The organism is Leclercia sp., assembly GCF_036780805.1.
Classification (GTDB): domain Bacteria; phylum Pseudomonadota; class Gammaproteobacteria; order Enterobacterales; family Enterobacteriaceae; genus Enterobacter.
Genome location: NZ_DAIQCE010000001.1, coordinates 1 through 115,343 on the forward strand (window position 1 = coordinate 1; position 115,343 = coordinate 115,343).

The 115,343-nt window shown below is 57.1% G+C and carries 96 protein-coding genes and 3 tRNA genes (1 of these 99 running past the window's edge); 67 read left to right on the forward strand and 32 right to left on the reverse strand.

The window, feature by feature from the left end; genetic code table 11:
* Positions 1-312 precede the first annotated feature (312 nt).
* Positions 313-1,728, forward strand: a complete 1,416-nt coding sequence (gene gltX / locus V7Q49_RS00005) for a glutamate--tRNA ligase (protein WP_106994676.1) — start codon at positions 313-315, stop codon at positions 1,726-1,728.
* Positions 1,729-1,769: 41 nt separating this feature from the next.
* Here the strand turns inward: gltX and V7Q49_RS00010 are convergent, their stop codons facing one another.
* Positions 1,770-2,165 (reverse strand): YfeC-like transcriptional regulator, encoded by a 396-nt coding sequence (locus V7Q49_RS00010; protein WP_333848703.1) that lies wholly within the window; start codon positions 2,163-2,165, stop codon positions 1,770-1,772.
* Position 2,166: 1 nt separating this feature from the next.
* Entirely contained in the window at positions 2,167-2,526 is a 360-nt protein-coding gene (locus V7Q49_RS00015) for a YfeC-like transcriptional regulator (RefSeq protein ID WP_333848704.1), read from the reverse strand.
* Positions 2,527-2,746: 220 nt separating this feature from the next.
* Between V7Q49_RS00015 and V7Q49_RS00020 the strand changes: the two genes are divergently transcribed.
* The 3 genes from V7Q49_RS00020 to V7Q49_RS00030 all read left to right on the forward strand — a co-directional run bounded on the left by V7Q49_RS00020 (position 2,747) and on the right by V7Q49_RS00030 (position 5,344).
* Positions 2,747-2,822 (forward strand) — tRNA-Ala (locus V7Q49_RS00020).
* A gap of 41 nt (positions 2,823-2,863) precedes the next feature.
* Positions 2,864-2,939: transfer RNA gene (locus V7Q49_RS00025), tRNA-Ala, on the forward strand.
* Between the two features lie 209 nt (positions 2,940-3,148).
* Complete coding sequence (locus tag V7Q49_RS00030; protein WP_333848705.1) at positions 3,149-5,344, forward strand: EAL domain-containing protein; 2,196 nt, start codon at positions 3,149-3,151, stop codon at positions 5,342-5,344.
* Between the two features lie 41 nt (positions 5,345-5,385).
* Here V7Q49_RS00030 and V7Q49_RS00035 read toward each other — a convergent pair whose 3' ends face one another.
* Positions 5,386-6,573 (reverse strand): NupC/NupG family nucleoside CNT transporter, encoded by a 1,188-nt coding sequence (locus tag V7Q49_RS00035; RefSeq protein WP_333848706.1) that lies wholly within the window; start codon positions 6,571-6,573, stop codon positions 5,386-5,388.
* Positions 6,574-6,917: 344 nt separating this feature from the next.
* On the opposite strand from V7Q49_RS00035, the gene V7Q49_RS00040 reads away from it, so the two are divergent.
* Entirely contained in the window at positions 6,918-8,159 is a 1,242-nt protein-coding gene (locus V7Q49_RS00040) for an Nramp family divalent metal transporter (RefSeq protein ID WP_333848707.1), read from the forward strand.
* 29 nt (positions 8,160-8,188) lie between these two features.
* Here V7Q49_RS00040 and ypeC read toward each other — a convergent pair whose 3' ends face one another.
* Both ypeC and mgrA read right to left on the reverse strand, forming a co-directional pair.
* On the reverse strand, positions 8,189-8,527 hold the full coding sequence (gene ypeC / locus V7Q49_RS00045; RefSeq protein WP_333848708.1) for a DUF2502 domain-containing protein YpeC: 339 nt from the start codon (positions 8,525-8,527) through the stop codon (positions 8,189-8,191).
* Between the two features lie 126 nt (positions 8,528-8,653).
* Complete coding sequence (gene mgrA / locus V7Q49_RS00050; RefSeq protein ID WP_333848709.1) at positions 8,654-9,652, reverse strand: L-glyceraldehyde 3-phosphate reductase; 999 nt, start codon at positions 9,650-9,652, stop codon at positions 8,654-8,656.
* Positions 9,653-9,835: 183 nt separating this feature from the next.
* Between mgrA and ipdC the strand changes: the two genes are divergently transcribed.
* The gene (gene ipdC / locus V7Q49_RS00055) at positions 9,836-11,491 is read left to right on the forward strand and encodes an indolepyruvate decarboxylase (protein ID WP_333848710.1); all 1,656 of its coding nucleotides are present in this window, start codon (positions 9,836-9,838) and stop codon (positions 11,489-11,491) included.
* Here ipdC and V7Q49_RS00060 read toward each other — a convergent pair whose 3' ends face one another.
* Positions 11,492-12,727, reverse strand: coding sequence for an ion channel protein (locus V7Q49_RS00060; protein WP_333848711.1), 1,236 nt, complete (start codon positions 12,725-12,727; stop codon positions 11,492-11,494).
* A gap of 204 nt (positions 12,728-12,931) precedes the next feature.
* Here V7Q49_RS00060 and glk point away from each other — a divergent pair, with 204 nt between their 5' ends.
* Entirely contained in the window at positions 12,932-13,897 is a 966-nt protein-coding gene (gene glk, locus V7Q49_RS00065; RefSeq protein ID WP_333848712.1) for a glucokinase, read from the forward strand.
* Between the two features lie 41 nt (positions 13,898-13,938).
* Here the strand turns inward: glk and V7Q49_RS00070 are convergent, their stop codons facing one another.
* On the reverse strand, positions 13,939-14,676 hold the full coding sequence (locus V7Q49_RS00070; RefSeq protein WP_333848713.1) for a LytR/AlgR family response regulator transcription factor: 738 nt from the start codon (positions 14,674-14,676) through the stop codon (positions 13,939-13,941).
* A 3-nt stretch (positions 14,677-14,679) separates the two neighbouring features.
* Positions 14,680-16,386, reverse strand: coding sequence for a sensor histidine kinase (locus V7Q49_RS00075; RefSeq protein ID WP_333848714.1), 1,707 nt, complete (start codon positions 16,384-16,386; stop codon positions 14,680-14,682).
* Positions 16,387-16,773: 387 nt separating this feature from the next.
* On the opposite strand from V7Q49_RS00075, the gene alaC reads away from it, so the two are divergent.
* Positions 16,774-18,015 (forward strand): alanine transaminase, encoded by a 1,242-nt coding sequence (alaC, locus tag V7Q49_RS00080; protein WP_333848715.1) that lies wholly within the window; start codon positions 16,774-16,776, stop codon positions 18,013-18,015.
* Positions 18,016-18,071: 56 nt separating this feature from the next.
* On the opposite strand, the gene ypdK is transcribed toward alaC, so the two are convergent.
* A complete protein-coding gene (ypdK, locus tag V7Q49_RS23480; protein ID WP_098946261.1) occupies positions 18,072-18,152 on the reverse strand; it encodes a membrane protein YpdK in 81 nt (26 codons plus the stop codon).
* Positions 18,153-18,877: 725 nt separating this feature from the next.
* Between ypdK and V7Q49_RS00085 the strand changes: the two genes are divergently transcribed.
* Positions 18,878-21,169: an FdhF/YdeP family oxidoreductase gene (locus V7Q49_RS00085; RefSeq protein WP_333848716.1), complete on the forward strand. Its 2,292-nt coding sequence runs from the start codon at positions 18,878-18,880 to the stop codon at positions 21,167-21,169.
* 43 nt (positions 21,170-21,212) lie between these two features.
* On the opposite strand, the gene lpxP is transcribed toward V7Q49_RS00085, so the two are convergent.
* The 5 genes from lpxP to V7Q49_RS00110 form a co-directional block, all read right to left on the reverse strand.
* A complete protein-coding gene (lpxP, locus tag V7Q49_RS00090) occupies positions 21,213-22,133 on the reverse strand; it encodes a kdo(2)-lipid IV(A) palmitoleoyltransferase (protein WP_333850457.1) in 921 nt (306 codons plus the stop codon).
* Positions 22,134-22,370: 237 nt separating this feature from the next.
* On the reverse strand, positions 22,371-23,816 hold the full coding sequence (locus V7Q49_RS00095; RefSeq protein ID WP_333848717.1) for a hypothetical protein: 1,446 nt from the start codon (positions 23,814-23,816) through the stop codon (positions 22,371-22,373).
* Positions 23,813-24,166: a hypothetical protein gene (locus V7Q49_RS00100; protein WP_333848718.1), complete on the reverse strand. Its 354-nt coding sequence runs from the start codon at positions 24,164-24,166 to the stop codon at positions 23,813-23,815. Before V7Q49_RS00100 ends, V7Q49_RS00095 begins: the two co-directional genes overlap by 4 nt.
* A 158-nt stretch (positions 24,167-24,324) precedes the next feature.
* A complete protein-coding gene (locus tag V7Q49_RS00105; protein WP_333848719.1) occupies positions 24,325-27,684 on the reverse strand; it encodes a CapA family protein in 3,360 nt (1,119 codons plus the stop codon).
* Between the two features lie 10 nt (positions 27,685-27,694).
* A complete protein-coding gene (locus V7Q49_RS00110) occupies positions 27,695-28,585 on the reverse strand; it encodes an alpha/beta hydrolase family protein (protein WP_333848720.1) in 891 nt (296 codons plus the stop codon).
* Positions 28,586-28,699: 114 nt separating this feature from the next.
* Here V7Q49_RS00110 and V7Q49_RS00115 point away from each other — a divergent pair, with 114 nt between their 5' ends.
* From V7Q49_RS00115 to V7Q49_RS00150, 8 genes are all read left to right on the forward strand, one after another.
* Positions 28,700-30,361 carry a Mur ligase gene (locus V7Q49_RS00115; RefSeq protein WP_442913050.1) on the forward strand — a complete coding sequence of 554 codons (1,662 nt, stop codon included), beginning with the start codon at positions 28,700-28,702 and terminating at the stop codon, positions 30,359-30,361.
* 9 nt (positions 30,362-30,370) lie between these two features.
* Positions 30,371-31,066: a cysteine protease LapG gene (gene lapG, locus V7Q49_RS00120; protein WP_333848721.1), complete on the forward strand. Its 696-nt coding sequence runs from the start codon at positions 30,371-30,373 to the stop codon at positions 31,064-31,066.
* Between the two features lie 9 nt (positions 31,067-31,075).
* Positions 31,076-33,022 (forward strand): cyclic di-GMP receptor LapD, encoded by a 1,947-nt coding sequence (gene lapD / locus V7Q49_RS00125; protein WP_333848722.1) that lies wholly within the window; start codon positions 31,076-31,078, stop codon positions 33,020-33,022.
* Between the two features lie 26 nt (positions 33,023-33,048).
* Positions 33,049-33,390: a tryptophan synthase subunit beta gene (locus V7Q49_RS00130; RefSeq protein WP_333848723.1), complete on the forward strand. Its 342-nt coding sequence runs from the start codon at positions 33,049-33,051 to the stop codon at positions 33,388-33,390.
* Between the two features lie 276 nt (positions 33,391-33,666).
* Complete coding sequence (locus V7Q49_RS00135; protein WP_333848724.1) at positions 33,667-40,158, forward strand: hypothetical protein; 6,492 nt, start codon at positions 33,667-33,669, stop codon at positions 40,156-40,158.
* 181 nt (positions 40,159-40,339) lie between these two features.
* Positions 40,340-41,689 carry a TolC family outer membrane protein gene (locus V7Q49_RS00140; RefSeq protein ID WP_333848725.1) on the forward strand — a complete coding sequence of 450 codons (1,350 nt, stop codon included), beginning with the start codon at positions 40,340-40,342 and terminating at the stop codon, positions 41,687-41,689.
* 102 nt (positions 41,690-41,791) lie between these two features.
* Positions 41,792-43,978, forward strand: coding sequence for a type I secretion system permease/ATPase (locus tag V7Q49_RS00145; RefSeq protein ID WP_333848726.1), 2,187 nt, complete (start codon positions 41,792-41,794; stop codon positions 43,976-43,978).
* Complete coding sequence (locus V7Q49_RS00150) at positions 43,965-45,329, forward strand: HlyD family type I secretion periplasmic adaptor subunit (protein WP_333848727.1); 1,365 nt, start codon at positions 43,965-43,967, stop codon at positions 45,327-45,329. The genes V7Q49_RS00145 and V7Q49_RS00150 overlap by 14 nt, the downstream gene beginning before the upstream one ends.
* Before the next feature lie 42 nt (positions 45,330-45,371).
* Here V7Q49_RS00150 and V7Q49_RS00155 read toward each other — a convergent pair whose 3' ends face one another.
* Positions 45,372-45,911, reverse strand: coding sequence for a DUF2058 domain-containing protein (locus tag V7Q49_RS00155; RefSeq protein WP_333848728.1), 540 nt, complete (start codon positions 45,909-45,911; stop codon positions 45,372-45,374).
* Positions 45,912-46,000: 89 nt separating this feature from the next.
* On the reverse strand, positions 46,001-46,540 hold the full coding sequence (locus V7Q49_RS00160; RefSeq protein WP_333848729.1) for an isochorismatase family protein: 540 nt from the start codon (positions 46,538-46,540) through the stop codon (positions 46,001-46,003).
* Positions 46,541-46,737: 197 nt separating this feature from the next.
* Between V7Q49_RS00160 and V7Q49_RS00165 the strand changes: the two genes are divergently transcribed.
* Positions 46,738-48,645, forward strand: coding sequence for a flagellin N-terminal helical domain-containing protein (locus V7Q49_RS00165; protein WP_333848730.1), 1,908 nt, complete (start codon positions 46,738-46,740; stop codon positions 48,643-48,645).
* A gap of 48 nt (positions 48,646-48,693) precedes the next feature.
* Here V7Q49_RS00165 and V7Q49_RS00170 read toward each other — a convergent pair whose 3' ends face one another.
* The 3 genes from V7Q49_RS00170 to V7Q49_RS00180 form a co-directional block, all read right to left on the reverse strand.
* Positions 48,694-48,915 carry a hypothetical protein gene (locus tag V7Q49_RS00170; protein ID WP_333848731.1) on the reverse strand — a complete coding sequence of 74 codons (222 nt, stop codon included), beginning with the start codon at positions 48,913-48,915 and terminating at the stop codon, positions 48,694-48,696.
* A gap of 130 nt (positions 48,916-49,045) precedes the next feature.
* Positions 49,046-49,117: transfer RNA gene (locus V7Q49_RS00175), tRNA-Arg, on the reverse strand.
* 81 nt (positions 49,118-49,198) lie between these two features.
* Complete coding sequence (locus V7Q49_RS00180; protein WP_333848732.1) at positions 49,199-50,134, reverse strand: formate/nitrite transporter family protein; 936 nt, start codon at positions 50,132-50,134, stop codon at positions 49,199-49,201.
* A gap of 315 nt (positions 50,135-50,449) precedes the next feature.
* Between V7Q49_RS00180 and mlaA the strand changes: the two genes are divergently transcribed.
* The gene (gene mlaA, locus V7Q49_RS00185) at positions 50,450-51,202 is read left to right on the forward strand and encodes a phospholipid-binding lipoprotein MlaA (RefSeq protein WP_333848733.1); all 753 of its coding nucleotides are present in this window, start codon (positions 50,450-50,452) and stop codon (positions 51,200-51,202) included.
* Between the two features lie 47 nt (positions 51,203-51,249).
* Here mlaA and fadL read toward each other — a convergent pair whose 3' ends face one another.
* Positions 51,250-52,596: a long-chain fatty acid transporter FadL gene (gene fadL / locus V7Q49_RS00190; RefSeq protein WP_333848734.1), complete on the reverse strand. Its 1,347-nt coding sequence runs from the start codon at positions 52,594-52,596 to the stop codon at positions 51,250-51,252.
* A gap of 371 nt (positions 52,597-52,967) precedes the next feature.
* Here fadL and V7Q49_RS00195 point away from each other — a divergent pair, with 371 nt between their 5' ends.
* The 4 genes from V7Q49_RS00195 to sixA all read left to right on the forward strand — a co-directional run bounded on the left by V7Q49_RS00195 (position 52,968) and on the right by sixA (position 57,562).
* A complete protein-coding gene (locus V7Q49_RS00195) occupies positions 52,968-53,252 on the forward strand; it encodes a YfcZ/YiiS family protein (RefSeq protein ID WP_333848735.1) in 285 nt (94 codons plus the stop codon).
* 156 nt (positions 53,253-53,408) lie between these two features.
* Positions 53,409-54,719 (forward strand): acetyl-CoA C-acyltransferase FadI, encoded by a 1,311-nt coding sequence (gene fadI, locus V7Q49_RS00200; RefSeq protein WP_333848736.1) that lies wholly within the window; start codon positions 53,409-53,411, stop codon positions 54,717-54,719.
* Entirely contained in the window at positions 54,719-56,866 is a 2,148-nt protein-coding gene (fadJ, locus tag V7Q49_RS00205) for a fatty acid oxidation complex subunit alpha FadJ (protein ID WP_333848737.1), read from the forward strand. The genes fadI and fadJ overlap by 1 nt, the downstream gene beginning before the upstream one ends.
* A 210-nt stretch (positions 56,867-57,076) precedes the next feature.
* The gene (gene sixA / locus V7Q49_RS00210; RefSeq protein ID WP_142486586.1) at positions 57,077-57,562 is read left to right on the forward strand and encodes a phosphohistidine phosphatase SixA; all 486 of its coding nucleotides are present in this window, start codon (positions 57,077-57,079) and stop codon (positions 57,560-57,562) included.
* Between the two features lie 45 nt (positions 57,563-57,607).
* On the opposite strand, the gene smrB is transcribed toward sixA, so the two are convergent.
* Positions 57,608-58,159: an endonuclease SmrB gene (gene smrB, locus V7Q49_RS00215; protein ID WP_333848738.1), complete on the reverse strand. Its 552-nt coding sequence runs from the start codon at positions 58,157-58,159 to the stop codon at positions 57,608-57,610.
* A gap of 157 nt (positions 58,160-58,316) precedes the next feature.
* Here smrB and prmB point away from each other — a divergent pair, with 157 nt between their 5' ends.
* From prmB to V7Q49_RS00245, 6 genes are all read left to right on the forward strand, one after another.
* Entirely contained in the window at positions 58,317-59,249 is a 933-nt protein-coding gene (gene prmB / locus V7Q49_RS00220) for a 50S ribosomal protein L3 N(5)-glutamine methyltransferase (RefSeq protein WP_333848739.1), read from the forward strand.
* Between the two features lie 76 nt (positions 59,250-59,325).
* Positions 59,326-60,411: a chorismate synthase gene (gene aroC / locus V7Q49_RS00225; RefSeq protein ID WP_261644453.1), complete on the forward strand. Its 1,086-nt coding sequence runs from the start codon at positions 59,326-59,328 to the stop codon at positions 60,409-60,411.
* Between the two features lie 2 nt (positions 60,412-60,413).
* The gene (gene mepA / locus V7Q49_RS00230) at positions 60,414-61,235 is read left to right on the forward strand and encodes a penicillin-insensitive murein endopeptidase (RefSeq protein ID WP_333848740.1); all 822 of its coding nucleotides are present in this window, start codon (positions 60,414-60,416) and stop codon (positions 61,233-61,235) included.
* Complete coding sequence (locus tag V7Q49_RS00235; RefSeq protein WP_333848741.1) at positions 61,235-62,044, forward strand: sulfite exporter TauE/SafE family protein; 810 nt, start codon at positions 61,235-61,237, stop codon at positions 62,042-62,044. The genes mepA and V7Q49_RS00235 overlap by 1 nt, the downstream gene beginning before the upstream one ends.
* Positions 62,044-62,589 carry an elongation factor P hydroxylase gene (locus tag V7Q49_RS00240; RefSeq protein ID WP_333848742.1) on the forward strand — a complete coding sequence of 182 codons (546 nt, stop codon included), beginning with the start codon at positions 62,044-62,046 and terminating at the stop codon, positions 62,587-62,589. Before V7Q49_RS00235 ends, V7Q49_RS00240 begins: the two co-directional genes overlap by 1 nt.
* 13 nt (positions 62,590-62,602) lie before the next feature.
* Positions 62,603-62,884, forward strand: coding sequence for a YfcL family protein (locus tag V7Q49_RS00245; protein WP_333848743.1), 282 nt, complete (start codon positions 62,603-62,605; stop codon positions 62,882-62,884).
* Between the two features lie 97 nt (positions 62,885-62,981).
* Here V7Q49_RS00245 and mnmC read toward each other — a convergent pair whose 3' ends face one another.
* A complete protein-coding gene (gene mnmC, locus V7Q49_RS00250; RefSeq protein WP_333848744.1) occupies positions 62,982-64,985 on the reverse strand; it encodes a bifunctional tRNA (5-methylaminomethyl-2-thiouridine)(34)-methyltransferase MnmD/FAD-dependent 5-carboxymethylaminomethyl-2-thiouridine(34) oxidoreductase MnmC in 2,004 nt (667 codons plus the stop codon).
* Positions 64,986-65,143: 158 nt separating this feature from the next.
* Between mnmC and fabB the strand changes: the two genes are divergently transcribed.
* Positions 65,144-66,361, forward strand: a complete 1,218-nt coding sequence (gene fabB, locus V7Q49_RS00255) for a beta-ketoacyl-ACP synthase I (protein WP_333848745.1) — start codon at positions 65,144-65,146, stop codon at positions 66,359-66,361.
* Between the two features lie 67 nt (positions 66,362-66,428).
* A complete protein-coding gene (locus V7Q49_RS00260; protein ID WP_333848746.1) occupies positions 66,429-67,607 on the forward strand; it encodes an MFS transporter in 1,179 nt (392 codons plus the stop codon).
* A gap of 57 nt (positions 67,608-67,664) precedes the next feature.
* Here V7Q49_RS00260 and flk read toward each other — a convergent pair whose 3' ends face one another.
* Positions 67,665-68,669 (reverse strand): flagella biosynthesis regulator Flk, encoded by a 1,005-nt coding sequence (flk, locus tag V7Q49_RS00265; protein ID WP_333848747.1) that lies wholly within the window; start codon positions 68,667-68,669, stop codon positions 67,665-67,667.
* 113 nt (positions 68,670-68,782) lie between these two features.
* Here flk and pdxB point away from each other — a divergent pair, with 113 nt between their 5' ends.
* The 15 genes from pdxB to hisP all read left to right on the forward strand — a co-directional run bounded on the left by pdxB (position 68,783) and on the right by hisP (position 82,827).
* A complete protein-coding gene (gene pdxB / locus V7Q49_RS00270) occupies positions 68,783-69,919 on the forward strand; it encodes a 4-phosphoerythronate dehydrogenase PdxB (RefSeq protein ID WP_333848748.1) in 1,137 nt (378 codons plus the stop codon).
* 67 nt (positions 69,920-69,986) lie between these two features.
* On the forward strand, positions 69,987-71,000 hold the full coding sequence (locus V7Q49_RS00275) for an aspartate-semialdehyde dehydrogenase (RefSeq protein WP_333848749.1): 1,014 nt from the start codon (positions 69,987-69,989) through the stop codon (positions 70,998-71,000).
* Positions 71,000-71,812: a tRNA pseudouridine(38-40) synthase TruA gene (gene truA / locus V7Q49_RS00280; RefSeq protein WP_333848750.1), complete on the forward strand. Its 813-nt coding sequence runs from the start codon at positions 71,000-71,002 to the stop codon at positions 71,810-71,812. Before V7Q49_RS00275 ends, truA begins: the two co-directional genes overlap by 1 nt.
* A gap of 27 nt (positions 71,813-71,839) precedes the next feature.
* Positions 71,840-72,499 (forward strand): DedA family protein, encoded by a 660-nt coding sequence (locus V7Q49_RS00285; RefSeq protein WP_333848751.1) that lies wholly within the window; start codon positions 71,840-71,842, stop codon positions 72,497-72,499.
* 142 nt (positions 72,500-72,641) lie between these two features.
* Complete coding sequence (gene accD / locus V7Q49_RS00290) at positions 72,642-73,547, forward strand: acetyl-CoA carboxylase, carboxyltransferase subunit beta (protein ID WP_039030948.1); 906 nt, start codon at positions 72,642-72,644, stop codon at positions 73,545-73,547.
* Positions 73,548-73,615: 68 nt separating this feature from the next.
* Entirely contained in the window at positions 73,616-74,884 is a 1,269-nt protein-coding gene (gene folC / locus V7Q49_RS00295; RefSeq protein WP_333848752.1) for a bifunctional tetrahydrofolate synthase/dihydrofolate synthase, read from the forward strand.
* Complete coding sequence (dedD, locus tag V7Q49_RS00300; protein ID WP_333848753.1) at positions 74,874-75,569, forward strand: cell division protein DedD; 696 nt, start codon at positions 74,874-74,876, stop codon at positions 75,567-75,569. The genes folC and dedD overlap by 11 nt, the downstream gene beginning before the upstream one ends.
* A gap of 185 nt (positions 75,570-75,754) precedes the next feature.
* Positions 75,755-76,243 carry a colicin V production protein gene (gene cvpA, locus V7Q49_RS00305; RefSeq protein WP_333848754.1) on the forward strand — a complete coding sequence of 163 codons (489 nt, stop codon included), beginning with the start codon at positions 75,755-75,757 and terminating at the stop codon, positions 76,241-76,243.
* A 33-nt stretch (positions 76,244-76,276) separates the two neighbouring features.
* The gene (purF, locus tag V7Q49_RS00310) at positions 76,277-77,794 is read left to right on the forward strand and encodes an amidophosphoribosyltransferase (RefSeq protein ID WP_333848755.1); all 1,518 of its coding nucleotides are present in this window, start codon (positions 76,277-76,279) and stop codon (positions 77,792-77,794) included.
* Between the two features lie 89 nt (positions 77,795-77,883).
* Positions 77,884-78,453: a UbiX family flavin prenyltransferase gene (locus tag V7Q49_RS00315; protein ID WP_333848756.1), complete on the forward strand. Its 570-nt coding sequence runs from the start codon at positions 77,884-77,886 to the stop codon at positions 78,451-78,453.
* A 297-nt stretch (positions 78,454-78,750) separates the two neighbouring features.
* Positions 78,751-79,533, forward strand: a complete 783-nt coding sequence (gene argT, locus V7Q49_RS00320) for a lysine/arginine/ornithine ABC transporter substrate-binding protein ArgT (protein WP_333848757.1) — start codon at positions 78,751-78,753, stop codon at positions 79,531-79,533.
* Positions 79,534-79,774: 241 nt separating this feature from the next.
* Positions 79,775-80,557 carry a histidine ABC transporter substrate-binding protein HisJ gene (hisJ, locus tag V7Q49_RS00325; RefSeq protein WP_333848758.1) on the forward strand — a complete coding sequence of 261 codons (783 nt, stop codon included), beginning with the start codon at positions 79,775-79,777 and terminating at the stop codon, positions 80,555-80,557.
* Positions 80,558-80,645: 88 nt separating this feature from the next.
* On the forward strand, positions 80,646-81,332 hold the full coding sequence (locus V7Q49_RS00330; RefSeq protein WP_333848759.1) for a histidine ABC transporter permease HisQ: 687 nt from the start codon (positions 80,646-80,648) through the stop codon (positions 81,330-81,332).
* Entirely contained in the window at positions 81,329-82,045 is a 717-nt protein-coding gene (locus tag V7Q49_RS00335; protein ID WP_333848760.1) for an ABC transporter permease, read from the forward strand. Before V7Q49_RS00330 ends, V7Q49_RS00335 begins: the two co-directional genes overlap by 4 nt.
* Positions 82,046-82,053: 8 nt before the next feature.
* On the forward strand, positions 82,054-82,827 hold the full coding sequence (hisP, locus tag V7Q49_RS00340; RefSeq protein ID WP_333848761.1) for a histidine ABC transporter ATP-binding protein HisP: 774 nt from the start codon (positions 82,054-82,056) through the stop codon (positions 82,825-82,827).
* Between the two features lie 142 nt (positions 82,828-82,969).
* Here hisP and V7Q49_RS00345 read toward each other — a convergent pair whose 3' ends face one another.
* The 4 genes from V7Q49_RS00345 to yfcG are packed head-to-tail and all read right to left on the reverse strand — an operon-like array spanning position 82,970 to position 85,494.
* On the reverse strand, positions 82,970-83,479 hold the full coding sequence (locus tag V7Q49_RS00345) for a GNAT family N-acetyltransferase (protein ID WP_333850459.1): 510 nt from the start codon (positions 83,477-83,479) through the stop codon (positions 82,970-82,972).
* Positions 83,480-83,536: 57 nt separating this feature from the next.
* Positions 83,537-84,430 (reverse strand): TIGR01777 family oxidoreductase, encoded by an 894-nt coding sequence (locus tag V7Q49_RS00350; protein WP_333848762.1) that lies wholly within the window; start codon positions 84,428-84,430, stop codon positions 83,537-83,539.
* Between the two features lie 20 nt (positions 84,431-84,450).
* Positions 84,451-84,813 (reverse strand): dihydroneopterin triphosphate 2'-epimerase, encoded by a 363-nt coding sequence (gene folX, locus V7Q49_RS00355; RefSeq protein WP_142486563.1) that lies wholly within the window; start codon positions 84,811-84,813, stop codon positions 84,451-84,453.
* A gap of 51 nt (positions 84,814-84,864) precedes the next feature.
* On the reverse strand, positions 84,865-85,494 hold the full coding sequence (gene yfcG, locus V7Q49_RS00360) for a GSH-dependent disulfide bond oxidoreductase (RefSeq protein WP_333848763.1): 630 nt from the start codon (positions 85,492-85,494) through the stop codon (positions 84,865-84,867).
* 144 nt (positions 85,495-85,638) lie between these two features.
* On the opposite strand from yfcG, the gene yfcF reads away from it, so the two are divergent.
* Genes yfcF through yfcD form a run of 3 tightly spaced genes read left to right on the forward strand, consistent with a single transcriptional unit; the run spans position 85,639 to position 87,477 of the window.
* Positions 85,639-86,283, forward strand: coding sequence for a glutathione transferase (gene yfcF, locus V7Q49_RS00365; protein ID WP_333848764.1), 645 nt, complete (start codon positions 85,639-85,641; stop codon positions 86,281-86,283).
* A gap of 44 nt (positions 86,284-86,327) precedes the next feature.
* The gene (yfcE, locus tag V7Q49_RS00370) at positions 86,328-86,879 is read left to right on the forward strand and encodes a phosphodiesterase (RefSeq protein WP_333848765.1); all 552 of its coding nucleotides are present in this window, start codon (positions 86,328-86,330) and stop codon (positions 86,877-86,879) included.
* A gap of 55 nt (positions 86,880-86,934) precedes the next feature.
* Entirely contained in the window at positions 86,935-87,477 is a 543-nt protein-coding gene (gene yfcD, locus V7Q49_RS00375) for an NUDIX hydrolase YfcD (RefSeq protein ID WP_333848766.1), read from the forward strand.
* Between the two features lie 55 nt (positions 87,478-87,532).
* Here the strand turns inward: yfcD and pta are convergent, their stop codons facing one another.
* Positions 87,533-89,671, reverse strand: a complete 2,139-nt coding sequence (pta, locus tag V7Q49_RS00380) for a phosphate acetyltransferase (RefSeq protein WP_333848767.1) — start codon at positions 89,669-89,671, stop codon at positions 87,533-87,535.
* Positions 89,672-89,747: 76 nt separating this feature from the next.
* Positions 89,748-90,950: an acetate kinase gene (gene ackA / locus V7Q49_RS00385; RefSeq protein ID WP_333848768.1), complete on the reverse strand. Its 1,203-nt coding sequence runs from the start codon at positions 90,948-90,950 to the stop codon at positions 89,748-89,750.
* Positions 90,951-91,286: 336 nt separating this feature from the next.
* Here ackA and yfbV point away from each other — a divergent pair, with 336 nt between their 5' ends.
* The 4 genes from yfbV (at position 91,287) to V7Q49_RS00405 (ending at position 94,911) form a co-directional block, all read left to right on the forward strand.
* Entirely contained in the window at positions 91,287-91,742 is a 456-nt protein-coding gene (yfbV, locus tag V7Q49_RS00390; protein ID WP_333848769.1) for a terminus macrodomain insulation protein YfbV, read from the forward strand.
* 93 nt (positions 91,743-91,835) lie between these two features.
* On the forward strand, positions 91,836-92,330 hold the full coding sequence (locus V7Q49_RS00395; protein ID WP_250584958.1) for a YfbU family protein: 495 nt from the start codon (positions 91,836-91,838) through the stop codon (positions 92,328-92,330).
* Positions 92,331-92,341: 11 nt separating this feature from the next.
* Positions 92,342-93,001 carry a sugar phosphatase gene (locus V7Q49_RS00400; RefSeq protein WP_333848770.1) on the forward strand — a complete coding sequence of 220 codons (660 nt, stop codon included), beginning with the start codon at positions 92,342-92,344 and terminating at the stop codon, positions 92,999-93,001.
* A 77-nt stretch (positions 93,002-93,078) separates the two neighbouring features.
* Entirely contained in the window at positions 93,079-94,911 is a 1,833-nt protein-coding gene (locus tag V7Q49_RS00405; RefSeq protein ID WP_333848771.1) for an SLC13 family permease, read from the forward strand.
* 81 nt (positions 94,912-94,992) lie between these two features.
* Here the strand turns inward: V7Q49_RS00405 and yfbR are convergent, their stop codons facing one another.
* Positions 94,993-95,592, reverse strand: coding sequence for a 5'-deoxynucleotidase (yfbR, locus tag V7Q49_RS00410; protein ID WP_333848772.1), 600 nt, complete (start codon positions 95,590-95,592; stop codon positions 94,993-94,995).
* Positions 95,593-95,706: 114 nt separating this feature from the next.
* Positions 95,707-96,921, reverse strand: a complete 1,215-nt coding sequence (locus tag V7Q49_RS00415; protein ID WP_032612793.1) for a pyridoxal phosphate-dependent aminotransferase — start codon at positions 96,919-96,921, stop codon at positions 95,707-95,709.
* A 944-nt stretch (positions 96,922-97,865) separates the two neighbouring features.
* On the opposite strand from V7Q49_RS00415, the gene lrhA reads away from it, so the two are divergent.
* The 14 genes from lrhA (at position 97,866) to nuoN (ending at position 114,506) form a co-directional block, all read left to right on the forward strand.
* Positions 97,866-98,804, forward strand: a complete 939-nt coding sequence (lrhA, locus tag V7Q49_RS00420) for a transcriptional regulator LrhA (RefSeq protein WP_333848773.1) — start codon at positions 97,866-97,868, stop codon at positions 98,802-98,804.
* Between the two features lie 632 nt (positions 98,805-99,436).
* Complete coding sequence (nuoA, locus tag V7Q49_RS00425) at positions 99,437-99,877, forward strand: NADH-quinone oxidoreductase subunit NuoA (protein WP_032612789.1); 441 nt, start codon at positions 99,437-99,439, stop codon at positions 99,875-99,877.
* Between the two features lie 15 nt (positions 99,878-99,892).
* On the forward strand, positions 99,893-100,567 hold the full coding sequence (gene nuoB / locus V7Q49_RS00430; RefSeq protein ID WP_032612787.1) for an NADH-quinone oxidoreductase subunit NuoB: 675 nt from the start codon (positions 99,893-99,895) through the stop codon (positions 100,565-100,567).
* Between the two features lie 89 nt (positions 100,568-100,656).
* The gene (nuoC, locus tag V7Q49_RS00435) at positions 100,657-102,459 is read left to right on the forward strand and encodes an NADH-quinone oxidoreductase subunit C/D (RefSeq protein ID WP_333848774.1); all 1,803 of its coding nucleotides are present in this window, start codon (positions 100,657-100,659) and stop codon (positions 102,457-102,459) included.
* Positions 102,460-102,461: 2 nt separating this feature from the next.
* On the forward strand, positions 102,462-102,962 hold the full coding sequence (gene nuoE / locus V7Q49_RS00440; protein WP_014071107.1) for an NADH-quinone oxidoreductase subunit NuoE: 501 nt from the start codon (positions 102,462-102,464) through the stop codon (positions 102,960-102,962).
* Positions 102,959-104,296 carry an NADH-quinone oxidoreductase subunit NuoF gene (gene nuoF / locus V7Q49_RS00445; protein WP_333848775.1) on the forward strand — a complete coding sequence of 446 codons (1,338 nt, stop codon included), beginning with the start codon at positions 102,959-102,961 and terminating at the stop codon, positions 104,294-104,296. The genes nuoE and nuoF overlap by 4 nt, the downstream gene beginning before the upstream one ends.
* 180 nt (positions 104,297-104,476) lie before the next feature.
* On the forward strand, positions 104,477-107,203 hold the full coding sequence (gene nuoG / locus V7Q49_RS00450; protein WP_333848776.1) for an NADH-quinone oxidoreductase subunit NuoG: 2,727 nt from the start codon (positions 104,477-104,479) through the stop codon (positions 107,201-107,203).
* A complete protein-coding gene (nuoH, locus tag V7Q49_RS00455) occupies positions 107,200-108,177 on the forward strand; it encodes an NADH-quinone oxidoreductase subunit NuoH (RefSeq protein ID WP_039030977.1) in 978 nt (325 codons plus the stop codon). The genes nuoG and nuoH overlap by 4 nt, the downstream gene beginning before the upstream one ends.
* 13 nt (positions 108,178-108,190) lie before the next feature.
* The gene (gene nuoI / locus V7Q49_RS00460; RefSeq protein WP_003861491.1) at positions 108,191-108,733 is read left to right on the forward strand and encodes an NADH-quinone oxidoreductase subunit NuoI; all 543 of its coding nucleotides are present in this window, start codon (positions 108,191-108,193) and stop codon (positions 108,731-108,733) included.
* 11 nt (positions 108,734-108,744) lie between these two features.
* Positions 108,745-109,299 (forward strand): NADH-quinone oxidoreductase subunit J, encoded by a 555-nt coding sequence (gene nuoJ, locus V7Q49_RS00465; RefSeq protein WP_106996022.1) that lies wholly within the window; start codon positions 108,745-108,747, stop codon positions 109,297-109,299.
* The gene (gene nuoK / locus V7Q49_RS00470) at positions 109,296-109,598 is read left to right on the forward strand and encodes an NADH-quinone oxidoreductase subunit NuoK (RefSeq protein WP_032612773.1); all 303 of its coding nucleotides are present in this window, start codon (positions 109,296-109,298) and stop codon (positions 109,596-109,598) included. The genes nuoJ and nuoK overlap by 4 nt, the downstream gene beginning before the upstream one ends.
* Positions 109,595-111,436, forward strand: coding sequence for an NADH-quinone oxidoreductase subunit L (gene nuoL, locus V7Q49_RS00475; protein WP_333848777.1), 1,842 nt, complete (start codon positions 109,595-109,597; stop codon positions 111,434-111,436). The genes nuoK and nuoL overlap by 4 nt, the downstream gene beginning before the upstream one ends.
* 76 nt (positions 111,437-111,512) lie before the next feature.
* On the forward strand, positions 111,513-113,042 hold the full coding sequence (gene nuoM / locus V7Q49_RS00480) for an NADH-quinone oxidoreductase subunit M (RefSeq protein WP_333848778.1): 1,530 nt from the start codon (positions 111,513-111,515) through the stop codon (positions 113,040-113,042).
* A gap of 6 nt (positions 113,043-113,048) precedes the next feature.
* Complete coding sequence (nuoN, locus tag V7Q49_RS00485) at positions 113,049-114,506, forward strand: NADH-quinone oxidoreductase subunit NuoN (protein WP_333848779.1); 1,458 nt, start codon at positions 113,049-113,051, stop codon at positions 114,504-114,506.
* Between the two features lie 139 nt (positions 114,507-114,645).
* Here the strand turns inward: nuoN and V7Q49_RS00490 are convergent, their stop codons facing one another.
* A protein-coding gene (locus V7Q49_RS00490) for a chemotaxis protein (protein ID WP_333848780.1) crosses the window boundary here: on the reverse strand, positions 114,646-115,343 show its 3' portion. Its footprint extends 307 nt past the window's final position; only the last 698 of its 1,005 coding nucleotides appear in the window; its start codon lies off the right edge, out of view; it ends in the stop codon at positions 114,646-114,648.

Here is a 115,343-nt window from a genome sequence, read left to right on the forward strand (position 1 = left end):
AACCGCCGACCCCCTCCGTGTAAAGGAGATGCTCTACCAACTGAGCTAATCACCCCCGCTGTGTGGAGTCGCATTATAGGGAGAGTTGAAAATGAGTCAACGGCTTTTCTAAAGATTTTGTTCGTTCGTCGTAAAATTAAACAAAACGATCGTGAAACCGCCAGTGATGCATGATTTCTAAACAAAAACGGCTATCAACAAGGATCTGGCAGCAACAAGATTGAGGAATCAGGCGGGAGTGATAGAATATTGCCCACTTTCGTTTCCAGGATATGCCGGTTGTCGGCATCTTTATCACTGTAAGGCCACTTCATGAAAATCAAAACTCGCTTCGCGCCAAGCCCGACCGGCTATCTGCACGTCGGCGGCGCGCGTACTGCTCTCTATTCCTGGCTGTTTGCTCGCAACCAGGGCGGTGAGTTTGTGCTGCGTATCGAAGACACCGATCTCGAACGCTCCACGCCGGAAGCAATCGAAGCCATTATGGATGGTATGAACTGGCTTAATCTGGAGTGGGATGAAGGCCCGTATTTCCAGACCAAACGTTTTGACCGCTACAACGCGGTAATTGATGAGATGCTTGAAGCGGGCACGGCGTATAAATGCTACTGCTCGAAAGAGCGTCTGGAAGCCCTGCGCGAAGAGCAGATGGCGAATAATGAAAAGCCACGTTATGACGGCCGCTGCCGCCACGATCATCAGCATCATGCCGCGGACGAGCCGTGCGTGGTGCGTTTTGCGAACCCGCAGGAAGGATCGGTCATCTTTGACGATCAGATCCGCGGCCCGATCGAATTCAGTAACCAGGAGCTGGACGATCTGATCATCCGCCGTACCGACGGTTCTCCAACCTACAACTTCTGCGTGGTGGTTGATGACTGGGATATGGCGATCACCCACGTGGTGCGTGGTGAAGACCATATCAACAACACCCCACGTCAGATCAACATCCTGAAAGCGCTGAATGCGCCGGTCCCGGTTTACGCGCACGTGTCGATGATCAACGGCGATGACGGTAAAAAGCTCTCCAAACGCCATGGCGCAGTCAGCGTAATGCAGTACCGTGACGACGGCTATCTGCCGGAAGCTCTGCTTAACTATCTGGTGCGTCTGGGCTGGTCCCACGGCGATCAGGAGATCTTCAGCCGTGAAGAGATGATCCAGCTCTTCACTCTGAGCGCGGTAGGGAAGTCCGCCAGTGCCTTCAATACCGATAAACTGCTGTGGCTGAACCATCACTACATCAATACCCTGCCGCCGGAGTACGTTGCGACCCAGCTGCAGTGGCACATTGAGCAGGCCAATATCGACACCCGCAACGGCCCACAGCTGGCCGACCTGATTAAACTGCTGGGCGAGCGCTGCAAAACCCTGAAAGAGATCGCGGAAAACTGCCGCTACTTCTATGAAGAGTATGACGAGTTTGATGCCGACGCAGCGAAGAAACACCTGCGCCCGGTTGCGCGTCAGCCGCTGGAAGTGGTTCGTGACAAGCTGGCCGCCATTACCGACTGGAGCGCTGAGAATGTGCACCATGCCATTCAGGCGACAGCGGATGAGCTGGAAGTCGGGATGGGTAAAGTGGGTATGCCGTTGCGCGTAGCCGTAACCGGTGCCGGCCAGTCTCCTGCTCTGGACGTTACGGTCCACGCGATTGGTAAAACCCGCAGCGTGGCGCGTATCAACAGAGCGCTGGACTTTATTGCTGAGCGCGAAAGCCAGCAGTAATCAGTAAGCAATAAAAAAACGGCAGGTTTCCCTGCCGTTTTTTATTCCGCTGGCTGATGAATATTCAGCCGCACCAGAAAACCCTGAATGCCTTCCCGCGTAAGCAGCATTTCAAGTCGCTCTTGTTCCGCTAAGGTCATATTCTCCAGCGCATTGACGATCCCAGGCAGCACGGCAACGGGTTTCGCGTCACCGTAACTGGCCGCGGTCTCTGCCAGCTGGTAGAGGGCCTGCCGTTTACGAATGGCCGGAATATTCATGATGTGACCACGCACCTGCGCATCAATATGAATGAGGCGCGCCCGTCCACCTTTTACGCCATTAATGCCTTCCGTTTTCCAGCCATTCTTGCGCACCCAGCGGTTAACGGTCTGCCTGGCGACACCCAGCGTCTCTGCCAACTCTTCGGTGGTCATTTTGCTACGTAATTTTTTCATATCAGTTCTGATCGCGAATCCCTAAGCGTTGTAACAATCCGGAGATCCCTTCCCGGAGTAATAAAGAGGTCAGCTGTTTCTGTTCTGTCGGCGTCATTTCATTGGCCAGCGTTATCAGCAAGGCCTGCAGGGAATTATCGGCAGAGGCTTCCGCTAAAATTGCTGCCTCCGGGGCTCGACGCGCATTGCGTATAAATTCCCGTACTTTCTCATTAACATGGACCAGACGCGCCTTACCGCCCTGAACGCCAGGTTTTGGCGACGTGGACCAGCCCTCTTTACGCACCCATTTATTGATGGTCTGACGGCTATAACCAGTGAGACGGGCCAACTCTTCTGGCGTCATTCGTTCCTTGATCATGCAATTTCCTGAGTAAGAGTGTGGGTAATTAATGGTTCATTTTATAACACCGTTTTACTGGAAAACGTGACCAGATTAACTCATGGCTGCGAGCGTCCTCGCAATGTGATTCATTTGCATGAATTTTCAGCGGTTGAACGCCAGAGTGAGAATTTGCCGTTGACACTCAGCAAGGGAATTCATATTATGCCGCCCGTCAACACGACACGCTTTACGCGATGGGGCTATAGCTCAGCTGGGAGAGCGCTTGCATGGCATGCAAGAGGTCAGCGGTTCGATCCCGCTTAGCTCCACCAAACTCTGAACCCAACAGAGTCTGGTGCGTAAACAAAACTGTGGGGCTATAGCTCAGCTGGGAGAGCGCTTGCATGGCATGCAAGAGGTCAGCGGTTCGATCCCGCTTAGCTCCACCAAAATTTAAACCCTCGCCGAATGGCGGGGGTTTTTTTATGCCTGCAATAAACCCTTTACTATCACCGCGTTGACAAATAATTATCTTTTTTAGGTAAAAACTTTACTTTATGTAATGACTTTTCCTGGCCTGGAATGTTGTGTCATGGTTTTAAAGAATCTATCATTAAAATGAATTTAATATCGCCAGGTAAATAGTTAAATAAATTTAATGAAAAGCATAGTTAATATTAACGGCAAAAGCTTCCTGCTTGCTCTGGCGTTATGCATGATTGTCGTGCCTTTTTCCCGCCTTATTTCACCGAAAGCTATTGTCGATGGTTTTGAGGTTTATCTTGCATGGATGCCGCTGAGCGTCATGCTGGCGATGATATTATTATTTGGCCGTCAGGCCATCCTGCCGATTATTATCAGTTTTGCCATACTTAACGAATGGAATTTACAACTGTCGGCAAAGCAGGATGTTATCCTCCTTTTTTGCCAGGTCTTTAGTACCTTCGCGGTATGCGGCATACTCCGCTGGCAGGTAGGACCGCGCTGGCGCTACCATGTCCCCAGTCGCTTTATGGCCGCGCGCATTTCGTGGCTGGGCTTTGCCCTTCCGCTGGCAATAAAATTATCGATGTACCTCGCAGGCTATTTTTGTGATTTTCCCGTTACCCTCGCCAATTTCACCGACCGAGGCTCGGAGATTTATCATGTCGTCGATATTCAGAGCCTGGTGTGCGCCGTTATCATCTTTACGATGCTTTTCTATTATCCGTTAAGAATGATTATTAATCCGAATTATGCGCGTGCCTTCTGGCGAAGAAATATGCGTAATTCATTCTCATCCCGAAACCTGTTATTTACATCTGTATTACTTCTTTGCCTTATTTCTGTGCTTTTTCTGCTCTGTATACCCTTTACGTCCGATATTATTGCCGGCTATCTGGTACCTGTTATTTTCATTTTATTCACAATTGGCATCAGTCGCTTTCGCTATCCCCTGATTATTCTGGGCTGGGCGATAAGCGCGTTGCTGCTGCTGACCTATAACAGCAACTTTTTGCAGGGGGTACAGAACGGTTACTCGCTGGCGTTCGTGCTGTCGGTACTTATCTCCTTCGCCATCTGTCTGGCTTACATGTCGCGCATTTATCAGCGCAGCGAATGGCTTAAGCGCGACTGGCACGAGAGGGCGCTGGTCGATCCGCTGACCGGCTTGCGAAACCTGCGCGCCCTGGAATCCTTTCTGACGGACAACAAGGGCACCACCCTGTGCTGTTTGCGAATGGATAATCTGGAATTCCTGAGCCGTCATTATGGCCTGATGATGCGCGTGCAGTGTAAACGCGCCATTATTCGCCAGCTGCAGCCGCTGCTGATGCGTAATGAACAAGTTTTCCAAATCCCCGGAAACGAACTGGTGATAGTGCTTAGCGGCCCGGAAACGGGAGCACGGTTACAGCACATCGTGGATCATCTGAACAGCCGCAAAATCTACTGGAACAACACCGGTCTGGATATTGAGTTTGGCGCCGCCTGGGGAGGCGTGGAGTACAGATGCGGCGAAAGTCTCTACCACACGCTCGGTCAGCTCAGCTGGCTGTCGGAAAAGTCCTGTTCGGCGCATCAGGTCCTGTCCCTGAATAACAGTCTTGAAACGGTATCGGGGCAGACGACGGAGCGCGTCCTGATGCTGAGCAGGGTGAAACGGGCCCTGGACGAGGGCGGTTTACGCCTGTATGCCCAGCCCATCCAGAGTAGCGAAGGCATGGGCTACCACGAAATCCTTTCGCGTCTGGAGAGCGAGGGCGAGCTCCTGACGCCGGATAAGTTTCTGCCGCTGGTGGCGCAATTTAACCTCAGCCGGCGCTTCGATATCAGCGTGGTGGAGGCGCTGCTGACATGGTTGCGGGACCACCCCACAGACGCGCTCTGCCCGCGTTTCTCGGTGAACCTGATGCCCTTAACGCTGATGCAAAAAGAGGTCGCGGCGGAGATCATTGCCCTTTTTGAACGCTACGGGGTAAAACCGCAGACGGTGATCATCGAAGTGACCGAAGAGCAGGCGTTCTCCAATTCGGAAGTCAGCATTGCCAACATTCATCAGCTGCGTCACTACGGCTTCAAACTGGCTATCGACGACTTCGGTACCGGCTACGCCAATTACGAACGTCTCAAGCGCCTGCAGGCGGATGTCATCAAAATTGATGGCTGCTTCGTGAAGGATATTTGCAGCGACACGATGGATGCGATGATTGTGAAGTCGATCTGCAATCTGGCGAAGACACGGTCGCTGTGCGTGGTGGCGGAGTATGTCGAAACAGAGGAGCAGCGCGAGATGTTGCTCGCTTCTGGGGTGGACTATCTGCAGGGGTATTTAATCGGCAAACCGCGCCCGCTCAGTGAATTACAGGCATAAAAAAACCGGGGAGGATAAATCCCCGGTTTTTTTTAAGCTGATTACAGAACCAGTGCAGCGATAGACGCAGACAGCACGCTGACCAGCGTAGAACCGTAAACCAGCTTCAGACCGAAGCGGGAAACCACGTTACCCTGCTCTTCGTTCAGGCCTTTAATCGCACCCGCGATGATACCGATAGAAGAGAAGTTAGCGAAGGAGACCAGGAAGACGGAGAGAATGCCTTCGGCGCGCGGGGAGAGGGAACCGGCGACTTTCTGCAGATCCATCATGGCGACGAATTCATTAGAAACCAGTTTGGTTGCCATAATACTGCCCACCTGCAGCGCTTCGCTTGCCGGCACACCCATTACCCAGGCAATCGGGTAGAAGATGTAACCCAGGATACCCTGGAAGGAGATACCCAGAACGGCAGCAAACAGGGCGTTCAACGCGGAGATCAGGGCGATAAAGCCGATCAGCATCGCCGCAACGATAACCGCCACTTTGAAACCTGCCAGAATGTACTCGCCCAGCATTTCGAAGAAGCTCTGGCCTTCGTGCAGATTAGCCATCTGCAGGTTCTCTTCACTCTCATCCACGCGGTACGGGTTGATCAGCGACAGAACGATAAAGGTGCTGAACATGTTCAGAACCAGCGCAGCAACCACGAATTTTGGCTCCAGCATAGTCATATACGCGCCCACGATAGACATGGAAACGGTAGACATTGCGGTGGCCGCCATGGTGTACATACGGTTGCGGGACATTTTGCCGAGGATATCTTTATAAGCGATAAAGTTCTCAGACTGACCCAGGATCAGGGAGCTTACGGCGTTGAAAGATTCCAGTTTGCCCATGCCGTTCACTTTAGACAGCACGGTACCGATAGCGCGGATCACAATCGGCAGAATGCGAATGTGCTGCAGAATACCGATCAGGGCAGAGATGAAGACGATAGGGCAGAGAACTTTCAGGAAGAAGAATGCCAGACCTTCATCGTTCATTTTACCGAATACGAAGTTGGTCCCTTCATTAGCAAATCCGAGCAGTTTTTCGAACATCTCAGAGAAGCCCTTCACAAAGCCCAGACCCACGTCTGAGTTCAGGAAGAACCAGGCAAGCAGCACTTCAATGACGAGTAACTGAATAACATAACGAATACGGATTTTTTTGCGATCGCTGCTGACCAGCAACGCAAGCACGGCAACGACAACAAGTGCCAGGACAAAATGTAGGACGCGGTCCATATTTGCTCCAAATATGAGGCAGGTTTAATTTCGCTGCACATTCTATGAAACAAGCGTAAAGAAAACGAGATCAAAGCCACACTATAGTCACGTCCTGTGACGAGACTCAAAAATAGTGACATGAGATACATTTTTGTTATGTTGTGTAAATGAATTAAAAGTTAAGTTTGTGTGCTACGCTTCACAAAGGTGCGCGCTTTTTGCCCGCTTGCTTATCCACTATTCCAGCCTGCTTATTGTTCTTCGCTATCACTGCAATCACAATAACCTTTTTAAATGAACTTGATAATCATTCGCATTTTGGTAGCATTAAACATAGCAAAGGCTATATTCCTGAGGCAAAAATGAGCAACAGTCGCGTTGATGAGAGTAGCAGTGGCAGAGCAGCACGCAAAATGCGGTTTGCATTAATGGGACCTGCGTTTATTGCCGCCATTGGCTATATCGATCCCGGTAATTTTGCGACCAACATCCAGGCCGGGGCCAGCTTCGGCTATAAACTGCTGTGGGTGGTGGTGTGGGCCAACCTGATGGCGATGATGATCCAGGTGCTGTCGGCAAAACTGGGCATCGCCACCGGTAAAAACCTCGCCGAGCAGATCCGCGACCACTATCCGCGTCCGCTGGTCTGGTTTTACTGGGTGCAGGCCGAGATTATCGCCATGGCGACCGACCTTGCGGAATTTATCGGTGCCGCGATCGGCTTTAAGTTGATCCTTGGGGTATCACTGCTGCAGGGCGCGGTATTAACCGGTATTGCCACCTTCCTGATCCTGATGCTGCAACGGCGCGGGCAGAAGCCGCTCGAAAAGGTGATTGGCGGCCTGCTGCTGTTCGTCGCGGCGGCCTATATTGTTGAGCTGATCTTCTCCCGGCCTGACTTCGTTCAGTTAGGTAAAGGAATGGCGATCCCGAGCCTGCCCACCACCGAAGCGGTCTTCCTGGCGGCCGGGGTGCTGGGTGCGACGATTATGCCGCACGTGATCTATCTGCACTCCTCGCTGACCCAGAATCTGCACGAGGGGTCGCGGCATGAGCGCTACTCCGCGACCAAATGGGACGTGGCGATCGCCATGACCATTGCCGGGTTTGTGAATCTGGCAATGATGGCGACCGCCGCGGCGGCCTTCCACTTCAACGGCCATACCGGTATTGCCGATCTCGATCAGGCCTATCTGACCCTGGAACCTCTACTCAGCCACGCGGCGGCGACCATTTTTGGCCTGAGCCTGGTGGCGGCGGGTCTCTCGTCGACGGTGGTGGGTACCCTGGCGGGGCAGGTGGTGATGCAGGGCTTTGTGCGCTTCCATATTCCGTTGTGGGTGCGTCGCGCCGTCACCATGCTGCCGTCCTTTATTGTGATCCTGATGGGGCTGGATCCGACCCGCATTCTGGTGATGAGCCAGGTGCTGCTGAGTTTTGGTATTGCACTGGCGCTGGTGCCCCTGCTGGTGTTTACCAGCGACAAAAAGCTCATGGGCGATCTGGTGAACAGCGTAATGGTCAAACGGGCAGGGTGGGCGATAGTGGTGCTGGTGGTGGCGCTGAACCTGTGGCTGCTAATCGGTACGGCATTGGGGTTATAAAAAAGGCGCCGCGAGGCGCCTTTTCTCTGTTAGTGACGATGACCGTGTCCGCCATGACCGTGGCCGCGGCCACCGCGGTGGTCATCACGATCGTTCCAGCCTTCGCGATAGCCACGCTCATAGGCGTTACGTTTATCCCAGCCACGATGGTAGCCGTTGTCATGTTTGTGCCAGCGTTTGTCACGCCATTCATAATTACGATGCCAGTAGCCGCGGTCACGCCAGCCGCCACCGTCCCAGTAGTTACCGTAATTATCGCGATCGCCAATTTGTAATTTTACGGATGGCAACAGGGTGATTTCGCCAGCATTAGCGACCAGCGGGGCTGAAGCCATTAATACTGCTGCCAGAATCAGGGACCTGAACATTATTATTCTCCTTCACGATCGGAGCCGTAACCGGCTTGTTAATGCAATTTTAAGGGGCGGTAAAGCCCCGGATAATCGCTTTAACTCCTAATTCAGAAGGCGTAGCACTTTTTGCTAAAAGTGCTTTTATTCTGCGCTGTTCAGGATCGATTCGATTTCGCTAAGTTCCTCAGGCGTGAAATGACGATTTGCCAGCATGCCCACGGCATCGTCGATTTGCGCTGTTTTGCTGGCGCCAATCAGCACCGAGGTGATGGCCTCGTGATGTAATACCCAGGCCAGCGCCATCTGCGATAATTTCTGGTTCCGGCGTTCGGCCAGCGCATTGAGTTTGCGCACCTTCGCCAGCTTCTCTTCCGTGATCTGATCCGGGTTGAGGAAGCGGCTGCCGCTGGCGGCGCGGGAATCTGCCGGAATGCCGTTCAGATAACGGTCGGTCAACTGGCCGCCTGCAAGTGGCGAAAACGCAATACATCCCACCCCTTTCTGCTTCAGCACGTCCAGTAATCCCTCTTCAGGCGAACGTTCCAGCATCGAGAATTTAGGCTGGTGGATCAGGCAGGGAGTGCCCAAATCATTGAGGATCTCGATGGCCTGTCTGGCCAGCTCTGCCGGATAGTTGGACAGCCCGACGTACAGCGCCTTGCCCTGACGCACGACGTGGTCGAGCGCTTTCATGGTCTCCTGCAACGGCGTTTCCGGATCCGGGCGGTGGTGATAGAAGATATCAACATACTCCAGCCCCATACGTTTCAGGCTTTGATCGAGGCTGGCGATCAGATATTTACGCGAGCCCCAGTCGCCGTACGGTCCGTCCCACATGGTATAGCCCGCTTTGCTTGAGATGATCAGCTCATCACGCAGGGCGCTGAAATCTTCCTGCAGGATGCGCCCGAAGTTACGCTCTGCCGAGCCCGGTGGCGGACCGTAGTTATTGGCAAGGTCAAAATGCGTAATGCCCAGATCGAAGGCACGATGTAAAAGTTGACGGCTGTTTTCAATCAAGGTGGCATCGCCAAAGTTGTGCCACAGCCCGAGGGAGATGGCGGGCAGCTTAAGGCCGCTTTGCCCGCATCGTTGATACTCCATTGATTGATAACGATTTTGATTCGCCTGGTAAACCATGAGTTTGTCCCTCTGCGTCAGAAAGTCATTCAGTGTATACGTTTACACCATGACCGAGGCACACAGATTACCGCGCAAAAATACGTAAAGCATGGTTTCCATGATCTGATTATCGCCATTCCTGGACAGCTATCACGCTTCTTCAATACTCAAAGTGAAGTCAACATTATAAGGATAATAGTCATGCTTACCCCCTACACCGTCGCCGATTACCTGCTGGACCGCCTTACAGATTGTGGTGCCGATCATCTGTTTGGTGTGCCAGGCGACTACAACTTGCAGTTCCTCGATAACGTTATCGCCAGCCCGGATATTGGCTGGGTGGGTTGTGCCAACGAATTGAACGCGGCCTACGCCGCCGATGGCTACGCGCGCTGCAAAGGGTTTGCCGCGCTGTTGACCACCTTTGGGGTGGGCGAGCTCAGCGCCATGAACGGTATCGCGGGCAGTTTCGCCGAGCACGTACCGGTTCTGCATATTGTGGGCGCGCCGGGAAGCGCTTCGCAAAAAAGAGGGGAGTTGCTGCACCATACCCTCGGTGACGGCGAGTTCCGTCACTTCTATAAAATGAGTGAACCCGTCACCGTTGCGCAGGCGCACCTCACCGAACAAAATGCCTGCTATGAAATCGACCGGGTATTGACCGAAATGCTCCGGGAGCGCCGTCCCGGCTACATTATGCTGCCAGCCGATGTGGCAAAAAAACCTGCCAGTCCGCCTGTAAGCGCTCTCATTGACCGTCTTTATGAAAGCGATAGTTTCCGCCTTGACGCCTTCCGCCAGGCGGCGGAGAAAAGACTGGCAGCGAGCGAGCGCACCGCGCTGCTGGCCGATTTCCTGGTCCTCCGTTACGGCCTGAAAAACCAGCTTCAGCGCTGGGTGGAGCAGACGCCACTGGCGCACGCCACCCTGCTGATGGGGAAAGGGATTTTTGACGAGCGTAAACCGGGCTTCGCAGGCACCTACAGCGGCTCCGCCAGCGCCGGTGACGTCAACGAGGCCATCGAAGGTGCCGATACGGTGATCTGCGTGGGAACCCGCTTTACCGATACGCTTACCGCCGGATTCACCCACAAGCTTACGCATCAGCAGACCATTGACGTTCAGCCCCACGCCTCGCGGATCGGGGACGTCTGGTACACCGGGATCCCGATGACCCAGGCCATTGAGGTACTCGCCAGCCTGTGCCATCAGTACGCCAACACCACCACGGCGGCCCGTCCGGCCCGGCAGCTGCATGCGGTTCATCCCGGCTCGCTGACGCAGGATAGCTTCTGGAAAACGCTGCAAACCTACATTCGCCCGGGGGATATTATTCTGGCCGATCAGGGAACGTCGGCCTTCGGCGCTGGCGCCCTGCGTTTACCGGAAGACGTGAATTTTATCGTTCAGCCGATTTGGGGCTCGATTGGCTATACCCTTGCCGCCGCCTATGGCGCGCAGACGGCCTGCCCGGACCGCCGCGTAATAGCGATCACCGGCGACGGCGCAGCACAGCTCACCATCCAGGAGCTGGGCTCGATGCTGCGGGACAAACAGTGCCCGGTGATCATGGTGCTGAACAACGAAGGCTACACGGTCGAGCGTGCCATTCATGGTCCGAATCAGCGCTATAACGACATTGCGCTGTGGAACTGGACGCAGATCCCGCAGGCTCTCAGCCTGGATTGTCAGGCCGAGTGCTGGCGGGTGAGTGAGGCGGTGCAGCTGGAAGAGGTGCTGGAGAGAGTGGCGCACCCGGAACGGCTTTCGCTGATTGAGGTCATGCTGCCGAAAGCCGATGTTCCGCCGCTCCTGAGCGGCATTATTCAGGCGCTGGAAGCGCGCAAAAGCGCCTGATTATTTCTCATCGTGCCAGGCAGCCATCATGGGTCTGCCCGCCAGCAACAGCCAGGCGGGCAGCATCACGATACAGAGCAACGGCAGCAGGGTGGTGTCTGGCACCACCACTGCCGCCATAAACAGGCTCAGCCACGCGTCCCGGGTGACAACCAGCACCAGTCCCAGAATCGAACAGGAGATGGTGATCGCCGCCGGAACCGCCTCGACGTGCTCGTGCAGCATTAACCCCAGCGCGACGCCGATAAACACCGCCGGGAAGATCCGCCCACCGCGAAAACCGCAGGCCGCTGCCACCACCAGCGCCGCCAGTTTAATCAGCGCAAAGAGCAGATAATCTGAGACGCTGAACAGCTGGCCGAACGCCATCTGCTGCATCTCATCCAGCCCTTTAAACAGCGTAATATTGCCCCCGATAGCCCCGAGGATCCCCAGAATCAGCCCGCCCACACCGAGAATAAGCACCGGGTGTTTCAGACGATGCATCAGGCGGTGCAGACGCGGCAGGCACCAGACCGCCACCATTCCCAGCGCAATAGCAATGGCGGCGACAATCGCCCCGCTGAAGATATCGACCAGCTGCATCTGGCTGTAGTGGGCGATGGGCAGCGAAAAGTGGGGATGGAAAAACAGGCTGGTGGTCAGGGCCCCCGCGGCGGCGGACAACAGCGGGGCGAACAGACGATCCCAGAGCGGGATCTCGCTGTTGCCGCTCAGGGTCTGAGAAAAGATCAGCGCCGCCGCAACGGGGGTACCAAACAGTGCGCCGATGGTGCCCGCCGAGGCGAGAATGGTCCAGTCAAGGGCGTTCACCCGGGGGAAGATGCGCGAGCCTACGGCAACGGCGAGGGCGATATTCACCGCCATGACCGGATGCTCCGGCCCGAGGCTGACCCCGCCCGCCAGGCCGATAATCAGGGCGATAATCAGCCCGGGCAGGGCGGCCGCCTCGACCGGTGCGCCAATCAGGGGCTCTTTCGCCGGGTCCGGTCCGGCATGACCCGGGCTATAGCGGATCACCAGCCCCACGGCGATACCGGTCAGGGTGAGGGTCAAAATCACCCAGGCCGGGGAACTCGCGCTAAGGCCGACCGTAGAAGGCAATGACGTCCACAGTATTGCCTGTAATACTGAGGCAACTTTCATGATCACAATCAGAATCAGGCTGGAGGCGACGCCAATAATCAGCGCGGGAGGGGCCAACAGCAGCATTGTTCTGGCTCGCGGATGGAGCATGATGATTTCCTTGTAAAAAATGGCGGTCTTTACTTTGCACGCTCAGACTGATGCTAATAGTGCAAATGGTGCTGAAACGGTAAAGTTATTCTGTGACGAAGATCGATTATCCTGGGGTGCTTTTATTCAGGTCGTTGTTGTTATCGGGCCTTGAATTTAGAGTGTGCCAAAGAGTTATTTTGACTTTAGCGGAGCAGTAGAAGAATGACAAAGTATGCTTTGGTAGGTGATGTAGGAGGCACTAACGCGCGTCTGGCGTTATGTGACGTCAACACCGGTGAAATTTCGCGCGCTAAAACCTATTCCGGTCTGGATTATCCCAGCCTTGAAGCGGTGGTTCGTGTCTATCTGACCGAGCATGATGTCAGCGTGGAGGATGGCAGTATCGCCATTGCCTGCCCGATTACCGGTGACTGGGTGGCGATGACCAACCACACCTGGGCGTTTTCCACCGCGGAGATGAAAGCCAACCTCGGCTTTGCGCATCTGGAAATTATTAACGACTTTACCGCGGTGTCGATGGCGATCCCGATGTTAAAGCCGGAGCATCTGATCCAGTTCGGCGGCACCCAGCCGGTAGAAGGTAAGCCCATCGCCGTCTATGGCGCTGGCACCGGTCTTGGCGTCTCGCATCTGGTGCATGTCGACAAGCGCTGGATCAGCCTGCCAGGCGAAGGCGGGCACGTGGATTTCGCGCCGAACAGCGAAGAAGAGGGCATTATCCTCGAAGAGCTGCGCGCAGAGCTGGGCCACGTCTCGGCGGAGCGCGTGCTCTCCGGCCCTGGGCTGGTGAATCTCTACCGGGCGATCGTCAAGTCTGACGGCCGTCTGCCGGAAAACCTCCAGCCGAAAGACGTGACCGAACGCGCGCTGGAAGATAGCTGCACCGACTGCCGTCGCGCGCTATCGCTGTTCTGCGTCATCATGGGGCGTTTTGGCGGTAACCTGGCGCTGAATCTGAGCACCTTTGGCGGGGTCTATATCGCGGGTGGGATTGTGCCGCGCTTCCTCGAGTTCTTTAAATCTTCCGGTTTCCGCGGCGGCTTTGAAGACAAGGGCCGCTTCCGCGACTACGTCCGGGACATCCCGGTATACCTGATCGTGCATGACAACCCAGGCCTGCTGGGTGCCGGGGCGCATCTGCGTCAGACCCTCGGCCAGGTGCTGTAACCCTTCCTCCCCGGTGAACGTCCGTTTACCGGGGATCATCCTCACAGGTGCATCAGCTGGCGAAACTCTTTCACCTTGCTGCGACTCACCGGCACCTGAAAATCCAGATCCTTTAGTCGCAAAATGTAGGTGTTGTTAAACCAGGGCTCGATCTCGCGGATCTTGTGCAGGTTGACGCAGAACGAACGGTGACAGCGGAAAAAATGGCTCGTCGGCAGCTTGCTGCAGAATTCGGTGATGTTCATCGGCATGACGAACGACTCGCGGCGGGTATAGACAAAGGTCATCTTCTCATGCGCTTCGGCGTAGTAAATATCGTCCACCGGCGTCACGATGATGCGCTCATCCTTAATCAAATTAATGGTGTCATTTTCACGCGTCACTGGGGAGGCGGCGACCTGTCCCGCGCCGGACTGCTGCTGCCAGGCTTGCTCCAGCTTTTGCAGCATGCTGACGATCCGCGACTCCTGATACGGCTTCAGAATATAGTCAAAGGCTTCCAGCTCGAAGGCCTCCACCGCATGCTCTTTCCACGCGGTAACAAAGACGATAAAGGGCTTACTGGCAAACTGGCTGATGTTTTGCGCCAGCAGCACGCCGTCCAGCGACGGAATATTGATATCGAGAAAAATGGCGTCGACCCTGTTGTGCTGCAGAAATTTCAGCACGTCCAGCCCGTCCTCAAAGGTGCCGACGATCTCCATCTGGCTGTGTTCTTTGATCAACCAGCTCAGCTCCTGTTGTGCGAGTATTTCATCTTCCACAATGATGACTTTCATGGGTTACTCTCTCCAGGGCGATAACAACGTCTGCGCATGAACGGCGGACCGTTCATTGGGCACATAAAAGGCGATTTCGGTGCCCGGCTCAAGACGGCGAATGTGCAGCCCTTCACCATAGAGCAGCTTAACGCGGTGGTGAACATTCAGCAGACCAATTTTATTGCCGGGCATCTCGTTCGACTCCACCCGCTCAATCACTTTTGGATCGATTCCGTGGCCGGTGTCGCGCACCGCCACCCGCACGCGGTTGCCGCACTCTGCGACGCTTATCGTCACCACGCCCTTGCCCTTGCGCGGCTGAATGCCGTGGACAATGGCATTCTCCACCAGCGGCTGGATCAACAGGCTTGGGATCACGCAGTTTACTTCTTCATCAATGTCATAGATGACGGTGAGCTTATCGCCAAACCGCGCCTGCTCGATGGCGATGTAATCCTTAATCTGGTACAGCTCTTTTTTGATGTCGATCTGCTCGTCATCCTTCAGCTCAATGTTGTAGCGCAGGTAGCGCGACAGATTGAAAATCAGCTGCCGGGCGGTGTCCGGATTGAGGCGGATCGAGGAGGAGATGGCGTTCAGGGCGTTGAACAGGAAATGGGGATTAATTTTACTCTGCAGGGCGCGCAGTTCGGCCTTGTTGGCCATCTCCCGCAGCTGCTCGGCACGGGACACCTCCAACTGGGTGGAGATGATCTGCGACAGCCCGACCGCCATCTCCTGCAACGACGAAGTAATCTGGTGCGCGTGGCAGTAGTAAATTTTTAGCGTGCCGGTGACGACCCCTTTTTCCCATAGCGGGATCACCAGCATGGAGTGGATCTCCGGCGTGCGGTGGGCTTCATCGTTATTCTTGATAATGATTTTGCCGTCGCTGATGGCCTGGCGGGTGGTGGGGCTGACGGTATCGTCATTGTCCCGGTAGTTATGCTCGCCCACGCCCACGTAGGCCAGCACCCGGTTAATATTGGTAATGGCCACCGCATCGGCGTGAATATCGGTGCGGATGATGTCGCACACCTGACGCAGGGATTCGGCGTTAATATCGCGAAACAGCGGCAGGGTTTTGTTGGCAATATCCAGCGCCAGCTTGGCCTGGCGGGCGGCGCTGGCCTCTTTTTCACCCTCCACGCTCTGCACCAGCAGCACGATAAAGCCGATGCAGACGGTGCCGAGGATCATCGGGATACCGATTTTCGACACAATATCCAGCCCCAGCTCGACGGTCGGTGCCCAGGCCACCACCAGAATCATGGTCATCGTTTCACAGACCATCCCACCGATAATGCCCGCCCGCCAGTGCTGCTTTTTGGCGAAGTTGCGGTTGATCCAGCCCGACATGACCCCCGCGATGATGCAGGTGATCAGGCAGGGGACAGCCGTCACGCCGCCGATATCGATCAGGTAGCGGTGAAGCCCGGCGATGACGCCGGTGATGATCCCCACCCAGGGGCCAAACAGGATCCCGCCGGACATCACGGCAATGATACGCACGTTGACCAGGGAGCCCTCCACCGGTACCCCGGACCAGGTGCTGAACAGGGCAAACATCGAGAAGATGACGGTGACCGCCAGCAGCTCGCGCGGCGAGTGGGCGGATTTATGCAGCAGCTCGCGGAACAGGCGGATGCGGATCAGGAAGAACAGGCAAATCAGCATTAATGCCGCGCGATCGAAGACCGCCAGCAGCATATTGAATATTTCGTGCACGGGTAAACCTGGGAAATCGGGAAAGAACCATGATAGAAAACCTGACGCCCAATGACCAGTTATCCGTCGATTTTATGAAATGAGGAGAAACCATACTTTTCAAAGGGGATAGGTCCGGATTTCCCCGGACGTTGCGCGGGTAAGAAAACCCACCCGAAAGTCGTAAATCTTATGATATTAAAATGTTAAAGAAAGGGCGTCAGAGAGACCCTTTTTAATTTTTACTTCCCGTTTTAACTGCAGCAGAGTTCCCGTTTTAGCGCTACGTTATTTTTTTTATTTCTGGCTCTCGACAAGCCGAATTTGTTCAGGTTATTTTCTAAGCACGCCACGCATCGTGGCGACGTCGCTCGGACGGTCCGGGCGCTAACGTTATCTGAGGTAGGTATGGCTGATTCCAGTCCTGAACGTCGTTTTTCGCGTATCGATCGTCTCCCCCCGTATGTGTTTAATATTACTGCTGAACTGAAAATGGCTGCGCGTCGGCGTGGCGAAGACATTATTGATTTCAGTATGGGCAATCCGGACGGCGCCACGCCGCCGCATATCGTGGAAAAACTCTGCACCGTTGCCCAGCGCCCGGACACGCATGGCTACTCCACCTCCAAAGGGATCCCGCGGTTACGCCGCGCCATTTCGCGCTGGTATCAGGACCGCTATCAGGTAGAAATCGATCCCGAGAGCGAAGCTATCGTCACCATCGGCTCGAAAGAGGGGCTGGCGCACCTGATGCTGGCGACGCTGGATCATGGCGATACGGTGCTGGTGCCGAACCCCAGCTACCCGATCCATATTTACGGCGCGGTCATCGCCGGGGCGCAGGTACGCTCCGTGCCGCTGGTGGAAGGCGTCGACTTTTTCAACGAGCTGGAACGTGCCATCCGCGAAAGCTATCCGAAGCCGAAGATGATGATCCTCGGCTTCCCCTCCAACCCGACCGCCCAGTGTGTCGAACTCGATTTCTTTGAAAAGGTGGTGGCCCTGGCGAAGCGTTACGACGTGCTGGTGGTTCACGATCTGGCCTATGCCGATATCGTCTATGACGGCTGGACAGCGCCGTCGATTATGCAGGTCCCCGGGGCGCGCGACGTGGCGGTGGAGTTCTTCACCCTGTCGAAAAGCTACAACATGGCGGGCTGGCGTATCGGCTTTATGGTCGGCAACAAGACCCTGGTCAATGCCCTGGCGCGTATCAAAAGCTACCACGATTACGGTACCTTTACGCCGCTGCAGGTAGCGGCCATTGCTGCCCTCGAAGGGGATCAGCAGTGCGTGAAGGATATCGCTGCGCAGTACAAACGCCGTCGCGATGTGCTGGTCAAAGGGCTGCATGAAGCGGGCTGGATGGTCGAGCTGCCGAAAGCCTCGATGTACGTCTGGGCAAAAATCCCGGACGCCTACGCCGGAATGGGCTCGCTGGAGTTCGCCAAAAAGCTGCTGCAGGATGCGAAGGTCTGCGTTTCACCGGGCGTGGGCTTTGGCGAGTACGGCGATACGCACGTTCGTTTCGCGCTGATTGAGAACAGCGACCGTATTCGTCAGGCGGTGAGAGGCATCAAGAGTATGTTCCGTGCCGACGGCCTGTTGCCACAGGCGACAAAAACCTCGCCAGAACAGACTGCTGAGTAAGTACCAAAAAAAACAGGAGCCCGTGGCTCCTGTTTTTTTAACTGCATTTTCTTCGCTCAGTTCATCATCAGGGCAAAAGTGCCGACCCAGGCGAACACAATAACTGAAAAACCCATAAAGAAATATTTCACGTTCATCGCTCCGCGTATATCGTGATACGCATTAAATACAGAGTCCAACTGAGTATAGAGAGATGAAGTCAGGCCAGAGCGGAAATGAGAATTATCCCCGTTTTGGCGTCAACTCCAGCTCAGAATTCTGTGCTTTCAGGTAGCCAGACGGCGCTAATGTACGCCTAAATTTCAGGGGTGACAAGAGGCATTTTTTTAAATAATTTCCGCGACTTACGAGTGTCGTGGAACGGCGACAGTTTAATTTCCCAGGGTAATAAATTGCCCTTGAGCAACATAGCCTGCTAACTATTATTAATGGTGATTACAGGTGATTGAAAAGATTCGATTCCTGGTTTAACCGTCGCCCTGCAGCCCCCTCGGTCGCAAAAAGCTGGGCACTGGCTGAGTTTTAAAGAGCGATAATTCCCGTTCCAATCTTTTATTCATATTTTTAAATAACCTTGTGATTGAAATTATATCCTGAAGGGATGTAAATTCTTTTCGCCAGTAAATTGCTGGCTCTACGGTTATGCCAACAAATATTAATGCGCTACTCTGTTGTGATTATAAATATATCCATATTAGTAATTACGCTGCGATTTTTATTGTGGTGTGGCTAGTCTGTTTTAAATAATACCTCACATGTGTTACCTCGCTCTTTTATTAAGAGGGTGGTTTATACCTCTATGCTGTTAATGCTGAAATTATTACCAGGTATAGAGCTTAACGTATTTCTCAATGGCAAATTAATGAAAAAGAACATTCAGGGTCTGGACCAGTATGAAGGCGCTGCGGGTGGCTGGGGCGCCGTAAAAGCCTGTGCATCCCACGTGCTCACCCAAAAGTCTCCGCTGCGCGACACTATTGCTCTCTTTAAAATGAATCAGGATAAAGGATTTGACTGCCCCGGATGCGCCTGGCCCGATCCAGAACACCGTTCGCCAATGGAACTTTGCGAAAATGGCGTAAAAGCCGTTTCATGGGAAACCACATCGAAGAAAGCCTCGCCCGCATTTTTTGCCCGTCATACGGTAAAAACATTATGGGAAATGAGTGATTACGAGCTGGAAAATAATGGCCGGCTCACGCATCCAATGAAATATGACATTATTACCGACACCTATGAGCCTGTGGCCTGGGAACAGGCTTTCGCGGAAATTGGCGATATTATGCGTGGGCTCGCACCCGAACAGGTTGAATTCTATACCTCCGGACGTACGTCTAATGAAGCCGCATTTCTGTATCAACTCTATGCCCGCGAATATGGCAGCAATAATTTTCCTGACTGCTCCAATATGTGCCATAGCCCGACGGGTACCGGCTTGGGTTCATCCATCGGCATCGGAAAAGGTACCGTTGAACTAAGCGATTTTGACGCCGCCGACCTCGTTATCTGCGTGGGGCACAACCCCGGCACCAATCACCCGCGCATGCTGGCGACGCTGCGCGAAGTGGCCCTGCGCGGGGGCAAAATCGTCTCGGTGAATCCGCTTCGGGAGCGCGGACTGGAGCGCTTTAGCTTCCCGCAGTCGGCAAAAGAGATGCTCACCGGCGGGCACACCGAACTCTCCGGGGAGTATTTCCAGATACGTATTGGTGGGGATGCCTGGTTCTTCCGCGGGGTAATGAAGGCGCTGCTGGAGCTGAATACCCGGCGGGTCGAGCGTCAGCAGCCGGCGGTGATTGATAACGACTTTATCGCCAGCCAGACCGCCGGTTTTAACGCGTTGAAGGAGGATCTGCTGCGTCTTAAGTGGACTGATATCGAACGGGGTGCCGGTCTCGATCGTCAGGCCATCAACGCCTTCGCGGAGATGTACGCCCGACATGAACGGGTCATTATCAGCTATGGCCTGGGGATCACCCAGCACCGTAACGGGACGCAAAACGTTCAGCAGCTCATTAACCTGCTGCTGATGCGCGGCAACATGGGGCGTAAAGGGGCCGGGATCTGTCCGCTGCGCGGTCATTCTAACGTCCAGGGCGACCGCAGCGTGGGCATTAATGAAGCCCCGGATGAAGCGTTCAACTTGCGGCTTGAGCAGCACTTCGGCATCACCGTGCCCCGCGCCCATGGCCGGGCGTCAGTGGAGAGCATCAAGGCCATTGAGCGCGGCGAGTCCCGCGCCTTGATCTGCATGGGCGGCAACCTGGCGGTAGCGATGCCGGAGCCGCAGCGCATCTTCCCGGCGATGCAAAAGCTGGATCTGCAGGTTCACGTGGCGACCAAGCTCAATCGCTCGCATCTGCTGGTGTGCAAAAACAGCTGGATCCTGCCGACGTTAGGCCGCAGCGAACAGGATGTGCAGCTGTCCGGCATCCAGTCGGTGACGGTGGAAGACTCCATGAGCATGGTTCACGCCTCCACCGGCGGGCTTAAGCCCGCGTCGCGCTGGCTGAAGTCCGAGCCAGCGATTGTGGCCGGTCTGGCACGCGCCACGCTGCCGAACAGCCCGGTAAACTGGGAAGCGCTGGTCAGCGATTATCGGCTGATTCGTGACGCTATCGAGGCGGTGATCCCCGCGTTTTATGATTACAACCAGCGCATTGCGGCCCCTGGCGGCTTTCGTCTGGATAATCCCGCCTCCCGGGGCGAATATCGCACGGCGTCCGGCAAGGCGACTTTCCATGTCTGCACAACGGAAGCCATCAGCGAAGACAGCCTGGTGAACGGGGAGCTGATCCTGGCGACGATCCGCAGTCACGATCAGTACAACACCACGATTTATGGCATGGACGATCGCTATCGCGGCGTGACCGGACGCCGGGACGTGATTTTCCTCAGCCAGCAGGAGGCCAGCCAGCGCCAGCTGGAACAAGGCGATCGGGTGGACATCACCGCGCTCGACGACAAGGGGCATGCCTGCCCGGGTCGGGTACTGCGTCGCCAGACGGTGCATATCGTGTCGATGGCAACAAAATCCATTGCGGCCTATCTGCCGGAAGCGAACGTTCTGCTTTCGCTGGATGCGGTGGATGAAGAGAGCCTGACCCCGGCCTATAAGAGCGTGCCGGTAAGCGTGTCGAAATCAATGGAATAGCGGGAAGCGCCTGCTGATAAAGGGTTATCAGCAGGCATCGGCTTTAGCGGTAGAGAGACGATTCACCCTCGGGACGGGTTTTGAAGCGGCGATGCACCCACAGATACTGCTCCGGCGCACGCATGATCTCTTTCTCGATCACCTTGTTGATCCAGGCAGCGGCAGCAACCTCTTCCTGCGGATAGTTTTCCAGTTCCGGCATGATAAACAAGCGATACCCGCTGTTATCGGTTTTTCTCACCATCGTCACGGTCAGCATCGCCGCTTTGGACAGGCGTGAAATCACGAATGTCCCGTTGGTGGTGGCGACATCTTTCACCGCAAAGAACGGAGCGAAGCTGCTGCCGTTGCGGCCATAATCCTGGTCGGGGGCAAACCACACCGCTTCCCCTTTTTTCAGGGCGCTGACCAGTCCGCGTAGGTTATTACGGCTGATCATTGCCTTATTGGAACGCATGCGACCCCGGGTTTGCACCCACTCCATCAGCGCGCTGTTGTGTGGCCGATAGGTGGCCATCATCGGCTGGCAGAGCCCCATAACGCGACCGCCCAGCTCCAGCGACATAAAGTGCACGCCGATCACCATCACCCCGCGGTTTTTAGCCTGCGCGCGCTGTAAATTTTCCAGACCTTCCACATCGAACCATTTGCGTACCCGTTTGTCCGGCCAGAACCAGGCCATCCCCGTTTCCAGTAACGCCATGCCGATGGATTTAAAATTTTCAGTAATCAGATGCTCGCGCTCTTCGGGCGACAGGGCCGGGAAACAGAGTTCGAGGTTTCTGCGGCCGATGGATTCCCGGCGTTTCAGGAAACGACGCGAGAGGCTACCGAGGGTGGAGCCCAGCCAGAGCAGCGCCGGGTAGGGAAGTTGTACGAGCAGCCACAGGACACCCAGACCAAACCACGTAAACCAGTAACGCGGGTGCAAAAGGGCGAGTGTGAATTTGCATTGAGACAAGATAAAACAACCTTATGAAGAGTGTGTTGGTAGCGTCAGACGGGCGATACGCCGTACTGCTTATATGACCCGTATTAATAGTAATGGTTCCGGGCTGTTACCGTACAGGTCGACTGGTCTGATAATGCACTTTGCCGTTGGGCGGCGTAATGTAGCACTGAATATATCTTAACGGCTATCACTACTTTGTGCTTAAAAATACAGCAAAATACAGACCTGTTTATTGTCTCTAAAAAGACCTTATTTTTCACGCGTTTCATAGCCAAAATCAAAGCCCATCAACAGGTTCTGGCGTAGGGCGTGGTTGAGCGGATAGCTATAGCTTTGCCCGATACTGACTGCATGAATGACCCGCAACAGCGTGCCGCCGCCCAGCGCTGAAGGCTCTCCGGTAATCGCCACGTCCGCACCCTGTAATCCATGGCGTAAGGCGTGCCAGCTCGGAGAGGCCGTGATGCTGTTATTCATCACGCTGAACATCCCCAGCAGCAGGCAGATCAGTAGCACCGGAAAGGTTAGCGGATGACGGTTGATCAGGCGAATCGGACGCCACGAGGTGATATACAGCAGGGCCGCGCTCAGGGGAAGCAGCAGCAGATAGAGCAGTTTCGCCAGATGGGTGAGGGCACCGAGCAGCGAGAACATCAGCGCAATCGGCGGGACAATCACCGCCCGCGCGGCATCCTCTCCCTGTTTTTCATTTTCGCCGCCCGGGCCGTAGCTTGCCTGCGCGGCCTGCAGGCGCGGGAGCTGCTGTTGCACGACGTAATCAAGATGAGGACTTTGCAGCTCAATCGCAAACTGTTTCAGGGCATCGTCTTTGCGGTATTCAGGACGAACCCTGCTCTGGCGGGGGAGCGCCAGCTGGTCACGCAGCCTGTTCTGCACCACGTCCAGCATGAAAAACGTCTCCCAGTCGAGTCGGGCAGGGATGAGCTCCCCGTGATAACGCACGTCTGTCTGCGTCATCGGATAGTAGCTGAGATAATCCTTATAAATTTCCGCCCGCGCTGCCAGCCAGGCTTTGTAATAGCCGAGGAGCCCTCCCTCCCGGACGGTGATGCTGTCGCGCAGGTTTTGCGCCGCCTCGCTCTCGAGCAGCGGGTGATAGCGGCTGACCGAACTCATCAGCAGCGGCAGCATCGCCAGAAAGGCTTTCCCCGAGGGGCTGGTCCAGGTCTGGCGCTGCCCGCCGCCGGGATCCAGCGGGATCCCCTCCAGCGTCTGCTGCCCGTCAATTAACGATTGCTGGTAGAGCTGGGCCAGCAGCGACTTCTGGCGAAATTCACCGGTGCTTTGCGCGACCTGGTGTTCAATCACACGTTCCACCGTCTGCCAGGTGACCACGCCGGTCAGCAGGCAGAGTGAAAACACCATGCTTGCCACGTACAGCGGAGGAAACTCGATGCCGCGTTTTTTCAGCCAGGCGTTGCCTGCCAGCACCAGCTGTAGCACCAGCAGGGCTGCGGCGATGGCGGTTAACGCCCGGCCATAGCCTTCCATGCTGTGAATGTCGTCGGGCGTGGAGAGGCTACCCACCAGATCCAGCAGGCGCGAGTTGAATGCCAGCTCGCAGATGAGGTAGGTGAGGGTGATCACAATCACCAGGCAGTTCTGCCACAGCGGCAGCGTCGGGCGTTTAATCGCAGGGCGGGGACTGAGTTCACCGATAACGCGTTCCGTCATGATTTCAGCTCCAGACTCGTCTGGCGGGTTATCGCCGGTTGCCAGATCTGCTCGGGCAACGAATTGTCCAGCACCGGTACCGGCCTGGGCTGACGCTGTTCTGCCGCTTTGAACTGCGGCCGTTTTTTTGCTTTGACCGGCTGTGGTGCGTCTTCTGGCGCTGCTATGTACGGTTCCTGCACGCGCTGCACCGGCATCACCGGAGGTTGAACGTACCCGGGGCGATAGTATTTTTGTACCGGTCGGCCCCGGCTGGCGGCATTGTCATAGGAAGAGCACCCGCTGACGCTCAGGAGCAGCATTAACAGCATCAGCCCGCAGCGGGGTATTTTTTGCAGTGGCATGCTCATCGATTTGTCCTGACCCTGTATCACAGCGGAGGGGTGTCTCCTTAACTGTAATGGGGAAATTTAATTCAGGCAGGTGTCTCGCCTGAAAATCCCCTCTCTGTGCCGCTTCGGTGAGGCGGCGATAGGGTCAGTATGTATTCACCACCAACATTCACTCCTCATGATTTTTTATTATTCATTGCCTGCACCTCAACCGATGGCATGAGACCAAAGCGGCTGTCCAGCGCCATCACCAGCATACATTCGCCCTTCACGCTGACGGCACGCCAGCCCGCGCCGCGCTCGCCAATTGCCATTCCCTGTGATTTCAGCTGCGCGATCAGATCCGCAAACTCAGCCTCGTTAACCGGGCGCGGCTGCCAGAAGGTCCGTTTATTGTCGGTAAAAATCGGCAGCAGCTGGATCTGCGGCGTCGCGTGGGCGAGCAGCAGGCGGACGATAAAACCGTACGCGGGCATGCCGCGCTCCTGATACTCGCCGTTACTGTTAAACACGGCGTTGCCGATGCTGTAGACCACCAGACTCTCGCCCAGCCGGGCGGCGTCGCCCACCATATGCGGCCCGGAGCCGATAATGAGATCGGCGCCGGCTTCGCTCAGGCGTTTCGCCAGCGCCCGCTGTCCGGCGGTGGTCCAGCGGTAGTCCAGCCCCCAGTGGGCCAGCACAATGGTGGTGGCCGGACGGGGGCTTGCTTTCTCCTGGCGCAGCTGTTCGATCAGCCCGCCGCTCAGGCAGGCGACGCCCGCGCGGCGGGAGCGGGCGTAGAAGGCGCACTCCTGCTCCATATAGCGTCGATACCAGTAGGCGCTGAAAATCTTGTACTCTCTGCCGCCCACCGTCAGCACCAGCGGGGCATGCGCCTGCTGTGCGTTGAGACCGGCCCCGATGCAGGCGATCCCACCATCGCGAAATGCCGCCAGAGTGCTGTGCAGGCCCGGTAACCCGGCGTCCATGGCGTGATTATTGCCCAGGGCCACCGCGTCGATGCCCTGTTTACGCAACGCGGCAACCGAGGCGGCCGGATCCCCGGTCAGACAGAACGGCTTTCGGCCCTCCAGGCTGGCGCTCAGGTCGGTGGCCAGGGCCGCTTCGAAGTTGGCGAGAGTAAAGTCACTCCCGCACAGCAGCGGGGCGAGAGCCGCAAAGCTGTGGTCATACCCGTGGCGCTGCAGGGCGTCATCAATCCCGCGCGCCTGGCGTCTGCGGGTGTACCACTCGCCAAAATAGGTGTCGCCCAACAGGGTGAGGGTGGCAGCTGGCTTTTCGATCTGCCGTGCGACGGACTCCGGAACGAGCTCCCTGCCTTCAGCGTTGGCCAGCAGCGCATCCAGCAGATAGTCGAGATGGAAAGCGTCATCCGCCCCGGCGGCGCAGGCCAGCCACAGCTCGCCGGCAATCCACTGCAGCGCAATGCCCCAGCGCCCGGCACTGAACTGCCCCCAGGCGCTGCCGTCACTGTGCAGGTTGCTGCTTTTACGGTACACCCGCTCGCCGATGGCTGCCTCATGCTCCCCCAGCCACGGCAGCAGATGCGGGTAGCGCTGGTGGAAATGACGCACCAGCCGGGCGATATCCGCCAGCGTGGTGCGCTGGCCTGGGCGGGGGCGGCCGGAGACGTTATTGAGATGGGTGTGGCGCATCTCCAGCGTGGCGATCCGCGCCCGAAGCTGTTTCAGCGCCTCTGCGCTGCTGCCCGCCAGCAGCTCCGCGAGGTGAATGGCGGCATCGCAGGCGTTATGGATCAGCATCCCCTGCACCAGTGATTTTACGGTAACTGTGCTGCCCCGCGGCAGGCCGAGCGCCGGGTTGCCCTGCAGGATGGTGGCGGCAATGTCGCGCACGTTGACCGGGGTGTCGAGGGTGATTTTTTTCGCCAGCAGATGCTCCGCGACGCAGGCGGTCAGCAATAACTGGCTGAGATAGCCCGGCGCAAAGGTGCTGTCGCTTAGCTCAGACACCCGCTGTTCGCCGGTAGACAGGTTGATCAGCAGGCGGGCGGTCTGCCCTTTCCCGAGGGCAGTCGGCGCGGCGAGGCGGGTTTTCAGCAGGCCGACGACCTGCTTAAAGTCGGAATTGCGCGTGCTGCCTTTGACCAGCACGATATCGCCGCCGCGCAACGCGGGCGCTGCGGCATCCACCAGCGCCTCCGCGGTGAGGAAATGGCCTGCGCGAACCCCCTCCGGCAGGGCATCGTGCAGAGCTGCCATCTCCTCACCGTGCAGAAAGGCCTGCTGGCAACCCGTCGCCAGCAAGGGATCCGCCAGCGCGCGGTGGATCGCCCCGGCCTGCTCGCCGAGATTGACGATCCGCCCGAGCAGGGCAACGACCCGGCCACCGCCGTCGCGGGCACGCTGCGCCGCCACCTCAAAGGCGTTGAGCATCGACAGGTATTCAGCGTTGTAGCTGTCATCAATCAGGGTGACGATCCCGCCGGCCGGCAGCGGCAGGGCGGTGATACCCATATGCTGCCCGTCGCCGCGCCAGGCTTCGAGGCGGGTGATGCTCTGCGCCACGCTGACGCCCAGCAGATCGGCGGCTATCAGCGCCGCCACCGAGTTAAGCGCGGCACCCTTACCGGGGACTGCCAACCGGTAACTCAGAGTCTGATTGCGGAACGTGAGGGTAATCTGGCTTCCGCCCTCATCCGGCGTAAAGGTTGTAATACGCGCGTCAGCGGCGGAATCGAAACCGTAACTGATGATGCGGGCCCCATCCCGGGTAACCCCCGCTGCCACAATGTCATACCCGGCCATATCGCGGTTTAAAAGGGCGTAGCCGCCCGGAATCAAACCGTGGCTGATGCGCGATTTAAAGCGCGCCACGTCCTCGAGATTGGTGACGCTTTTCCCTACTTGGGTGATACCGATTTCGGTCACGATGACGATATGCGGCTTGATCCGCGGGCCAATCCCGCCGTTGCGCATCCACAGCGCCGAGATCGCTACTTCTATCACCACCGCCTGCGGATTGCCGGCTGCACGCGCCAGCGTGAGGGCTGCCCCCGTGCGCGTATTATTACTCTCGCGAGTTGCCACCACCGACATGCCGGGGGCGAGGATGCTGTTCAGCATCGCTTTCGTTGAGGTTTTTCCCACCGTTCCGGTGATGGCCACCAATTTACCGTCCAGCCGCCGCCGCGCCTCTTCTGCCAGCCACTGCAAAGCCTGATAGCTATTGCCGACCACCAGCTGGGGAAAGTCCGGGGGCAGATCCTCAATATGTCGCTGGACAATTGCCCCACAGTAGCGGGAGGCGTGACGCGAAAGTGACAAATGGGTGTCGGTCCAGTTCGCGTAAATACCGGTATTTCCGGATCCCTTCAGCCAGGTGTCGGTATCCATGGCAATAAACAGGCAGGGACGGGAATATTGCGCCTTGTCATGAGAAAGGGTGATGTCGTCCGCACGCCAGTCCCCATCCGGGCGATTATGCCACCGGCTGCCGGGCAGTTTTTCGAGATCGGCGGCCGTCCAGCCCGGTGCGTCAGCAGGGCAGTGGCGGGTTGATGTCTGGCTCATGGTCGTGTCCTTACGGTGTTGGGGAATGCCCGCGCTGCGGACAAAGCCGAATGGCGTTGATAGCGGCATTGCCCGTCAGATCGTGATACTCCGGCGGGGCGGCGGGACGTTCGAGCAGCATCACCCGGTGGCCATGCTGGCGCAGCGCAGCGGCAAAGCGCGCCTGCAGATCGAACGGCGTGTTGCGATCCTGCGGGTTGCCGATCACCAGGATCAGCCGCAGGGGATCGGCGGCGATCCCGCTAATATGGTCGAGGGGATCCCAGGGATGAGGCAGCCCGGTGCCGTCCAGCGCAGGGGCGGGGGGAGCATTGCGCTGCTGGCGCATGCGTTGCGCCCGTTCCAGCAGTCCCCAGGCGCCGGAAGTCAGTACCGCGCAGTCGATATCCCGGCGACCGGTGGCCAGCAGCGCCGAGGCCGCAGTGGCACCACCGCTGTGTCCGTTGAGGATAAAACGCTGAATGCCGTAGCGGGCTTTGATGGCGTCGAGGGCGGCCGCAATCGCCTGAAACTCTTCCGCCTGGCGACGACGGTAGTGGTTGCCGCTGGAGCCATAGGTGCCGGGACGGGCGATGATGATCGTCGGCAGACCGGTCTGGCGCAGCATGGCCCGGGCCTGACGGCGCTGGGCATCGGCGGTATTGCCGGGGATGGCGTCGGGCGAGCGTTTAATCTGTGAAACGCGGTCGCCTTTCAACACTACCAGCACCAGCGGGGCATCGCGCAGATTGCCCGCGCTGAAGTAGCGCATACAGGCCACGCCACTCGGGTACTGCACCCAGGCGGCGTCGTTGCTGGTTGGGCAGTGCTGTCGGCTGGCCGGTTGGTTCCACAGCAGTGGCGTTTCAGCGTGAGCGAAAACGCTTAGCAGCAGAACCCATAACGCACACCATCGACTCACAACACCGCTCCGGGGGAAACAATAGGCATACAGAATACACAACTTGTCACACATAATGGTATCATCGGTTAGGATTTTTCTGACAAGGTTCCTCTGGCGTTATCAGGAGTTAACATGCCGCTCAGCGACTTACTTGCGCAAACCCGCCCGGCGATGGAATTGCTGGATGTTGCGCCTAAACCGCCGATTTGCCCCGCCTGGGCACTCTTTTTTAGTGCTTCCGACAGCCAAAGCCGTGCGCATATTGTGCAGGGTTGCGGCGATACCTTTGATCAGGCCTGGCTGCAGGGTGCGCAGGCACTACAGCAGTGGCAACAGCAGAGCGGCACCGACGTCTGCTGGCTGCGGGTTGATCTCGTCGATAAGGTGGAGGCGCTGCGCTGGGACACGCTGGAAGCCCGATTAGCCAAAACCAAACGTAACTATTTTCGCTATGGCCTGAGCCTCGATCCGGCGTTTCGCTACGCCATGCTGGAGCAGGAGATTGCTGCCAACGCGCTGCTCTACCACGGCGACCACGGCGTCGCCACGCCGAATGCCAACAACCTGGCCCATTTCTCCCGTCGTCGCTTCGGCGCGGTGCTGAGCTGGCCCGAGCAGCCGGACCAGAGGCTTTGGCGCTTCACCACCCGGGCGCTGTTTTGCGACGGCGAACAGCTGCTGCCCATCGAGTCGACCGGGCGGAACAGCGGCTACCGTCAGCTCCCCGACTGGCAGGAGACGGCGCTGGAGCCGATGATCGCCTCGGCCACCGACTATCTGGCGCGTCAGATCACCGCTTCCGGGCGCTACCAGTACGGCTGGTTCCCCTGCTTCGATCGCGCCATTCCTACCTATAACGCCCTGCGCCACGCCAGTTCAACCTATGCCCTGCTCGAAGGCTGGGAAGTGACGCGAGAGCCTGAACAGTTCGCGGCCATCGAGCGGGCGCTAAACGACCTCTGCGTCAGCTTTATTCGCACCTTTACGCTGCCGGATGGCAGCGAAGCCGACTTCCTGGTGGATACCGGCGACGAAATTAAGCTCGGCGGCAACGCGGTATGTATCCTGGCGATGGCGAAATACAGCGAGCTGACCGGCGATAACCGCTACCTGGCGCAGATGGCGCGGCTGGCGAACGGAATCGGCTTTATGCAGGATCCGCAGACCGGCGGGTTTGTCCATGTGCTTAACGCAGGGGATCTGTCGCTCAAGGCGGCGCACCGCATTATCTATTACGACGGCGAAGCGGCCTTCGCGCTGATGCGCCTCTACGGGCTGACGAAGGCGCCGCGTTGGCTGGCGATGGTCGAGCGGGCAATGGACCACTTCATCGAACAGAAGCACTGGCAGGCCCACGATCACTGGCTCAGCTACTGCGTAAACGAGCTGACGCTATACCGGCCGCTGGAGCGCTACTACCAGTTTGGGCTGGATAACGTGCGCGACCATCTCGACTTTGTCCAGAACCGGGTCACTACTTATCCCACGCTGTTGGAGCTGATGATGGCGGCCTCTCGGATGATTGCCCGGCTGGAAGCCTCGCCGCATAAGCACCTGCTGGCGGGGTTCGATATGGACGTGTTCAACCAGGCGCTGGAGACCCGCGCTCGCTATCTGGCCAACGGCTTTTTCTGGCCGGAACTGGCGATGTTTTTCAAAAACCCGCCGCGTATCCTCGGTAGCTTTTTTATTCGTCACCACAGCTACCGGGTGCGGATCGACGATGTTGAGCACTACCTCTCTGGCTATGTCGCGTATCGCCAACGCTGGCGTGCCCAGTCAGGCGAGCAGTAAGTCTCGTCCATGCGACCTCCTCGTTCCCTTCTCCCGGTGCGTTGTCGACGCTGGCTGTCGCTCTGGCTGGTGGTATTGCTGGCTATCTCGCCCGGGCTCGGCGCTGGCTGGGATTTCAGCGCCATCAGCACCCGCACCGAACGGCTGTATGGCCCGGCCACCCCCGCCGCCCGACAGCGGATCGATGAGTGGGCGGCCTTGCTTAACAAGCCGTCGCAGGGCACGATCCAGGACAAGTTAAATGAGGTTAATCAGTTCTTTAACGCCAGAATGGCTTTTCGGGATGATATCGTCGTCTGGAAGCAGCAGGATTACTGGGCCACGCCGATTGAATTTTTGCGTAAAGGGGCAGGGGACTGCGAGGATTTTGCGCTGGCGAAATATTTCACCCTGCGCGAAATGGGCGTTCCCGCAAACCAGTTACGTATTACCTATGTAAAAGCACTCGAACTGAATCAGGCGCACATGGTGGTGACGTGGTATCCCACCCCCACGGCGATCCCGCTGGTTCTGGATAATCTGAAAACCGCCATCCTGCCGGCCACCCAGCGTACTGACCTGCTTCCGGTCTATGCGTTTAACGGCGAAGGGCTCTGGCTGCCGCAGTCCGGCGGCAACAAACGCGTGGGCGACAGCAAACGGCTCTCCCGCTGGCAGGATCTTCTCACCCGAATGCGTGCAGAAGGATTTGTAATTAATGAATAGGATAGGGCCATGTCTCTTTATAAACAGCTACTGATCGGCATCTGTTTATTTACGTTCGTCATTTTCTGCGGGAACTTTGTGGTGACCCTGGAAAGCTCGCGGGAGCAGTACCGCAACCAGCTCAGCGCCCACGCGCAGGATGCGGCGACGGCGCTGGGGCTGTCGCTGACCACCCATATCGACGACCCGACCATGACCGAGCTGATGGTGAACTCCATCTTCGACAGCGGCTATTTCTACCGTATTCGCGTGGTGGACATTAAGACCAATAAACCGCTTATCGAGCGCAGCGATGTGCCCCAGGATAGCCACGTCCCGCAGTGGTTCGTGCGGCTGGTACATCTCAGCCCCGGCGAAGGTGACGCCATTGTGATGCGCGGCTGGAGCCAGGTCGCCCGGGTCGAGGTGGTCAGCCATCCGATGTTCGCTCTGGGTCGCCTGTGGAACAGCGTCGTCGCCAGCTTTTTGTGGTTGACCGGCTGTAGCCTGCTGTTCCTGCTCGCCGCCACTCTGCTGTTACGTCGTACGCTGCGCCCGCTTAACTTTATTGTTGATCAGGCGATGGCCATCTGCCGCCGCGAGTTCCTCAACGTATCGGCGCTGCCGAAGACCCCGGAGCTGCGCCGGGTGGTTGAGGCTAACAACATGATGGTGACCCAGCTTAAGGCATTATTCAGCGAGCAGGCCCGGCGCACCGAATCCCTGCGACAGGAGGCCTACCACGACAGCCTCACCGGGCTGAGCAACCGCCGCGCGTTTGATATGCATCTGCAGTCGCGTCTGAGCGATGAAGAGAACGCCGCCGGGCACATCCTGCTGCTGCGGGTTCAGGATCTGATGGGCCTCAACCAGCGTCTGGGCGGTGCAAAATCCGATCGGTTGCTGGTGGCGGTGGCGGATATTCTCACCGGCCTGCAGCGCAACTATTTTCACAACGAAGGCTTTGTCGCCCGCGTGCGGGGCGGGGAGTTTGCAATTATCGCCCCGCTGATCCTGGGGCAGGATATTGATAACCTGACCACCGCGCTCAGCACCCAGTTGAAGGCGCTGTCGGAGACGGGCATGAGCGACGTTGCGCCGGTCGCCCACTTTGCGCTGGTGCCTTTTAACGTCGGCGATACCCCGCAGGCGGTGCTGGCCCAGGCGGATCAGGCGCTGGCGAGAGCGGAAACCGAGATGCGCTTTTTTGCCAGCTCCGATACCGTATCGACCTCCGAGCGCGAAGAAGATCATCACAGCTGGTACACTCGCCTGGATGCGGTGCTGACCAACGGCGCATTCGAACTGTTCTCGCAGCCGGTGTATGCGTGCAATAACGCGCATGTCGTGCTGCACCACAAGATCCTCGCCCGTATTAAAACCCAGAAGGGGGAGCTGGTGCCGGCGGGTCGCTTTATGCCGTGGATCCACCGTCTCGATCTCAGCCGTCGCATGGATATCGTGATGCTTCAGCAGACCCTGCACGAGCTGGCAAAATCGCCGCGCCCGCTGGCGTTGAGTATCAGTGGTGCCAGCGTTGCCGACGACCAGAGCCTGAACGCCCTGCTACAGCCGCTGAAAGGCGCGCCGCAGCTGGCGGGCTTGCTGACCCTTGAACTGGATGAGAACGAGCTTCCTGATGTTGAACGCGTGAACGTCCTGGTCAGTCGCCTGAAGGCGCTGGGTTGTCGTCTGGGGATCCAGCATTTTGGTGGCCGTTTCCACCTTATTGGTAATTTACCGCAGTGGGGTTTGGCCTGGATTAAAGTTGATGGCAGTTATATTCGGGATATAGACAGCGAAGACGATAAAAAACTGTTTATTGAAGCCATTTACTGGGCGACCCGCCAGATTAATTTGCCGCTTATTGCCGAACGTGTGGAAACAGCGGGCGAACTGGCGATTCTGGAAAATATTGGTCTGTATGGCGCGATGGGGCGCTATTTCGCTGACGCCAGCACGCTGCGCGGAAATTAACCACACAAATTTAGTGGAGACTGAAAATGTATTATCTTGAACGCGATACGGAAAGACGAATTATTCGGGTGGAGCTGACGCCCTTTTCCACCATGACGGAACAGCATGATCTGTGCACGCCCGAGATTGACGAGTGGATGCGTCACCGGGACGCTCGCGAAGCCACCCTCTATCAGCTGCGGCAGAGCGACCTTGAGATGGTGCGCGTGCTGGAAGACCTGATCGAAGTGCTGATGAGCAAAGGCGTCATCACCATTACCGACCTGCCACCGGCCGCGCAGGCTAAACTCACCAGCCGCGCGCAGGCGCGCCGCTCGCTGAGTGGTCTGGAAGGGTTAATTGCGGATGATGACGAGGGGCTTATTTAATCCCTTTTATAACCTGATGGGATTAATCAGCAACTCCCTGGGGGTTATTGGCCTGCTCCCTGGTTTGGTAGGACAGACCTGTTTAGATTCCTGTTTATTCATGTCATCAATTAATATAAGCCCCTGACTCGGGCCTGAATCAATAAAATCGTTGTTGAAAGGCGTATCCTTGTCAGTATTGCACAGCAAATTACTAATAAAGATTTAATTCTCTTTTAGCATTCTAAGCCTGAGCAATGGAAGAATTGGGCGAGAAAGGAGTGAGGGAAACAATATATGAGCGGCGTATCTGGGATCGTCAAAGCAGTAATAGGGCAGGTATTTGCAGTCAGTCCTGATGGCAGCACGCGGTTGCTGACCGAAGGGGACCGGATCCTCAACGGAGAACAAGTCCAGACGGGCGCGACGGGTGCGATTACCATATCACTACCGGACGGCAAACAGCTCGATCTGGGCCGTGACAGCCATTGGGACAACGCAGGGCACGTGACCACTGACGCCACGGCGGCCGAGCAGCAGGACGTTGCGGCTATTCAGCAGGCCATTGCCGACGGGCAGGACCCGACGCAAACCCTGGAGGCGACGGCCGCAGGTCCTCAGTCCGGTGGAACTGGCGGTGAGCCAGGCGGCAGCGGCGGAGGGTCACATACCCACGTCGTGCTCGATTTAACCGCTGAGATTGTTGATCCTGATGCGGGTTACCCGACGATCGGCCTTGATTTCCCCGACGATGAGCGCCCGGAAGAATTAACGCTGCTTGATATTGACGATTCTGATGCGGATGCGGACTCCGATGCTGATGCTGATGCTGATGCTGATGCTGATGCTGATGCGGACGCTGATGCCGACGCCGATGCCGATGCAGATTCTGACGCTGACGCCGATGCGGATGCGGACACAGATGCCGATTCCGACGCGGACGCCGATGCAGACGCCGATGCTGATGCTGATGCTGATGCGGACGCCGATGCAGATTCTGACGCAGATGCCGACGCCGACGCGGATGCAGACGCCGATGCAGATTCTGATGCAGACGCCGATGCGGACGCTGATGCCGACTCGGATGCAGATGCTGATGCCGACTCCGATGCGGATGCCGACTCCGATGCCGATGCGGATGCCGATGCGGATTCCGATTCCGATTCCGATGCTGACGCCGATGCGGATGCAGACGCTGATGCAGATGCGGACGCCGATGCTGATGCCGATGCCGATGCTGATGCTGATGCCGATGCCGATGCCGATGCCGATGCGGACGCCGATGCAGATTCTGATGCAGATGCGGACGCCGATTCCGACGCTGATGCCGATGCAGATGCCGATGCGGATGCGGACTCCGATTCTGACGCTGACGCCGATGCGGATGCAGACGCCGATGCAGATGCGGACGCCGATGCTGATGCCGATGCCGATGCCGATGCCGATGCCGATGCCGATGCTGATGCCGATGCAGATGCAGATGCCGATGCTGATGCCGATGCCGATGCCGATGCCGATGCCGATGCCGATGCCGATGCCGATGCTGATGCCGATGCAGATGCAGATGCCGATGCCGATGCCGATGCCGATGCAGATTCCGACGCAGACGCCGACGCCGATGCTGATGCCGATGCTGATGCCGATGCCGATGCCGATGCCGATGCCGATGCGGATGCGGATGCGGATTCCGATTCTGACGCCGACTCCGACTCCGATGCAGATGCAGATGCAGATGCAGATGCCGATTCCGACGCTGATGCGGACGCCGACGCCGATGCTGATGCTGATGCCGATTCTGATGCCGACGCGGATGCCGATGCCGACGCAGATGCCGACGCTGATGCTGATGCGGACGCCGATTCCGACGCTGATGCCGATTCTGATGCCGACGCCGACGCCGATGCGGATGCAGATGCCGATTCTGACGCCGATGCGGATGCGGATGCGGATTCTGATGCCGATGCGGACGCCGATTCTGATGCCGACGCGGATGCCGATGCCGACGCAGATGCTGATGCGGACGCCGATTCCGACGCTGATGCCGATTCTGATGCAGACGCCGATGCAGATGCCGATGCGGATGCGGATGCGGATTCTGACGCCGACGCTGATGCCGATGCGGATGCCGATTCTGACGCCGATGCGGATGCGGATTCTGATGCCGATGCGGACGCCGATGCCGATGCGGATGCGGATGCGGACGCCGATTCCGATGCAGATTCCGATGCTGATGCAGATTCTGACGCCGACGCCGACGCGGATGCTGATTCAGATGCAGATGCCGATGCTGATGCAGATTCTGACGCCGACGCCGACGCGGATGCTGATTCAGATGCAGATGCCGATGCCGATGCCGATGCAGATGCAGATGCAGATGCGGATTCGGATTCGGATGCCGATGCCGATGCGGACGCCGATGCCGACGCCGATGCGGACGCCGACTCCGACTCCGACTCCGATTCTGACGCTGACGCTGACGCCGATTCTGACGCTGACGCCGATGCTGATGCGGACGCTGATGCCGATGCCGATGCCGATGCGGATGCAGATGCCGATGCCGATTCTGACGCTGACGCCGATGCCGATTCTGATGCCGACGCCGACGCCGATGCGGACGCTGATTCCGACTCCGACTCCGATTCTGACGCTGACGCCGACGCTGACGCTGATGCCGATGCCGATGCCGATGCTGATGCCGATGCCGATGCTGACGCCGATTCCGACGCGGATGCCGATGCGGACGCTGATTCCGACGCTGATGCGGATGCGGATGCCGACGCAGATGCCGATGCTGATTCAGATGCCGATGCTGATTCAGATGCCGATGCCGATGCCGATGCGGACGCCGATGCGGATGCTGATTCAGATGCCGATTCTGATGCGGATGCCGATTCTGATGCGGATGCGGATGCGGATTCCGACGCCGATGCGGACGCCGATGCCGATGCCGATGCTGACGCTGATGCGGATGCAGACGCCGACGCCGATGCTGATGCCGATGCCGATGCAGATGCAGATGCAGATGCAGATGCGGATGCGGATGCGGATGCGGATGCGGATGCTGACGCCGATTCCGACGCGGATGCAGACGCCGATGCGGATTCGGATGCCGATGCAGATGCCGATGCTGACGCCGATGCGGATGCGGATGCAGACGCCGATGCGGATGCCGACGCCGACGCCGATGCTGACGCTGATGCCGATGCCGATGCCGACGCCGACGCCGACGCCGACGCCGATTCCGACGCGGATGCGGATGCGGATGCGGATGCGGATGCGGATGCGGACGCCGATTCCGACGCCGATGCGGACGCCGATGCGGATGCTGACGCCGATTCCGACGCCGATGCAGATGCCGATTCTGATGCCGACGCAGATGCCGATGCGGATGCCGATGCTGACGCTGATGCCGATGCGGATTCGGATTCGGATGCAGATGCAGATGCAGATGCAGATGCGGATGCGGATGCGGATGCGGATTCTGATGCAGACGCCGATGCAGATGCCGATGCAGATGCGGATGCGGATGCGGATGCGGATGCGGATTCTGACGCCGACGCTGATGCCGATGCAGACGCCGATGCGGACGCCGATGCCGATGCCGATGCGGATGCGGATGCGGATGCGGACGCAGATGCCGATTCCGACGCCGATTCCGACGCGGACGCCGATGCAGATGCCGATGCCGATGCGGACGCCGACTCCGACTCCGATTCTGACGCTGACGCCGATGCTGATGCGGACGCTGATGCCGATGCCGATGCCGATTCTGACGCTGACGCCGATGCAGATTCTGATGCGGACGCAGACGCCGATGCGGATTCAGATGCGGATGCTGATGCGGACGCCGATTCCGATTCTGACGCCGATGCTGATGCTGATGCTGATGCTGATGCTGATGCTGACGCCGATGCGGATTCTGACGCTGACGCCGATGCGGATGCGGACGCCGATTCCGATGCAGATTCCGATTCTGACGCCGATGCTGATGCTGATGCTGACGCCGATGCGGATTCTGACGCCGATGCGGATTCTGACGCTGATGCCGATGCCGATGCGGATGCCGATGCGGATGCCGACGCCGACGCCGACGCCGATGCGGACGCCGATGCGGACGCAGATGCAGATGCAGATGCAGATGCCGATGCGGATGCCGATTCCGATGCGGATGCGGATGCCGACTCTGATGCGGACGCCGACGCGGATGCTGACGCCGATGCAGATGCCGATGCGGACGCGGATGCAGATGCAGATTCCGATGCTGATGCAGATTCTGACGCCGACGCCGACGCCGACGCGGATGCTGATTCAGATGCCGATGCCGATGCGGACTCCGATTCCGACGCTGATTCCGATGCGGATTCAGATTCTGACGCCGATGCGGATGCTGATTCAGATGCCGATTCTGATGCGGATGCGGATGCGGATTCCGATGCGGACGCCGATGCCGATGCCGATGCCGATGCCGATGCCGATGCAGATGCCGATGCTGACGCCGATGCTGATGCTGATGCCGATGCCGATGCCGATTCTGATGCAGATGCAGATGCCGATGCGGATGCGGATGCGGACTCCGATTCTGATGCTGACGCGGATGCCGACGCCGACGCCGACGCGGATGCCGATGCGGATGCCGACGCCGATGCTGACGCTGATGCCGATGCCGATGCCGACGCCGACGCCGACGCCGATTCCGACGCGGATGCGGATGCGGACGCCGATGCGGATTCTGATGCGGATGCCGATTCTGATGCCGACGCCGACGCCGACGCGGATGCGGACGCCGATTCTGATGCTGACGCGGACGCCGATGCCGATGCGGATGCGGATGCAGATGCAGATGCAGATGCAGATGCGGATGCCGATGCGGATGCCGATGCCGATGCTGATGCGGACTCCGATTCTGACGCCGACGCGGATGCGGATGCGGACTCCGATTCTGATGCTGACGCGGATGCCGACGCCGACGCCGACGCGGATGCCGATGCGGATGCTGACGCTGATGCCGATTCCGATGCGGATTCAGATTCTGATGCCGATGCCGATGCCGACGCGGATTCTGACGCCGATGCTGATGCGGACTCCGATTCTGACGCGGATGCGGATGCGGACTCCGATTCTGATGCTGACGCCGACGCCGACGCGGATGCTGATTCAGATGCCGATTCTGATGCGGATGCGGATGCGGATTCCGACGCCGATGCGGACGCCGATGCCGATGCCGATGCGGATGCGGATGCGGATGCGGATGCTGACGCCGATGCGGATGCAGACGCGGATGCAGATGCCGATGCCGATGCCGATGCCGATTCTGACGCCGACGCCGATTCCGACGTCAAACTGACCGTTACCGTTACCCCTGGCGATAAGACGACCGAGACGTCAGACGACAAAATCATCCACATCAACGGCGGCAGCGGCGATCCTAACGGTTACGATATCCAGAACGGCGTGATCGTGGCGATCGGCAGTAACGTGCACGTCTGGTTAACCCCGGATAGCCCGGACGGCAAGATTCAGGGCGACTTCGTGCCTAAGGCCGCCAGCCCGGATCAGATTCACTACTACGACAGCCAGGGCAACGCCAATGGTAGCTCTGCGTATCATACCGATATCTTCGTGGTGGGCGATCATACCGGTGGTTATTACCAGCAGGGCGACTGGTCGAGCGATCGCTATGACTTCAGGCCGCTGAACGGCATTACCGGCAACCAGGGCGTGCCGGAAGGCGAGGCGGGCAAGGACTATATCTTTGTTCAGGGTAACGCTGACGATTACACCGTAACGGGTGTCGATCACCAGAATCACCAGAACAATGAAATTGATAATATTCATATCACCGATAAAGACGGACATTCGCCATTCCAGAACGCCAATGGAATGGAGGGCGTTGTTTTTGGTGACGGGCCTTCCTCCAGCCTCGGCGGCAATACTACCGTCAGCACAACGGCCACCCTGAACCTCGACGTTAACCTCGAAAGCTCAGACAGCAGCGACCACCTGAACAGCATCACGCTGGGGGGCATTCCTGAAGGCGCGACCTTTACGGGCAACCACACCAGCGTCACTTACGATGCGGAAAATAAGGTCTACATACTGACCTTTGATAACGATACCTCGCACTTTACCGGCCAGGTCAGCGTTGAGCTTCCGGACGGTAAGAGCGATTTCGGTGATATCACGCTGGAAGTGGACTCTACCGCCTCCGATCAGCACGAAACCGACTTCACCGTCGACGGTAAAGAGGGCGGAACCTTCGTCAGTGAAAGCCACGGTGGGGAAGAGCATACCGATGACGCAGTCGACGACGATCACCCTCTGATGGCCAGCCACAGCGTTGAGGAGCACCATGCCGATCATGACGCTGATGAGAGCGATAAGCAGACGCATGCCAGCAGCCTGGATGCTGACGATCGCGCCGCCTCGTTAATTGACGACGACAATCTGCTGCTCAATACCACCGCAGAGCATGGCGAGCCGACGGCATCGGCCGATCATGCCAGTGATGCGCTGCTGGGCGATACGCAGAGCGAGACCCTCGCCACCCTGCAGAGCGCCAGCCCGGGTCAGGACGAGCAACTGAACTTCAACGATCTCATCCATGACGACGAGCATCACGATCTCAGCAACCTGATCCAGGCCGGGCCGCAGAGCGACGCGGCGGATACTCCGCCGGAGGTCGAACATGTTCCTGCCGAAGGCGGCGAGATAGCCGGAACAGACGGTTACGATGCTGGTAACGAAGAGATGCTGGATAACCTGATCGCGAAACCGGAAGATCACGCCTGATCGGGTGCCGCGCAGCGTGCTGTTGGGCTCTGCGCGGCAACAAAAATGACATGAACTCAGGTCGGACGAGGGATCCCGTCCGATCGTAAACGCGCAGGATGCATTTTTTCCCTCGGTCTTATGGGATTTTCTCTGGTGAATATTGACCAAAAATCAAGGGATATGAAGGAAAGGCAAGAAGATGAAACACTATAGTCAGATCGTGATGGGTGCAGCGCTGGTGTTGAGCGCCACCCACAGCCATGCCACTACCCTGGAGCAGGCCGTAAAAGACAGCCTGCTGTGGCACCCGGAAGTTAACGCCTCGGTAAACAGCCGCTATTCCGCCGATCAGGATCTCCGCGCCGCCAAAGGGGGTTATCTGCCGACGCTGGATCTCACCGCCGGTACCGGCTGGGAGCAAACCGATAACGCCAGCACCCGTGCGGCAGGCGATCATTTGCGTGATTTGCACCGCAGCGAGTCCGCCATCAACCTGCGACAGAACGTTTTCAATGGTTTTGCGACCACCAGCGAAGTGGGCCGCCAGAAAGCGACGGTTAACTCCCGTGCCTGGACGGTGCTGAATACCAGTGAATCCACCGCCTTACAGGCGATCCAGAGCTATCTTGACGTGCTGATGCGCCAGAAGATGGTGGCGCTGGCGGAAGATAACCTCAAGAATCACGAGCGGGTGTTCGATCAGATCCGCCTGCGTACCGAGCAGGGCGTGGGCCGTCAGGCAGACTTTGAGCAGGCACAAGCCCGTCTGGCGCAGGCGCGCAACAATCTGCTGACCGAGCAAACCAACCTCGAAGACTCCCGCGCCAACTACCAGAGCGTTACCGGCAAAGAGCCGGATACCCTGGTGATGCCCGCTAAAATCGCGGTTCCCGCCTCGCTGGACGCCGCGCGTTCCGTGATGCTGGAAAACAACCCGCTGCTGAAGCAGGCCGATGCCGATGTGGAAGCCACCCGCCAGCAGTACGAGGCGGCAAAATCGCGCTTCTACCCGGATGTGAACGTTGAAGTCGGTCGTACCATGGATAACAACATCGATGGCACCCGCGGGCACAACCAGGAGTGGCAGGCGATGCTGCGCATGCGCTACAACCTCTATAACGGCGGCAGCGACCAGGCCACGCTCACCTCTTACGCCTACAAAATGAAAGAGGCGGAGGATGTGAAAAATAACGCCCAGCGTCAGCTGAACGAAGAGCTGCGTCTCGCCTGGAACGCCCTGAGAAACGCCGGGCAGCAGGTGCCGATCGCCAAAGAGTATGCCGATCGCAGCGTACAGGTGCGTAGCGCCTACCAGGAGCAGTTCAGCCTCGGCGACCGTACCCTGCTCGATATGCTGGACAGTGAAAACGAAGTGTTCAGCGCCCAGCGCCGCTACGTTGAGCTGCAGTTCGTCGACATGTTCACCACCTACCGCATCAGCGCCCGTACCGGCGAGTTGCTCAAAAGCCTGAACATTCAGGCACCGTCGGCAGCGCAGCCGCTCGATCAGGCGCAGCGTTCACAGACGGAGCTGCCTGAACTAAAATAATCCGCCCTTAAAGGCTGACGGGGTTATTGCTGGCGGAACGACCGGCAATACCCCCTCTTTTTGATCCCTGCAATCGCCGTCTGCAGAATACTGAGGCAAAGAATGACGCCTGATAATGATTTCCCCGATCGCATCGAGATGACCCCGCAGGCGCAGGGCAGATCGGATCCGCGGCAAAGCCATGACGATCCGCTGCTGGATGCGCTGATGATCGTCTGTAAATTGCATAACATCGCCACCAGCCGCAACGTCCTGACCACCGGTCTGCCGCTGGAGGCCCACACCCTGACGATAGAGAGCTTTCCCCGCGCCGCCGGACGGGCAGGGCTCAAGGCGCGGGTGGTGCAGCGGCCGCTGGAAAACATCACTGCGATGTCACTGCCCGCCATTCTGCTGCTGAAAAACAATCAGACCGCGGTGTTGATTGGCTGGGATGAGCAGCAGCGCGCGCGCCTGCTGCCGAGTGAAACGGAAGGCGGTGAGATTACCGTGTCGCCGGAGACGCTGGCGGAGAACTACAGCGGCCGGGTGATCTTTATCTCCCCGGAACATGAGTTTGACGCCCAGCCGACGGCCACGCTGCCGCGCACCAAAGCCTGGTTCCAGGACACGCTCAGGCTGTCGAAATTCCTCTACGTGGATGCGGTGGTTGCCAGCTTCCTCGTCAACCTGGTGGCGCTCGCCGCCCCGCTGTTTGTGATGAACGTCTATGACCGGGTGGTGCCCAACCAAGCCACCGCCACCCTGTGGGTGCTGGCCATCGGCATCAGCATCGCGTTTGTGTTCGACTTTGTGCTGAAGATCCTGCGGGGCATTTGCCTCGACCTGGCGGGTAAAAAAACCGATCTGGTGGTCTCCTCGGCGCTGTTCGAGCGGCTGCTGGGGATGAAGATGAAGCTCCGTCCGCAGCGGGTAGGGAGCTTCGCGCAGAACTTCCAGGAGTTCCAGTCGATCCGCGACTTCCTGTCGTCCCTGACCCTGACTGCCTTTATCGACCTGCCGTTTACCCTGCTGATCCTGCTGGTGATTGGCATCATCGGTGGCCCGCTGGTGTTTATCCCGCTGCTCTGCTACCCGCTGGCGCTGCTGGTGAACTGGCTGATCCAGCGCCCGCTGATGTCGCGGGTCAAGAAAACCTATCAGCTCTCCAACGAACGTCAGGCGATGCTGGTGGAGACGCTTACCGGCCTGGATGCCATTAAGATCAACAACGCTCAGAGCGAGCGCCAGTATCAGTGGGAACACCTCACCGGCCAGCTCAGCAAGCTGGAGCTGCGGGTGAAGTCGCTCTCCTACGTGGCGGTGAACTTTACCGCCTGGCTGCAGCAGTTCAGCGGCGTGGCCATTATCGTGGCCGGGGTCTACATCATTATTGGCGGCAACCTGAGCATGGGCGGGCTGATTGCCTGCTACCTGCTGCACCGTCGCGCCATGATGCCCATCGGCCAGCTGTGCAGCCTGATCACCCGCTACCAGCGCGCGCGGATGACCAAAGGCACCATCGACCGGATGATGGGCCTCGAGCAGGAGGTGCAGGATGATGAGGTGCCGCTTAAGCGCGAAACCCTCTCCGGCGCGATTGAACTGCGCGACGTCACCTTCGTCTACCCGGGCAACCAGTACGCCTCGCTCAGCAACGTCTCGCTGACCATTCAACCCGGCGAAAAAGTGGGGATCATCGGCCGCAGCGGGTCGGGCAAAAGCTCGCTGGCGAAACTGCTGGTCGGCTTTTATCAGCCGGACAGCGGCAACGTGCTGATCGACGGTATTGATGCCCGCCAGATCGATGTCCACGACCTGCGCCATAACATCGGCTATGCCCCGCAGGATATCCACCTGTTCAGCGGTACGCTGCGGGAGAATCTGGTCTACGGCGCGAGCTACGTTGACGACGAGACCATGCTGCGGGTTGCGACCCTGACCGGGGTACACGAGTTTGCCCGTCGCCATCCGTCCGGGTACAACATGCAGGTGGGCGAGCGGGGGATGAGTCTCTCCGGCGGCCAGCGGCAGGCGGTCGCGCTGGCGCGGGCGCTGCTGCTCGATCCCCCGGTGCTGCTGATGGATGAACCCACCAGCTCCATGGATAACACCAGCGAAGATCTGATTAAAAAGGCGCTGATACCGGTCATCAGCAACAAAACGCTGCTGATGGTGACGCATCGTGCGTCGCTGCTGACTTTGGTGGACCGTCTGATCATCGTCGACAACGGCAAAATCATTGCCGACGGCCCGAAAGAGAGCGTCATGAGTGCGCTGAAGAAGGGACAAATTCATGCGAATCGTTGAGTCGCTTAGCCGCCTGATGAGCTGGCTGTCAGGAGATAAACAGCCCGCGCCGTTCACCACCAATGAGGTGAACAAAGCCTTGCTGGATGATGCTCCGCGGGTCGTCCGCGTGACGCTGTGGGCCATCTTCGCCTTCTTTATCGCCATGATCCTCTGGGCGTCGCTGGCGAGTATTGATGAGGTCACGCGCGGGGAAGGGCGGGCCATTCCCTCCTCGCGTCTGCAAAAGGTGCAGAACCTTGAAGGCGGGATCGTGGCCGAGGTCTTTGTGCATGAAGGCGAAGTGGTAAAAGCCGGGGCGCCGCTGCTGCGTCTGGATGATACTCAGTTTCGCTCCAACGCCGGAGAGTCCGATGCGGATCGGCTGGCATTGCAGGCGCGGATCCAGCGTCTGACCGCCCAGCTTGACGATGCGACAACCCTGACCCTGGCACCGGAGATTGTGCAGAAGGCGCCGGACATCGCCAATGGCGAGTTGGAGCTGTTCGCCAGCGTTAACAAACGTATCCAGAGCGAGCTGGACGGCCTCAACGAACAGCTGGTGCAGAAGAAGCAGGAGCTGCTCGACTTCCAGGGCAAGGTCAGCCAGTACCGCCGTAGTCTGGGGCTACAGCAGCAGGAGGTCAGCATGTCTGAACCGCTGGTGGCCAAAGGGGCAATCTCCAAAGTAGAGGTGCTGCGCCTGCGTCGTGGGGTGGTCGAAACCCAGGGGCAGCTGGACTCGGTGCTGCTCGCCATTCCCCGGGCCGAAGCGGCCATCAAGGAGATTGAGAGCAAAATCAGCGAAACGCGGGGCCGTTACCGCAGCGAGGCGCTGGGGCAGCTCAACGAGGCGCGAACCGATCTCAGCAAAATTGAGGCCTCGGGCAAGGCGATATCCGACCGGGTGAACCGCACCCTGGTAACCTCGCCGGTGCGCGGCATCGTACAGCAGCTGCTGGTCAACACCATCGGCGGCGTGATCCAGCCGGGTAACGACCTGGTGGAGATTGTTCCGCTGGACGATACGCTGCTGGTGGAAGCGAAGATTCGTCCGCAGGACATCGCGTTTTTGCGTCCGGGCCAGGAAGCGACGGTGAAGTTTACCGCCTACGACTACACCATTTATGGTGGGCTGAAGGGCACGCTGGAGCAGATCAGCCCCGACACGGTGACCGACAAAGACGGGAAGAGTTTTTACATTATTCGTCTGCGTACCGACAAAAACCACCTCGGCACGGATGAGAAACCGCTGTTGATTATTCCGGGGATGGTGGCCTCGGTAGATATCATTACCGGTAAGAAAACGGTGATGGCCTATCTGCTGAAACCGATCCTGCGCGCCAGAGCGGAGGCGTTCCGCGAGCGTTAAGAAGGGACACAGACCCCCTCCCGGGGAGGGGGTCTGTAGGCATTACCACATCAGATCGTCAGGTACCACGAAGTCGGCGTACGGATCGTCTTCGTCCTTCGCTTCCTGAGTCAGCTCGCTGCTTAACACGATATAGCTCGCATCACGCTGGGAAATTTTCTCGGCAACGATGGCGGGGATGATCGCATATTCGCTCTCACGACCCGCGTCGGCAACCAGACGCGCAATGGCGAGACGGCCATTGATCAGCTGCGCCTGGGTGGTCTTATCGACATAGATTTTTTTGATCAGGTTGTTGTCGGTGAAGTTAAAGCCGATATCGCCTTTTGCCACCACAACCCGGTTCATCTCAATTAACTGCTTGATCTGCGCCTTGTACTCTTTTGCCAGCGCCGCCTGCTTCTGCTGCTCGCTCAGCTCTTTGTCGCGTTCAAGTTGCGCCTGCTTGTTCACTTCCACCGCTTCGCGCGCCTCACGCGCCTGAACGCGGGATTTTTTGGCGGTGCGCTGCACTTTAGCCACTTTTTTGCTGGTGACTAAGCCAGCTTTAAGCATCTGCTCTTGTAGTGTGAGTTTGGTCATGTTCGTTTCTGAAATCCGTCAAATGATTGGCAGATTATACCCTGGAGCGCTGGTGGCGTGCCAGGCGATGGGCGCCCAGGGCAGAGTATTCAGGACAGCTGTAATTCCGTGGCGTCTGTCACCTGCGCAAAACCGGCCTCGAGCAGCGCCAGAGTGACATCATGAATGACCTTCGCGCTGAGCTGAGATTGTGCCAGCTCAAAGCTGAGCACCGCATCTTTTAGCACCGTCATCTTTAACCCAAGATCGGCACCCATTCTGACGGTGGAGTTAACGCAAAAACCGGCCACGGCACCGATAACCACCACCTCTGAAATATTGGCGTCCCGGAGATGCGCCAGTAATCCCGTTGAGCTGAACGCGGAGGAGGTGTGTTTGATAAACACCGGTTCGTCAGGGCGCTCTTCAAATGATGGAAGGGGCTGGCTTGCTGGCGAGCTGTGATGGAGAGGCGACCCCTGCTCAGGCGTCTGATGGCGCACGTGGATGACCGGGCGGCCGGACGTTCTGAATTTTTCAATTACAGAGGTCATGTTTTCAATGGCGGTTTGCGGGAAGTAATCCACGCCCTGTTGAATTCTTTCTGCTACAAAGTTCTGCATATCGATGATAAGTAGTGCTTTTGACATATTACCTTCCTTAAACCGCGCCGATGACAGGGTTAATCCTCGTTTACAGGCCTCATCGTAACCCTGATGCGATTTAACATATCCGGAATTCAATGAGATGCGCCCCTACTAAATTTGGTTAAGGCTCAAATAAATCATTAACTAATCCAGAGCACGACCGATAACAACTCCAGAGAAACCTGAACGGGTACATGGGAATGTTAAGCCTCAATACCAATTTAACTGCGTTAACGATCCAGAGGAAATCCGCAAAAAATACGTCTGCCCTCGAGCAGGCTATCCGCAATCTCTCTTCCGGCATGCGTATCAACAGTGCTAAGGATAATGCGGCGGGTCAGGCGGTGGCTAACCGCATGACCAGCGAGCAGAATGCGCTGCAACAGACGCAGCGTAACGCCGGGGATGGTTTGTCACTCGTGCAGACGGCCGAAGGCGCGATGAGTGAAATTAACAACAGACTGCAGCGCATCCGCGAGCTCACCGTAAAAGGGCTAAGTGAAACCAACAACCTGGCGGATGCGGATGCTATTCAGGCCGAAATTAATTTAAACCTGAAAGAGATCGATCGGCTGAATACGTCCGTCGACTTTAACGGTATTAACCTGTTGGACGGCAGCGCAGGGACGGTTGGTTTTCAGGTGGGTACCCGTGATAATGAAAAAATTTTCCTCGATCTGTCGAAAAACTTCAGCGTGGAGAATATCGGGCTGAAAGATTTGGTTATTCGTGGGATCAGCGGTTCGGTATCCGATATCAACCAGGTCATCGGCACTGCCAATAATATCGACCTTACCAGCGGCAATGTGAGCGTAACCTATTTTCCAACAGGCACATTTAATTCGCCACAGCTGGTGCGAAACGGCACGAACGGCCAGACGTATATTCAGGATACGGGAAGCGACGGCAAGCCTGTCTATTATCGGGCCAACACCACGGCCAACTGGGATACCGCCAGCGGAACCGGCAGTGTGAGTATCAACGCAACCACGGGAACGCCGCTCTATAGCGATGTGACTCAATACGTTGGCCGGGCGATTACGTCCGTGAATTATTTCGATACGAGCGGTGGAGCATTAAGCAACAGCCCGCAGCCGACGCTGAGAGAGTACAACGGCCAGTATTATATTGAGCAGGGTGACTTCTATTACCCTGCCACACTTACCTACGGTACGACGGGGGCCATCACCGCGCAAATGACCAGCGCACTGGACACGCCTTTCTCCGTTGATCCTGCTGTCGTAACCTCCACACCGACTATTGCTACCACCGATGCAGCGCTGTCATTTAACGATGCCAGTAATAATCCCGTCTTCGGCTCTAACGCCAGACTGCTGAAATCGGGCAGCCAGTACATTATGGAAGTGGATAACGGCAACGGTAACTTTAGCTATTACACCGCCTCGGTGTCTGCGACCACTGACGGCACCGCCAGCTCGCTTGTTGTCACAGCGAATAACGCCACCAGTCTGAATAATTTCTCTGACGTTACCCAGGTTAATGGAACGTCAACCGTCACGATGGATCCCGCGAAGGTCAATGTGCGTTATACCGATGCTGAGGGCAATGTATCGAATGATGTGCTGCGTAAGGATTCAGACGGCAATTATTACATGGATGTGGTGAACGGCACGGACTCAAAAAGAGTCACCCTGGTATTGCCCGAAAATAATACCGGCCAGATCATGCTTAAAACACAGAATGGCGTGGGCGATCTGTTGCTCTATTTTAACGCTTCTATTGGTTCATCTACGGATGCGGCAACCAATTATACAACCCTGAATATTGCTGAAGTGGGTAATGAAATACGGCTGAAAAAGCCGGATAATCCTCTGGCGGCAATCGACGATGCCATCAAACAGGTTGATGCAAGGCGCAGTACGCTGGGCGCCGTGGCCAACCGTCTGGAGTCTACACAAAATCAACAGGCGAACATGTCAATCGCCGTCAATGCTTCCCGCTCACGTATTGAAGATGCGGACTACGCCTTTGAAATGTCAAATCTGGTGCGGGCGCAGATATTCCAGGAGTCACTGGGAGCGATGTTGTCGAAAGCGAATCAGATGCCGCAGGTTGTGTTGTCATTACTGAATGGTGCGACCAAATAAGATCGTCCACGTTGAAAGGGAGCTCCGGTATTCCAGAGCTCCATCGTCTTAGCGAATAACGTTCCCGTGCTGTACGCAGCGGCCATCGTTGCAGTTAACCGCATCGACTCTGGCGGCGCGGTGGTTTCTTGCCTGAGCGGTAACCGTTGCTGCTGCCACCGGGTGGTCGGAGTTTGCTACCACCGCAGCGCGCTCAACCGGGTGAAAGATAACGCCGGCAAACGCAGAGCATGGGGCGAGTAATGCCATAACGATCAGGATTCTTTTCATTCCATTTCTCCGTTCTATTTCTAAGGTGTGAATTCGTTTTAACGGCGCGAGAGTACAGCACAGCGACAGGTGACGTTGTGTGTATGGGTGCTATTGGCTGGAGATAAAGCAGAAACGGAAGGAGGGCAAATGTCCCCTGCAGGAATCGAACCTGCAACTAGCCCTTAGGAGGGGCTCGTTATATCCATTTAACTAAGGGGACGAAGCGGCACGAGTATAACGCCATTTATACAAGGCGTTAAGCTCGCCACCGCCTGACTGCTTAAAGTGTCGCCATTCAGGCCTAATTTTTATCTGCTTCCGCTTCCTCCTGCCGGGCCTGCTCTTTGGCTTTCATATCGGCTTTACGCTTATTCGACATATCGTTACGGATTTGCGCATGGCTCAGCAGGGCAAAAATAAAGGTGCCGCCGCAGATGTTGCCTGCCAGAGTAGGGATGGCGAAGGGCCAGAAAAACTCGCTCCAGTGGATGGTGCCGTTAAACACCAGATATAAAACCTCCACCGTGCCCACCACGATATGGGTGGTATCGGCGAGGGCGATAAGCCAGGTCATCAGAATGATAACCACGATTTTTGCCGAGCCGGCAGCCGGGAACATCCACACCATGGTGGCGACGATCCAGCCGGAGATAATGGCGTTGGAGAACATTTCGATGGGGCTATTTTCCATTACCCCCATGCCGATTTTCAAAAACGCGTCGCGGGTGGGCTCGTCAAAGATCGGCATATATTCAAAGGCCCATGCCGCGACGCCGGTGCCGATAATATTACCGAACAACACGATGCTCCACAGGCGCATCAGCAGGCCGAAATTGCCCCATGTCGGGCTCTGCATTACCGGCAGCACCGCGGTAACGGTATTCTCGGTAAACAGCTGCTGGCGCGCCATGATCACGATAATAAAGCCAAAGGTATAGCCGAGGTTTTCCAGTACCAGCCCGCCGGGAATGCCTTCAAACTGGACGTGAAATATCCCTTTTGCCAGAAAGGAGGCACTCATCGATAGCCCGGCAGCGATGGCCGACCACAGCAGGGCCATGGCATCGCGCTCCAGCTCTTTTTCACCGTCCTGGCGAATATGTTCGTGAATGGCCATGGCGCGCGAGGGAAGTTGGTCCTCATCGACCTCTATCTTCTTTCCCCGGCGTTTCTCCTCGCTTTCCACTTCCAGCTCTTCAGTGTTTGTATCTATTTTCTCTTCTTTGAGTTCGTCCATTATGGTGCTCCAGGGGTGGTTGATACCTTTAAGCGTAGCGGTTTTTGTCCTGACGCCCGTGGGGATGCTCTTAAATTCCCGTTATGGCAATAAAGGCGATACATCCCTGCCCAGAGCCGTATAAAATTGCCAGCCTAACGAAAACGTAAAGACAGGCTATTCTGAGATCATAAAGAGGGTGTTTTGTTGCCCCGATTTGTGGTCGTAGACATCAGTAAGCGTGCTGATACAATCACTTGCATGTTTACAGACGGAGCGCGAAAGCTCCAGTACGGATGGCTTTCGATGATAGCCATACTTAACAGGGAGAAAGATATGAAACTTCGGCTTTCGGTGGTTGCGCTGGGCACCACGTTGCTGATGGGCTGCGCCAGTTCTGGCGAGCAGCAGGGGCGCTCCGATCCGCTGGAAGGATTCAACCGCACCATGTATAGCTTCAACTACAACGTGCTGGATCCGTATGTATTGCGTCCGGTTGCGGTGGCGTGGCGTGATTATGTTCCACAACCGGCCCGTAATGGGCTGAGCAACTTCACCAGCAACCTTGAAGAGCCTGCGGTGATGGCGAACTTCTTCCTGCAGGGCGATCCCTACCAGGGGATGGTCCACTTTACCCGTTTCTTCCTGAACACCCTGTTAGGGATGGGCGGCTTCATTGACGTTGCCGGGATGGCGAATCCGAAGCTGCAACGCGAGCAGCCACACCGTTTCGGTAGCACCCTGGGTCATTATAATGTGGGTTACGGCCCGTATATGCAGTTGCCGTTCTATGGCAGCTTCACGTTGCGTGACGATGGCGGTGATATGGTCGATACCCTCTATCCGGTACTGTCCTGGCTGACCTGGCCGCTGTCGGTGGGTAAATGGACGGTAGAAGGGATTGAGACACGTGCCCAACTGCTGGATTCAGACGGTCTGCTGCGTCAGTCCTCCGATCCGTACATCATGGTGCGTGAAGCCTACTTCCAGAACCATGACTTTATTGCGAACGGCGGCAAGCTGAAACCGGAAGATAACCCGAACGCGAAAGCGATCGAGAATGAACTCTCCGAGATTGATGCGGAATAAAAAAGAAAAGGTGAGCGCGATGCTCACCTTTTTTTATCGCTACGTAATTAGAACGCGTAGTTAAAGTTGGTCCCGAACAGCCACGCCTTGCCTTCAGAAGTGAAGTTATACGCAGCCGCGCCTTCACCCTCGGTGAAGCTGACTTTCTGACCATGCATATAAGATGCGCCAACGTCGATAGAGGCATCATCGTTAAAGGCGTAGGTCATACCGGCGCTCAGCCACAGACGGTCCTGATCCGGGATGGAAATGGAACGCTTGTCGGCCGGAACCGGGCTGTCATCAAAGGCGATACCGGTGCGGAAGGTCCAGTTCTTGTCGTAGTAGTAGGTGGTACCCAGCGCGATACGGTACGCATCCTTAAAGCTTTCGTCTTTATAGAACAGGGTTTGACCGTTGTTGCCGGTGGCCTTCAGCTCCTGGAACTGGCTCCAGCTGGTGTAGGTCAGGCTGTAGTGGACAGCCCACTGCGGTGCCACGAGGTTATACCCGGAGACTTCCCACATTTCTGGCAGATGCAGCGACAGAGAACCGCTCTCGGTGCGGCCACCGGTACCTGCCGGAAGACCGGCCATCCCCATATTCCCCAGGATGGTGCTCAGGGCCGGGTTGATGGAGCTCTTATAGTCGCCGTCGAAGTCGATTTTCACTTCTGAACGGTAGGTCAGACCCCAGCGGTTGTTTTTATCCAGCTCATACAGGATACCGGCGTTCCAGCCGAAGCCCCATTCGTCACCCTTCAGGTGCGCAATCTGATCGTCAGGCTCGTTGATCCCACTCAGGTAGGACGGCGGTACACGGCCGGTGAGCTGACGCGTCAGCAGTGGACCCAGCGAACCCGCATAACGCTCAATTTTGGCTTTGGCGTAAACGGCATCAAAGCCCAGGCCAAAGCTCCAGTTGCTGTCCAGACGATAGGCACCGCTCAGGTTCAGGTTGACGGTTTCCAGATCGGTTTTACCACCGTAGATACCCGCCGCGTAGCTATTGTTAAATTCGGTTGCCAGACCGTAGTTGGAGGTGACAGACGCACCCCAACCAAACTGATCGTTGATTGGCATAACAAAGTGCATGTTCGGCACCCACGCAGTCGGGGCGATATTGTCCTGGTTTGCACTCTGTCCTGTTAAGGCGGAGTTACCCGTGACGTTGACATCGGGATCGATATAAACGGCACCGATAGAGAAGGTTGGGCGATCAAACATGGTGATCAGCGCCGGGTTACGGCTCGCGTTCCCTGCGTCATCAGCGATAGCACCTTCCCCGGAATAGGCGCGGCCCAGGCCTGAGGAAGAGAACTCATTTAGCTGAAAGCCCGCTGACCATGCGGAGGTGGAGACGATTGCCACTGCGATTGCGAGCGCAGTTTTTTTGAACAGGGTTTTCTGGCTCATGACCATAACCTCATTGAGTTATTTTTATTCAATATTTGTTACATACCGTAACAGGAGCGCGAAGTGTAGGGTCTGTGGTAACACTTAGAAATCAGACCAGTGGCGAGAGTATAGGTCTGACCAGATGGAATGTTGCAAGTCTGTTTATTAATTTTTACTGAGATGTTTTACGAAACGGGATCTGGTTGGCAAAATTGTGACCAGTTCGCTTACGCCGAACGGGTGATTTTTGTTTTAGATCATTTTTACGTGTGATATTGCTCACTTACCGCCTTTTACGCCATTAACGACTGGAGCCGCTTCCAGGCGGGGCGTAAAATATCAGCATCGTGTCTATTTCGCGCCGTGCGCGACTACAGAGGAAATCTACTATGAGTAAATGCAGTGCTGATGAAACCCCGGTTTGCTGCTGTATGGATGTGGGCACCATCGTGGATAACACGGATTGCACCGCCTCTTACAGCCGTGAGTTCGCCAGCCGTGCCGAAGCAGAAGAGACGCTGGCCGCACTGACCGCCAAAGCCCGCGGCGTTGAGTCTGAACCGTGCGACATTACCTCCACCTTCACCGAGGTGGACGGCGGGGTGCGCCTGGACATCGATTTCGTGTTCAGCTGCGAAGCTGAGTCCCTGATTTTCCAGCTCGGTCTGCGTTAAGTTCCCTTCAACGCCTCCATTCATGGGGGCGTTTCGTTTGTGCTCTGTGGCTTCGCTCGCAATTTTTCTTCTCCCCGATTGGCTAATGTAAAAATTTGGTTAAGACTGTTATCAGGTCAGACCACTTTGCGTATTTGTTATTCACAGGGGAGCGTTATGAGTCAGGCATTACCGCTAATCACCCGTCAGGGTGATCGCATTGCCATTGTCAGTGGATTACGTACGCCATTTGCCCGTCAGGCGACGGCTTTTCATGGCATACCTGCAGTCGATCTGGGAAAAATGGTGGTGGGGGAGTTGCTGGCTCGCAGCGAAATACCTCCTGAGGTGATTGAACAGCTGGTCTTCGGCCAGGTGGTGCAAATGCCTGAAGCGCCCAATATCGCCCGTGAAATCGTGCTGGGCACTGGCATGAACGTCCACACCGACGCCTACAGCGTCAGCCGCGCCTGCGCCACCAGCTTTCAGGCGGTGGCCAACGTTGCGGAAAGCCTAATCGCGGGCACCATTCGCGCCGGGATCGCCGGGGGGGCCGACTCCTCGTCTGTCCTGCCGATCGGCGTCAGCAAAAAGCTCGCCCGCGTGCTGGTGGACGTTAACAAAGCCCGCACCACCGGACAGCGCCTGGCGCTCTTCTCACGCCTGCGTTTGCGCGATCTCCTTCCCGTCCCGCCTGCGGTCGCAGAATATTCCACCGGCCTGCGGATGGGCGATACCGCCGAACAGATGGCGAAGACCTACGGCATCACCCGCGAACAGCAGGATGCGCTCGCGCACCGCTCGCATCAGCGCGCCGCTCAGGCCTGGGCCGAGGGCAAGCTGGCGCAAGAGGTAATGACCGCCTACACCCCGCCGTACCGCGAGCCGCTAAGCGAAGACAACAATATCCGCGGCACCTCGACGCTGGCGGATTACGCGAAACTGCGTCCGGCATTCGACCGTAAGCACGGCACCGTAACGGCTGCCAACAGCACGCCGTTAACAGATGGCGCGGCGGCGGTGATCCTGATGACCGAATCCCGTGCCAGAGAGCTGGGTCTGATTCCGCTCGGCTATCTGCGCAGCTATGCCTTTACCGCTATTGATGTCTGGCAGGACATGCTGCTGGGGCCGGCCTGGTCCACGCCGCTGGCGCTGGAGCGTGCCGGGCTGACGATGAACGATCTGACGCTGATCGACATGCATGAAGCCTTTGCCGCCCAGACCCTGGCCAACCTGCAGCTGCTGGCAAGCGATCGTTTTGCCCGCGATGTGTTAGGCCGCGCCCACGCCACGGGCGAGGTGGATGAAAGTAAATTTAACGTGCTGGGGGGCTCCATTGCCTACGGTCACCCCTTTGCGGCGACCGGGGCGAGGATGATCACCCAGACGCTGCATGAGTTGCGCCGTCGCGGCGGCGGATTTGGCCTGGTCACCGCCTGCGCGGCGGGTGGCCTGGGTGCCGCAATGGTTCTGGAGGCAGAATAATGGAGATGACAACGGCGTTTACCCTCAGTGTGCGACCGGACAGCGTGGCGGTGGTGACCATCGATGCGCCTGACGAAAAGATGAATACCCTGAAAGCCGAGTTTGGCGGTCAGGTCCGCGCGATCCTGAAGCAGGTGCGCGAAAACAAAGCCCTGCGCGGGCTGGTGTTTATCTCGGCCAAGCCGGACAACTTTATTGCCGGGGCCGATATCAACATGATTGCCCGCGCCAACAGCGCCCAGGAAGCGGAAGCGCTGGCCCGGCAAGGGCAGCAGATCATGGCCGAAATTCACGCCCTGCCGATCCCGGTGATTGCGGCGATCCACGGCGCCTGTCTCGGCGGCGGCCTGGAGCTGGCGCTGGCCTGTCATGGGCGAATTTGTACCGACGACAGCAAAACGGTGCTGGGCCTGCCGGAAGTGCAGCTCGGCTTGCTGCCCGGCTCGGGTGGCACCCAGCGTCTGCCGCGGCTGGTGGGCGTTAGCACGGCGCTGGAGATGATCCTCACCGGCAAACAGCTGCGTCCACGCCAGGCCCTGAAGGTCGGTCTGGTGGACGAGGTGGTCCCGCAGGCCATCCTGCTGGAGGCCGCAGTGGCGCTGGCGCTAAAAGACAAACCGGCCGGTCGTCAATTGCCGGTGCGCGAGCGCGTGCTGGCAGGTCCGCTGGGGCGGGCGCTGCTGTTCAAAATGGTGGCGAACAAAACCGAACAAAAAACCCAGGGCAATTACCCGGCGGCAAAACGCATTCTTGAGGTTATCCATACCGGGCTGGCTCAGGGCAGCAGCAGCGGCTATGCCGCAGAAGCCAAAGCCTTTGGCGAGCTGGCGATGACCCCGCAGTCCCAGGCGCTGCGCAGCCTCTTTTTTGCCAGCACCGAGGTCAAAAAAGATCCCGGCAGCGAGGCCGAGCCTGCGCCGCTCGACGCCATCGGCGTGCTGGGTGGCGGGCTGATGGGAGGCGGTATCGCCTTCGTGAGCGCCAGCAAGGGCAAATTACCTGTACGGATCAAAGACATCACTCCGAAAGGGATCAACCACGCTCTGCAGTACAGCTGGCAGCTGCTTGATAAGAAGGTCAAGCGCCGCCATATAAAAGCCAGCGAGCGCGATCGCGAACTGGCGCTGATCTCCGGGACCACGGATTACAGCGGCTTCCGCCATCGCGATGTGGTGATTGAAGCGGTATTTGAGGATCTGGCGCTAAAACAGCAGATGGTGGCCGAGGTCGAAGCGCACTGCGCGCCGCACACCATCTTTGCCTCCAACACCTCATCATTGCCGATTGGCGATATTGCGGCGCAGGCCGCGCGTCCTGAACAGGTGATCGGGCTGCATTTCTTTAGTCCGGTCGAAAAAATGCCGCTGGTAGAGGTGATCCCTCACGCCAGTACCAGCCCGCAGACCGTCGCCACCATTGTAAAACTGGCAAAAATGCAGGGCAAAACGCCGGTGGTGGTGGCCGACAAAGCCGGATTCTACGTCAACCGCATCCTGGCACCTTATATCAATGAAGCCATGCGCCTGCTGACCGAAGGGGAGAAGGTGGATCACATTGATAATGCGCTGGTGAAGTTTGGATTCCCGGTCGGCCCAATCCAACTTTTGGATGAGGTGGGAATCGATACCGGCACTAAAATTATACCTGTGCTGGAAAGTGCTTACGGGGAACGATTTAGCGCCCCTGCAAACATTGTTTCTGCAATCTTGAATGACGATCGCAAAGGCAGAAAAAATGGCCGCGGTTTCTATCTTTACGATCCAAAAGGGCGTAAAAGCAAGAAGCAGGTAGACCCGGCAATTTATGGGCTTTTTAAGCCTACCGGCGAGGGCAAACTCTCTGCGACACAGTGCGCAGAACGCTGCGTCATGATGATGCTTAACGAGGCGGCGCGCTGCTTTGGCGAGCAAGTGATTCGAAACGCGCGCGACGGCGATATTGGCGCGGTGTTTGGCATTGGTTTTCCACCTTTCCTGGGTGGCCCGTTCCGCTATATGGATAGCATAGGCGCGGGTGAAGTTGTTGCGATTTTACAACGACTGGCTGTGCAATATGGGCCGCGGTTTACACCGTGTGACACATTGTTGCAAATGGCGGATCAGGGGCTGCGATTTTGGCCAGCAAAGGAAACTGACCCGGTAAATTAAGGTCAAATAAGAGTAAATCCGCCGTTGAAGGGTCTGGTCCTGTCTAATTTATAAACTGACATTGACTATACTTACGCCGTTGAGGTAAAAAACAGCGTTTCATTCAACGGATGGATCAGGCACAATGCCCGGCCATCGGGTTTTCTACCTCGTGATGTGTTCAGGCGGGGTGTTAACGCCGGTGATCCTGGTCAACAAAAGCGGTGCAATATGCAAGTTTTTATCATGCGTCACGGTGACGCGGCACTCGATGCTGCCAGTGACTCTGTTCGTCCTCTGACGCCTTGCGGCTGTGACGAGTCCCGTCAAATGGCAACCTGGCTGAAAGGGCAAAAAGTGGATATCGAACGTGTCCTCGTCAGCCCGTTCCTGCGTGCTGAACAGACACTGGAGGTGGTAGGGGAGTGTATGAACCTGCCTGCCGGCGTCGATGTTCTGCCCGAGCTTACCCCTTGTGGCGATGTGGGTCTGGTCAGTGGTTATCTTCAGGTGCTATGCAATGAAGGCGTTGCCTCTGCGCTGGTGATTTCCCATCTGCCGTTAGTCGGCTACCTGGTGTCTGAACTCTGCCCGGGTGAAACGCCGCCGATGTTCAGTACCTCCGCCATTGCCAACGTCACCCTCGATGAAAAAGGTGTCGGCGTGTTCAACTGGCAGATGAGCCCCTGCAATCTGAAGATGGCGAAAGCGATCTGACGTAAACCACATCCAGGCGGGTAGCCTCAGCCACCCGCCTGCCTGTCAGGGCAGCTCAGGCGGTTGCCACTCTTCTACTTCAATCAGCACCAGCAAGGCGGCATCACCGCCGTACTCTTTGGGTGCCTGATGAAAAGCCATCACGTGCGGATGCTGGGCAAGCCACAACGGGGTTTGCTGCTTGAGGATATGCTTGCCGTGGCCGTGCATTACGCAGGCACAAAAGACATGTTCCCGGCGGCAAGCTGCAATCAGTGCGCCCAGCTCCTGTTTGGCCTCCATCTGGGTTAATCCGTGCAGATCGAGAAACAGCTCCGGCGAATAATCCCCACGACGTAATTTTTTCAGTTCGAAATGGCTGACGTCCGATCGCACATACTTTACCGCGCCCTCGGTATTCAGCAACGGCTGAAACTCATCGGAAAAATAGTGGCTGGCGTCGGCCTGCTCCTGGATCAGCCGTTTTACCGGAACTTCACTCACTTTTTTGCGTAACGGAGGGTGGACGATGGTGTCCTGCTTGATTTTACGCGTGCCGGTCATCAGCTGACGAAACAGCGTTTGATCCTCCTCGCTCAGCGATGTTTTCTTTTTCATGGGTCCGTCTCATCTCTTATTTCCGACAGTGTACCTGACTCGCCGCACGGCAAAACGCATTTTTTACCCGCAAGCTGTTAGCGACAGTGCTGATTTATCGCCGTCTTCGTGGCACACTAGCCGCCGAAAATTTAGCGAGCATGCCCTGGAGAACATAGTGGATAAAATTTTTGTCGATGAAGCGGTGAATGAGCTGCAAACCATTCAGGACATGTTGCGTTGGGCGGTCAGCCGTTTCAGCGCGGCCAATATCTGGTACGGTCACGGTACCGATAACCCGTGGGACGAGGCGGTGCAGCTGGTCCTGCCGTCCCTCTATCTGCCGCTGGATATTCCGGAAGATATGCGCTCTGCGCGCCTGACCTCCAGCGAGAAACACCGCATCGTTGAGCGCGTGATCCGCCGCGTTAACGAACGTATTCCGGTGGCCTACCTCACCAATAAAGCCTGGTTCTGCGGCCATGAATTCTTTGTCGATGAACGCGTGCTGGTGCCGCGCTCGCCGATTGGTGAACTGATCAACAACCATTTCGCCGGCCTGATTGACCATCAGCCGGAGCACATTCTGGATATGTGTACCGGCAGCGGCTGCATCGCCATTGCCTGCGCCTACGCCTTCCCGGATGCGGAAGTGGACGCGGTGGACATCTCGGGCGACGCGCTGGCGGTAGCGGAACACAATATTGAAGAGCACGGCCTGATCCATCACGTGACGCCAATCCGTTCCGATCTGTTCCGCGACCTGCCAAAAGTGCAGTACGACCTGATCGTCACCAACCCGCCATACGTTGACGCAGAAGATATGTCCGACCTGCCAAACGAATATCGCCACGAACCTGAGCTGGGTCTGGCCTCCGGCTCCGACGGTCTGAAGCTGACCCGTCGCATCCTGGCCTGCGCCCCGGATTATCTGACCGATGACGGCATTCTGATTTGTGAAGTGGGTAACAGCATGGTACATCTGATGGAGCAATACCCGGATGTGCCGTTCACCTGGCTCGAGTTCGACAACGGTGGCGACGGCGTCTTCATGCTGACCAAAGCGCAGCTTCTCGCCGCGCGCGAACACTTCAGCATCTACAAAGATTAATCCAACGGGCTTCGGCCCGTTTCACATTGCGCAAACACCGAAAGCTCAAACACAGAACAACGAAAACGGAGCCGTGATGGCAGGAAACAGTATTGGACAATTATTCCGCGTGACCACCTTTGGTGAGTCGCATGGTCTGGCGCTGGGTTGCATCGTTGATGGCGTACCGCCAGGCATCGAACTGACTGAAGCCGATTTACAACACGATCTCGATCGCCGCCGCCCTGGGACATCGCGTTATACCACCCAGCGCCGGGAGCCGGATCAGGTCAAAATCCTGTCAGGCGTCTTTGAAGGACGCACCACCGGCACCAGCATTGGCCTGCTGATTGAGAATACCGATCAGCGTTCGCAGGACTACGGTGCCATCAAGGACGTGTTCCGTCCGGGTCACGCCGACTACACCTACGAGCAAAAATACGGTTTTCGCGACTATCGCGGCGGCGGACGCTCCTCCGCCCGTGAAACCGCCATGCGCGTGGCCGCAGGCGCTATCGCTAAAAAATACCTGGCGCAAAAATTCGGCATTGTCATTCGCGGCTGTCTGACTCAGATGGGCGATATTCCGCTGGCGATCGAAGATTGGGATCAGGTCGAACAGAACCCGTTCTTCTGCGCGGATGCCTCAAAGCTGGAGGCGCTGGACGAACTGATGCGCGGCCTGAAGAAAGAGGGCGACTCCATCGGTGCCAAAGTCACGGTCGTGGCTGACGGTGTCCCGCCGGGCTGGGGTGAGCCAGTCTTTGACCGCCTCGATGCCGACATCGCCCATGCGATGATGAGCATTAACGCGGTGAAAGGGGTGGAGATTGGCGACGGTTTTGACGTTGTGGCCCTGCGCGGCAGCCAGAATCGCGATGAAATTACGAAAGAGGGCTTCCAGAGCAACCACGCGGGCGGCGTGCTCGGCGGGATCAGCAGCGGGCAGCAGATTGTCACCCATATTGCGCTGAAACCGACCTCCAGCATCACCGTACCGGGGCGCACCCTGAACCGCGCGGGCGAAGAAGTCGAGATGATCACCAAAGGGCGTCACGATCCGTGCGTCGGGATCCGCGCGGTGCCGATCGCAGAAGCGATGCTGGCGATCGTGCTGATGGATCACTTCCTGCGCCAGCGCGCGCAGAATGCGGATGTGACGACCCCACTTCCACGCTGGTAACCATGAAAAAAACCGCAATTGCTCTGCTGGCCCTGCTTGCCAGCGGGGCCTCGCTGGCGGCAACGCCGTGGCAGAAAATTACCCACCCGGTCGCGGGCAGCGCACAGTCGATTGGCGCATTTTCCAACGGCTGCATCGTCGGCGCTGAGCCGCTACCGCAGCAGTCCACCACCTACCAGGTGATGCGCACCGATCAACGCCGCTACTTTGGCCACCCGGATCTGGTGCTGTTTATTCAGCGGCTGGGCAATCAGGTGCATAATCTGGGGCTGGGCACGATGCTGATTGGCGATATGGGGATGCCCGCAGGCGGACGCTTTAACGGCGGCCACGCGAGCCATCAGACCGGGCTGGATGTCGATATCTTCCTCCAGCTGCCGAAAACGCGCTGGTCATCCTCCCAACTGCTGAAGCCGCAGGCGCTCGATCTGGTCGCCAGCGATGGCAAGCGTGTGGTGCCGTCGCTCTGGTCGCAGGAGGTCTCCAGCATGATCAAGCTGGCGGCGGAAGATAACGACGTGACGCGCATCTTCGTCAACCCGGCCATCAAACAGCAGCTTTGCCAGGATGCCGGCACCGACCGCGACTGGCTGCGTAAAGTGCGGCCATGGTTCCAGCACCGTGCGCATATGCACGTGCGCCTGCGCTGCCCGGCGAACAGCCTCGAGTGTGAAGATCAACCGTTACCGCCGCCAGGCGATGGCTGCGGCGCGGAATTACAAAGCTGGTTTGAGCCAGCGAAACCTGGACCCAAGCCTGAGAAGAAGACACCGCCTCCGTTGCCGCCTTCCTGCCAGGCGCTACTGGATGAACATGCCCTGTGATGGACCAATTTACTGAGTTGTTTATGGTGTCACCGCTGCTGCTGGCGGTACTGTTTTTTATCGCCATGCTGGCTGGATTTATTGATGCCCTGGCCGGCGGCGGTGGATTGTTGACCGTTCCGGCGCTGTTGGCGGCGGGGATGAGTCCGGCCCAGGCGCTGGCGACCAACAAGCTGCAGGCCTGCGGTGGGTCGTTATCCGCATCGATCTATTTTATCCGCCGCAAGGTGGTAAGCCTGGCCGATCAGAAGCTCAATATTCTGATGACCTTTATCGGGTCAACTTCCGGCGCGCTGCTGGTTCAGCACGTGCAGTCCGACGTGCTGCGCCAGATTTTGCCGATCCTCGTCATCTGCATTGGCCTCTACTTTTTGCTGATGCCGAAGCTCGGGGAAGAGGATCGTCAGCGCCGCCTGCACGGTCTGCCGTTTGCCCTGATCGCTGGCGGCTGCGTCGGCTTCTATGACGGCTTTTTCGGCCCCGGCGCCGGGTCGTTTTACGCCCTGGCCTTTGTCACTCTGGCCGGGTTCAACCTCGCCAAATCCACCGCCCACGCCAAGGTGCTGAATGCCACCTCTAACCTGGGCGGCCTGCTGCTGTTTATCATCGGCGGAAAGGTGATCTGGGCGACCGGCTTTGTGATGATGGCCGGGCAGTTTCTGGGTGCACGGATAGGATCGCGCCTGGTATTAAGCAAAGGGCAGCAGCTTATTCGTCCGATGATTGTCATTGTCTCGGCCGTCATGAGTGCCAAACTTCTTTATGACAGCCACGGACAGGAGATCCTCCACTGGTTGGGGATGAACTAATGAACAGTACGCATAAATATGAACAGCTGATCGCGATTTTCGATAGCTGTTTTGCTGATGATTTTAATACCCGTCTGATTAAAGGCGACGACGAACCGATCTATCTTCCTGCAGATGCTGAGCTTCCGTATAACCGGATCGTCTTCGCACACGGCTTTTATGCCAGCGGTTTGCATGAAATATCGCACTGGTGTATTGCCGGAAAGGCGCGTCGTGAGCAGGTGGACTTTGGCTACTGGTACTGCCCGGACGGGCGTGACGCTGCCACCCAGGGGCAGTTTGAAGATGTGGAAGTGAAACCCCAGGCGCTGGAGTGGCTGTTCTGCGTGGCGGCAGGATTCCCGTTCAACGTCAGCTGTGACAACCTCGAAGGCGACTTCGAGCCAGATCGTATTGTCTTCCAGCGCCGCGTTCACGCGCAGGTGATGGAGTATCTTGAGAAGGGCATCCCGGAACGTCCGGCGCGCTTGATCAAGGCTTTACAGAATTATTACCACACGCCGGAGATCACGGCGGAATGCTTCCCGTGGCCGGAAGATCTTTAATAGAGGAAAGAAGATGATCGCAGAGTTTGAATCACGCATTCTGGCGTTAATTGATGACATGGTAGAGCACGCCAGTGACGATGAGTTGTTCGCCAGCGGTTATCTGCGTGGACACCTGACGCTGGCCGTTGCCGAGCTGGAAGCCGGGGACGACCATTCACCACAGGCGGTGCACGCGGAAGTGTCCCGCGGCCTGGAAAAAGCCATTCTGGCGGGTGAACTCTCTCCGCGCGACCAGTCGCTGGTGCTGGGGATGTGGGAAACCTTGTTTCAGAAAGCCAGCCTGACGTCGTAAGCTAGCGCCAGGACAGGTAGGCCGGGCAAGCGAATGCGCCGCCCGGCGCGAAAACGGCTCCTCTGCCAGACGCCCGGTGGCGCTACGCTTACCGGGCCTACGGTTTTACCATTTTCCCTTTCAACAACTTCCTCACCCATAACCGGTTCGGATTCAGCGCTGCCAGCGTATGCGCATCCAGCGGGATCGGCTCGTGGCTCATCTGCGCGGCGAGCACTTCCGCCGTCAGCGGTGCCGTACAGAGCCCGCGTGAACCTAGCCCGCCCAGCATAAACAGGTTGCGGAATTCCGGTGCAGTGACCGCCTGGTCTTTATGGGCGGCTAAATCCTGATACGCCGCCAGGGTGGCCTCATAGTCCGGCACCGCCCCGGTCATCGGGAGATGATCCCGGGTGGCGCAGCGAATGCCGTTGCGCGCCTCTCCGGCGCTAACGTCAACCTCACGCGCCCAAGCCGCCTCGGGTAAACAGTCGAGCAACCGCTGGCGGTTATTCTGCTGATCCTCCTCGCTGTACTGCGGCTCGGTCTGCCCGCGGTGATAGCTTGCCCCAATACAGTGGTGGCCATTGGTCGGGTTTTGCGGCGTCAGATACCCGTCGTAGCACAGCACCTGACGCAGCTGACTCAGCTGCGGGGCCGCCGGGATGTGGCTCACCTGACCGCCCACCGGATAGACCGGCAGTGGGGCGGTCTGGCTGAACTGATTAATACCATGCCCGTTCGCCAGCACCACGCTGCCGTGCTGCGCATCCTCGCCTCCGGCAAAGCGCAGCGTCCAGCGCGCGTCGGTCTGCTCCAGCGACGTCACCTTACGACCGTAGTGCACCTGCAGGCCGAGGGTTTGCGCCAGGGCAATCACCGCCGCGGTAAGCTGGGCCGGGCAGAGCCAGCCGCCGAGCGGATACTGGATCCCGCCGCAACCGGTCGGCACCCCGATACGCTCTTCCACCTGTTGGGCATTGACCGCAACCGCGATCTGCTCAGGCAGGCCCAGGGCGAGCATCAGGTTAATTTTCTGCTGGCTCTTCTCATCCCAGCCAAGCTGGGTGACGCCGCACCAGTCATGATCAAAGGTGACGGGCAGCGTATCGTACAGACGACGGGCGAAGGTAAAGGCCGTTGGGAAAAACTGGCTGAGCGCCGCATCGTGCGCGCTCAGCAGGGGATAGAGCGCCCCCTGACGATTGCCGGAGGCACCCGCCGCCGGGGCGTCGTCGGCGCAGTAAAGCGTAACCTGCCAGCCACGGCGCACGAGCGCCAGGGACAGCAGGGCGCTGGCAATCCCGCCGCCCACCACGGCGGTTTCTCGCCCGTCGCTGGCGGTGCGGGCAAACCACGGGGTGCGGGCAGGGGAGGGGCGATCCTGCTCCATCACCCCGACCAGCATTTCGCGCTTGCGGCCAAAGCCTTTGGTTTTTTTCATGGTGAAGCCCGCTTCCTGCAGGCCGCGACGCACAAATCCGGCGCAGGTGAAGGTGGCAAGCGTCGCCCCGGGCCGCGCAAGGCGGGCCATCGCGGCAAACAGCTGCGGGCTCCACATATCCGGGTTTTTGGACGGAGCAAAGCCGTCGAGGAACCAGGCGTCAACCTGCTGGTTGAGAGAATCATCCAGCCTGTCAGTCAGTTCGTTGATATCACCCAGCCAGATATCGAGGGTGACGCGCCCGCCGTCCAGCAGCAGACGATGGCAGCCCGCGATGGGCAATGGCCACTGGGCCTGGAGCTGTTCTGCCCAGGGCGCTAATTCCGGCCAGTGCTGATGCGCCAGACGCAGGTCGCCGGCGGCCAGCGGGAATTTCTCAAAACTGATGAAATGTAACCTTTGCAGCGTAGCCTCAGGGTGGGCTGCACGGAAGCGATCGAACGCCTGCCAGAGGGTCAGAAAATTCAATCCGGTGCCAAAACCGCTCTCTGCCACCACGAACACATCGCGGGGATGCGCCGGAAAACGTGCGTTCAGCTGGTTTCCGTCGAGGAAAACATAGCGTGTCTCTTCCAGTCCGTTATCATTAGAGAAGTAGACATCATCAAAATCTCGGGAAACAGGTGTACCCTCAGCGTTGAATTCGAGGTTGGCAGGTTGTATGGCGTTTTGTTTCACGTAAGTTACTCGTCTGACAGGCTGTGCCGCGATCTTAACGATGTGCGTCTGTTGGTGCAAATTTCCGCAGAAATTGGCTGATCGGACTTGTTCGGCGTACAAGTGTACGCTATTGTGCGACTCGAAACTTAAAATAGTGCGACTTACAGAGGTATTGAATGAAACGTGCAGTGATTACTGGCTTGGGCATCGTTTCCAGCATCGGTAATAACCAGCAGGAAGTCCTGGCATCTCTGCGTGAAGGACGCTCCGGGATCACCTTCTCTGAAGAGTTTAAAGATTCCGGTATGCGCAGCCACGTCTGGGGTAATGTCAAACTGGACACCACGGGCATGATCGATCGCAAAGTGGTCCGTTTCATGAACGATGCCTCTATCTACGCCTACCTCTCCATGCAGGAAGCGATTGCTGATGCTGGCCTGAGCGAAGAGGTTTACCAGAACAATCCACGCGTAGGTCTGATTGCAGGCTCCGGCGGCTCGTCTAAAGCACAGGTCTTCGGCGCTGACGCCATGCGTAGCCCGCGCGGCCTTAAAGCGGTCGGTCCATACGTGGTGACCAAAGCGATGGGCTCCGCGGTATCCGCGTGCCTCGCTACCCCATTCAAAATTCACGGCGTAAACTACTCCATCAGCTCCGCCTGTGCGACTTCCGCTCACTGTATCGGTAACGCGGTAGAGCAGATCCAGCTGGGCAAACAGGACATCGTGTTTGCTGGCGGCGGCGAAGAGCTGGGCTGGGAAATGGCCTGTGAGTTCGACGCGATGGGCGCACTGTCCACCAAATACAACGAAACGCCAGAAAAAGCCTCCCGTACGTATGATGCAAGCCGTGACGGCTTCGTTATCGCAGGCGGCGGCGGTATGGTGGTGGTTGAAGAGCTGGAACACGCTCTGGCCCGTGGCGCGCACATCTATGCTGAGATCGTTGGCTACGGCGCAACCTCCGATGGCGCAGACATGGTCGCTCCATCCGGTGAAGGCGCAGTACGCTGCATGAAGATGGCGATGCACGGCGTTGATACCCCAATCGACTACCTGAACTCCCACGGTACGTCTACTCCGGTAGGCGACGTGAAAGAGCTGGGTGCAATCCGCGAAGTGTTTGGCGACAACAGCCCGGCGATCTCCGCGACCAAAGCCATGACCGGTCACTCTCTGGGTGCGGCTGGCGTGCAGGAAGCCATCTACTCCCTGCTGATGCTGGAAAACGGCTTCATCGCCCCAAGCATCAACGTGGAACAGCTGGACGAGCAGGCTGCTGGCCTGAACATCGTGACCGCACCAACCGAGCGTGAGCTGAACACCGTGATGTCCAACAGCTTCGGTTTCGGCGGCACCAACGCCACGCTGGTGATGCGTAAGCTGAAAGCATAAGCGTTTGAAGGTATAGTAGAAGGGAGCCTCTGGCTCCCTTTTTTTATGCCTGAACATGGAGTTATGCATGACGGCCGTTACTTCAGATAAAAACGCCTCCTCCGGAAACGTCTCGTTGTTCCGTATCGCCTTTGCGGTATTCCTGACCTATATGACCGTTGGCCTGCCATTGCCGGTGATCCCGCTGTTTGTTCATCAGGAGCTGGGCTATGGCAATACCATGGTCGGCATCGCCGTGGGGATTCAGTTTTTAGCCACGGTATTAACCCGCGGCTACGCCGGACGGCTGGCGGATCAAAAGGGTGCAAAACGCTCGGCGCTGCAGGGCATGTTCGCCTGTGGTCTGGCCGGCGGCGCATGGCTACTGGCCGCGCTGCTGCCGGTGGACGCGGCGTATAAATTCGCGCTGCTGGTAGTGGGGCGCTTAATTCTCGGTTTTGGTGAAAGCCAGCTGCTGACCGGCACCCTGACCTGGGGGATGGGGCTGGTCGGGCCCGCCCGTTCCGGCAAGGTGATGTCGTGGAACGGGATGGCCATCTATGGCGCGTTGGCCGCGGGCGCACCGCTGGGTCTGCTAATTAACAGTCAGTTTGGCTTCGCGGCCCTGGCTGCCACCACCATGGCGCTGCCGCTGCTGGCATGGGCGTTTAACGGCACGGTGCGTAAAGTGCCGGCCCATAAAGGCGAACGTCCCTCCCTGTGGAGCGTGGTGGGACAGATCTGGCAGCCGGGTCTGGGCCTTGCCCTGCAGGGGGTAGGCTTTGCGGTGATCGGGACCTTCGTCTCGCTGTACTTTATGAGCCGCGGCTGGGCGATGGCCGGTTTTACGCTTACCGCCTTTGGCGGCGCGTTTGTCCTGATGCGGGTGCTGTTCGGCTGGATGCCGGATCGTTATGGCGGCGTGAAGGTGGCGGTGGCGTCGCTGGTGATTGAAACCATTGGCCTTGTGCTGCTCTGGCAGGCACCAACCGCGGCGGTCGCACTGCTGGGTGCTGCCCTGACCGGCTGTGGCTGTTCGCTGATCTTCCCGGCACTCGGTGTCGAAGTGGTTAAACGCGTTGCCCCACAGGTACGCGGCACGGCGCTCGGCGGTTATGCCGCGTTTCAGGATATCTCCTACGGGGTTACCGCGCCGCTGGCAGGGCTGTTAGCCACCTCGTATGGCTATCCGTCGGTCTTCCTGGCGGGTGCGGTTTCTGCGGTGGTGGGGATTGTGGTGACGCTGGTGGCGTTTCGCAGGGCTTAGCTTTTTGCCCGGTGGCGCTACGCTTACCGGGCCTATAAAAACCGCCACCCGGCGGTTTTAGACGACCAGCCAGAAAAGCGCCAGCGCAATGATTAACGCAATCAGCATCAGTCCCGGACGGGCAGAGAGCGTTCGGAAGGTTTCCACCACCGGGGCAAACAGCGGGCTGTAGATCGGCTGGATATTGCGTACTTCCGTCACGCCAGCTTCACGCTCGGTGCGGCGGGTGAAGATTTCGTTAAGCAGATCCTGAACCTGGGCGGTGGTGAGCACCGTCTGCGGCGTCGCCTGCCAGTTCTGACGGGCATAGTCCTGAATATTGTTCCACTCCTGATGCTCCAGCGGCTGTTTCAGCGCCGCCTGTAAGCTATGCAGCGTTGGCGCACTCTGGGTACTCAGGGTCTGGCGCGCCTGCAGCCAGGTGGCAAGATGGGTAAACTGTCTGGCCGGAATCAACTCTCCCGCCTTTACCCCCGACAGCTCCAGCATCGACTGCCAGATCAGTTTGGTCGGTTCGCCGGTGGCGGCGGCCAGCTTGGTGACCATCTGCTTGAGCGTATTGTGCTCGGCAGGCAGCAGCGGGCGTTCGGTAGCCGGGCGCTGCTGCGGCTGCGGAATGGTGAGCTGGTTATTTTGCAGCAGCGTCAGCACCGTTTTAAGCTGCTCGGGCGTCAGCTGATTGAGCGCCGTCTGGCCGTACTGCTGGCGAATAAAATCGCTGGCCGCCTGGCGGTTATTCCCCTGGCTTAACAGCTCCGTCAGTTGCGAGACCATCTGTCGGGTGGTGTGGTTTTGCTGCGCGGTGCTCATGCGCTGGTTCAGGTTTTGCTCTGCCGCAGGGAAGTGGCGCGACAGCATAGGCGCATCACTCTTCAGGCCCAGATCGTGTTTGACCCCGGCCCACACTTCCGCACTTTGCTGCGACGTCAGGGCAATCAGCCGGGTAATCAGGCGCTCCAGTACGGTGCGCTGCTGTGTGGAGAGGGGCTGTTCGCCTGCGACGTGAGACGGACGCGGGCCGTCACCCGGAGGTTGCGGCGGCGTACCTGAAATGGGCTGCATCGTCAAAAAATCCTTAAAGTCGTTACTCAGCGTAAACCAGGTTACGTATATGCCTGGCGGCCAGATTATGGCACACTTGACCGGTTAACTTCCTCTCAAACAGGTACTCAGACGTGAAAATCCTCGTTGATGAAAATATGCCTTACGCCCGCGAGCTGTTCAGCCGCCTGGGTGAGGTTAAGGCCGTTCCCGGACGCCCGATCCCGCTCGCTGAGCTGGATGATGCCGACGCGCTGATGGTGCGCTCAGTGACCAAAGTGAATGAGGCGCTGCTGTCTGGCAAAGCGGTAAAGTTTGTCGGTACGGCAACCGCGGGAACCGATCATGTGGATGACGCGTGGCTGAAGCAGGCGGGGATCGGGTTTTCCGCCGCGCCGGGCTGTAACGCCATCGCGGTCGTGGAGTATGTTTTCTCTTCCCTGCTGATGCTGGCCGAGCGTGACGGGTTTACCCTGGCCGATCGTACCGTCGGTATTGTCGGGGTCGGTAACGTGGGCGGTCGCCTGCAAAAGCGCCTTGAGGCGTTAGGCATCCGCACGCTGCTGTGCGATCCCCCGCGCGCCGACCGTGGCGATGAGGGCAATTTCCATAGCCTGGACGAGCTGGTGGCGGAATGTGACGTGCTCACCTTCCATACCCCGCTGTTCAAAGACGGGCCGTATAAATCCCTGCATCTGGCCGATGACGCGCTGATTAGCCGCCTGAAGCCGGGCACTATCCTGATCAACGCCTGTCGTGGCCCGGTGGTGGACAACGCCGCGCTGCTGACGCGTCTGGATGCCGGTCAGGATCTCAGCGTGGTGCTCGACGTGTGGGAGCCGGAGCCGGATCTCAACGTCGCTCTGCTGGATAAAGTGGATATTGGCACCGCGCATATCGCGGGCTACACCCTGGAAGGCAAAGCGCGCGGCACCACCCAGGTGTTTGAGGCCTACAGCGCCTTTATTGGCAAATCGCAGCAGGTGGCGCTGGATACCCTGCTGCCGACGCCGGAGTTTGGCCGCATTACCCTGCATGGCCCGCTGGATCAGGCAACGCTGAAACGGCTGGTGCATTTAGTGTATGATGTGCGCCGCGATGACGCGCTGCTGCGAAAAGTAGCGGGTATGCCGGGTGAATTCGACAAGCTGCGCAAGCACTATGTGGAGCGCCGCGAATGGTCTTCCCTGTATGTGATGTGTGATGACGCTGCGGCGGCATCGCTGCTGCACAAGCTGGGTTTCAACGCCACTCATCATCCGGTTCGTTAATGTCTTCTTAATGCTCCCTGGTGGATAATCCGCCGGGGACGCTTTTTTATTTCTGGAGTAAACCACCATGTCTGAAGGCTGGAACATTGCCATACTGGGCGCCACGGGCGCCGTGGGCGAAGCCCTGCTCGAAACCCTTGCCGAGCGTCAGTTCCCGGTGGGGGAGATCTTTGCCCTGGCGCGTAATGAGAGCGCGGGTGAGCATCTGCGCTATGAGGGTAAGTCGGTACGCGTTCAGGATGCTGCTGAATTCGACTGGACCCAGGCGCAGCTGGCCTTTTTCGTCGCCGGTGCTGAAGCCTCCGCAACCTACATTGAAGAGGCCACCAACGCGGGCTGTCTGGTGATTGATTCAAGCGGTCTGTTCGCCCTTGAGCCGGACGTGCCGCTGGTGGTGCCGGACGTCAACCCGTTCGTGCTGGCCGACTACCGCAACCGTAACCTGATCGCCGTCCCGGACAGTCTGACCAGCCAGCTGCTGACCGCCCTGAAACCGCTGATCGACGATGGCGGCTTATCCCGAATCACCGTCACCAGCCTGCTGTCGGCCTCCGCCCACGGTAAAAAAGCGGTGGATGCGCTGGCCGGGCAGAGCGCCAAGCTGCTGAACGGTATTCCGGTAGATGAAGAGGACTTCTTTGGTCGTCAGCTGGCCTTCAACATGCTGCCGCTGCTGCCGGATCGCGAAGGCAGCGTGCGTGAAGAGCGCCAGCTCGTCGATCAGGTACGCAAGATCCTGCAGGATGAGGGTCTGATGATCTCCGCTAACTGCGTGCAGTCGCCGGTGTTTTACGGCCATGCCCAGATGGTGAGCTTTGAAGCAATGCGCCCTCTGGCGGCGGAAGAGGCGCGCGACGCCTTTGCCCGCGGCGAGGACATTGAGCTGTCTGAAGAGCGCGAGTTCCCGACTCAGGTAGGCGACGCAACGGGCAACGCCCGTCTCTCCATCGGCTGCGTACGCAACGATTACGGCATGCCGGAGCAGGTCCAGTTCTGGTCGGTGGCCGACAACGTCCGTTTCGGCGGCGCGCTGATGGCGGTGAAAATTGCCGAAAAACTGGTGCAGGAGTATCTGTACTGATGTCAGAAGTTGAACAAAAGCCGGTCCATAGAATTGCCCTCGGGATTGAGTACGATGGCAGTAAATATTATGGCTGGCAGCGTCAGAACGAGGTGCGCAGCGTCCAGGAGAAACTGGAGAAAGCGCTCTCTCAGGTGGCGAATGAGCCCATCAATGTACTGTGCGCCGGGCGTACCGACGCTGGCGTCCACGGTACGGGGCAGGTGGTACATTTTGAAACCACCGCGGTGCGTAAAGACGCGGCCTGGACGTTGGGGGTAAATGCGAATTTGCCTGGAGACATCGCGGTGCGCTGGGTCAAAACTGTGCCGGATGATTTTCACGCGCGTTTCAGCGCCACCGCGCGCCGTTACCGCTACATCATCTATAACCAGCGTCTGCGTCCGGCAGTGTTAGGCCAGGGCGTAACGCATTTTTACGCGCCGCTGGATGCCGAACGCATGCACCGCGCGGCGCAGGCGTTGATCGGTGAAAACGACTTTACCTCGTTTCGCGCAGTGCAGTGTCAGTCGCGCACCCCGTGGCGCAACGTCATGCACATCAACGTCAGCCGTCATGGGGCGTATGTGGTGGTGGATATCAAGGCCAACGCCTTTGTTCACCATATGGTCAGGAATATCACAGGCAGCCTGATGGAAGTGGGCGCCGGACACCAGCCGGAGAGCTGGATTGCAGAGTTGCTGGCAGCGAAGGACAGAACCCTGGCAGCAGCAACGGCGAAAGCGGAAGGGCTCTATCTGGTCTCGGTCGATTACCCGGATCGTTTTGACCTTCCGAAACCGCCAATGGGCCCGCTGTTTTTAGCGGACTGATAGCCGTGCAATAAAGGTTTAGACAATATGGATTTAATTCGCTTTCTGATTGATTTCATTCTGCATATTGATGTTCACCTGGCAGAGCTGGTCGCTGATTACGGCGTCTGGGTCTATGCCATTCTGTTCCTGATCCTGTTTTGTGAAACCGGACTGGTGGTGACGCCGTTCTTACCGGGCGATTCGCTGCTGTTCGTGGCGGGGGCGCTGGCCTCTCTGGAAACCAACGACATCAACGTTCACCTGATGGTGGTTCTGATGCTTATCGCCGCGATCCTTGGCGATGCGGTGAACTACACTATAGGTCGGCTGTTTGGCGAGCGGTTGTTCAGTAACCCGGACTCAAAAATCTTCCGTCGCAGCTATCTCGATAAAACCCATGCGTTTTACGAGAAGCACGGTGGTAAAACGATTATTCTCGCGCGCTTCGTGCCGATCGTCAGAACCTTTGCGCCGTTTGTTGCGGGAATGGGTCACATGTCGTACCGTCACTTCGCGCTCTATAACGTGACCGGCGCGTTGCTGTGGGTACTCAGCTTTACCTACGCGGGATATTTCTTCGGGACCATTCCTATGATTCAGGAAAACCTCAAGTTACTGATCCTGGGGATTATTGTGGTCTCCATTTTGCCGGGGGTGATCGAAATTATTCGTCACCGACGCGCGGCGGCAAAACAGACAAAATAAAAGCACGACTGCGGTTCGACCACTTTTTTATCCAAAGTTTCGGGCTGTTATGTTTTAATGTGCAACATTCATGGTCTGTCGGGGGCAAAAATGGCATTATGCGCCCCTTGCAGCAAACCTGGTTCAGGCAGAAAGGTTATCAATGAGCTGGATTGAACGAATTAAAAGTAATATCACCCCAACCCGCAAAGCGAGTATTCCTGAAGGGGTGTGGACCAAATGTGACAGCTGTGGCCAGGTTCTGTACCGCGCCGAGCTGGAGCGTAATCTGGAAGTTTGTCCGAAGTGCGATCACCACATGCGTATGTCGGCGCGTAACCGCCTGCATAGCCTGCTGGATGAAGGTTCTCTGGTTGAACTGGGCAGCGAGCTTGAGCCGAAAGATGTGCTGAAGTTCCGCGACTCCAAGAAATACAAAGACCGTCTGGCCTCTGCGCAGAAAGAGACCGGCGAGAAAGACGCCCTGGTGGTGATGAAAGGCACCCTGCACGAGATGCCGGTTGTCGCAGCGGCATTCGAGTTCTCCTTTATGGGCGGCTCGATGGGTTCCGTAGTTGGCGCGCGCTTTGTGCGTGCGGTTGAGCAGGCGCTGGAAGACAACTGTCCGCTGATCTGCTTCTCCGCCTCCGGTGGTGCCCGTATGCAGGAAGCGCTGATGTCGCTGATGCAGATGGCGAAAACCTCCGCAGCGCTGGCGAAAATGCAGGAGCGCGGTCTGCCGTACATCTCCGTACTGACCGACCCGACCATGGGCGGCGTATCGGCGAGCTTCGCGATGCTGGGCGATCTGAACATCGCTGAACCGAAAGCGCTGATCGGCTTTGCCGGCCCGCGCGTTATCGAGCAAACGGTACGTGAGAAACTGCCGCCGGGCTTCCAGCGCAGTGAGTTCCTTATCGAGAAAGGCGCTATCGACATGATCGTCCGCCGCCCGGAAATGCGCCTGAAACTGGCCAGCGTCCTGGCGAAGCTGATGAATCTGCCGTCGCCGAGCCCGGATGAGCCGCGCGAAGGCGTGGTGGTACCGGATCAGGAACCCGAGGCCTGATAACTGAAAAGGGCAGGGCCAATGGCGCTGCCCTTTTGCTTTCTAACCGTAACTGAAAAGCGCGCAACATGGAAAATATCACTCTTCCCCAAGCCACGTCGCCTCTGGCCGCGTGGCTTTCTTATCTGGAAAACCTGCACAGTAAAGCCATCGACATGGGACTCGAGCGCGTCAGCCAGGTAGCGGCGCGCCTTGACGTTCTGAAACCGGCTCCCTTTGTCTTCACCGTGGCGGGCACCAACGGCAAAGGCACCACCTGCCGCACGCTGGAGTCCATGCTGATGGCCGCGGGCTACAAAGTAGGTGTCTACAGCTCGCCGCATCTGGTGCGCTACACCGAGCGCGTGCGGGTGCAAAACGCAGAGTTAGCCGAATCGGCGCATACCGCCTCGTTCGCCGAAATCGAAGCCGCGCGTGGCGACACGTCACTCACCTATTTTGAATATGGCACGCTGTCGGCGCTGTGGCTGTTTAAGCAGGCGCAGCTGGACGTGGTGATCCTCGAAGTCGGGTTAGGCGGGCGTCTGGACGCCACCAATATCGTCGATCCGGACGTGGCGGTGGTGACCAGCATCGCGCTGGATCATACCGACTGGCTGGGGCCCGATCGCGAAAGCATCGGCCGTGAAAAAGCCGGTATTTTCCGCGCGGGCAAACCGGCGATTGTTGGTGAACCTGAAATGCCGCATACCATTGCTGATGTGGCCCAGGAGAAGGGGGCGCTGCTGCAGCGTCGTGACGTCGACTGGCGCTACAGCGTGACACAGAACGGCTGGCGCTTTGAAGATGCTAAAGGCGCGCTGGATAATCTGCCGCTGCCACAGGTGCCGCAGCCGAATGCCGCCACGGCGCTGGCCGCACTGCGCGCCAGCGGTCTGGCGGTAAACGAGCAGGCCATCCGCGACGGTATTCAGCAGGCTATCCTCGCCGGGCGTTTCCAGACGGTGAGCGAATCGCCGCGTCTGATTCTGGATGTGGCGCATAATCCTCACGCCGCGGCCTATCTCGCAGGACGTCTCAAATCATTGCCAAAAACCGGGCGCGTGCTGGCGGTTATCGGTATGCTTCATGATAAAGATATTGGCGGCACGCTGGCCTGCATGGAGAGTGTGGTCGATAGCTGGTATTGTGCACCTCTGGAAGGCCCGCGTGGGGCAACGGCTGAACAGCTGATGGAACATCTCGGCGAGGGCCAGAGCTTTGCCAGCGTGGAGCAGGCATGGCGCGCGGCGATGGCGGACGCCAGACCAGAAGATACCGTGCTGGTGTGTGGATCTTTCCACACGGTGGCACATGTCATGGACGTAATGGATGCGGGGAGAACCGGTGGCAAGTAAGTTTCAGAACCGTTTAGCAGGCACCATTGTGCTGGTGGCGCTGGGGGTGATTATTCTCCCCGGGCTGCTTGATGGACAGAAAAAGCATTATCAGGATGAGTTCGCGGCGATCCCGCTGGTGCCGAAACCGGGCGACCGGGATGAGCCGGACATGCTGCCGGCGGCAACGCAGGCGCTACCTGCTCAACCGCCTGAAGGGGCGGCGGAAGAGGTGCAGGCGGGCGATGCCGCAGCACCATCCTTAGATCCGTCGCGTCTGGCGGCCGGTAACAGTAACGAACTGGATCCGGCGGCAGTCGAGCAGTACGCGCCAAAACCGGTGCAGAAACCGAAGCCGGTTGAGAAGCCGAAACCGCAGCGCGATAACACCAGCCAGCAGCTGGCGGCGGCCACGGAAACCCCACCGGCCAAATCGGCGGCAGAAGAGAAACCGGCCCCGACCGGTAAAGCCTACGTGGTGCAGCTCGGCGCGTTGAAAAATGCCGACAAGGTCAACGAGGTGGTGGCCAAACTCCGTGGCGCGGGGTATCGCGTTTACACTTCACCTACGACGCCGGTACAGGGTAAAATCACCCGTATTCTCGTCGGCCCGGATGCATCGAGAGATAAGCTGAAAGGGTCGCTTGGCGAGCTGAATCAACTCTCCGGTCTGAGCGGCGTGGTGATGAACTACAGCGTGAACTGAGTTTTTCTCTGACTAAAAAACAGGCGTAGCAGATTGCCTGAGAAGGTAACCCGCCTGGGGCGCTGAACATTTTTTCAGCGCTTTTTTTATTTACGCGCGGGAAGGAAATCCCTACGCAAACGTTTTCTTTTTCTGTTAGAATTCGCCCCGAACTGGATGACAGGGCGTTTAATCGTGGGACGTATATGGTCTGGATTGATTACGCCATCATTGCGGTGATAGGTTTTTCCTGTCTGGTTAGCCTGATCCGTGGCTTTGTTCGTGAAGCGTTATCGCTGGTAACCTGGGGCTGTGCCTTCTTTGTTGCCAGTCATTACTACACTTACCTGTCTGTCTGGTTCACGGGCTTTGAAGATGAACTGGTCCGAAACGGAATCGCCATCGCGGTGCTGTTTATCGCGACGCTGATTGTTGGCGCCATTGTTAACTTCGTGATTGGCCAGCTGGTTGAGAAAACCGGTTTGTCAGGAACGGACAGGGTGCTTGGGATCTGTTTCGGTGCCTTGCGAGGGGTGTTGATTGTCGCCGCGATACTGTTCTTCCTTGATACCTTTACCGGGTTCTCAAAAAGTGAAGACTGGCAGAAATCGCAGCTGATCCCGCAGTTTAGCTTCATCATCAGATGGTTCTTTGACTATCTGCAAAGCTCGTCGAGTTTTTTGCCCAGGGCATAAACCCTGAGATGTGGCTTAACGAGGAAATGACGAATGTGCGGTATTGTCGGTATCGCCGGTTTCATGCCGGTAAACCAGTCTATTTATGACGCATTATCGGTGCTTCAGCACCGTGGGCAGGATGCTGCGGGTATCATCACCATTGATGCACACAACTGCTTCCGTTTACGTAAGGCCAATGGCCTGGTCAACGATGTGTTTGAAGCCCGCCATATGCAGCGTCTGCAGGGTAACATGGGTATTGGTCACGTTCGTTACCCTACCGCAGGCAGTTCCAGCGCCTCTGAAGCGCAGCCTTTCTACGTTAACTCCCCGTATGGCATCACGCTTGCCCACAACGGCAACCTGACCAACGCCCACGAGTTGCGTAAAAAGCTGTTTGAAGAGAAGCGTCGCCACATTAACACCACTTCAGATTCTGAAATTCTGCTTAACATCTTTGCCAGCGAACTGGATAACTTCCGTCACTATCCGCTGGAAGCCGACAACATTTTTGCTGCCGTGGCAGCCACTAACCGTCTGATTCGCGGGGCCTATGCCTGCGTAGCGATGATTATCGGCCACGGTATGGTCGCGTTCCGCGATCCGAACGGGATTCGCCCGCTGGTGCTGGGGAAACGCGATATTGGCGATGGCCGCACCGAGTATATGGTGGCCTCCGAAAGCGTGGCTCTGGATACGCTGGGCTTTGAGTTCCTGCGTGACGTTGCTCCGGGCGAAGCGGTGTACATCACCGAAAAAGGCCAGCTGTTTACCCGCCAGTGTGCGGAAAACCCGGTCAGCAACCCGTGCCTGTTCGAGTACGTCTACTTTGCCCGTCCGGACTCCTTCATCGACAAAATCTCCGTCTACAGCGCCCGCGTAAATATGGGCACCAAGCTCGGCGAGAAAATTGCCCGCGAGTGGGAAGATCTGGATATCGACGTGGTTATTCCGATTCCGGAAACCTCCTGCGATATCGCACTCGAGATAGCCCGCATTCTGGATAAACCGTACCGTCAGGGCTTTGTGAAAAACCGCTACGTTGGCCGCACCTTTATCATGCCAGGCCAGCAGCTGCGCCGTAAATCGGTGCGCCGCAAGCTGAACGCCAACCGCGCGGAGTTCCGTGATAAGAACGTGCTGCTGGTGGATGACTCCATTGTGCGGGGCACCACTTCAGAGCAGATTATCGAGATGGCCCGTGAAGCGGGTGCGAAGAAGGTCTATCTGGCCTCTGCGGCACCGGAGATTCGCTTCCCGAACGTCTACGGTATCGACATGCCGACCGCTAACGAGCTGATCGCTCACGGTCGCGAAGTGGACGAGATCCGCCAGATCATCGGTGCCGACGGCCTGATTTTCCAGGATCTGAACGATCTGATCGACGCGGTGCGCGCCGAGAATCCGGATATCCAGCAGTTCGAGTGTTCGGTGTTCAACGGTATCTACGTCACCAAAGATGTGGACCAGAAGTATCTGGACTACCTCGACTCTCTGCGTAACGACGATGCGAAAGCCGTGCAGATGGCGAACGATCTCGAAAGCTTAGAGATGCACAACGAAGGTTAATCCTTCTCACAGGCGAGGGCGTCCGCCCTCGCTTGCAACTCCCGCCAAAATCCTGCACAGTCTGCCCAGTTACAGTAAGGGCGATAATCATGAAACGATTGATAGTAGGGATCTCAGGGGCCAGCGGCGCGATTTACGGTGTCCGTTTGCTGCAGGTATTACGCGACGTCGCTGACGTTGAAACCCATCTGGTGATGAGCCAGGCTGCGCGGCAGACCCTCTCTCTCGAAACCGATTACTCCCTGCGCGACGTTCAGGCGTTGGCCGACGTGGTGCATGATGCCCGCGATATCGCGGCCAGCATCTCCTCCGGGTCGTTTAAGACCGCGGGCATGGTGATCCTGCCCTGTTCCATCAAAACCCTCTCCGGCATCGTCAACAGTTATACCGATACCCTGGTAACCCGCGCCGCCGACGTGGTGCTGAAAGAGCGCCGCCCGCTGGTGCTTTGCGTGCGCGAGACTCCGCTGCATCTGGGCCACCTGCGGCTGATGACGCAGGCTGCTGAACTGGGGGCGGTACTCATGCCGCCGGTCCCGGCGTTTTATCATCGTCCGCAAAGCCTGGATGAGGTAATTAACCAGACGGTGAACCGGGTTCTGGATCAGTTCGATATTGAGCTGCCGGACGATCTCTTCACCCGCTGGCAGGGCGTCTGACGGGAAAAGTGTCCTGCCCTGGGGCAGGTCAGCGCAACGTGCCCTGTTTCAGGGCAATTCTGCAACCGCGATCATATCCTCAACATTTAATTCCTTTTTTCCTTTCTTCCCACTGCGGTTCGTTTGGCAGACCTGCTATCTTTCACCATTAAGGCAATCTTGCAACCTTTCGTTAACATATTTAACGCCGAAATTTTGCACTCATTGCAATCTGGCATAAGACCTGCAAGGGATCGCCTGTAACAACACACAACACAACCTAATACATAATAAAATCACGACACTTGAGGGTAATGTATGAAGAAGACGGTTCTGGCTCTGTCTTTGCTGGTGGGATTAAGTACCGCGGCAAGCAGCTATGCGGCGCTCCCACAGACCGTACGTATCGGTACCGACGCGACCTATGCGCCGTTCTCATCGAAAGATGCGAAGGGCGACTTTGTCGGGTTTGATATCGACCTGGGAAATGAGATGTGCAAACGCATGTCCGTGAAATGCACTTGGGTGGGCAGCGACTTCGATGCGCTGATCCCCTCCCTGAAAGCCAAGAAAATCGACGCGATTATCTCTTCACTCTCCATCACCGAGAAACGCCAGCAGGAGATCGCCTTCTCTGAAAAACTCTACGCAGCGGACTCCCGTCTGATTGCGGCGAAAGGCTCGCCTGTCCAGCCGACCATTGATTCGCTGAAAGGCAAACACGTCGGCGTTCTGCAGGGCTCCACGCAGGAAGGCTTCGCCAATGCCAACTGGCGTGAGAAGGGCGTGGATGTGGTGGCTTACCAGAACCAGGATCTGATCTATTCCGATCTGGCGGCAGGGCGTCTGGATGCCGCTTTCCAGGATGAAGTCGCGGCAAGCGAAGGCTTCCTGAAACAACCGGCAGGGAAAGAGTTTGCTTTTGCCGGCCCGTCGGTTAAAGACAAAAAGTACTTTGGTGACGGCACCGGCATCGGCCTGCGTAAGGACGATACCGAGCTGAAAGCGGCCTTTGATAAAGCCTTTAACGAACTGCGTAAAGACGGCACCTACGACAAACTGGCGAAGAAATACTTCGACTTCAATGTGTACGGCGACTAACCGTTACTGACGGGTGCGCACCATAATGGTTCCCCGTTATGGTGCGCCAGCGGCGAATGCGAACCAGGATGGTGCAATCCTGCACCGTGTTGGTTATAAAGTGAATAGTTAAGCACTCGCAATGCACTTTTTCGCGCGTGCGGGGCATAATCTTTTGCCTTGCCGCGGCGATTAATGGCACATTAAGAGCACCCCCGTCGGCGTTAAAATCCCGTAAGAAGACAGTCTGTTGAGGATAGATATGAAAAAACTGGTGTTGTCACTTTCTCTGGCCCTGGCCTTTTCCAGCGCTACTGCGGCATTCGCAGCAATTCCGCAAAAAGTTCGTATTGGTACTGACCCGACTTATGCCCCCTTCGAATCGAAGAATGCGCAGGGTGAACTGGTAGGATTTGATATCGATTTGGCGAAAGAACTGTGCAAACGTATCAAAACAGAGTGTACCTTCGTCGAAAACCCACTGGATGCGCTGATCCCTTCGTTGAAAGCGAAAAAAATCGACGCCATTATGTCTTCTCTCTCCATCACCGAAAAACGCCAGCAGGAGATTGCCTTCACCGACAAACTTTATGCAGCAGATTCCCGTCTGGTGGTGGCTAAATCTTCTGATATCCAGCCAACCCTTGATTCACTGAAAGGCAAACGCGTCGGCGTGCTGCAAGGTACCACCCAGGAGACCTACGGTAACGAGCACTGGGCACCGAAAGGGATCGAAATCGTCTCTTATCAGGGCCAGGAAAATATCTATGCTGACCTGACCGCAGGCCGTATCGATGCCGCCTTCCAGGACGAAGTCGCTGCCAGCGAAGGCTTCCTGAAGCAGCCGGTAGGTAAAGATTACAAGTTCGGCGGTCCGTCCATTAAGGACGAAAAACTCTTTGGCGTGGGCACCGGTATGGGGCTGCGTAAAGAGGACAACGAACTGCGTGAAGCGCTGAATAAAGCCTTTGCCGAAATGCGCGCCGACGGTACTTACGAAAAACTGGCGAAGAAGTACTTCGACTTTGATGTCTACGGTGGCTAAACGCCCCGCTGAATAACGTGCGACCCCTCCCGCTGCGGGAGGGGAAAAGACACGGCGTCACCACTCACGACACGACAGGGCAGGCGGTATGCTGTACGGATTTTCTGGCGTAATTTTACAAGGCGCGCTCGTCACCCTTGAACTGGCTCTCAGTTCGGTGGTGCTGGCGGTGTTAATAGGCCTGGCGGGCGCGGGCGCGAAGCTTTCGACCAATCGGGCCATGGTTCTGCTGTTTGAAGGCTATACCACGCTGATCCGTGGCGTGCCTGACCTGGTGCTGATGCTGCTGATCTTCTACGGTCTGCAAATCGCCCTCAACGGCATCACGGATGCCATCGGTATGGCACAGATTGATATCGATCCTATGGTGGCCGGTATCATCACCCTGGGCTTTATCTACGGCGCTTACTTCACTGAAACCTTCCGCGGAGCCTATCTCGCCGTGCCGAAAGGGCATATCGAAGCGGCCACGGCGTTCGGTTTTACCTCCTCGCAAACGTTCCGCCGTATTATGTTTCCGGCCATGATGCGCTTTGCGCTGCCGGGCATCGGCAACAACTGGCAGGTTATCCTCAAGGCGACGGCGCTGGTTTCGTTACTGGGGCTGGAAGATGTGGTGAAAGCCACGCAGCTGGCGGGCAAAAGCACCTGGGAACCGTTCTACTTTGCCATCGTCTGCGGGGTGATTTATCTGGTGTTTACCACCGTCTCCAATGGTGTGCTGCTGCTGCTCGAGCGTCGCTACTCCGTGGGTGTGAAGAGGGCTGACCTGTGATCGAGATTATTCAGGAATACTGGAAATCGCTGCTGTGGACCGACGGATACCGCTTTACCGGTGTGGCGATCACGCTCTGGCTGCTGATTTCTTCCGTGGTAGTGGGCGGCATTCTGGCCATATTTCTCGCCATTGGCCGCGTGTCGAACAATAAATACATTCGCTTTCCCATCTGGCTGTTTACCTACGTGTTCCGCGGTACGCCGCTCTATGTGCAGCTGCTGGTCTTCTACTCCGGGATGTACACCCTGGAGATCGTGAAAGGCACCGAGATGCTGAACGCGTTCTTCCGTAGCGGGCTGAACTGTACCGTGCTGGCGTTAACGCTGAACACTTGCGCCTACACCACCGAGATCTTTGCCGGGGCGATTCGTTCCGTTCCCTATGGCGAGATTGAGGCGGCGCGGGCCTATGGTTTCTCCTCCGTGAAGCTCTACCGCTGCATTATTCTGCCGTCGGCGCTGCGCATTGCGCTGCCCGCCTACAGCAACGAAGTGATTTTAATGCTGCACTCCACCGCGCTGGCCTTTACCGCCACCGTGCCGGATCTGCTGAAGATTGCCCGCGACATTAACTCGGCAACCTATCAGCCGTTTACTGCCTTCGGGATCGCGGCGGTGCTGTATTTGATTATTTCTTACGTCCTGATTAGCCTGTTCCGCAAAGCGGAAAAACGCTGGTTGCAGCACATTAAACCTTCTTCGACGCACTGAGAATTAAGATGGCTGAGAACAAATTAAACGTTATCGATTTGCACAAACGCTACGGCGAACATGAAGTGCTGAAAGGGGTGTCGCTGCAGGCAAATGCGGGCGATGTGATCAGTATTATCGGCTCCTCAGGCTCGGGTAAAAGTACCTTCCTGCGCTGCATTAACTTCCTTGAAAAGCCGAGTGCCGGCTCGATTGTGGTCAGCGGTGAGAACATCAATCTGGTGAAGGATAAAGACGGGCAGCTGAAGGTGGCGGATAAGCACCAGCTGCGGATGTTGCGTACCCGGCTGACGATGGTGTTCCAGCACTTCAACCTCTGGAGCCACATGACGGTGCTGGAGAACGTCATGGAAGCGCCGGTGCAGGTGCTGGGCTTGAGCAAGCAGGAAGCCCGTGCCCGTGCGGAGAAATACCTGGCGAAAGTGGGTATCGACGAGCGCCAGCAGATTAAATATCCGGTGCATCTCTCCGGCGGTCAGCAGCAGCGTGTTTCGATTGCCCGTGCGCTGGCGATGGAGCCGGAAGTGCTGCTGTTTGACGAACCGACCTCAGCGCTCGATCCCGAGCTGGTGGGCGAGGTGCTGCGTATCATGCAGCAGCTGGCCGAAGAGGGGAAAACCATGGTGGTGGTAACCCACGAGATGGGCTTCGCCCGTAACGTCTCCAACCATGTGATCTTCCTGCATCAGGGCGTCATCGAAGAGCAGGGGCACCCGGATGAGGTGCTGGCGAATCCGAAGAGCCCGCGCTTGCAGCAGTTCCTGAAAGGGTCGTTGAAGTAGTTTTTGGTGTTTGTTCCCTCTCCCTTCGGGAGAGGGTCAGGGTGAGGGGATCAGGCCGCACAAGGTAAAAGCAAAACGGCAACATGTTGCCGTTTTTTATGTTTGTTCCCTCTCCCTTCGGGAGAGGGCCAGGGTGAGGGGATCAGGCCGCACCTTGCTCAAGCCGGTACACCCAGTCGTCATACCGCACGCCGTTAATCTCATACGCCTTTTCCAGCACCTGGGTCCGCACAAAGCCCGCTTTTTCTAACACCCGCACCGAGCCGCCGTTATCCGCGAGCACATACGCATTCACCGCCTTTACGCCCACCCGAATAAAAGCATATTCACAGACGGCACGCAGCGCCTCGCTGGCAATCCCCCGGCCCTGCGCGGCGGGGATCACCGTGTAACCGATATCGGCTTCTTCAGGATATTTATTGCTGATTTGCAGCCCAATATCCCCCAGCGGGGTGTCATCATCGTGGGCGCGAATGACAAAAGTATGCGGGGTCGTCAGGCGGGCGGCAAACAGGCGTCGGGTCTCTTTTTCCGGGGCGATAGCGGCCATGTAGCGCATGATTTCGGGCGATTCACGAAGCCGGAGGAAAAAGGGCCAGTCGGAGGGCTCAAAGGGGGAGAGCGTCAGCCTGGCAGTGGTGATTGTGGCCATCATTACGCCTTTAACGGGGATCGATCATAGCAATTTAACACAGCCGACCGGGCCGATTTAACCTACCACATCTCCCAGGGCTTCTTCTAAGTCGTACCACCGGAAGGCAAATCCGGCAGCTTCCAGCCGCTTCGGCAGCGCGCGCTGACCGCCCAGCACCAGCACGGAGGATTCCCCCATCAGCAGGCGGATAGCGGTGGCCGGGGCGCGGATCACCGCAGGGCGATGCACCGCATGCCCCAGGGCATGAGCAAACTGCTCGTTGCGAACCGGGTAGGGGGAGACCATATTGAACGGGCCGCGCAGATCGTTATCCAGCAGCCAGAGAATGCCGTTCACCATATCGTCGATATGGATCCACGCCAGATACTGACGGCCATTGCCGACCGGCCCGCCGAGACCCAGCTTAAACACCGGCAGCATTTTACCGAGGATACCGCCTTTCGGCGCCAGCACCACGCCGGTGCGCAGCAGGCAAACGCGGGTCTGCTCGCTTTGCGCCCCGCAGGCGATCTGCTCCCAGCGGGCGCAGAGCTTATGGGTAAATTCGTTGTGCGGCGGCTCCTCTTCGGTGACCACCACTTCGCCTAAATCGCCGTAATAGCCCGATGCCGAACCGGAGATAAACACCGACGGTGGCGTGTCGCTGGCCTTGAACATATCAACCAGGCGCTGGGTGATAGTCCAGCGGCTGTTGCACAGCCGCTGCTTATGTTCTTCGGTCCAACGTTTATCGGCGATAGGCTCCCCCGCCAGATTGATGACGGCGTCGAAGCCGTTGAGATCCTGATGCTCGGTGAGCCCTTTCCAGATATCGATGCCGGAGCCGAGTGTCTGACGCGCTTTCTCGGGACTGCGCGTCACCACCGTAAGCTCATGGCCCAGCGTCTGCAAGCGGGGGATCAGATGCCGGCCAATCAGGCCGGTACCGCCGGTTACCAGGATCTTCATACAACCTCCAGGGGTTGCGCTTAGCGTTGCCAGCTTAACGTCATTGAGACGGAGTCGGCATAGCGCAGCGCGTGAAGTTTATCGATCTCTACTTCAGCATAGGTGACCCAGTGATGTTCGCGTGCGATATCCAGCACATCCTGAGTTAATTTTTCCAGCAAAGAGAAGCGGTTACTCTCGACATGTTGAATGATGCTTTTGGTGACGGTGCGATAGTTCAGGGCATCATTGATATCCTCACTGTCCCGGGCCTTGTCGGCCGGGTAGTGAATCACCACATTCACCACGATATCCTGACGGTTAGCGCGCTCCTCTTCTTTGATGCCGATATAGGTGCGCAGGCGTAAATTTTTAATACGAATAATCGCGTCTTGCTGGGACATTGCAGGCTTCCTCCGTGTCATTATCGCCACCATAATACATGAGGAAACCGTTTATATCTGCTGTGCTTTTTGCATTGCGCGCTCGGTTGCCGGACGGGTGCGAATGCGCTCAAACCAGTTGTTCACCGCAGGCCACGACGTCAGGTCGACGCGATGATTTTCATGGGTATTGACCCACGGCCAGCAGGCGATATCCGCGATACTGTAGTGTTCGCCCCCCAGCCACGGCGATTTTTCCAGACGCTTATTCAGCACGTTATAGAGCCGCTGCGTCTCAACCTGGAAGCGTTCGATGGCGTAGGGGATCGGCTGCGGCGCAAAGTGGTTAAAGTGGGTGTTCTGGGCGATCATCGGCCCCAGCCCGCCCACCTGCCAGAAGAGCCACTGTAGAGTAACGTGCCGTTCCCGTAATTCCCCGCTCAGCAGCTTGCCGGATTTTTCCGCCAGATAGAGCAGGATCTCGCCGGACTCAAACAGGCTCAGCGGCGCGCCGCCATCCTCCGGCTCATGATCGACAATGGCCGGGATTTTATTGTTCGGTGAAATGGCGAGAAACTCAGGACGAAACTGTTCACCTTTACTGATATCAACCGGCAGGATGCGGTAATCCAGCTGGGCCTCCTCCAGAAAAAGCGTGATCTTATGCCCGTTGGGAGTAGGGGCGTAGTAAAGGTCAATCATCGCAACTCCTGTCATAACGATTATCGCAGCATAGGATCGAGTATAGGTGGTGATGATAAATCGTGAGTTTTCATCAAGTGACAGTCGGGGCAGGAGGTTATATTTTGGATATATATCCATCACCCGAAGCATTACGAGGACTTTATGAGCCAACCTGCGATTACCCTGTGGTCAGATGCCGATTACTACTCCCCCTATGTCATGAGCGTGTATGTCGCGCTGGCCGAGAAAGGATTGCCTTTTACCCTGAAGACCGTTGACCTCAGCCGGGGGGAGAATCGGCTGCCGCAGTGGCGAGGCTATGCCCTGACCCGTCGCGTGCCGGTGCTGGAGATCGACGGCTTTGAACTCAGCGAATCCTCCGCCATTGCTGAATACCTGGAGGAGCAATTTGCGCCGCCGGAGTGGGAGCGGATCTTCCCTCACGATCGGCAAAAGCGCGCCCGCGCACGTCAGATACAGGCCTGGCTACGCAGCGATCTGGTGCCGATCCGCACCGAGCGTTCTACCGACGTGGTGTTCGCCGGGGTAAAAAAACCGGCCCTGAGCGAAACCGCGCAGCGGGCGGCAAACCAGCTCTACGATACCGCCTCCTCGCTGCTTGCCCATGGCCAGCAGAACCTGTTCGGGGAGTGGTGTATTGCGGATGCGGATCTGGCCCTGATGCTCAACCGTCTGGTGCTTAACGGCGACGACGTGCCGCAGCAGCTGGTGGATTACGCGAATTTCCAGTGGCAGCGTGCCTCGGTGCAGCGCTACGTGGCGTTGTCAGCGAAGCGGGCGAGCTGATATTCCGGTATGATGGGGCAGCTTTTCGACATAAGGAGTTTCTGATGAAGCTGATGTTTGCATCGGACATCCATGGCTCGCTGCCGGCGACCGAACGGGTGCTTTCGTTGTTTGAACAGAGCGGGGCAAAATGGCTGGTGATCCTTGGGGATGTGCTGAACCACGGCCCGCGCAATCCTCTGCCCGAAGGCTATTCGCCTGCCGAGGTCGCCGATCGGCTCAACGCGTATGCGTCGCGGATTATCGCCGTGCGCGGTAACTGCGACAGCGAAGTTGATCAGATGCTGCTGAACTTTCCCATTACCGCTCCCTGGCAGCAGATCCTGCTGGAGAACAGCCGCCTGTTTGTGACCCACGGTCATCTGTTTGGCCCGGATAACCTGCCCGCGCTGAATGCTGGCGATGTGCTGGTTTACGGTCATACTCATATTCCGGTAGCCAGTAAACAGGGCGGTCTCATACATTTCAATCCTGGCTCAGTCAGCCTGCCCAAAGGTGGCTTTTCCCCCAGCTACGGCATGCTGGAAGGAAACCATTTGTGCGTTATGACGCTGAATGATGGCCAGGTTATTGCGCAGTCAGAGATTAATCCGTAATTTACTCCTCAACAGTAAACGCGCCGCGAGAGCGCTTTAAAGAGAAGGTTTCCCGATGGTGGAGCAGAGTCATTTGGCAAGTACGGAATGGGTGGATATTGTCAACGAAGACAATGAGGTAATTGCACAGGCGAGCCGCGAGCAGATGCGGGCGCAGCGCCTGCGTCATCGCGCGACCTATATCGTGGTGCATGATGGGATGGGCAATATTCTGGTTCAGCGCCGTACCGAAACGAAAGACTTCATGCCCGGGATGCTCGATGCTACCGCCGGTGGCGTGGTGCAGGCCGATGAGCTGTTGCTTGATTCCGCCCGCCGCGAAGCGGAAGAGGAGCTGGGGATTGCCGGCGTGCCGTTCGCCGAGCATGGTCAGTTCTATTTCGAAGATCCGCACTGCCGCGTCTGGGGAGGCCTTTTCAGCTGCGTCTCCCACGGTCCGTTTGCATTGCAGGAGGAAGAGGTGAGTGAAGTCTGCTGGATGACCCCGGCTGAGATCACTGCCCGCTGCGACGACTTCACGCCAGATTCGCTGAAAGCGCTGGCCCTGTGGATGAGCCGCAATGCCAGCAACGAGCCGGTGAAGCACGAAGAAGCGTAACCGCGACGATAAAAAAAGGCGACCCGAGGGTCGCCTTTTTACGTTGAGGTGCTGCTTACTGCTGGGAAGACTGGATCGCGGTCAGCGCGATGGTGTAGACGATATCGTCTACCAGCGCGCCACGAGACAGGTCGTTCACCGGCTTACGCATACCCTGCAGCATCGGCCCGATGGAGATCAGGTCGGCTGAACGCTGTACCGCTTTGTAGGTGGTGTTACCGGTGTTCAGATCCGGGAAGATGAACACGGTAGCGCGACCGGCAACCGGCGAGTTCGGCGCTTTGGATTTGGCAACGTCAGCCATGACTGCGGCGTCGTACTGCAGCGGGCCATCGATAACCAGATCCGGGCGTTTTTCCTGCGCAATACGGGTCGCTTCACGCACTTTCTCGACGTCGCTACCTGCACCAGAGGTCCCGGTGGAGTAGGAGAGCATCGCTACGCGCGGTTCGATACCGAAGGCAATCGCGGAATCAGCGGACTGGATCGCGATCTCGGCCAGCTGTTCAGCGGTTGGATCCGGGTTGATCGCACAGTCACCGTAAACGTAAACCTGTTCCGGCAGCAGCATGAAGAACACAGAAGAGACCAGAGAGCTGCCTGGCGCAGTTTTGATCAGCTGCAGCGGCGGACGGATGGTGTTCGCGGTAGTGTGAACGGCACCGGAAACCAGACCGTCAACTTCGTCCTGTTCCAGCATCAGGGTACCGAGAACCACGTTGTCTTCCAGCTGTTCGCGGGCAACGGCTTCGGTCATGCCCTTGCTCTTACGCAGCTCGACCAGACGGGCAACGTAGCTTTCGCGCACCACTTCCGGGTCAACGATTTCGATACCGGCACCCAGCTCAACGCCCTGAGAGGCAGCAACGCGGGTGATCTCATCCGGGTTACCCAGCAGTACACAGGTGGCGATACCGCGCTCGGCACAGATAGCGGCGGCTTTAACGGTACGCGGTTCGTCGCCTTCTGGCAGCACAACGCGTTTGCCCGCTTTACGCGCCAGCTCGGTGAGCTGATAACGGAAGGCTGGTGGAGAGAGACGACGGCTGCGCTCGGAGGTCGCGGTCAGGGATTCAATCCACTCAGGATTGATGCAACCGGCAACGTATTCCTGCACTTTCTCGATACGCTGATGGTCATCAGCCGGAACTTCCAGGTTGAAGCTCTGCAGGCTCAGAGAGGTCTGCCAGGTGTTGGTGTTGACCATGAAGACCGGCAGGCCGGTAGCAAATGCGCGTTCGCACAGCTTGCTGACGCGTGGGTCCATTTCATAGGCACCGGTCAGCAGGATCGCACCGATTTCCACACCGTTCATCGCCGCCAGGCAGGCTGCAACCAGCACGTCAGGACGGTCAGCGGAGGTTACCAGCAGGGAACCTGCACGGAAGTGCTCCAGCATGTGCGGAATGCTACGCGCACAGAAGGTCACGGACTTCACGCGACGGGTGTTGATATCGCCTTCGTTGACGATGGTGGCGTTCAGGTGACGCGCCATGTCGATCGCACGGGTCGCGATCAGGTCGAAGCTCCAGGTCACCGCGCCCAGCACTGGCAGAGAACTGTACTCCTGCAGCTTAGCCGGATCGATTTTCACAACTTTCGCTTTGGAAGAGTCGTCGAAAATTTCAGACAGGTCAGGGCGGGTACGGCCTTGCTCATCCACCGGGGCGTTCAGTTTGTTGACGATAACGCCGGTGATGTTGCTGTTTTTCGCGCCGCCGAAGCTGCTGCGGGTCAGCTCAATACGCTCTTTCAGCTGTTCCGGGGTATCGGTACCCTGGGACATCACGAACACGATTTCGGCGTTCAGCGTTTTGGCGATTTCGAAGTTCAGGGACTGGGCAAACTGATGCTTGCGCGTTGGGACCAGGCCTTCAACCAGCACCACTTCCGCATCCTGTGCGTTCGCGTGATAGTTAGCGATGATCTCTTCCATCAGCACGTCTTTCTGGTTGCTGGAGAGCAGAGACTCAACGTGGCTCATCTTCAGCGGTTCAGCAGCTGGCAGATTGGAGTTCGCACGAACGATAGTGGTGGTCTGGTCTGGGGCATCGCCACCAGCACGTGGTTGAGCGATTGGCTTAAACACGCTCAGACGAACGCCTTTGCGTTCCATCGCACGGATCACACCGAGGCTGACGCTGGTCAGGCCTACGCTGGTTCCGGTCGGGATCAGCATAATAGTACGGGACACGATTTATCCTCTTTCGTTACCGCCGAAATCAGGCGGGCTACAAAACAGCACCGCCAGCATTGCTGGCGGTGTGGAATCAGGCAGTCAGACGGCTCGCGTCTTGCGCGATAACCAGCTCTTCGTTGGTTGGGATAACCATCGCAAGACGGGTGCCTTCTTTGTTGATGAAGCCAGACTTACCGAAGCGCGCAGCCAGGTTACGTTCATGGTCAACGTCAAAGCCCAGTACGCCCAGTTTGCCCAGGGACAGCTCGCGCACCATTGCCGCGTTCTCACCGATACCACCGGTGAAGACCACGCCATCCAGACGGCCGTCCATCAGCGCGGTGTAAGAACCGATGTACTTCGCCAGACGGTGGCAGTAAACGTCCATTGCACGTTTAGCATCTTCTTTGTCGGCGTAGTTGTCTTCAACGTAACGGCAGTCGCTGGTGACTTCGGTCAGACCCAGCAGGCCAGACTCTTTGGTCAGCATTTTGTTGATATCTTCAACGCTCATGCCCAGGGTGTCGTGCAGATGGAAGATGATCGCCGGGTCGATATCACCGGAACGAGTCCCCATCACCAGGCCTTCCAGCGGGGTCAGGCCCATAGAGGTATCAACGCATTTGCCGTTACGGATAGCAGAAACGGAACCGCCGTTGCCCAGGTGGCAAGTGATGATGTTCACTTCTTCAACCGGCTTGTTCAGCATTTTCGCGGCTTCTTGCGTCACGTAGAAGTGGCTGGTGCCGTGTGCACCGTAGCGGCGAACGCCGTGCTCTTTGTACAGTTTGTACGGCAGGGCGTAGAGGTAAGACTCTTCCGGCATGGTCTGGTGGAACGCGGTATCAAACACAGCCACGTTTTTGTCTTTCAGATGCGGGAAGGATTTCAGCGCTTCAGCGATACCGATCAGGTGAGCCGGGTTATGCAGCGGTGCAAAAGACGCGGAGTCTTTAATGCCCTGAATAACGGAGTCATCGATGATCACAGACTTGGTATACTTCTCGCCACCATGAACAATACGGTGACCGATAGCGGTCAGCTGAGCGGACAGTTCTGGTTTTTGTGCCAGAATAGTGTTAACGATAAAGTTCAGCGCTTCGCTGTGAGCGGCGCCTGCACCTAAAGCCGCTTCCTGTTTGCTGCCGTCCATTTTCCACTTAAGACGTGCTTCAGGAAGATGGAAACATTCGGCCAGACCAGAAAGGTACTCTTCACCGTTGATCGCATCGATTATAGCGAATTTAAGTGAGGAGCTACCGCAGTTCAGAACCAGTACTAACTTACTCGACATGGAAGTACCTATTATTGATACGTGGCTAAAAAAACGTCAGTGAGTCAAGGATCGTAGCGCAAGATATCGCTGACATTTATGATTAACATCATGCCCGAAGTACATTTCGGCATGACGAAAGGAATACATATGATTTTATGCCATTTTGCGCATTTTTCCGGCAATGGCATAATGTGCGATAATTTGACGAGTGAACATTCCTCGTCTAAGGCCTTTGCAGGCCGGCACAGGATACCTGATACTGGGTAGTGCTGACAAAAGTTTTTGAACGATGTCATGACCAGTTGTGGTTTTGCACGAATTTTTTAATCTTTATATGTGAAGTTGAGGTAAGCCATGTCGACACCCGTGAACCCTTCCGTGAGCTTTTTTAGCCTGTTTCGCCGGGGACAGCATTATTCGAAGACGTGGCCACTGGAAAAGCGCCTGGCGCCCGTCTTTATTGAAAACCGCGTGATCCGCGCTACCCGGCACGCTATCCGTCTGATGCCACCTATCGCCGTCTTCACCCTGTGCTGGCAGATTGCGCTGGGCGGTCAACTTGGGCCGGCGGTGGCCACCGCGCTCTTTGCCCTGAGTCTGCCGATGCAGGGATTGTGGTGGCTGGGCAAGCGCTCGGTCACGCCGCTGCCGCCGTCGGTGTTGTCCTGGTTCTACGAAGTTCGTAGCAAGTTGCAGGATGCCGGGCAGGCGCTGGCACCGGTAGAGGGCAAACCCGACTACCAGGCGCTGGCAGATACCCTGAAGCGGGCATTCAAGCAACTTGATAAAACATTCCTCGATGACTTGTGATTGATCATCGAAACGATCTCTAAAAGAAGGCACAGTAACACCCCGTTACCGTGTCTTTTTTTTAATGCTGCCATGCGCAACAGGAGTCGAAAGATGGAAATGACCCACGCTCAACGTCTGATTTTATCCAATCAGTACAAAATGATGACGATGCTTGATCCCGACAACGCAGAGCGCTATCGCCGCTTGCAGACTATCATCGAACGTGGTTTCGGTTTACAGATGCGCGAGCTGGATCGCGAGTTTGGCGAACTTAAGGAAGAGACCTGTCGTACCGTTATCGACATCATGGAGATGTATCACGCCCTGCATGTCTCCTGGACCAACCTGAAAGATGCCCAGACCATCGACGAACGTCGTGTTACCTTCCTGGGCTTCGATGCGGCCACCGAATCCCGTTACCTGAGTTATGTCCGCTTTATGGTCAACGTGGAAGGGCGCTATACCCATTTTGATGCCGGTACCCATGGCTTTAACGCCCAGACCCCGATGTGGGAAAAGTATCAGCGGATGCTCAGCGCGTGGCACGCCTGCCCGCGTCAGTACCATCTGAGTAGCAATGAGATCCAACAAATTATTAATGCCTGACGGAGGTAGATGTGCAGTGTAAAGGTTTTCTGTTTGATCTGGACGGTACGTTAGTCGATTCGTTACCGGTGGTGGAGCGCTCCTGGTGTCGCTGGGCCGACCGGCATGGTATCGACCATCAGGAAGTGCTGAATTTTATCCATGGCAAACAGGCCATAACCTCTTTACGGCACTTTCTCCAGGGAAGAAGCGAAGCAGATATCCAGGCGGAGTTTACCTGGCTTGAGCAGGTTGAGGCCACCGATACCGAGGGCGTCACCGCGCTGCCGGGGGCGCTTGAGCTGCTGAGGCACCTGAATGAAGCAGGTATCCCGTGGGCTATCGTCACCTCCGGCTCGATTCCTGTGGCCCATGCGCGCCATAAAGCGGCAGGGTTACCGGTGCCGGAAGTCTTTATCACCGCAGAGCGGGTGACGCGCGGCAAGCCGGAGCCGGATGCCTTTTTACTGGGCGCGAAGCTGCTGGGGCTGGCACCGGAAGATTGCGTGGTAGTAGAAGACGCCGCCGCTGGCGTGCTGGCGGGCCTCAACGCGGGCTGTCACGTCATCGCCGTCAATGTGCCTGCCAACTCGCCGCGTCTGGACGAGGCGGACCTGGTGCTCACCACGCTGGAGTCCGTTGTGGTCAGCCGCACCGCCGACGGGAATGTAACAGTCTCACGGAAAATGTAATCCCATGATATAGCCCCACATTGTTGGGGCTTTTTTATGGCACTATCGGCTTCACTCTCTTCTGACAAGGATCTGTTTTGAACGGTGAACTTATTTGGGTTTTAAGCCTGCTCCTTATCGCCATTATTCTGTTTGCGACCGGCAAAGTCCGTATGGATGCCGTAGCCCTGCTGGTGATTGTGGCCTTTGTGCTCAGCGGCACCTTAACCCTCCCGGAAGCCTTCTCTGGCTTTAGCGATCCCAACGTTATCCTGATTGCCGCCCTGTTTATCATCGGCGACGGCCTGGTGCGTACCGGCGTGGCGACCAGCATGGGCTCCTGGCTGGTCAGCGTGGCGGGTAACAGCGAAACCAAAATGCTGGTATTCCTCATGCTAACCGTCGCCGGGCTGGGGGCATTCATGAGCTCCACCGGCGTGGTGGCAATTTTTATTCCGGTGGTTCTGAGCGTCTCCATGCGCATGCAGATCTCGCCGTCGCGCCTGATGATGCCGCTCAGCTTCGCCGGGCTTATCAGCGGCATGATGACGCTGGTGGCCACGCCGCCGAACCTGGTGGTCAACAGCGAGCTGCTGCGCGAAGGCCTGGAAGGCTTCAGCTTCTTTAGCGTCACGCCGCTGGGGCTGGTGATCCTGGTGCTGGGTATTATCTATATGTTGTTGACTCGCTTTGCCCTGAAAAGCGACGGGCAGGATAAACCCCGGGACGGCTGGAAGCGCCGCACCTTCCGCGATCTGATCAAAGAGTATCGTCTCACCGGACGGGCCCGCCGCCTGGCCATCCGCCCCGGTTCGCCATTGATTGGTCAGCGCCTGGACGATCTGAAACTCCGTGAACGCTACGGCGCCAACGTTATCGGTGTGGAACGCTGGCGTCGTTTTCGCCGGGTCATCGTGAACGTTAACGGCGTATCAGAGTTTCGCGCCCGGGACGTGCTGCTGATCGATATGTCCTCAGCGGATGTCGATCTGCGCGACTTTTGCGGTGAGCAGCTGCTGGAGCCGATGGTCCTGCGCGGCGAGTATTTCTCCGATCAGGCGCTGGACGTGGGTATGGCGGAAGTCTCGCTGATCCCCGAGTCGGAATTGCTCGGCAAAACCATCCGCGAAATAGGCTTTCGTACCCGTTACGGTTTGAACGTGGTGGGGTTAAAACGCGACGGCGTGGCGATGGACGGCTCGGTGGTAGACGAGCCCCTGGAACTGGGGGATATCTTCCTCGTGGTGGGCAACTGGAAATTGATCACCCAGTTGGGCCAGCGAGGCCGCGACTTTGTGGTGCTGCATTTGCCCATTGAGGTCAGCGATGCGTCACCCGCCCACAGCCAGGCGCCGCACGCCATTTTTTGTCTGGTACTGATGGTTGCCCTGATGCTGACCGACGAAATCCCGAACCCGGTGGCGGCGATTGTTGCCTGTCTGCTAATGGGTAAATTCCGCTGCATTGATGCTGAAAGCGCTTACAAGGCGATCCACTGGCCGAGCATCATTTTGATTGTCGGTATGATGCCCTTTGCGCTGGCGCTGCAAAAAACCGGCGGGGTCGATTTGGTGGTGAAGGGGCTGATGGAGCTTGGGGGCGGGTACGGCCCGTACATGATGCTGATGTGCCTGTTTGTCATGTGCGCCACTATCGGGCTGTTTATCTCCAACACCGCGACCGCCGTATTAATGGCGCCCATTGCGCTGGCGATGGCGAAAACGATGGGGGTATCGCCTTATCCGTTTGCGATGATGGTGGCGATGGCCGCGTCTGCCGCCTTTATGACCCCGGTCTCGTCCCCGGTTAACACCCTGGTGCTGGGGCCGGGCAAATACAGCTTTAGCGATTTTGTGAAGCTCGGCGTGCCCTTCACAATTCTGGTGATGGTGGTATGCGTGGTGATGATACCGGTTCTGTTTCCGTTTTAGCCTGATGCCGGGTGGCGGCTTCGCCTCACCCGGCCTACAACATCCGTAGGCCCGCGCAAGCGAAGCGCCGCCGGGCAGGAATTACAACGGTGAATCCTGACTGATCTCATCCAGCGACAGCTGGAAGCTCGGGACAAACACGTCCATAAAGTAGTCCATCTCCTCGCTGCGGCGCGCCTCGAGCGTCTTTTCCAGTCGGGTTTTTGCCAGTAAAAACTCGTGATTGCCGGCCGAAAGCTCTTCCAGACATTTCAGATAGGCGCAGAGCGCGTCGGCCTGCTTGACGATCAACCGCTCCTCTTCGCTGTAGCTCTGCTCGTCAATCAGCGGCTCGAAGATATCCCGCAGCTCATCCGGCACCATATCGACCAGTTTTTGCTGGGCAATTTTTTCAATCGCTTTGTACTCCTGGGCGATTTGCGAATTGAAGTACTTTACCGGGGTCGGTAGATCGCCGGTCAGCACCTCGGAGGCATCGTGGTACATCGCCAGCAGGGCGATGCGTTCGGCATTGACATGGCCGTTGAACTTGCGGTTTTTGATGGCAGCCAGCGCGTGGGCGACCATGGCGACCTGCAGGCTGTGCTCGGAGACGTTCTCGGTGCGCACGTTACGCATCAGCGGCCAGCGGTTAATCAGTTTCAGGCGGGAAAGATGGGCGAAAAAATGACTCTGACTCATAAGTTACCTTTTGTCTTGCACAGCGACAGGTTTCATTGTGAGGGGAGGGGCGATGAGATGCAAATGCGGGTTTTGTAGGCCGGGTAAGCGAAGCGCCACCCGGCAATAAAGCAGTTACTGATGGTATCCGCCAAGGAAACGCCCGAAGCGGCTGATGGCCATCTCCAGCTCATCCTCACGCGGCAGCGTAACGATGCGCACATGGTCCGGCCACGGCCAGTTAAACGCCGTGCCCTGTACCAGCAACACTTTTTCCTGCAGCAGGAAGTCGAGCACCATCTTCTGATCGTCAAAGATGTTGAAGCGTTTGATATCGATTTTCGGGAACATATAGAGCGCGCCGTTTGGCTTCACGCAGGAGACGCCCGGAATATCGTTAATCAGCTCCCACGCGCGTTGACGCTGCTCATACAGACGCCCGCCAGGCACGATAAATTCACTGATGCTCTGATAGCCGCCCAGTGCCGTCTGGATTGCGTGCTGGGCCGGTACGTTGGCGCACAGGCGCATTGAGGCCAGCATCTCCAGACCTTCGATATAGCCTTTGGCATGTTTCTTCGGCCCGTTCAGCACCATCCAGCCCTGACGGAAACCGGCGACACGGTAGGTTTTGGACAGGCCGTTAAAGGTGACGGTCAGCAGATCCGGCGCCAGCGCGGCAATCGAGTGGTGCTGCGCCGCATCGTAAAGAATTTTGTCGTAGATCTCATCCGCGAAGATGATCAGGTTATGCTGGCGGGCCAGCTCGACAATCTCCAGCAGCAGCTCTTTGGAATAGACGGCACCAGTCGGGTTGTTCGGGTTGATGATGACGATCCCGCGGGTGCGTGGCGTAATTTTGGCGCGAATATCATCCAGATCGGGGAACCAGTCAGCCGATTCATCGCACAGGTAATGCACTGCTTTACCGCTGGAGAGCGATACCGCTGCGGTCCAGAGCGGGTAGTCCGGGGCCGGGACCAGCATTTCGTCGCCGCTGTTCAGCAGGGCCTGCATCGCCTGGACGATCAGCTCGGAAACACCGTTACCGATATAGATATCTTCGACAGTCACATCGCGCATGCCCTGCGCCTGATAGTGCTGCATGATGGCTTTACGGGCAGAGTAGAGCCCTTTGGAGTCGCTGTAGCCTTGCGCCGTCGGCAGGTTGCGGATCACATCAACCAGAATTTCATCCGGTGCATCAAAACCAAATGGCGCCGGGTTGCCGATATTGAGCTTAAGTACTTTATTACCTTCTTCTTCGAGACGTTTTGCCTCTTTCAGAACCGGGCCACGAATGTCGTAACAAACGTTATCTAACTTGCTGGATTTTTCGATGGGTGACATGAATCTTTAACCTTTTCGCTGTTATTGCTACTTCCTGCCGTGGAAGTCAGCACGAAACAATGTACTCCTCGCTTGGCCGATTTTGAAGCGTCGACAGAAGAAGATTTTGTCCATCGCCCGGAAGTGATGTTGAAGTTTTTAACTGTTTTTGAAGTTTGGTTACATTTTATGGGCCGTATTTTTGTTGTTATTTGGTGATTTATTTTGGTTGTTGCGTATTAAAATGGATTTTACGCTGTAAAAAAGCTACGTATTGAGCAACTTACGGTAGTGGTACTACAGTTTCCTTGAGGAACCTTTCGTAAAAGCTGAATGAAATGCAGTAGCGTTTACTTGTCTGCCACTTTAAATAAAGGTTGCTCGTGTGAAAATACTGTTAAGTATAATTAATCATTAAGTCCGGGTTTAATTATTATTTATTTCCAAATAAAGGCGAAATCGCAACTTTCGTTAATATAAATAAAATTAGTTTAGCGAGTTATCAATCAGGTTAAATCACTGAAAACGCAATAAGGCTTATAAATAAAAAGGTTTTAGGGTAAGATGTCTCCGGGTTTGCGATGAAGATAACAGGCCCCTGCGGGTCTTGATGCCTGGACCTTAAATAGTTATTGTTATTGCTAGAATTATCTCTGCCTTGAGAAGTTAAGCGACACCATTGCTGCTTAACCTGTACTGCGATAAAGTTGACGTTGGAAATGCATCTTCTTTTATGGGATTTACATCGTCCGACAAACACCTATATATCTCGATCGCTTTTGAGAATAAAAATATCGTCAGATAAGTTGTTTCTGACCACTGATATACCCAGCACAATTACATTATGCAGGCGCACTGCCAGACCGGGACGTCAGAAGATTTTGTTCAGAAGGAACTGTATTACTTTTACGCACACAGCTTAAACCTGGGGCAGCTCCGTACGAGCAACCTGTAAGTGAAAAGATATGATTAATGCAAATCGTCCGATACTGAATCTCGACCTCGATCTGCTGAGAACCTTTGTGGCGGTCGCCGATCTGAACACCTTTGCTGCTGCCGCGGCCGCCGTTTGCCGTACCCAATCCGCGGTCAGTCAACAAATGCAACGACTGGAGCAACTGGTGGGTAAAGAGCTTTTTGCCCGTCATGGTCGCAATAAGCTGTTAACGGAACATGGTATTCAGCTGCTGGGTTACGCCAGAAAAATCCTGCGCTTCAATGATGAAGCATGTACATCCTTAATGTTTAGTAATCTGCAGGGTGTCTTAACTTTAGGTGCGTCTGATGAGTCGGCCGATACCATTCTGCCGTTCCTGCTCAACCGTATCAGTTCGGTTTATCCGAAGCTTGCGCTGGATGTGCGGGTAAAACGCAATGCCTTTATGGTCGATATGCTACAGGAGCAGGAAGTCGATCTGGTGGTCACCACCCACCGCACCGGCCAGTTTGAGAGTATGACCCTGCGTACCTCACCGACGCACTGGTACTGTGCCGCAGAGTTTTCTCTCCAGCGCGGCGAACCGGTTCCGCTGGTGCTGCTGGACGATCCCAGCCCGTTCCGTGACATCGTGCTGGCTAAGCTCAATGCCGCCAACGTGCCATGGCGGCTCGCCTATGTAGCCTCCACGCTGCCAGCGGTTCGCGCAGCGGTGAAAGCGGGGCTTGGGGTGACGGCACGTCCGGTTGAGATGATGAGCCCGGATTTACGGGTGTTAGGGAAAGCGGATGGTTTGCCTGCACTGCCGGATACGGAGTATATGCTGTGTCATAATCCGCTCAGCAATAACGAACTCGCGAAGACCATTTTTAACGCCATGGAAAACTACGACAACCCCTGGCACTACAACAATGTTACTCCGGAAGGGGGGGACGACTCCCTGGTGACTGAGCGCGATTTCGAGTAAACGAATCACTAATAATCTGATAACAATTGCCCCGACTAAAAAGAACCACTGTGGCTGATGACCAGCAAAGTGGTTCTTTTTTTGCATCTGTATCCGTGCAGTTTACCTTAAGTGTTTTACAATCTTGTTGCTTATCAATCCGATAGTTATCAAACCTACCTCATCTGTCCCGTTCTCTCGCTTCTTTCCAATGTCAATAAGCATGTTAAAAAAGCAGCAAAGATGTTGCCGTTTTTTTGATTGAATTAACAAAAGCGTGTCACAGATCAAGAAAATACTCCTCTTTGGGGGGAGGAATCGGTGGCAAATCCTGTCAAAATAGGCGGGTAATCTTTGTATTAAATCATTACGGACTCGATTCAACACCCCAACGCCGGAACGCGCCTCGCAGATTTTGAGGGTAAAGGGCATTAAATGTTAATGAAGTTCGAACGATGTAATTTAATGTGAAGAAACTTTTGTTAAAGTTGACAAAAGGTTATAGAAAGGAGTAAAAAACCACATCATTTTGCTGTCTATGTCTCATTTTTCGACAGTTAGTGTACGGTTATTTGTTCCTCCCCATGAATCGATGTGATGCCCATCTGCCAGAAAGAGCAGGGTTTACAGGTATCACTTTTGATGAGTAAGCAATGAGTATGTCAACATCCACAGAAGTCATCGCTCATCACTGGGCATTCGCAATCTTTCTTATCGTTGCCATTGGCCTGTGCTGCCTGATGCTTGTCGGCGGCTGGTTCCTCGGCGGTCGCGCCCGGGCAAGGCACAAAAACACGCCATTTGAATCGGGTATCGATTCGGTAGGGACCGCGCGTTTACGCCTGTCCGCCAAGTTCTATCTGGTGGCCATGTTCTTCGTCATTTTTGACGTGGAAGCGCTTTACCTGTTCGCATGGTCGACCTCCATTCGTGAGAGTGGCTGGGTAGGCTTTGTCGAGGCCGCAATTTTCATTTTAGTGTTACTGGCCGGTCTGGTTTATCTGGTGCGTATTGGCGCGCTGGACTGGACACCTGCACGTTCACGCCGTGAACGTATCAACCCGGAAAACAGTATCTCTAATCGTCAGCAGTAACAGCGAGGCAATAAGATGGATTATACGCTCACCCGCATAGATCCTAACGGTGAGAATGACCGTTACCCCCTGCAAAAGCAGGAGATCGTAACCGACCCCCTGGAGCAAGAAGTCAATAAAAGCGTGTATATGGGCAAGCTCGAAAATGCCATGCACGATATGGTCAACTGGGGTCGTAAGAACTCCATCTGGCCTTACAACTTTGGCCTTTCTTGCTGCTACGTTGAAATGGTGACGTCATTCACTGCGGTGCATGACGTTGCGCGTTTTGGTGCAGAAGTACTGCGTGCCTCTCCGCGTCAGGCTGACCTGATGGTGGTGGCGGGTACCTGCTTTACCAAAATGGCGCCGGTCATTCAGCGTCTGTACGACCAGATGCTCGAGCCAAAATGGGTTATCTCCATGGGTGCTTGCGCAAACTCTGGCGGCATGTACGACATTTATTCTGTCGTGCAAGGTGTAGATAAGTTCATCCCGGTGGACGTTTACATCCCGGGCTGCCCACCGCGTCCAGAAGCCTACATGCAGGCGCTGATGCTGTTGCAGGAGTCGATTGGCAAAGAACGCCGTCCGCTCTCCTGGGTCGTGGGCGACCAGGGCGTGTATCGCGCTAACATGCAGTCCGAGCGCGAGCGTAAACGCGGCGAACGTATTGCAGTGACCAATCTGCGTACACCAGACGAAATTTAATTTGCGCCTGTGGGCATGGAGATAACCTTCGCATATCACTATTCAAATAGCGCGAAGCCACGCCCGACAGTCACCACGGACCTTTTGCAATGGTGAACACTATGACCGACTTAACCGCGCAAGACGCCGCCTGGCAAACACGGGATCATCTGGATGACCCGGTCATTGGCGAACTGCGCAACCGTTTTGGGCCGGATGCCTTTACTGTTCAGGCCACCCGCACCGGGGTACCCGTTGTTTGGGTTAAGCGTGAGCAGTTACTGGAAGTGGTTGATTTCCTCAAGAAACTGCCTAAACCTTACGTCATGCTGTTTGACTTACACGGCATGGACGAACGTCTGCGAACTCACCGCCAGGGCCTCCCTGCTGCGGATTTTTCCGTTTTCTACCACCTGATCTCAATAGACCGCAACACGGATATTATGCTCAAGGTGGCGTTGTCTGAAAACGACATGCATCTGCCGACGATCACTAAACTTTTCCCGAACGCCAACTGGTATGAGCGTGAGACCTGGGAAATGTTTGGCATGACCTTCGACGGTCACCCGCACCTGACGCGCATCATGATGCCGCCAACCTGGACCGGTCACCCGCTGCGTAAAGACTACCCGGCGCGCGCCACCGAATTCGACCCGTTTGAGCTGACTAAAGCCAAACAGGATCTGGAGATGGAAGCGCTGACCTTCAAGCCGGAAGACTGGGGCATGAAGCGCGGTACCGACAACGAGGACTTCATGTTCCTCAACCTCGGTCCGAACCACCCGTCGGCGCACGGTGCATTCCGTATTATTCTTCAGCTCGATGGCGAAGAGATTGTCGACTGCGTTCCGGATATCGGTTACCACCACCGTGGTGCTGAGAAGATGGGCGAGCGTCAGTCCTGGCACAGCTACATTCCGTATACCGACCGTATCGAGTACCTCGGCGGCTGCGTAAACGAAATGCCATACGTGCTGGCCGTTGAGAAACTGGCAGGTATCACCACCCCGGATCGCGTTAACGTGATTCGCGTGATGCTGTCAGAACTGTTCCGTATTAACAGCCACCTGCTGTACATCTCCACGTTCATTCAGGACGTAGGCGCGATGACCCCGGTCTTCTTCGCCTTTACCGATCGTCAGAAAATCTACGATCTGGTGGAAGCGATTACCGGTTTCCGTATGCACCCGGCCTGGTTCCGTATCGGCGGTGTCGCACACGATCTGCCGCGCGGCTGGGACCGTCTGCTGCGTGAATTCCTCGACTGGATGCCGAAACGTCTGGCGTCGTACGAGAAAGCCGCACTGCGTAACACCATCCTGATTGGCCGTTCTAAAGGCGTTGCTGCCTATGGCGCGAAAGAGGCGCTGGAGTGGGGTACAACGGGTGCTGGTCTGCGTGCCACCGGTATTGATTTCGACGTGCGTAAAGCCCGTCCTTACTCTGGCTACGAGAACTTCGACTTTGAAGTCCCGGTTGGCGGCGGTGTATCCGACTGCTATACCCGCGTGATGCTGAAAGTGGAAGAGCTGCGCCAGAGCCTGCGCATCCTTGAGCAGTGCCTCAACAACATGCCGGAAGGCCCGTTCAAAGCGGATCACCCGCTGACCACGCCGCCACCGAAAGAGCGCACGCTGCAGCATATCGAAACCCTGATCACCCACTTCCTGCAGGTTTCCTGGGGCCCGGTCATGCCGGCGCAAGAATCCTTCCAGATGATTGAAGCGACCAAGGGTATCAACAGTTACTACCTGACCAGCGACGGCAGCACCATGAGCTACCGTACCCGTGTGCGTACGCCAAGCTTCGCGCACCTGCAGCAGATCCCGTCCGCCATTCGCGGCAGTCTGGTCTCCGACCTGATTGTGTATCTGGGTAGTATCGATTTTGTTATGTCAGATGTGGACCGCTAATTATGCACGAGAATCAACAACCACAAACCGAGGCTTTTGAGCTGAGTGAAGCAGAGCGTGCCGCCATTGAGCACGAGATGCACCACTACGAAGACCCGCGTGCGGCGTCCATTGAAGCGCTGAAAATCGTACAGAAACAGCGTGGTTGGGTGCCGGATGGGGCGATCTATGAGATCGCAAAAGTGCTGGGGATCCCGGCAAGCGACGTCGAAGGCGTAGCCACGTTCTACAGCCAGATCTTCCGTCAGCCGGTCGGCCGCCATGTGATCCGCTACTGTGACAGCGTTGTCTGTCACATCACCGGTTATCAGGGCATTCAGGCCGCTATCGAGAAAAAACTCGATATCAAGCCAGGGCAGACCACCTTTGATGGTCGCTTTACCCTGCTGCCAACCTGTTGCCTGGGCAACTGCGACAAGGGGCCGACCATGATGATTGATGAGGACACTCACAGCCATCTGACGCCGGAAGCCATTCCTGACCTGCTGGAGCAGTACAAATGAAAACTGTAATTCGTACTGCTGAGACTCATCCGCTGACCTGGCGTCTGCGCGATGACAAACAGCCGGTATGGCTTGAAGAATACGAAAGCAAAAACGGCTATGCCGGCGCGCGTAAAGCCCTCGGCGGTATGGCGCCGGACGAAATCGTTAATGCGGTAAAAGACGCTGGCCTGAAAGGGCGCGGCGGCGCGGGCTTCTCCACCGGTCTGAAGTGGAGCCTGATGCCGAAAGACGAATCCATGAACATCCGTTACCTGCTGTGTAACGCCGATGAAATGGAGCCGGGCACCTATAAAGACCGCCTGCTGATGGAGCAGCTGCCGCACCTGCTGGTGGAAGGTATGCTGATCTCCGCGTTTGCGCTGAAAGCCTACCGTGGCTACATCTTCCTGCGCGGCGAGTACATCGAAGCGGCAGAGAACCTGCGTCGCGCGATTGCCGAAGCCACCGAAGCGGGCCTGCTGGGCAAAAACATTCTGGGCACCGGTTTTGACTTCGAACTGTTCGTCCACACCGGGGCGGGGCGTTATATCTGCGGTGAAGAGACCGCGCTGATTAACTCCCTTGAAGGTCGCCGTGCCAACCCGCGTTCCAAGCCACCGTTCCCGGCAAGCTCCGGCGTGTGGGGTAAACCGACCTGCGTCAACAACGTCGAAACCCTGTGTAACGTTCCGGCAATCCTCGCCAACGGCGTTGAGTGGTATCAGGGCATCTCTTCAAGCAAAGATGCCGGTACCAAGCTGATGGGCTTCTCCGGCCGCGTGAAGAACCCGGGCGTCTGGGAACTGCCGTTTGGCACTACCGCACGTGAAATTCTTGAAGACTACGCCGGCGGCATGCGCGATGGCCTGAAATTCAAAGCCTGGCAGCCAGGTGGGGCAGGGACCGACTTCCTGACCGAAGCCCACCTTGACCTGCCAATGGAATTCGAAAGCATTGGTAAAGCAGGCAGCCGTCTGGGTACGGCGCTGGCGATGGCCGTCGACCACGAGATCGGCATGGTATCGCTGGTGCGTAACCTGGAAGAGTTCTTCGCCCGCGAGTCCTGCGGCTGGTGTACACCGTGCCGTGACGGTCTGCCGTGGAGCGTGAAGATCCTGCGTGCTATCGAGCGTGGCGAAGGCCAGCCTGGCGATATCGAGACACTTGAGCAACTGTGTCGATTCCTGGGCCCAGGCAAAACCTTCTGTGCGCATGCGCCAGGTGCGGTCGAGCCACTGCAGAGCGCGATTAAATATTTCCGCGACGAATTCGAAGCAGGCATCAAGCAGCCGTTCAGCAATACCCATGCAATCAATGGTATTCAGCCGAACCTGTTGAAAGCGCGCTGGTAATCCCTTACGCAAAATCATTCAGTCTGCGTCAAGGCGGCGACTGAGTGAGGACCAGGAGCTTACATCAGTAAGTGACTGGTGTGAGCGAGGGAAGCCAACGCAGAGGCAGCCTGAAGGATGAAGCGTAAAAAGAATTTTGATTAACGCTCGAGTTTATTCGAGCCAACTGGAAGCATGCTAATGGCTACGATTCATGTAGACGGCAAAGAATACGAAGTCAACGGGGCGGACAACCTGCTGGAAGCTTGTCTGTCTCTTGGCCTCGATATTCCGTATTTTTGCTGGCATCCGGCGCTGGGGAGCGTCGGTGCTTGCCGCCAGTGTGCGGTGAAGCAATATCAAAACGCGGAAGACACGCGTGGTCGCCTGGTGATGTCCTGTATGACGCCAGCCACCGAAGGTACCTTTATTTCTATCGACGACGCGGAAGCCAAACAGTTCCGCGAAAGCGTGGTGGAGTGGTTGATGACCAACCACCCGCACGATTGTCCGGTCTGTGAAGAGGGCGGTAACTGCCACCTTCAGGATATGACCGTGATGACCGGGCACAGCTTCCGTCGTTACCGTTTCACCAAACGTACCCACCGTAACCAGGATCTGGGGCCGTTCATCTCTCACGAAATGAACCGCTGCATCGCCTGCTACCGCTGCGTGCGTTACTACAAAGACTATGCCGACGGCGAAGATCTGGGCGTCTATGGCGCACATGACAACGTCTACTTCGGTCGTCCTGAAGATGGCACACTGGAGAGCGAATTCTCCGGTAACCTGGTCGAAATCTGTCCGACCGGCGTCTTCACCGATAAAACGCACTCCGAGCGTTACAACCGTAAGTGGGACATGCAGTTTGCGCCAAGCATCTGCCAGCAGTGTTCCCTTGGCTGCAACACCAGCCCGGGTGAGCGTTACGGCGAACTGCGTCGTATCGAAAACCGTTACAACGGTACCGTTAACCACTACTTCCTCTGCGACCGCGGTCGTTTTGGCTATGGCTATGTGAACCTGAAAGACCGTCCGCGTCAGCCGGTTCAGCGTCGTGGCGACGACTTCATCACCCTGAACGCTGAACAGGCGATGCAGGGCGCGGCAGATATTCTGCGCCAGTCGAAGAAAGTGATCGGTATCGGCTCTCCGCGCGCCAGCATCGAAAGCAACTTCGCGCTGCGCGAGCTGGTGGGTGCGGATAACTTCTACACCGGTATCGCCCAGGGCGAGCAGGAACGTCTGCAGCTGGTGCTGAAAGTGCTGCGCGAAGGCGGGGTTCATACTCCTGCGCTGCGCGAAATCGAATCTTACGATGCCGTGCTGATCCTGGGTGAAGATTTAACCCAGACCGGCGCACGTGCTGCCCTGGCGGTTCGCCAGGCGGTGAAAGGGAAAGCGCGTGAAATGGCAGCGGCCCAGAAAGTGGCTGACTGGCAGATCGCGGCGATCCTCAACATCGGTCAGCGCGCCAAGCATCCGCTGTTTGTGACTAACGTCGACAACACCCGTCTGGACGATATCGCGGCCTGGACCTACCGTGCCCCGGTTGAAGATCAGGCGCGCCTTGGCTTTGCTATCGCCCACGCGCTGGACAACAGCGCCCCGGCCGTTGAAGGCCTGGATCGCGATCTGCAGAACAAGGTCGACGTAATCGTACAGGCGCTGGCCGGTGCGAAGAAACCTCTGATTATTTCGGGTACTAACGCCGGTAGCGCAGAGATCATTGAAGCGGCAGCCAACGTGGCAAAAGCGCTCAAAGGCCGCGGTGCTGACGTTGGCGTGACCATGATTGCCCGTGCGGTAAACAGCATTGGTCTGGGCATGATTGGCGGCGGCTCGCTGGAAGCAGCATTAAGCGAACTGGAATCCGGTGCTGCTGACGCCGTGGTGGTGCTGGAAAACGACCTGCATCGTCATGCCTCTGCGGCCCGCGTGGACGCAGCCCTGTCTAAAGCGCCGCTGGTGATGGTTATCGACCATCAGCGTACGGCGATCATGGACAAAGCGCATCTGGTGCTCTCTGCGGCTAGCTTCGCAGAAAGCGACGGTACCGTTGTGAACAACGAAGGCCGTGCCCAGCGCTTCTTCCAGGTTTATGACCCATCCTACTATGACAACAGCATCGTGATGCTGGAAAGCTGGCGCTGGCTGCACTCCCTGCACAGCACCGTGCTGAGCCGTGAAGTGGACTGGACCCAGCTCGACCACGTGATCGACGCTGCCGTGGCAAAACTGCCGCAGCTGGCTGGTATTAAAGATGCGGCACCGGAAGCCAGCTTCCGTATTCGCGGCCAGAAACTGGCCCGTGAACCGCACCGCTACAGCGGTCGTACCGCAATGCGTGCCAACATCAGCGTGCATGAACCGCGTCAGCCGCAGGACAAAGACACCATGTTCGCCTTCTCAATGGAAGGGAACAACCAGCCGTCTGCGCCGCGCTCTGAGATCCCATTCGCATGGGCGCCAGGCTGGAACTCCCCGCAGGCATGGAACAAGTTCCAGGCTGAAGTGGGTGGTTCTCTGCGTCACGGCGATCCGGGCGTGCGTCTGATTGAAGCCAGTGAAACCGGTCTGGAATTCTTCTCCACCGTTCCGGCACGCTTCCAGGCGGAAGAGGGCAACTGGCGTATTGCGCCGTACTACCATCTTTTTGGTAGTGACGAAATGTCCCAGCGTTCTCCGGTCTTCCAGACCCGTATGCCGCAGCCGTACATCAAGCTCAACCCGGCAGATGCCGCGAAGCTTGGCGTGAACGCAGGCGCGCACATCAGCTTTAGCTATGAAGGCCAGACAATCAGCCTGCCGCTGATTATCGCTGAAGGTCTGACAGCAGGGCAGGTGGGTCTGCCGATGGGTATGCCTGGCATCGCGCCGGTACTGGCGGGTGCGCGTCTTGATAACCTGCAGGAGGCAAAAGCATGAGTTGGTTAACGCCCGATCTTATCGACATCCTGCTGAGCATTCTGAAAGCGGTTGTGATTCTGCTGGTGGTGGTCACCTGCGGCGCGTTCATGAGCTTTGGTGAACGTCGTCTGCTCGGTCTGTTCCAGAACCGTTATGGACCGAACCGCGTGGGCTGGGGTGGTTCACTCCAGCTGGTCGCGGACATGATCAAGATGTTCTTTAAAGAGGACTGGATCCCGCGCTTCTCGGATCGCGTGATCTTTACTCTGGCACCGATGATCGCCTTTACCTCGCTGCTGCTGGCGTTTGCTATCGTTCCCGTCAGCCCGACCTGGGTGGTCGCTGACCTGAACATCGGCATTCTGTTCTTCCTGATGATGGCAGGTCTCGCGGTTTACGCGGTGCTGTTCGCAGGCTGGTCCAGTAACAACAAATACTCCCTGCTGGGTGCGATGCGTGCTTCCGCGCAGACGCTGAGCTACGAAGTGTTCCTGGGTCTCTCCCTGATGGGCGTGGTGGCGCAGGCCGGTTCATTTAACATGACCGACATCGTCAACAACCAGGCCGACATCTGGAACGTGATCCCGCAGTTCTTTGGTTTTGTGACCTTTGCTATCGCGGGCGTGGCGGTGTGTCACCGTCACCCGTTTGACCAGCCAGAAGCCGAACAGGAACTGGCCGATGGTTACCACATTGAATATTCCGGTATGAAATTCGGTCTGTTCTTCGTGGGCGAGTACATCGGTATCGTTACCATTTCTGCGTTGATGGTCACGCTGTTCTTTGGCGGCTGGCATGGCCCGTTCTTACCGCCGTTCATCTGGTTCGCGCTGAAAACCGCGTTCTTCATGATGATGTTCATTTTGATTCGCGCAGCGTTACCGCGTCCGCGTTATGACCAGGTAATGTCCTTCGGCTGGAAAGTGTGCCTGCCGCTGACGCTCGTCAACTTGTTGGTAACGGCGGCTGTCATTCTCTGGCAGCAGCCATAAGGGGCTTTAGACCATGACCTTGAAAGAATTATTGGTAGGTTTCGGCACCCAGGTACGCAGTATCTGGATGATCGGCCTGCACGCGTTTGCCAAACGCGAAACCCGGATGTACCCGGAAGAGCCGGTATATCTGCCGCCGCGCTACCGTGGCCGTATCGTGCTGACGCGCGACCCGGACGGTTCGGAGCGCTGCGTTGCCTGTAACCTGTGTGCGGTAGCCTGTCCGGTAGGTTGTATCTCTCTGCAAAAAGCCGAGACGGTAGACGGCCGCTGGTACCCAGAGTTTTTCCGCATCAACTTCTCACGCTGCATCTTCTGCGGCCTGTGTGAAGAAGCGTGCCCGACCACGGCGATTCAGTTGACCCCGGACTTCGAGCTGGGCGAATACAAGCGTCAGGACCTGGTGTACGAAAAAGAGGATCTGCTGATTTCCGGTCCGGGCAAATACCCGGAATATAACTTCTACCGGATGGCGGGTATGGCAATCGACGGCAAAGATAAGGGCGAAGCAGAGAACGAAGCCAAGCCTATCGACGTCAAGAGCCTGTTACCGTAAGGAGAGGGGCAATGGAATTCGCTTTTTATATCTGTGGCCTGATCGCCATCCTGGCCACGCTGCGAGTGATTACGCACACCAACCCGGTGCATGCGCTGCTCTATTTAATCATTTCGCTGCTGGCCATTTCCGGGGTGTTCTTTGCGCTGGGCGCACACTTTGCGGGTGCGCTTGAAATCATCGTTTACGCCGGGGCCATTATGGTTCTGTTCGTCTTCGTGGTGATGATGCTGAACCTGGGCGGCTCGGAAATCGAACAGGAACGTCAGTGGCTGAAGCCGCAGGTGTGGATTGGTCCGGCAATTCTGTCGGCCATCATGCTGGCGGTGATCGTTTACGCCATTCTGGGTGTCAACGACCAGGGTATCGACGGTACGCCAATCAGCGCCAAAGCGGTGGGTATCACCCTGTTTGGGCCATACGTACTGGCGGTTGAACTGGCCTCGATGCTGCTGCTGGCAGGCCTGGTCGTAGCATTCCACGTCGGTCGCGAAGAGCGTGCTGGCGAGGTGCTGAGCAACCGCAAGGATGACAGCGCGAAAAGAAAAACGGAGGAACGCGCATGATCCCTTTACAACACGGACTGATCCTCGCAGCGATTTTATTCGTGCTGGGCTTAACCGGTCTGGTTATCCGCCGCAATCTGCTGTTTATGCTGATTGGCCTGGAGATCATGATCAACGCTGCCGCGCTGGCCTTTGTGGTCGCCGGGAGCTACTGGGGCCAGACCGATGGTCAGGTGATGTACATTCTCGCCATCAGCCTTGCGGCTGCCGAAGCGAGTATTGGCCTGGCGCTGTTACTGCAGCTCCACCGTCGCCGCCAGAACCTGAACATCGATTCAGTAAGTGAGTTGCGTGGATGAACATGCTTGCCTTAACCATTATTTTTCCGCTGATTGGCTTCGTGCTACTGGCGTTTTCTCGTGGCCGCTGGTCCGAGAATCTGTCTGCCACCGTGGGCATTGGCTCCATTGGACTGGCTGCGCTGGTGACAGCGTATGCGGGTATCGACTTCTTCAGTAATGGACGTCAGCCTCACAGCGTGCCGCTGTGGACCTGGATGTCGGTCGGTGATTTCAACATCGGCTTCAACCTGGTGCTGGATGGTCTTTCCCTGACCATGCTCTCCGTGGTGACCGGCGTCGGCTTCCTGATCCACATGTTTGCCTCCTGGTATATGCGCGGTGAAGAGGGTTACTCCCGCTTCTTCGCCTACACCAACCTGTTTATCGCCAGCATGGTGGTTCTGGTGCTGGCCGATAACCTGCTGCTGATGTATCTCGGCTGGGAAGGCGTGGGTCTCTGTTCCTACCTGCTGATCGGTTTCTACTATACCGATCCGAAGAATGGCGCAGCGGCCATGAAAGCGTTCGTCGTGACCCGTGTGGGTGACGTCTTCCTCGCCTTCGCGCTGTTCATTCTCTACAACGAACTGGGCACGCTGAACTTCCGCGAAATGGTGGAACTGGCGCCGGCGCACTTCGAAGCAGGCAACAACATGCTGTGGTGGGCAACGCTGATGCTGCTGGGTGGTGCCGTGGGTAAATCCGCGCAGCTGCCGTTGCAGACCTGGCTTGCCGACGCGATGGCGGGTCCAACCCCTGTCTCCGCGCTGATCCACGCCGCGACCATGGTGACCGCCGGTGTTTACCTGATTGCGCGTACCCACGGTCTGTTCCTGATGACCCCGGAAATCCTGCACTTGGTCGGTATCGTTGGTGCGGTCACGCTGGTGCTGGCAGGCTTTGCCGCGCTGGTGCAGACCGACATCAAACGCGTTCTCGCGTATTCCACCATGAGCCAGATTGGCTATATGTTCCTGGCGCTGGGCGTACAGGCGTGGGACGCGGCGATTTTCCATCTGATGACGCACGCGTTCTTTAAAGCGCTGCTGTTCCTCTCGTCCGGTTCGGTGATTCTGGCCTGCCACCACGAGCAGAACATCTTCAAGATGGGCGGTCTGCGCAAATCCATTCCGCTGGTTTACGTCTGCTTCCTGGTGGGCGGCGCGGCGCTGTCGGCACTGCCGCTGATCACCGCAGGCTTCTTCAGTAAGGACGAAATCCTTGCGGGCGCCATGGCGAATGGTCATATCAATCTGATGGTTGCGGGTCTGGTCGGGGCATTCATGACCTCCCTGTACACCTTCCGTATGATTTTCATCGTCTTCCACGGTAAAGAACAAATTCACGCTCACGCAGGGAAGGGGATTACCCACCACCTGCCGCTGATTGTGCTGCTGGTACTCTCCACCTTCGTTGGCGCGATGATTGTGCCACCGCTGCAGGGCGTACTGCCGGCGACAACCGAGCTTGAGCACAGTCGCGTTCTGACGCTTGAAATCACCTCCGGTGTGGTCGCTATCGCGGGCATCCTGATCGCTGCATGGCTGTGGCTCGGTAAACGTACGCTGGTCACTGCCGTGGCCAACAGTGCGCCGGGCCGTCTGCTGGGCACCTGGTGGTACAACGCGTGGGGCTTCGACTGGTTGTACGACATGATCTTCGTGAAACCTTTCCTCGGCATTGCGTGGCTGATTAAACGTGATCCGCTGAACTCACTGATGAACACGCCGGCAATCCTCTCCCGCTTTGCAGGTAAAGGCCTGCTGTTCAGCGAGAACGGGTATCTGCGCTGGTACGTGGCGTCCATGAGCATCGGTGCGGTTGTGGTGCTGGCGCTGCTGATGGTGTTGCGTTGATCGTTAAGTGAATTTTATTCGAATTCGTTGAAAATCAGGCCCCTGCTGGGGGCCTTAAAAAGGAATGCAAATCGCCATGTTACTACCCTGGCTAATATTAATTCCCTTTATCGGTGGGTTCCTGTGCTGGCAGACCGAACGCTTTGGCGTGAAGATGCCGCGCTGGATTGCGCTGATCACCATGGGATTGACGCTCGCGCTTGGTCTGCAACTCTGGTTGCAGGGTGGCTACTCTCTGACCCAGTCCGCGGGCATTCCGCAGTGGCAGTCTGAGTTTATCCTGCCGTGGATCCCACGTTTCGGTATCACCATTCACCTGGCGATTGACGGTCTGTCGCTGCTGATGGTGGTGCTGACCGGTCTGCTCGGCGTTCTGGCGGTACTGTGCTCCTGGCGAGAAATCGAAAAATACCAGGGCTTCTTCCACCTGAACCTGATGTGGATCCTGGGCGGCGTTATCGGCGTGTTCCTTGCCATCGACATGTTCCTGTTCTTCTTCTTCTGGGAAATGATGCTGGTGCCGATGTACTTCCTGATCGCGCTGTGGGGCCATAAGGCGTCCGACGGTAAAACGCGTATCACGGCGGCCACCAAGTTCTTCATCTATACCCAGGCGAGTGGTCTGGTGATGTTGATTGCCATCCTGGCGCTGGTGTTCGTGCATTACAACGCGACCGGCGTCTGGACCTTCAACTATCAGGACCTGCTGAAGACCCCGATGTCGCACGGTGTTGAATACCTGCTGATGCTGGGCTTCTTCATTGCGTTTGCGGTGAAAATGCCGGTGGTTCCCCTGCACGGCTGGCTGCCGGATGCACACTCCCAGGCACCAACGGCGGGTTCCGTTGACCTGGCGGGCATCCTGCTGAAAACCGCGGCCTACGGTCTGCTGCGTTTCGCTCTGCCGCTGTTCCCGAATGCCTCCGCAGAGTTCGCGCCAATTGCCATGTGGCTGGGTGTGATCGGTATCTTCTACGGTGCCTGGATGGCCTTCACGCAGTACGACATCAAACGTCTGATTGCTTACACCTCCGTCTCCCACATGGGCTTCGTGCTGATTGCGATCTACACCGGCAGCCAGCTGGCGTACCAGGGCGCGGTGATCCAGATGATTGCGCACGGTCTGTCCGCAGCCGGTCTCTTCATCCTGTGCGGCCAGCTGTATGAACGTCTGCACACCCGTGACATGCGTCAGATGGGTGGTCTGTGGGGCAAAATGAAATGGCTGCCAGCGATGTCGATGTTCTTCGCGGTTGCCACCCTGGGGATGCCGGGCACCGGTAACTTCGTTGGCGAATTCATGATCCTGTTCGGCAGCTTCAAAGTTGTACCGGTGATCACCGTGGTCTCGACCTTCGGCCTGGTGTTCGCTTCGGTTTACTCGCTGGCGATGCTGCATCGCGCTTACTTCGGTAAAGCGAAGAGTGAAATCGCTGCCAAAGAGCTGCCGGGGATGTCGCTGCGCGAGCTGTTCATCATCCTGCTGCTGGTCGTACTGCTGGTGCTGCTGGGCTTCTATCCGCAGCCGATTCTGGATACCTCGCACTCCGCGATGGGTAACATCCAGCAGTGGTTTGTTAATTCTGCTTCTACTACAAGGCCGTAAATCGCCATGACAATAACTCCACAACAACTGATTGCGCTGCTACCGCTGCTGATCGTCGGATTGACGGTGGTGGTTGTGATGCTCTCCATTGCGTGGCGACGCAATCACTTCCTGAATGCCACGCTGGCGGTTCTGGGTCTGAACGCTGCGTTAGTCTCCCTCTGGTTTGTTGGCCAGGCGGGTGCGATGGATGTCACTCCGCTGATGCGCGTTGACGGCTTCGCCATGCTGTACACCGGGCTGGTGCTGTTAGCCAGCCTGGCGACCTGTACCTTTGCGTACCCGTGGCTGGAAGGCTACAACGACAATAGAGAAGAGTTTTACCTGCTGGTTCTGATTGCCGCCCTCGGCGGTATTCTGCTGGCAAATGCCAACCATCTGGCGGCGCTGTTCCTCGGTATTGAGCTGATCTCTCTGCCGCTGTTCGGCCTGATTGGTTATGCCTTCCGTCAGAAGCGCTCTCTGGAAGCGAGTATCAAGTATACGATCCTGTCTGCTGCTGCTTCGTCCTTCCTGCTGTTTGGTATTGCGCTGATCTATGCTCAGTCCGGTAACCTCTCCTTCATGGCGCTCGGCAAGAGCCTCGGCGACGGCATGCTGCACGAGCCGCTGCTGCTGGCGGGTCTGGGCATGATGATTGTTGGCCTTGGCTTTAAACTCTCTCTGGTGCCGTTCCACCTGTGGACGCCAGACGTTTACCAGGGTGCTCCGGCACCGGTATCCACCTTCCTGGCGACGGCGAGTAAAATCGCTATCTTCGGCGTGGTGATGCGTCTGTTCCTGTACGCACCGGTAGGCGAGAGCGAAGCGGTCCGTGTGGTGCTGGGTATTATCGCCTTCGTCTCCATCATCTTCGGTAACCTGATGGCGCTGAGCCAGACCAATATCAAACGTCTGCTCGGTTACTCTTCCATCTCGCACCTTGGCTATCTGATGGTGGCGCTGATTGCGCTGCAGAGCGGTCAGATGTCCATGGAAACCGTGGGTGTCTACCTGGCCGGTTATCTGTTCAGCAGCCTCGGCGCGTTCGGCGTGGTGAGCCTGATGTCCAGCCCGTACCGTGGCCCGGATGCAGATTCACTCTTCTCCTACCGTGGTCTGTTCTGGCACCGTCCGATCCTGTCTGCGGTCATGACCGTGATGATGCTGTCCCTGGCGGGTATCCCGATGACGCTTGGCTTTATCGGTAAGTTCTACGTGCTGGCCGTCGGTGTGCAGGCGGGTCTGTGGTGGCTGACGGCGGGTGTCGTTATCGGCTCCGCGATTGGTCTCTACTACTACCTGCGCGTTGCCGTGAGCCTGTACCTGAGCGCGCCTCAGCAGCTCAACCGCGATGCACCGACTAACTGGCAGTACAGCGCCGGTGGTATTGTGGTGCTGATCTCCGCGCTGCTGGTTCTGATCTTCGGTATCTATCCGCAGCCGCTGATCACCATCGTGCAGCACGCGATGCCGCTGATGTAGAAAACAAAAAACCCGCCTCGGCGGGTTTTTTTATGGTTTGCGCTCTCTCCCTGTGGGAGAGGGACGGGGTGAGGGCATCAACCCGCACCAGTATGGTAGGCCGGGTAAGCGTAAGCGCTACCCGGCAAAACAGCGCAAATCAGGCCAGCTGCTTACGGCTGATCAACGGCCCGTCAATCTTCTTCGTTGCACGCTCCAGCACCTCTTCAATCACCGACGACAGCTCGTTCAGCTCGAACTTCGCCACATAACCATCGGCTTTCACCTTGCGGATATGATCTTCGTTGGCGTTGCCGGAAAGGGAGGAGTGGATCACCACCGGAATGTCCTTCAGGATGGCGTCGGTTTTGATTTTGCGGGTCAGGGTAAAGCCGTCCATCTCCGGCATCTCAAGGTCGGTCAGCACCAGCGCAATTTTATCGGTGATCGGCACGCCTTCCGCCTGGGCCTGCGCCGACAGAACGCCAATCTTCTCCCACGCCTCTTTGCCGGTGATGTGCATCAGCGCCGGGATCTGCATCGCCTGCAGCCCCTTCTCCAGCATCGAGCGCGCCACTTTAGAGTCTTCCGCCACAATCGCCACGGCACCCGGTTTGATATTGAATTTGGTGGTCTTCAGGTCAGTGGCATGCAGATCGTGGTTGGCCGGGGTGATGTCATACAGGATCTGCTCCACGTCGAGCACCATCGCCAGATCGTTGGTATCGGTCTTCTCGTCCAGGCAGGCAATACTGGTGATATAGCGTCCGCTGACCGCGGTTTCCGCCGCGTGTACCTGTTTCCAGTCCAGTCGCATAATGTTTTCGACCGACTCGACCGCAAAGGCCTGCACGCTAC

Coding starts and splice junctions, on each gene's coding strand:
- gltX (WP_106994676.1), top strand. CDS start 313: ATGAAAATCAAAACTCGCTTCGCGCCAAGCCCGACCGGCTATCTGCAC.
- V7Q49_RS00150 (WP_333848727.1), top strand. CDS start 43,965: ATGCGAATCGTTGAGTCGCTTAGCCGCCTGATGAGCTGGCTGTCAGGA.
- alaC (WP_333848715.1), top strand. CDS start 16,774: ATGGCTGATTCCAGTCCTGAACGTCGTTTTTCGCGTATCGATCGTCTC.
- V7Q49_RS00180 (WP_333848732.1), bottom strand. CDS start 50,134: ATGGACGAACTCAAAGAAGAGAAAATAGATACAAACACTGAAGAGCTG.
- V7Q49_RS00035 (WP_333848706.1), bottom strand. CDS start 6,573: ATGGACCGCGTCCTACATTTTGTCCTGGCACTTGTTGTCGTTGCCGTG.
- V7Q49_RS00135 (WP_333848724.1), top strand. CDS start 33,667: ATGAGCGGCGTATCTGGGATCGTCAAAGCAGTAATAGGGCAGGTATTT.
- V7Q49_RS00275 (WP_333848749.1), top strand. CDS start 69,987: ATGTCTGAAGGCTGGAACATTGCCATACTGGGCGCCACGGGCGCCGTG.
- nuoB (WP_032612787.1), top strand. CDS start 99,893: ATGGATTATACGCTCACCCGCATAGATCCTAACGGTGAGAATGACCGT.
- V7Q49_RS00100 (WP_333848718.1), bottom strand. CDS start 24,166: ATGAGCATGCCACTGCAAAAAATACCCCGCTGCGGGCTGATGCTGTTA.
- V7Q49_RS00260 (WP_333848746.1), top strand. CDS start 66,429: ATGACGGCCGTTACTTCAGATAAAAACGCCTCCTCCGGAAACGTCTCG.
- lrhA (WP_333848773.1), top strand. CDS start 97,866: ATGATTAATGCAAATCGTCCGATACTGAATCTCGACCTCGATCTGCTG.
- smrB (WP_333848738.1), bottom strand. CDS start 58,159: ATGAAAAAGAAAACATCGCTGAGCGAGGAGGATCAAACGCTGTTTCGT.
- mgrA (WP_333848709.1), bottom strand. CDS start 9,652: ATGGTTTACCAGGCGAATCAAAATCGTTATCAATCAATGGAGTATCAA.
- yfcG (WP_333848763.1), bottom strand. CDS start 85,494: ATGATTGACCTTTACTACGCCCCTACTCCCAACGGGCATAAGATCACG.
- nuoI (WP_003861491.1), top strand. CDS start 108,191: ATGACCTTGAAAGAATTATTGGTAGGTTTCGGCACCCAGGTACGCAGT.
- nuoF (WP_333848775.1), top strand. CDS start 102,959: ATGAAAACTGTAATTCGTACTGCTGAGACTCATCCGCTGACCTGGCGT.
- lapG (WP_333848721.1), top strand. CDS start 30,371: ATGCGACCTCCTCGTTCCCTTCTCCCGGTGCGTTGTCGACGCTGGCTG.
- V7Q49_RS00395 (WP_250584958.1), top strand. CDS start 91,836: ATGGAAATGACCCACGCTCAACGTCTGATTTTATCCAATCAGTACAAA.
- lapD (WP_333848722.1), top strand. CDS start 31,076: ATGTCTCTTTATAAACAGCTACTGATCGGCATCTGTTTATTTACGTTC.
- nuoA (WP_032612789.1), top strand. CDS start 99,437: ATGAGTATGTCAACATCCACAGAAGTCATCGCTCATCACTGGGCATTC.
- fadI (WP_333848736.1), top strand. CDS start 53,409: ATGAGTCAGGCATTACCGCTAATCACCCGTCAGGGTGATCGCATTGCC.
- folC (WP_333848752.1), top strand. CDS start 73,616: ATGGAAAATATCACTCTTCCCCAAGCCACGTCGCCTCTGGCCGCGTGG.
- V7Q49_RS00085 (WP_333848716.1), top strand. CDS start 18,878: ATGAAAAAGAACATTCAGGGTCTGGACCAGTATGAAGGCGCTGCGGGT.
- V7Q49_RS00145 (WP_333848726.1), top strand. CDS start 41,792: ATGACGCCTGATAATGATTTCCCCGATCGCATCGAGATGACCCCGCAG.
- yfcD (WP_333848766.1), top strand. CDS start 86,935: ATGGTGGAGCAGAGTCATTTGGCAAGTACGGAATGGGTGGATATTGTC.
- yfcF (WP_333848764.1), top strand. CDS start 85,639: ATGAGCCAACCTGCGATTACCCTGTGGTCAGATGCCGATTACTACTCC.
- ypdK (WP_098946261.1), bottom strand. CDS start 18,152: ATGAACGTGAAATATTTCTTTATGGGTTTTTCAGTTATTGTGTTCGCC.
- cvpA (WP_333848754.1), top strand. CDS start 75,755: ATGGTCTGGATTGATTACGCCATCATTGCGGTGATAGGTTTTTCCTGT.
- nuoL (WP_333848777.1), top strand. CDS start 109,595: ATGAACATGCTTGCCTTAACCATTATTTTTCCGCTGATTGGCTTCGTG.
- nuoG (WP_333848776.1), top strand. CDS start 104,477: ATGGCTACGATTCATGTAGACGGCAAAGAATACGAAGTCAACGGGGCG.
- V7Q49_RS00155 (WP_333848728.1), bottom strand. CDS start 45,911: ATGACCAAACTCACACTACAAGAGCAGATGCTTAAAGCTGGCTTAGTC.
- flk (WP_333848747.1), bottom strand. CDS start 68,669: ATGCAGCCCATTTCAGGTACGCCGCCGCAACCTCCGGGTGACGGCCCG.
- V7Q49_RS00415 (WP_032612793.1), bottom strand. CDS start 96,921: ATGTCACCCATCGAAAAATCCAGCAAGTTAGATAACGTTTGTTACGAC.
- V7Q49_RS00030 (WP_333848705.1), top strand. CDS start 3,149: ATGAAAAGCATAGTTAATATTAACGGCAAAAGCTTCCTGCTTGCTCTG.
- fadL (WP_333848734.1), bottom strand. CDS start 52,596: ATGAGCCAGAAAACCCTGTTCAAAAAAACTGCGCTCGCAATCGCAGTG.
- aroC (WP_261644453.1), top strand. CDS start 59,326: ATGGCAGGAAACAGTATTGGACAATTATTCCGCGTGACCACCTTTGGT.
- V7Q49_RS00350 (WP_333848762.1), bottom strand. CDS start 84,430: ATGAAGATCCTGGTAACCGGCGGTACCGGCCTGATTGGCCGGCATCTG.
- folX (WP_142486563.1), bottom strand. CDS start 84,813: ATGTCCCAGCAAGACGCGATTATTCGTATTAAAAATTTACGCCTGCGC.
- fabB (WP_333848745.1), top strand. CDS start 65,144: ATGAAACGTGCAGTGATTACTGGCTTGGGCATCGTTTCCAGCATCGGT.
- V7Q49_RS00130 (WP_333848723.1), top strand. CDS start 33,049: ATGTATTATCTTGAACGCGATACGGAAAGACGAATTATTCGGGTGGAG.
- V7Q49_RS00070 (WP_333848713.1), bottom strand. CDS start 14,676: ATGAAAGTCATCATTGTGGAAGATGAAATACTCGCACAACAGGAGCTG.
- hisJ (WP_333848758.1), top strand. CDS start 79,775: ATGAAAAAACTGGTGTTGTCACTTTCTCTGGCCCTGGCCTTTTCCAGC.
- ypeC (WP_333848708.1), bottom strand. CDS start 8,527: ATGTTCAGGTCCCTGATTCTGGCAGCAGTATTAATGGCTTCAGCCCCG.
- ackA (WP_333848768.1), bottom strand. CDS start 90,950: ATGTCGAGTAAGTTAGTACTGGTTCTGAACTGCGGTAGCTCCTCACTT.
- ipdC (WP_333848710.1), top strand. CDS start 9,836: ATGCTTACCCCCTACACCGTCGCCGATTACCTGCTGGACCGCCTTACA.
- V7Q49_RS00170 (WP_333848731.1), bottom strand. CDS start 48,915: ATGAAAAGAATCCTGATCGTTATGGCATTACTCGCCCCATGCTCTGCG.
- nuoH (WP_039030977.1), top strand. CDS start 107,200: ATGAGTTGGTTAACGCCCGATCTTATCGACATCCTGCTGAGCATTCTG.
- argT (WP_333848757.1), top strand. CDS start 78,751: ATGAAGAAGACGGTTCTGGCTCTGTCTTTGCTGGTGGGATTAAGTACC.
- V7Q49_RS00105 (WP_333848719.1), bottom strand. CDS start 27,684: ATGAGCCAGACATCAACCCGCCACTGCCCTGCTGACGCACCGGGCTGG.
- hisP (WP_333848761.1), top strand. CDS start 82,054: ATGGCTGAGAACAAATTAAACGTTATCGATTTGCACAAACGCTACGGC.
- accD (WP_039030948.1), top strand. CDS start 72,642: ATGAGCTGGATTGAACGAATTAAAAGTAATATCACCCCAACCCGCAAA.
- V7Q49_RS00165 (WP_333848730.1), top strand. CDS start 46,738: ATGTTAAGCCTCAATACCAATTTAACTGCGTTAACGATCCAGAGGAAA.
- V7Q49_RS00015 (WP_333848704.1), bottom strand. CDS start 2,526: ATGATCAAGGAACGAATGACGCCAGAAGAGTTGGCCCGTCTCACTGGT.
- V7Q49_RS00160 (WP_333848729.1), bottom strand. CDS start 46,540: ATGTCAAAAGCACTACTTATCATCGATATGCAGAACTTTGTAGCAGAA.
- fadJ (WP_333848737.1), top strand. CDS start 54,719: ATGGAGATGACAACGGCGTTTACCCTCAGTGTGCGACCGGACAGCGTG.
- V7Q49_RS00345 (WP_333850459.1), bottom strand. CDS start 83,479: ATGGCCACAATCACCACTGCCAGGCTGACGCTCTCCCCCTTTGAGCCC.
- V7Q49_RS00285 (WP_333848751.1), top strand. CDS start 71,840: ATGGATTTAATTCGCTTTCTGATTGATTTCATTCTGCATATTGATGTT.
- V7Q49_RS00140 (WP_333848725.1), top strand. CDS start 40,340: ATGAAACACTATAGTCAGATCGTGATGGGTGCAGCGCTGGTGTTGAGC.
- nuoE (WP_014071107.1), top strand. CDS start 102,462: ATGCACGAGAATCAACAACCACAAACCGAGGCTTTTGAGCTGAGTGAA.
- nuoC (WP_333848774.1), top strand. CDS start 100,657: ATGGTGAACACTATGACCGACTTAACCGCGCAAGACGCCGCCTGGCAA.
- V7Q49_RS00115 (WP_442913050.1), top strand. CDS start 28,700: ATGCCGCTCAGCGACTTACTTGCGCAAACCCGCCCGGCGATGGAATTG.
- V7Q49_RS00315 (WP_333848756.1), top strand. CDS start 77,884: ATGAAACGATTGATAGTAGGGATCTCAGGGGCCAGCGGCGCGATTTAC.
- yfcE (WP_333848765.1), top strand. CDS start 86,328: ATGAAGCTGATGTTTGCATCGGACATCCATGGCTCGCTGCCGGCGACC.
- V7Q49_RS00010 (WP_333848703.1), bottom strand. CDS start 2,165: ATGAAAAAATTACGTAGCAAAATGACCACCGAAGAGTTGGCAGAGACG.
- nuoN (WP_333848779.1), top strand. CDS start 113,049: ATGACAATAACTCCACAACAACTGATTGCGCTGCTACCGCTGCTGATC.
- V7Q49_RS00095 (WP_333848717.1), bottom strand. CDS start 23,816: ATGACGGAACGCGTTATCGGTGAACTCAGTCCCCGCCCTGCGATTAAA.
- purF (WP_333848755.1), top strand. CDS start 76,277: ATGTGCGGTATTGTCGGTATCGCCGGTTTCATGCCGGTAAACCAGTCT.
- V7Q49_RS00330 (WP_333848759.1), top strand. CDS start 80,646: ATGCTGTACGGATTTTCTGGCGTAATTTTACAAGGCGCGCTCGTCACC.
- mepA (WP_333848740.1), top strand. CDS start 60,414: ATGAAAAAAACCGCAATTGCTCTGCTGGCCCTGCTTGCCAGCGGGGCC.
- mlaA (WP_333848733.1), top strand. CDS start 50,450: ATGAAACTTCGGCTTTCGGTGGTTGCGCTGGGCACCACGTTGCTGATG.
- V7Q49_RS00245 (WP_333848743.1), top strand. CDS start 62,603: ATGATCGCAGAGTTTGAATCACGCATTCTGGCGTTAATTGATGACATG.
- yfbR (WP_333848772.1), bottom strand. CDS start 95,592: ATGAGTCAGAGTCATTTTTTCGCCCATCTTTCCCGCCTGAAACTGATT.
- V7Q49_RS00235 (WP_333848741.1), top strand. CDS start 61,235: ATGGACCAATTTACTGAGTTGTTTATGGTGTCACCGCTGCTGCTGGCG.
- nuoJ (WP_106996022.1), top strand. CDS start 108,745: ATGGAATTCGCTTTTTATATCTGTGGCCTGATCGCCATCCTGGCCACG.
- sixA (WP_142486586.1), top strand. CDS start 57,077: ATGCAAGTTTTTATCATGCGTCACGGTGACGCGGCACTCGATGCTGCC.
- glk (WP_333848712.1), top strand. CDS start 12,932: ATGACAAAGTATGCTTTGGTAGGTGATGTAGGAGGCACTAACGCGCGT.
- truA (WP_333848750.1), top strand. CDS start 71,000: ATGTCAGAAGTTGAACAAAAGCCGGTCCATAGAATTGCCCTCGGGATT.
- V7Q49_RS00040 (WP_333848707.1), top strand. CDS start 6,918: ATGAGCAACAGTCGCGTTGATGAGAGTAGCAGTGGCAGAGCAGCACGC.
- V7Q49_RS00060 (WP_333848711.1), bottom strand. CDS start 12,727: ATGCTCCATCCGCGAGCCAGAACAATGCTGCTGTTGGCCCCTCCCGCG.
- nuoK (WP_032612773.1), top strand. CDS start 109,296: ATGATCCCTTTACAACACGGACTGATCCTCGCAGCGATTTTATTCGTG.
- V7Q49_RS00240 (WP_333848742.1), top strand. CDS start 62,044: ATGAACAGTACGCATAAATATGAACAGCTGATCGCGATTTTCGATAGC.
- V7Q49_RS00195 (WP_333848735.1), top strand. CDS start 52,968: ATGAGTAAATGCAGTGCTGATGAAACCCCGGTTTGCTGCTGTATGGAT.
- nuoM (WP_333848778.1), top strand. CDS start 111,513: ATGTTACTACCCTGGCTAATATTAATTCCCTTTATCGGTGGGTTCCTG.
- yfbV (WP_333848769.1), top strand. CDS start 91,287: ATGTCGACACCCGTGAACCCTTCCGTGAGCTTTTTTAGCCTGTTTCGC.